Origin of the sequence: Amycolatopsis sp. NPDC004079, from assembly GCF_040610415.1 — a bacterium.
In the GTDB taxonomy this organism is placed as follows: domain Bacteria; phylum Actinomycetota; class Actinomycetes; order Mycobacteriales; family Pseudonocardiaceae; genus Amycolatopsis; species Amycolatopsis halotolerans.
This window is the reverse complement of record NZ_JBEXMH010000011.1, coordinates 112,034-208,293: the sequence shown is the minus strand read 5'-3', so window position 1 is coordinate 208,293 and position 96,260 is coordinate 112,034. Positions and strand designations below refer to the sequence as shown.

75 protein-coding genes and 2 riboswitches (1 of these 77 cut by a window edge) are annotated in these 96,260 nt (G+C 68.3%); of the genes, 39 read left to right on the top strand and 36 right to left on the bottom strand.

Annotated elements, in window-relative coordinates; genetic code table 11:
* Positions 1-221: 221 nt before the first annotated feature.
* Positions 222-1,028: a hypothetical protein gene (locus ABZX37_RS15095; RefSeq protein ID WP_354739729.1), complete on the bottom strand. Its 807-nt coding sequence runs from the start codon at positions 1,026-1,028 to the stop codon at positions 222-224.
* Between the two features lie 142 nt (positions 1,029-1,170).
* On the opposite strand from ABZX37_RS15095, the gene ABZX37_RS15090 reads away from it, so the two are divergent.
* Positions 1,171-2,046, top strand: a complete 876-nt coding sequence (locus ABZX37_RS15090; RefSeq protein WP_354739727.1) for a TIGR03619 family F420-dependent LLM class oxidoreductase — start codon at positions 1,171-1,173, stop codon at positions 2,044-2,046.
* 1 nt (position 2,047) lies between these two features.
* Entirely contained in the window at positions 2,048-2,488 is a 441-nt protein-coding gene (locus ABZX37_RS15085) for a nuclear transport factor 2 family protein (RefSeq protein ID WP_354739725.1), read from the top strand.
* A 2-nt stretch (positions 2,489-2,490) separates the two neighbouring features.
* On the opposite strand, the gene ABZX37_RS15080 is transcribed toward ABZX37_RS15085, so the two are convergent.
* Together ABZX37_RS15080 and ABZX37_RS15075 are read right to left on the bottom strand one after the other, a co-directional pair.
* Complete coding sequence (locus ABZX37_RS15080; protein ID WP_354739723.1) at positions 2,491-3,351, bottom strand: alpha/beta fold hydrolase; 861 nt, start codon at positions 3,349-3,351, stop codon at positions 2,491-2,493.
* 58 nt (positions 3,352-3,409) lie between these two features.
* Positions 3,410-3,877 (bottom strand): MarR family transcriptional regulator, encoded by a 468-nt coding sequence (locus ABZX37_RS15075; protein WP_354739721.1) that lies wholly within the window; start codon positions 3,875-3,877, stop codon positions 3,410-3,412.
* Between the two features lie 73 nt (positions 3,878-3,950).
* On the opposite strand from ABZX37_RS15075, the gene ABZX37_RS15070 reads away from it, so the two are divergent.
* The gene (locus tag ABZX37_RS15070) at positions 3,951-4,958 is read left to right on the top strand and encodes a 4,5-dihydroxyphthalate decarboxylase (protein ID WP_354739719.1); all 1,008 of its coding nucleotides are present in this window, start codon (positions 3,951-3,953) and stop codon (positions 4,956-4,958) included.
* 264 nt (positions 4,959-5,222) lie between these two features.
* On the opposite strand, the gene ABZX37_RS15065 is transcribed toward ABZX37_RS15070, so the two are convergent.
* Genes ABZX37_RS15065 through ABZX37_RS15055 form a run of 3 tightly spaced genes read right to left on the bottom strand, consistent with a single transcriptional unit; the run spans position 5,223 to position 7,775 of the window.
* Complete coding sequence (locus ABZX37_RS15065) at positions 5,223-6,098, bottom strand: hypothetical protein (RefSeq protein ID WP_354739717.1); 876 nt, start codon at positions 6,096-6,098, stop codon at positions 5,223-5,225.
* Positions 6,099-6,141: 43 nt separating this feature from the next.
* On the bottom strand, positions 6,142-6,804 hold the full coding sequence (locus tag ABZX37_RS15060) for an MSMEG_1061 family FMN-dependent PPOX-type flavoprotein (protein WP_354739715.1): 663 nt from the start codon (positions 6,802-6,804) through the stop codon (positions 6,142-6,144).
* An 11-nt stretch (positions 6,805-6,815) separates the two neighbouring features.
* Positions 6,816-7,775, bottom strand: coding sequence for a PDR/VanB family oxidoreductase (locus tag ABZX37_RS15055; protein ID WP_354739713.1), 960 nt, complete (start codon positions 7,773-7,775; stop codon positions 6,816-6,818).
* A 67-nt stretch (positions 7,776-7,842) separates the two neighbouring features.
* On the opposite strand from ABZX37_RS15055, the gene ABZX37_RS15050 reads away from it, so the two are divergent.
* Entirely contained in the window at positions 7,843-8,505 is a 663-nt protein-coding gene (locus tag ABZX37_RS15050; RefSeq protein ID WP_354739711.1) for a TetR/AcrR family transcriptional regulator C-terminal domain-containing protein, read from the top strand.
* Here ABZX37_RS15050 and ABZX37_RS15045 read toward each other — a convergent pair.
* Positions 8,502-9,062 (bottom strand): helix-turn-helix domain-containing protein, encoded by a 561-nt coding sequence (locus ABZX37_RS15045; protein ID WP_354739709.1) that lies wholly within the window; start codon positions 9,060-9,062, stop codon positions 8,502-8,504. The two genes, ABZX37_RS15050 and ABZX37_RS15045, sit on opposite strands and share 4 nt — an antisense overlap.
* 95 nt (positions 9,063-9,157) lie before the next feature.
* Here ABZX37_RS15045 and ABZX37_RS15040 point away from each other — a divergent pair, with 95 nt between their 5' ends.
* The 3 genes from ABZX37_RS15040 to ABZX37_RS15030 all read left to right on the top strand — a co-directional run bounded on the left by ABZX37_RS15040 (position 9,158) and on the right by ABZX37_RS15030 (position 13,286).
* Positions 9,158-10,060 (top strand): NmrA/HSCARG family protein, encoded by a 903-nt coding sequence (locus tag ABZX37_RS15040; RefSeq protein WP_354739707.1) that lies wholly within the window; start codon positions 9,158-9,160, stop codon positions 10,058-10,060.
* 77 nt (positions 10,061-10,137) lie between these two features.
* Entirely contained in the window at positions 10,138-10,515 is a 378-nt protein-coding gene (locus ABZX37_RS15035; protein ID WP_354739750.1) for a hypothetical protein, read from the top strand.
* Between the two features lie 95 nt (positions 10,516-10,610).
* Entirely contained in the window at positions 10,611-13,286 is a 2,676-nt protein-coding gene (locus ABZX37_RS15030; RefSeq protein ID WP_354739705.1) for a hypothetical protein, read from the top strand.
* 18 nt (positions 13,287-13,304) lie between these two features.
* Here ABZX37_RS15030 and ABZX37_RS15025 read toward each other — a convergent pair whose 3' ends face one another.
* From ABZX37_RS15025 to ABZX37_RS15005, 5 genes are all read right to left on the bottom strand, one after another.
* A complete protein-coding gene (locus tag ABZX37_RS15025; RefSeq protein ID WP_354739703.1) occupies positions 13,305-13,760 on the bottom strand; it encodes a GNAT family N-acetyltransferase in 456 nt (151 codons plus the stop codon).
* Positions 13,761-13,829: 69 nt separating this feature from the next.
* Positions 13,830-13,991 carry a hypothetical protein gene (locus tag ABZX37_RS15020; protein WP_354739701.1) on the bottom strand — a complete coding sequence of 54 codons (162 nt, stop codon included), beginning with the start codon at positions 13,989-13,991 and terminating at the stop codon, positions 13,830-13,832.
* Between the two features lie 25 nt (positions 13,992-14,016).
* Positions 14,017-14,307, bottom strand: coding sequence for a hypothetical protein (locus tag ABZX37_RS15015; protein WP_354739699.1), 291 nt, complete (start codon positions 14,305-14,307; stop codon positions 14,017-14,019).
* Complete coding sequence (locus ABZX37_RS15010) at positions 14,280-15,113, bottom strand: glycosyltransferase family 2 protein (RefSeq protein WP_354739697.1); 834 nt, start codon at positions 15,111-15,113, stop codon at positions 14,280-14,282. Before ABZX37_RS15010 ends, ABZX37_RS15015 begins: the two co-directional genes overlap by 28 nt.
* 180 nt (positions 15,114-15,293) lie before the next feature.
* Entirely contained in the window at positions 15,294-16,562 is a 1,269-nt protein-coding gene (locus tag ABZX37_RS15005; RefSeq protein ID WP_354739695.1) for a cation:proton antiporter, read from the bottom strand.
* A 212-nt stretch (positions 16,563-16,774) separates the two neighbouring features.
* Here ABZX37_RS15005 and ABZX37_RS15000 point away from each other — a divergent pair, with 212 nt between their 5' ends.
* The 3 genes from ABZX37_RS15000 to ABZX37_RS14990 are packed head-to-tail and all read left to right on the top strand — an operon-like array spanning position 16,775 to position 19,056.
* Positions 16,775-17,302, top strand: a complete 528-nt coding sequence (locus tag ABZX37_RS15000; RefSeq protein ID WP_354739693.1) for a DUF1453 domain-containing protein — start codon at positions 16,775-16,777, stop codon at positions 17,300-17,302.
* A 39-nt stretch (positions 17,303-17,341) separates the two neighbouring features.
* Positions 17,342-18,424, top strand: a complete 1,083-nt coding sequence (locus ABZX37_RS14995; protein ID WP_354739691.1) for a histidine kinase — start codon at positions 17,342-17,344, stop codon at positions 18,422-18,424.
* Complete coding sequence (locus tag ABZX37_RS14990) at positions 18,421-19,056, top strand: response regulator transcription factor (protein WP_354739689.1); 636 nt, start codon at positions 18,421-18,423, stop codon at positions 19,054-19,056. Before ABZX37_RS14995 ends, ABZX37_RS14990 begins: the two co-directional genes overlap by 4 nt.
* Positions 19,057-19,287: 231 nt before the next feature.
* Here the strand turns inward: ABZX37_RS14990 and ABZX37_RS14985 are convergent, their stop codons facing one another.
* From ABZX37_RS14985 to ABZX37_RS14970, 4 genes are all read right to left on the bottom strand, one after another.
* Positions 19,288-19,944, bottom strand: coding sequence for a hypothetical protein (locus ABZX37_RS14985; RefSeq protein ID WP_354739687.1), 657 nt, complete (start codon positions 19,942-19,944; stop codon positions 19,288-19,290).
* An 18-nt stretch (positions 19,945-19,962) separates the two neighbouring features.
* The gene (locus tag ABZX37_RS14980; protein ID WP_354739685.1) at positions 19,963-20,538 is read right to left on the bottom strand and encodes a dihydrofolate reductase family protein; all 576 of its coding nucleotides are present in this window, start codon (positions 20,536-20,538) and stop codon (positions 19,963-19,965) included.
* Positions 20,539-20,606: 68 nt separating this feature from the next.
* Positions 20,607-21,509: an RNA polymerase subunit sigma-70 gene (locus ABZX37_RS14975; RefSeq protein ID WP_354739683.1), complete on the bottom strand. Its 903-nt coding sequence runs from the start codon at positions 21,507-21,509 to the stop codon at positions 20,607-20,609.
* 7 nt (positions 21,510-21,516) lie between these two features.
* Entirely contained in the window at positions 21,517-22,395 is an 879-nt protein-coding gene (locus ABZX37_RS14970; RefSeq protein ID WP_354739681.1) for a LysR family transcriptional regulator, read from the bottom strand.
* A 112-nt stretch (positions 22,396-22,507) separates the two neighbouring features.
* Between ABZX37_RS14970 and ABZX37_RS14965 the strand changes: the two genes are divergently transcribed.
* The 6 genes from ABZX37_RS14965 to ABZX37_RS14940 are packed head-to-tail and all read left to right on the top strand — an operon-like array spanning position 22,508 to position 29,033.
* Positions 22,508-23,968, top strand: a complete 1,461-nt coding sequence (locus ABZX37_RS14965; protein WP_354739679.1) for an aldehyde dehydrogenase family protein — start codon at positions 22,508-22,510, stop codon at positions 23,966-23,968.
* Positions 23,965-25,617 (top strand): hypothetical protein, encoded by a 1,653-nt coding sequence (locus tag ABZX37_RS14960; protein WP_354739677.1) that lies wholly within the window; start codon positions 23,965-23,967, stop codon positions 25,615-25,617. The genes ABZX37_RS14965 and ABZX37_RS14960 overlap by 4 nt, the downstream gene beginning before the upstream one ends.
* The gene (locus tag ABZX37_RS14955) at positions 25,618-26,607 is read left to right on the top strand and encodes a membrane dipeptidase (RefSeq protein ID WP_354739675.1); all 990 of its coding nucleotides are present in this window, start codon (positions 25,618-25,620) and stop codon (positions 26,605-26,607) included.
* Complete coding sequence (locus ABZX37_RS14950; protein ID WP_354739673.1) at positions 26,604-27,296, top strand: hypothetical protein; 693 nt, start codon at positions 26,604-26,606, stop codon at positions 27,294-27,296. Before ABZX37_RS14955 ends, ABZX37_RS14950 begins: the two co-directional genes overlap by 4 nt.
* Positions 27,293-27,694 carry a RidA family protein gene (locus ABZX37_RS14945; RefSeq protein ID WP_067584709.1) on the top strand — a complete coding sequence of 134 codons (402 nt, stop codon included), beginning with the start codon at positions 27,293-27,295 and terminating at the stop codon, positions 27,692-27,694. The genes ABZX37_RS14950 and ABZX37_RS14945 overlap by 4 nt, the downstream gene beginning before the upstream one ends.
* A complete protein-coding gene (locus ABZX37_RS14940; protein ID WP_354739671.1) occupies positions 27,684-29,033 on the top strand; it encodes an MFS transporter in 1,350 nt (449 codons plus the stop codon). The genes ABZX37_RS14945 and ABZX37_RS14940 overlap by 11 nt, the downstream gene beginning before the upstream one ends.
* A 46-nt stretch (positions 29,034-29,079) precedes the next feature.
* On the opposite strand, the gene ABZX37_RS14935 is transcribed toward ABZX37_RS14940, so the two are convergent.
* Both ABZX37_RS14935 and ABZX37_RS14930 read right to left on the bottom strand, forming a co-directional pair.
* Positions 29,080-29,742: a fasciclin domain-containing protein gene (locus tag ABZX37_RS14935; RefSeq protein ID WP_354739669.1), complete on the bottom strand. Its 663-nt coding sequence runs from the start codon at positions 29,740-29,742 to the stop codon at positions 29,080-29,082.
* A 64-nt stretch (positions 29,743-29,806) separates the two neighbouring features.
* Positions 29,807-31,324, bottom strand: coding sequence for a molybdopterin-dependent oxidoreductase (locus ABZX37_RS14930; RefSeq protein ID WP_354739667.1), 1,518 nt, complete (start codon positions 31,322-31,324; stop codon positions 29,807-29,809).
* A gap of 168 nt (positions 31,325-31,492) precedes the next feature.
* Here ABZX37_RS14930 and ABZX37_RS14925 point away from each other — a divergent pair, with 168 nt between their 5' ends.
* A complete protein-coding gene (locus ABZX37_RS14925; protein ID WP_354739665.1) occupies positions 31,493-32,809 on the top strand; it encodes a PQQ-binding-like beta-propeller repeat protein in 1,317 nt (438 codons plus the stop codon).
* Here the strand turns inward: ABZX37_RS14925 and ABZX37_RS14920 are convergent.
* The 3 genes from ABZX37_RS14920 to ABZX37_RS14910 form a co-directional block, all read right to left on the bottom strand.
* Positions 32,799-33,287, bottom strand: coding sequence for a DinB family protein (locus ABZX37_RS14920; RefSeq protein WP_354739748.1), 489 nt, complete (start codon positions 33,285-33,287; stop codon positions 32,799-32,801). The two genes, ABZX37_RS14925 and ABZX37_RS14920, sit on opposite strands and share 11 nt — an antisense overlap.
* Positions 33,288-33,446: 159 nt before the next feature.
* On the bottom strand, positions 33,447-34,178 hold the full coding sequence (locus tag ABZX37_RS14915; RefSeq protein WP_354739663.1) for a GAF and ANTAR domain-containing protein: 732 nt from the start codon (positions 34,176-34,178) through the stop codon (positions 33,447-33,449).
* 191 nt (positions 34,179-34,369) lie between these two features.
* Entirely contained in the window at positions 34,370-35,335 is a 966-nt protein-coding gene (locus tag ABZX37_RS14910) for an AraC family transcriptional regulator (protein ID WP_354739661.1), read from the bottom strand.
* A gap of 400 nt (positions 35,336-35,735) precedes the next feature.
* Between ABZX37_RS14910 and ABZX37_RS14905 the strand changes: the two genes are divergently transcribed.
* Positions 35,736-37,436 (top strand): DUF1003 domain-containing protein, encoded by a 1,701-nt coding sequence (locus ABZX37_RS14905; RefSeq protein WP_354739659.1) that lies wholly within the window; start codon positions 35,736-35,738, stop codon positions 37,434-37,436.
* A 165-nt stretch (positions 37,437-37,601) separates the two neighbouring features.
* On the opposite strand, the gene ABZX37_RS14900 is transcribed toward ABZX37_RS14905, so the two are convergent.
* From ABZX37_RS14900 to ABZX37_RS14890, 3 genes are all read right to left on the bottom strand, one after another.
* A complete protein-coding gene (locus ABZX37_RS14900; protein ID WP_354739657.1) occupies positions 37,602-38,429 on the bottom strand; it encodes a MarR family transcriptional regulator in 828 nt (275 codons plus the stop codon).
* A 7-nt stretch (positions 38,430-38,436) separates the two neighbouring features.
* On the bottom strand, positions 38,437-38,865 hold the full coding sequence (locus ABZX37_RS14895; RefSeq protein WP_354739655.1) for a HutD family protein: 429 nt from the start codon (positions 38,863-38,865) through the stop codon (positions 38,437-38,439).
* 70 nt (positions 38,866-38,935) lie between these two features.
* Positions 38,936-39,517 (bottom strand): TetR/AcrR family transcriptional regulator, encoded by a 582-nt coding sequence (locus ABZX37_RS14890; RefSeq protein WP_354739746.1) that lies wholly within the window; start codon positions 39,515-39,517, stop codon positions 38,936-38,938.
* Between the two features lie 104 nt (positions 39,518-39,621).
* Between ABZX37_RS14890 and ABZX37_RS14885 the strand changes: the two genes are divergently transcribed.
* A complete protein-coding gene (locus tag ABZX37_RS14885; protein WP_354739653.1) occupies positions 39,622-40,572 on the top strand; it encodes a hypothetical protein in 951 nt (316 codons plus the stop codon).
* 27 nt (positions 40,573-40,599) lie between these two features.
* On the opposite strand, the gene ABZX37_RS14880 is transcribed toward ABZX37_RS14885, so the two are convergent.
* Positions 40,600-41,424, bottom strand: coding sequence for an SAM-dependent methyltransferase (locus ABZX37_RS14880; protein WP_354739744.1), 825 nt, complete (start codon positions 41,422-41,424; stop codon positions 40,600-40,602).
* A 235-nt stretch (positions 41,425-41,659) separates the two neighbouring features.
* Here ABZX37_RS14880 and ABZX37_RS14875 point away from each other — a divergent pair, with 235 nt between their 5' ends.
* Together ABZX37_RS14875 and ABZX37_RS14870 are read left to right on the top strand one after the other, a co-directional pair.
* Positions 41,660-41,845 (top strand): hypothetical protein, encoded by a 186-nt coding sequence (locus ABZX37_RS14875; protein WP_354739651.1) that lies wholly within the window; start codon positions 41,660-41,662, stop codon positions 41,843-41,845.
* A gap of 508 nt (positions 41,846-42,353) precedes the next feature.
* A complete protein-coding gene (locus ABZX37_RS14870; protein ID WP_354739649.1) occupies positions 42,354-43,391 on the top strand; it encodes a M48 family metallopeptidase in 1,038 nt (345 codons plus the stop codon).
* 180 nt (positions 43,392-43,571) lie between these two features.
* Here ABZX37_RS14870 and ABZX37_RS14865 read toward each other — a convergent pair whose 3' ends face one another.
* A complete protein-coding gene (locus tag ABZX37_RS14865; protein ID WP_354739647.1) occupies positions 43,572-45,032 on the bottom strand; it encodes a GH25 family lysozyme in 1,461 nt (486 codons plus the stop codon).
* A 535-nt stretch (positions 45,033-45,567) separates the two neighbouring features.
* Here ABZX37_RS14865 and ABZX37_RS14860 point away from each other — a divergent pair.
* From ABZX37_RS14860 to ABZX37_RS14845, 4 genes are all read left to right on the top strand, one after another.
* Positions 45,568-46,074, top strand: coding sequence for a hypothetical protein (locus ABZX37_RS14860; protein WP_354739645.1), 507 nt, complete (start codon positions 45,568-45,570; stop codon positions 46,072-46,074).
* A 135-nt stretch (positions 46,075-46,209) separates the two neighbouring features.
* Entirely contained in the window at positions 46,210-57,021 is a 10,812-nt protein-coding gene (locus tag ABZX37_RS14855) for a LamG-like jellyroll fold domain-containing protein (protein ID WP_354739643.1), read from the top strand.
* A 6-nt stretch (positions 57,022-57,027) separates the two neighbouring features.
* Positions 57,028-57,525 carry an SUKH-3 domain-containing protein gene (locus ABZX37_RS14850; protein WP_354739641.1) on the top strand — a complete coding sequence of 166 codons (498 nt, stop codon included), beginning with the start codon at positions 57,028-57,030 and terminating at the stop codon, positions 57,523-57,525.
* Positions 57,522-57,674, top strand: a complete 153-nt coding sequence (locus ABZX37_RS14845; protein WP_354739639.1) for a hypothetical protein — start codon at positions 57,522-57,524, stop codon at positions 57,672-57,674. Before ABZX37_RS14850 ends, ABZX37_RS14845 begins: the two co-directional genes overlap by 4 nt.
* Before the next feature lie 176 nt (positions 57,675-57,850).
* Here ABZX37_RS14845 and ABZX37_RS14840 read toward each other — a convergent pair whose 3' ends face one another.
* From ABZX37_RS14840 to ABZX37_RS14825, 4 genes are all read right to left on the bottom strand, one after another.
* Entirely contained in the window at positions 57,851-59,455 is a 1,605-nt protein-coding gene (locus ABZX37_RS14840) for a DUF2079 domain-containing protein (RefSeq protein WP_354739637.1), read from the bottom strand.
* A 223-nt stretch (positions 59,456-59,678) separates the two neighbouring features.
* A complete protein-coding gene (locus ABZX37_RS14835; protein ID WP_354739635.1) occupies positions 59,679-60,053 on the bottom strand; it encodes a hypothetical protein in 375 nt (124 codons plus the stop codon).
* Positions 60,046-61,347, bottom strand: a complete 1,302-nt coding sequence (locus tag ABZX37_RS14830) for a pre-toxin TG domain-containing protein (RefSeq protein WP_354739633.1) — start codon at positions 61,345-61,347, stop codon at positions 60,046-60,048. The genes ABZX37_RS14835 and ABZX37_RS14830 overlap by 8 nt, the downstream gene beginning before the upstream one ends.
* Before the next feature lie 237 nt (positions 61,348-61,584).
* The gene (locus ABZX37_RS14825) at positions 61,585-62,505 is read right to left on the bottom strand and encodes a helix-turn-helix transcriptional regulator (RefSeq protein ID WP_354739631.1); all 921 of its coding nucleotides are present in this window, start codon (positions 62,503-62,505) and stop codon (positions 61,585-61,587) included.
* A 135-nt stretch (positions 62,506-62,640) separates the two neighbouring features.
* Here ABZX37_RS14825 and ABZX37_RS14820 point away from each other — a divergent pair, with 135 nt between their 5' ends.
* The 13 genes from ABZX37_RS14820 (at position 62,641) to ABZX37_RS14760 (ending at position 87,797) form a co-directional block, all read left to right on the top strand.
* Positions 62,641-63,585: an aldo/keto reductase gene (locus tag ABZX37_RS14820; RefSeq protein ID WP_354739629.1), complete on the top strand. Its 945-nt coding sequence runs from the start codon at positions 62,641-62,643 to the stop codon at positions 63,583-63,585.
* Between the two features lie 169 nt (positions 63,586-63,754).
* A complete protein-coding gene (locus tag ABZX37_RS14815; RefSeq protein ID WP_354739627.1) occupies positions 63,755-64,096 on the top strand; it encodes a hypothetical protein in 342 nt (113 codons plus the stop codon).
* A gap of 84 nt (positions 64,097-64,180) precedes the next feature.
* On the top strand, positions 64,181-64,525 hold the full coding sequence (locus ABZX37_RS14810; RefSeq protein WP_354739625.1) for an ankyrin repeat domain-containing protein: 345 nt from the start codon (positions 64,181-64,183) through the stop codon (positions 64,523-64,525).
* A 216-nt stretch (positions 64,526-64,741) separates the two neighbouring features.
* The gene (locus tag ABZX37_RS14805; protein WP_354739623.1) at positions 64,742-66,439 is read left to right on the top strand and encodes a hypothetical protein; all 1,698 of its coding nucleotides are present in this window, start codon (positions 64,742-64,744) and stop codon (positions 66,437-66,439) included.
* Between the two features lie 559 nt (positions 66,440-66,998).
* Positions 66,999-73,760 carry a LamG domain-containing protein gene (locus tag ABZX37_RS14800; protein WP_354739621.1) on the top strand — a complete coding sequence of 2,254 codons (6,762 nt, stop codon included), beginning with the start codon at positions 66,999-67,001 and terminating at the stop codon, positions 73,758-73,760.
* Positions 73,761-73,856: 96 nt separating this feature from the next.
* A complete protein-coding gene (locus ABZX37_RS14795; RefSeq protein ID WP_354739619.1) occupies positions 73,857-79,679 on the top strand; it encodes an RHS repeat-associated core domain-containing protein in 5,823 nt (1,940 codons plus the stop codon).
* A gap of 1 nt (position 79,680) precedes the next feature.
* Positions 79,681-80,004: an ankyrin repeat domain-containing protein gene (locus tag ABZX37_RS14790; protein ID WP_354739742.1), complete on the top strand. Its 324-nt coding sequence runs from the start codon at positions 79,681-79,683 to the stop codon at positions 80,002-80,004.
* A 1,322-nt stretch (positions 80,005-81,326) separates the two neighbouring features.
* A riboswitch (cobalamin riboswitch) is annotated at positions 81,327-81,474 on the top strand.
* 100 nt (positions 81,475-81,574) lie between these two features.
* Entirely contained in the window at positions 81,575-82,108 is a 534-nt protein-coding gene (locus tag ABZX37_RS14785) for a hypothetical protein (RefSeq protein ID WP_354739617.1), read from the top strand.
* Between the two features lie 17 nt (positions 82,109-82,125).
* A complete protein-coding gene (locus ABZX37_RS14780; protein WP_354739615.1) occupies positions 82,126-83,559 on the top strand; it encodes a hypothetical protein in 1,434 nt (477 codons plus the stop codon).
* Entirely contained in the window at positions 83,556-84,374 is an 819-nt protein-coding gene (locus tag ABZX37_RS14775; protein WP_354739613.1) for a hypothetical protein, read from the top strand. Before ABZX37_RS14780 ends, ABZX37_RS14775 begins: the two co-directional genes overlap by 4 nt.
* Complete coding sequence (locus ABZX37_RS14770) at positions 84,371-85,459, top strand: energy-coupling factor transporter transmembrane component T (RefSeq protein ID WP_354739611.1); 1,089 nt, start codon at positions 84,371-84,373, stop codon at positions 85,457-85,459. The genes ABZX37_RS14775 and ABZX37_RS14770 overlap by 4 nt, the downstream gene beginning before the upstream one ends.
* Positions 85,456-87,003 carry an ATP-binding cassette domain-containing protein gene (locus tag ABZX37_RS14765; protein ID WP_354739609.1) on the top strand — a complete coding sequence of 516 codons (1,548 nt, stop codon included), beginning with the start codon at positions 85,456-85,458 and terminating at the stop codon, positions 87,001-87,003. Before ABZX37_RS14770 ends, ABZX37_RS14765 begins: the two co-directional genes overlap by 4 nt.
* Positions 87,000-87,797 carry an ECF transporter S component gene (locus ABZX37_RS14760; protein WP_354739607.1) on the top strand — a complete coding sequence of 266 codons (798 nt, stop codon included), beginning with the start codon at positions 87,000-87,002 and terminating at the stop codon, positions 87,795-87,797. Before ABZX37_RS14765 ends, ABZX37_RS14760 begins: the two co-directional genes overlap by 4 nt.
* Positions 87,798-87,825: 28 nt before the next feature.
* Here ABZX37_RS14760 and ABZX37_RS14755 read toward each other — a convergent pair whose 3' ends face one another.
* The 6 genes from ABZX37_RS14755 to ABZX37_RS14730 all read right to left on the bottom strand — a co-directional run bounded on the left by ABZX37_RS14755 (position 87,826) and on the right by ABZX37_RS14730 (position 95,018).
* Positions 87,826-88,599 carry an enoyl-CoA hydratase gene (locus ABZX37_RS14755; protein ID WP_354739605.1) on the bottom strand — a complete coding sequence of 258 codons (774 nt, stop codon included), beginning with the start codon at positions 88,597-88,599 and terminating at the stop codon, positions 87,826-87,828.
* Positions 88,596-89,480: a 3-hydroxyisobutyrate dehydrogenase gene (gene mmsB / locus ABZX37_RS14750; protein WP_354739603.1), complete on the bottom strand. Its 885-nt coding sequence runs from the start codon at positions 89,478-89,480 to the stop codon at positions 88,596-88,598. The genes ABZX37_RS14755 and mmsB overlap by 4 nt, the downstream gene beginning before the upstream one ends.
* Complete coding sequence (locus ABZX37_RS14745) at positions 89,477-90,511, bottom strand: enoyl-CoA hydratase/isomerase family protein (RefSeq protein ID WP_354739601.1); 1,035 nt, start codon at positions 90,509-90,511, stop codon at positions 89,477-89,479. The genes mmsB and ABZX37_RS14745 overlap by 4 nt, the downstream gene beginning before the upstream one ends.
* Positions 90,512-90,581: 70 nt before the next feature.
* Positions 90,582-91,721, bottom strand: coding sequence for an acyl-CoA dehydrogenase family protein (locus ABZX37_RS14740; RefSeq protein WP_354739599.1), 1,140 nt, complete (start codon positions 91,719-91,721; stop codon positions 90,582-90,584).
* An 8-nt stretch (positions 91,722-91,729) separates the two neighbouring features.
* On the bottom strand, positions 91,730-93,229 hold the full coding sequence (locus tag ABZX37_RS14735; RefSeq protein ID WP_354739597.1) for a CoA-acylating methylmalonate-semialdehyde dehydrogenase: 1,500 nt from the start codon (positions 93,227-93,229) through the stop codon (positions 91,730-91,732).
* A 157-nt stretch (positions 93,230-93,386) separates the two neighbouring features.
* Positions 93,387-93,565, bottom strand: a riboswitch (cobalamin riboswitch).
* A gap of 52 nt (positions 93,566-93,617) precedes the next feature.
* Positions 93,618-95,018 carry a short-chain fatty acyl-CoA regulator family protein gene (locus ABZX37_RS14730; protein WP_354739595.1) on the bottom strand — a complete coding sequence of 467 codons (1,401 nt, stop codon included), beginning with the start codon at positions 95,016-95,018 and terminating at the stop codon, positions 93,618-93,620.
* A gap of 247 nt (positions 95,019-95,265) precedes the next feature.
* Between ABZX37_RS14730 and ABZX37_RS14725 the strand changes: the two genes are divergently transcribed.
* Positions 95,266-96,260, top strand: the 5' portion of a protein-coding gene (locus ABZX37_RS14725) for an MmgE/PrpD family protein (protein ID WP_354739593.1). Its footprint extends 487 nt past the window's final position; the window shows 995 of its 1,482 coding nt (coding positions 1-995); its start codon is at positions 95,266-95,268; the stop codon falls past the right edge of the window.

Here is a 96,260-nt window from a genome sequence, read left to right as displayed (position 1 = left end):
GAGGGAATCAGATTCCCTCAAGGAGCCCTTCACGGACGACGACAACGCGGGACCACGCCGGTCGGCCGGAGAGAACCCCGCACACCGTCGCGGCTGCGGCTCGCAATTGAGAAGACCCCATCGAGATCACCTCCGTCCGGCCACACGGAAGCTCGTCCGTGAGCGGAGACGGCAAAGGCCCCGCGGCAAACCTGCCGCGGGGCCTTCACCAGGGTCATCGGTCAGAAGTCGAAGCCCCCGCCGCCGTCGAAGCCGCCTCCATCGAAGCCGCCTCCGTCGAAACCGCCGCCGAAGTCCTGGCTTCCGTCGAAGCCTCCGCCGTCAAAACCGCCGCCGTCGAAGCCTCCGTCCATGCCGCCGGCGTCCAGGGCGTCCGCCTGGCCCGCGTCGTAGCCGGATTCCCAGGCCGAGGCGCTGGCGATGCCGCTCATGCCGGAGAACATGGCGCTGAACAGGAACATCGAGCCCAGGCCCCACGCGCCGGCGACGAGCGCGGGCTTCCACCACGGCTCGCTGTACCAGCCCTGCGGCACCGGGCGGCCCGCGACGCGGCCGCCGGGGTAGTAGTACGGCGTTTCCTGGCCGGGGTCGGGCGACGCGGCGTAGCGCTGGCCTTCGACGTCCACCTCGCGGTGTTCGGTGACCTTGCCCGCGCGTTCGCGTTCGGCCTCGTCCGGCAGCGCGGGGCCGGGGTCCATGCCCATCGCCGTGCGCGCGGCGCGGACGTAGTACAGGCCCTCGATGGCGGTTTCCTTCACCAGCCGGGCCTGTTCGATCGTCTTGGCCTGCTCCAGCTGCGAACCGGCGGCGTTGTAGCGCTCGCTCGCGTCGGCCATCGCCTGCTGGGAGGCGGTGTCGGTGCCGGTGATGTTGAGGACCTGGCCGCCGAGGCGCTCGACCAGGCGGCGCGCGTCGGCCTTCGCGTCGTCGAGCTGGCTCTGTCTGGTCGCGGCCTGCTTCCTCGACAGGTACAGCACGCCTCCGACGATGACGACGACCAGCACGATCAGGAGGATCGCGGTGCCCATGGGTCACTCCGTGTCTCGATCTGACGCGACGGCCGGGCAGCCGTCTCTGAAACGGACAACGCGGACCGTGCGCGGAGAGTTCCCGGCGGCGCCTCCGATCGGGCGGTGGCCGACAAAACTAGAACACGTTATAGTCCGCGGCATGAAGTTCTCCTTGTCGATCGCGATGAGCCCGCTCGACCAGCTGAGCGGCCTGGCCCGCGCCGCCGAGGAGGCCGGGTTCTCCTCGATCGTGCTGCCCGATTCGCTCTTCTACTCCGAGAAAGTGTCCGCCGACTATCCCTACACCCCCGACGGCAGCCGGTTCTGGGACGAGAACACGCCCTGGGCCGACCCGCTGGTCGCGACCGCCTCGATGGGCGCGGTGACCGAGCGGATCCAGTTCTACACGTCGGTGCTGAAACTCGGCTCGCGCAATCCGGTGCTGCTCGCCCGCCAGGTCAACTCGGTCGCCGCGCTGACCGGCGGACGGTTCGGCCTCGGGCTGGGGATCGGCTGGTCGCCGGAGGAATTCGAATGGTGCGGCGCGCCGTACGCGCGGCGCGGCAAACGGTTCGACGAGGCGATCGAGGTGCTGCGGCTGATCCTGAGCGGCGACATGGTCGAGTTCCACGGCGAGTTTTTCGACTTCGACAAGCTCAAGATGAGCCCGGCGCCGCCGTCGCGCGTGCCGTTCTACATCGGCGGGCACACCGACGTCGCGCTGCGCCGGGCCGCGCGCGTCGCGGACGGCTGGTCGTCCGCGATGATGACGCTCGACCAGCTGCGCGAGACCATCGGCAAGCTGAAGGGCCTGCTCGCCGAGCGCGGGCGCGCCGACGACCCGTTCGAGTTCCAGGCGGTGTGCGTCGACCGGTTCGGGCTCGACGGGTTCCGCGAGCAGGCCGAGGCGGGCGTCACCGACGCGATCACCATGCCGTGGGTGTTCGAGGGGCACGGATTCGACGCGGAGCTGCGCCCGAAGGTCGACGCGATCCGCAAGTTCGGCGACGAGATCATCGCGAAAATCGAGGAGTGACATGGGAGTCGAGGTCTGCTGGGACCCCGCGGCGCAGCAGCCGCCCGCGCGGGAGGCGGCGTTCAAGTCGATGACGGCGGCGACCGCCGGGGACAAGGACGGCTGGCTCGCACTGTTCGCCCCGGACGCGGTCGTCGAGGACCCGGTCGGGCCGTCGATGTTCGACGAGGAGGGCAAGGGCCATCACGGGCGCGACGGCCTTTCCGCCTTCTGGGACAAGACGATCGGCAACGTCGAGAAGTTCGAGTTCGTGATCCGCGATTCGCACGCGGCGGGTTCGGAGGTCGCGAACGTCGGCACCATCACGACGTTTCTGCCCGGCGGCTACCGCGTCGACACCGACGGGGTGTTCGTCTACCGGGTCGACGAGGACGGGCTGGTCGTTTCGATGCGCGCGTTCTGGGAGACCGAGCGGGCGATGGCGACTGCCCGACAGGTCTGATGTCAGCCCGGGTCCGCTTCGGCGAAGTCAAGAACGTGGGCGGTGACGAGTTCGGGTTGCTGCAGCGTCAGCGCGTGAGTGGTTCCTGGCACGATTTCCGTGCTGATGCGGGGATTCAGCGTCGCGATGCGCGCGGCGACCTGTCGTGCGCGGTGGATGTGGCTGCGTTCGCCGAGGACCAGCCGGACGGGGACTTCGATCGCGCGAAGCTCGGCGTCGGTGAAGACGTGCTGCGGCGGTAGTTGCGCTTTGTATTTGAAGGCGGCGAACAGCAGCGGCCGCAAGGTGTGCCGCACGGCCGGGTCGCCGGCGACGATCCGGCGCTGGACCGCGGCGGGCAGCAGCCACGGGAAGATCTCCTTGAAACTCCAAAGGATGAACTTCGGGACGCTGATCGCCGCGAATCCGGCCGGTTCCAGCCCGATGACGCCCGCGATCTGGTCGGCGGAACGGGTCGCGAGGTTCAGCGCCAGGAAACCGCCGCGCGAGACGCCCGCGAGGCAGACCTTCTCCTGGCTGATGCCGGCGAGGACCTCGGAGAGCCATTCGGCGAGGTCCTCGTCGGTGCTGGCGGAGGCGGTCTCGACCGAGTGCCCTGGTTCGCCGATCGAATCGATGGCGTAGACCGGGTGGCGGGCGGCCAGTTCGGCGAGGTGCGGGTACCACGACAGGGACGAGCCCATGATGCCGTGCAGCAGGACGATCGGCGTGCCGTGTTCGGGACCGCTGCGCCGGACGCGGGTGGGGCCGAACTTCGTCGTGATATCCAGTTCCTCCGAGGGAACCGGCCACTTTCGCAGGACCTTCGCGTACGCGGCGAAGTAGCGTTCCTGGGCTTTGGGGTCGGTGAAAGTTCCCGGCATGTCGTCCCTCCCCGAGACGGGTTACCGTGCACTTACACCGTAGCACCGGTCGCCGCGGTCAGGCGTTGTCCAGGCGCAGCAAGGTGTTCAGCAGATTTCCGCCGGGCAGTCCCTCGTCGCCGAAGATCCGGTGCTGCACCTCGATCACGAGCGGCAACGCGGCGCGCAGGGCGGCCGCGCCGGGGTCGGTCACCTCGACGCGTTTGGCGCGGATGTCGTCGTCGCTGCGCGCGCGGGCGACGAATCCCTTGCGCTCCAGCGTTTTCAGGATCTGCGACACCTGCATCGGGTGGATGTCGCCGGAGGTCGCGAGACCGGATTGGGTGACCGGGCCGCCGGTGCGGTTCAGCCAGGCGGCGAGCGCGAGCGTCTGGAACTGCAGATGCGTCAGGTCGAGCGCGGCGAGCGCCTGGTCGACCTCGCGGACGTAGCGGTGCACGACGCGCCACATGACGAAACCCACCGCGTTCTCGGGGGCGCCGAGCGAGGCGGTGGCGAAGAGTTCGGAGAGCGCGTCCTTGTCCATCGGGAGGCATCGTAGCGGTTGCCTCTCGATAGTAAACGCGTTTAGTGTCGGAAGGGACGGAGAGGGGTTCCTGATGGCTGACCTGCGGCTGGACCTTGGCCTGTACCGCTACGACAACACCCGCCCGCTGTTCGACGGCCGGGTCCGCTTCGACGGCGTCGACGCGACCCTGCACACCGCCGACATCGTCTCGGACCTGTTCGAACGGATGGTGCGGGGGCGCGAGTTCGCCGTCGCCGAACTGGGCCTGACCTTCTACCTGCGCACCCTGGACCTGCCGGATCCGCCGTTCGTCGCGCTGCCGGTGTTTCCGAATCGGCAGTTCCGGCACTCGGCGATCTACGTCAACGTCCGCAGCGGCATCCAGGCGCCGCGGGACTTGATCGGCAAGACGATCGGCGAGTTCGCGACCTACGGGCACGACGCGGGCGTGGTGGCGAAAGGCATGCTGTCCGATGAGTACGGCGTGCGGCCGGAACAGAGCCGGTGGGTGATCGGCGGGTTCGACTGGCCGATGGAATGGTTCGACTTCGTGCCCCGGCTGCATCCTCCGGAAGCGGACGTGCGGCAGGCTCCGGCGGGGAAAGCGCTCGGTTCGATGCTCGAGAGCGGCGAGATCGACGCGGTTATTTCCGCGGATCCGCCGCGCGGGATTCGGGAGGATTCACCGGAGGTCGCGCAGTTGTTCCCGGATTACGTGAGTGTGGAGCGGGAGTATTACCGGCGCACGGGGATTCGGCCGATTATGCATGCGGTCGTGGTCCGGCGGGATCTGCTGGCGGAGCATCCGAGGCTGGCGGAGCGGCTGTATCGGGGGTTTGTCGACGCTAAGGAAATGGCGATGGCGGACTACCGGCGTGGGCGGATCTTCAATCATATGGGGGATGCGGGGATGGTGCCGTGGTTCAGTGCGTTGTACGACGAGAATCGCCGGTTGTTCGGGGAGGATTGGTGGCCGTACGGGATCGAGAAGAACCGGCTGTCGGTGGAGGCGTTCTTGCGGTGGCACTTCGAGCAGGGGTTGTCTCGGCGGTTGATGACGGTTGAGGAGATTTTTGTGCCGGAATTGCTGGGTACTTAGCCGTCCAGCTGGTCCTCGTGACCGTCGGGGTGCATCTGGACGGCCGGACTCTGCGCGGCGACTAGGCAATCCTGAGCTGCCCCGGTCGTGCGTTGCGGGTGGACGCGCAAGCGCCAGATCTACGCCCACGCTTACCTGTTCGCGGACACCGGGGGATGCACAACCGCAAGCTCTGCCCGCCGGGCCAACTGGACCGCCTGGCCGCTACCAGTCAACTCAAGGGCGGCTCGGCCGACCGGACGCCGTCACCGGGATCCGATGACCTTAGGCCGCCAATTCCTCGTGCAGGCCTTCCAGCGCGATGCGGTCATCCTCGGTCCCGGTGTGCGGTGCGGAAAACCAGTCCGCGTACTCGCGCAGTTCCGACAGCCGCCAGTCGAGGGCGAACAGTTCGACCATTTCCGGGTCCAGGCCCGCGGTGTCGGGCAGGTCGGCGTAGTCGCGTTCGCGCGGGGCGACGGCGAGGCTTTCCCAGTCGACCAGGCGCAGGCCGTCCGGGGTCAGGACCTGGTTGTCGTTGTGGGGTTCGCCGTGGGTGGGGACCCAGGCGTCGCGGCGGGAGGCGGCGAGCGCGGCGAGTCGCAGGTAGCGGGCGTTCCAGTGGTTGATCGCGTCGGCGCGGGCGGCGAGGGCGGTGCGGGCTTCTTCGGCCAGCGGGCCGGACGTCCACGGTTCGGCGGTGCGGGATCGCAGTTCGTCGGCGAAGTCCGGGCCGACTTGCGGGGACCAGCGGCGCAGTCCGGCGGGTGGCGGGGTGTGGTGCAGGGCGTCCAGCGCGGCGAGGATTGCCGGTTTGTCGACTTCGGCTTCCGCGGGGCTGCGGCCGTTCAGCATCGGGGTGACGCTGAGTGCGCCGACGCCGGTGTCCACTGTGAACTGGCCGGATCGCGCGGGTATTGGCGCGCAGACGAACTCGAGCCCCGAGGCGGCCAGTTCGGCTGCGCTCGTGTAGGTGCTTTCGAGCGACGCTGCGGTGTGCCGGGGTTCGAGCTGGTCCAGCGTGACGAACAGAGTGTCGGCGCGCCAGTGGTGCGCGCCGAAACCCCAAGGCAGGTAAACGATCTCGGAGACGGGCTGCCAATGTTCGGCGAGCGCGCGGGTGATGGCGGCGTCGGTGACGAAGGACGGTCGAGATCGCACGAATCGGATACTAGGCAGGGCTTCGTGGCGGGAGCAACGGAGTTTAGAACAAGTCGTTCTGGTACTTGTCGTCGATCACGTCGTACAGGGCGCCGCTGACGAGGTCGCCGAGGCTGTTGTTCATCTTTTGCGCTTGCTCGGCGATGGAGAGGGTGTAGAAATCGCCGCCGAGGGTGGTGGCCTCGGCGAGCCCGCGGGTGTCGCCCTCCCACAGTTTCGCGCGGATAATGGCCTTTCCGCACTGTCCGAACACTTCGCGCACGCGCACGATCGTCGCGAGCACGGCGGGTTTGCCGTCCGCGCTGAGCATGCCCAGCAGTTCCGGGTCGTCGGTGACGAAGGCGTCGCCGTTGACCCGCATCACCTCGCGCAGGCCGGGCACGAAGAAGACGAGCCCGATCGACGGGTTGGCGGTGATGTTCTCGAAGGTGTCGGCGAGTTTGTTGCCCGGACGGTCGGGGATGGCGAGCGTCCACGGGTCGAGGATCCGCACCGAACCGGGCGGGTCGCCTTTCGGGCCGACGTCCATGAGGCCGTCCGCGCCGACAGTGGCGGCGCAGAAGAACGTGCTGTGCGCGATGAACCGCATGGCGAATTCGCCGAGGTGCGGTTCCTTTTTCTCGGCGATGAACTGGTCCGGGAAACCGATGATTTCCCGGACGCGCGTCATGGTGATCGGGACGTAGGCGTCTGCCGCGGTGGTCATGATTTCTCCCGTCACAGGTCGAGGACCAGTCGTGGGGTGCGGGCGCGGGACACGCAGACGAACATCCGGTCGCCCGCCGCTTGTTCGCTTGCGGAGAGGATCCCGTCGCGGTGGTCGGGGACGCCGTCGAGCACCTTGGTCTCGCACGAACCGCAGATGCCGGACCGGCACGAGGTCACCGGTCGGATCCCCGCCTTTTCGAGTGCGCCGACAATGCTTTCGTCGGCGCCGACGGACACGGTTTTCTTCGAGGCCGCGCATTCCACTTCGATCGGCTTGTTTTCCGCCGGAGCGGCTTGCGGGGCTTTGAAGCGTTCCATCCGCAATGCTTCGGGAGGCCAGTTCGCCGCTGCGGTGTCCAAATCGGACAGCAGCGATGCCGGGCCGCAGGCGTAGACCTTCGCGCCCGCCGCGACGGGCCTTTCCAGCTCAGTCAACGGAATCCGGCCGGTGGTGTCCGAGGAGTGGCAGCGCACGCGCTCGCCGTAGCCGCGGAGTTCGTCGAGGAACGGCATCGACGCGCTGGTGCGGCCGCCGAAGTACAGCTGCCAGTCCGCGCCCCGGGCTTCGGCGGCGCGGACCATCGGCAGGATCGGGGTGATGCCGATGCCGCCCGCCACGAAGACGTACGACTTGGCGGGGTGGAAGGCGAAATTGTTCCGCGGGCCCTTGATCGAGACGCGCTGGCCGGGACGGAGAAATGCGTGCACGTATTCCGAACCGCCGCGGCTCGCGCGTTCCCGGCGGACGCCGATCCGGTAGTACGCGCGTTCGCCGGGCGGGCCGCAGAGCGAGTACTGGCGCTCGAGGCCGTTCGGCAGCACGAGGTCGACGTGCGCACCGGGTTCCCAGCTCGGCAGCGGTTTCCCGGTCGGGTCCGCCAGGTCCAGCGAGACCACGCCGTCGGCTTCCCAGCGCAGCTGCCGGACGGCGACGTCCAGCTTCCCGGCGGTTCCGGCTTGCGGAGTCATCGGCTTCCCTCCTTTTGTTAACGTTGTTACTTGCTGCCTGGTCGAGAGTATTGGTAACATCGTTAACATGTCAACCGAGGCGAAACGGGCGGGAATCGCGGCGACGCGGGCCGAGCGGGCGGTGGCCGAGGCGCTGGACCTGGTCGACGCGGGCGGGCTGGAGGCGCTCACCATGCGCCAGCTGGCCGACCGGATGGGCCTGCACCTGCCCGCGATCTACCGGCTGTTCGCCGGCAAGGACGCGCTGATCGACGAAATGGCCGAGGCGATCCTCGCCGGCGCGGTCGCGGACCTGCCCGCCGAGGACGGCGACTGGGAAAGCCGGGTGCGGAGCTTGGCCGCCGGATTGCGCACGGCGCTGCTCGCGCATCGCGACGGGGCGCGGATCGTCGGCGGGAACTACGCGGCCAAGCGCAGCAATCTGACCTATGTGGACACTCTGCTCGGCTGCCTGCTGGCTTCCGGACTGCCGCGGAAACAAGCGATCTGGGCGGCGGGCGCGGTGTTTTGCTACGTGCTCGGGGAAACGCTCGAGGAGCAGGGCGCGAGCGGCGACGAAATCGACGTGCTGATGGGGGTTTTGGGGACGCGGCAGTACGCGCACCTGGAGTCGGGGCCGATGGAGTCGATGCTCGACTTCGAGGAGCGGTTCGCGTTCGGGCTGGAATTGCTGCTCGCCGGGGTGCGGAGTGTTGTGAGCAGCGGTGAGAACCGGCGACGAGCGCACTAGCTTTCCGGGCTGATCCCGGCCACCGCGATCCGGAACAGGCGGCTGGCCTCCGCGGCCGGGTCGGGGTGGCGTTCGGTCGTCAAGGTGATGCCGACGATCAACGCGATCAGGTCGCCCACGGTCACCCCCGGCGAGACCGCCCCGTCGCGGGCGGCGCGCGCGACTAACGGGGCCGCGGACTCCTCCAGCGTCATCGAGCAGGAGTTCCCGTGCGCCGGGTCGGGCGTGTCGTACGCCAGGGCCGCCGCGAGGCCGCGGGCGGTTACGCAGTAGCTGACGACGTCGTCCAGCCATTCCAGGAGCGCGCGGCGGCTGTCGGATTCCCCGGCCAGCTCCTGTGCGCGGCCGGCCAGCAAGGCGATCCGTTCCTGCGAGACCGCTTCCAGCAGCGCGTGCCGGGTGGGGAAGTGCCGCCGCACGGTCGCGGAGCCGACTCCGGCCGTCCGCGCGATCTGTTCCAGCGACGCGTTCGCCCCGTGTGCGGCGACCTCCTCCTCGGCCACCTCCAAGATCCGCGCGTAGTTGCGTCGTGCGTCTGCGCGTTGCTGGCCGGGCATGGCGTGACCTCCGGGTTTGCTAAGTGGCGGGCCCCGCCGTATCGTAGCGGACACGAAACGGCGGGGTCCGCCACTTAGTGTTCCGAGGGAGAGTCATGGTTGAGCAAGCACCGGTACTGGTCGTCGGCGCGACGGGACGGCAGGGCGGCGCGACCGCGCGCGAGTTGCTGGCGGCGGGCGTGCCGGTTCGCGCGCTGGTCCGGGATCCGGCGGCGGAGCGGGCGAAGGCGGTCGAGGCGTTGGGCGCCGAACTCGTCGTCGGGGATTTGCGTGATCGGGACGGGCTGGCGCCCGCGGTGAAGGGCGTGCGGGCGGTGTTCAGCGTGCAGATGCCGGACATGAGCGGGCCGGAGCCGGACTTCGCGGGAGAGGCGGCTCAGGGGATCAACCTTGTTGACGCAGCGGAGAAAGCGGGCGTGCCGCAGTTTGTGCACACCTCGGTGAGCGGGGCGGGGTCGCCGGAACTGGCCGAGGAGCGCTGGGCGTTCCTGGCGCCGACGATGGAGGCCAAGGCGGCGGTCCAGGATCGGCTCCGGGCAGCCGGGTTCCCGAGGTGGACGCTGCTCAAGCCGGGGTTTTTCATGGAGAACTTCCTGCCGTCCCTGCAGTACGTGTTCCCGCGCGGCATCGAGGGCGGGCTGGTGACGATCCTGCGTCCGGAGACCCGGTTGTCGCTGGTGGCGGTGCGCGACATCGGCCGCGCGGCTGCCGCGGCTATCGCCGAACCGGAGCGGTTTGACCGGGTCGAACTGGAATTGGCGAGCGACTACCGGACGATGACGGAGATCGCGCCAGTGCTGTCTCGCGTGCTGGGGGTGCCGTTGGCGGTGCCGGACATGACTGTCGACGAAGCGCTCGCTGCGGGGATGCCGCCGATGGGGTTCTCGCACACGATGCTGAACGAGATCGGCCAGCCCGCGCGGCCCGAGTTCGCGCGCGAGCTCGGGATTCCGCTGACCTCCTTTGAGGAGTGGGCGGAGACGACTATGCGGGTCTGAACGCTCGGGATGCGTTGCTCCGTTCGTGTCAGCCGGTTGGTGCGGGTGCGCGATCGCGGCACTTCTGCCCTGGCGCGATGCGAAGCTCACCAAAGGCGCTTTCTCCTGCCATTTCGAGACCAGGGAGGACGTGCTGCGCGAAATCCACGACCAGTTCATGGATTTCCAGCTGCGGCGGATCCGCGAGGTGCTCGCCGATCGGCATTTACCGGTCCGAGATCTCGATTTTCCAGCAGGAGCGCCGGTTTCTCTCCAGCACGACGTTCGCCTCGATCGAGCGCAAGCGCGACGAGTTCGAAGAGCTCGTCACCCAGGTGGTCGAGCGCGGGATCGAGAGCGGCGCATGCAAACCGGTCGCGACCGCGCGGGTGCTCGCGTTCGCGGTGATCGGCGTGGCGCGACGACGCCCCGGCAGATCGGCGACGCGTTCGGCGAGATCGTCGTCGCCGGGCTGAGGACCGGTTCGCTGCCGGAAAGCCGGGCCTGAACGCCTGGCACGAGCGGTCGCTCTCCCGGTAGAAAGGAAAGATCATCGGGGAGGGAGCACCCAGTGAAGGTCCTTCTGCGCAAATTTGTCCCCATCGCGGCAGCCGCCGTACTGGCGGTCACGGTGGCACAGCCCGCCGCGGCGGCGCGTCCAGCCGCTGGCCCATCCGCGTCGCCTGAATGGCGCGTCGCGGACGGCCAGCTGGTCTGGACGGCGCCGAAGCCGCTGTTCGGCGACGGTGCGGTGGAGTTCTGGTCCGGCGGGAAGCTGCTCGGCCGTGCCCAGCCTCGGGCGGATCTGCGGACGTTCTCGCTGCCGGCCGGCGGGATCGGCGATGTGCGCGGGCTCGAGGCGCGCGTCGGCGGGCGTTCGCTGACCGAAGCGCCCAAGGCGGCGGCGGACCAACCGGCCCCGGCGCCGCTGCCCGCGTTGCCCGCTAATGCGGTGGATCCCGGTAAACCCGGGCAGTTCTCGACGGTCAAGGGCGAGTACTCGCTCGACCCGGTGCGGCTGCCGGGGCTGGACGGGCCGATCGAGATGCAGGGCCTGGTCGTCGCGCCGAAACACGCGCCGGGGAACCGGCCGCTGGTGGTGTTCCTGCACGGCAGGCACCAGCCCTGCTACAACCCGACCGATCCGGAAGACTATTCGCCGGAGTGGCCGTGCAAGGCCGGGATGCTGCCGATCCCGAGCTACCGCGGCTACCTGCAGACCCAGGAACTGCTGGCGTCGCAGGGATTCGTGACGGTGTCCATCTCGGCCGACGCGATCAACGCGCTCGACCACGCGGCGCAGGACGGCGGTGCGCAGGCCCGGTCGTCGCTGGTCCGGCTGCACCTCGCGCATTGGGCGGATTGGTCGGGCAGTGCTCGTTCGACCGCTCCGGCGATCGTGAAGGAGTCCCCGGCGGCGGATCTGTCGAACGTGTTGCTGGTCGGGCATTCTCGCGGCGGCGAGGGCGTCAACCGCGCCGCGATGGACAGTTTGTATCCGCCGCCGGGCGACACCGGGTTCTCCGGGCCGGTCCGGTGGAAGATCCGCGGTGACGTGCTCATCGCGCCGACCGTGTTCGGGCTCAACCCGACGCCGGACGTCCCGTCGGTCACCTTCCTGCCCTCGTGCGACGGCGACGTCTCGGATCTTCAAGGGCAGCAGTACATCGACGCGGCACGCGGCGTCAGCCGGGACACGGCCTTGCACAGCGCGCTGTATGTCTCGGGTGCGAACCACAACTTCTTCAATGCCGAATGGACTCCGGGCGTTGCGGTGGCCCCGGCGCAGGACGATTTCTATTCTCCGCAGCCGGATCCGAATTGCTCGCCTGGCGTGCCCGCGCGGTTGACGGACGCGCAGCAGCGGGCGGTCGGCGCGACCTATGTCGCTGCGGCGGCACAGCTGTTCCAGAACCACGATCTGCGGGTGCAGCCGTTGTTGGACGGTTCCGGCGTGCGTGCGCCGTCCGCCGATCCGGCACACGTGTTGACGCACGCTCTCGGCGGTGCGCGGACTCCGGTGCTGGTCCCGGATTCGTCGACGAAGGTCACCGGCAGCGGCGACGTCTGTCAGCAGGTCGGTCCGGATCAGCGGTGCCTCACGAATTCCGGTGCTTCCAAGTCGCCGCATTTCGTCGGGCTCGAGGACGCGCCTGATCCGACGCGGACCGCCGTGCACGTGCGTTCGGCGGCGGCTGGCGTGCCGGCGAAGATCCAGTTGCCCGGCCCGGTTTCTTCGAGCGGCGCGCGGGCGTTGGCGATGCGGATCATCGCGCCGGAGAACGCTCCGGCCGAGTCGTTCGACGTCGCGGTCACCGATGCGCGCGGCAAGCGCACGAAGCTGGGTGCGGTGACGGTGGCCGGGCTGGCCGGGACCGAACGGACGAAATCGTTCTGGGGCCAGGAAGTCCGGGTCCCGCTGCCGCCGTATCTGGAGGTGGCCGGTCTGGAGCTGACGCCGCGGAAGGCGGGCGACGAGGCGTGGCTGCTGGACGCGTACGCGTGGCGGCCCGGCCTGCCCGACCCGAACCCGGCCCCGCTGACCCGTGTCGACCTCGGGTCGATGACGGTCAAGGAAGGCGATTCCGGCTCGAAGACGTACCAGATCCCGGTCACGGTGACCGGGGACGGCGGCGGTTCGGTGCGGGTCTTCCGGGCCGATTCGCTCTCGCCGAGGGAGAAGTGGACGTACCAGGCGGTCACGCTCGCGCCGGGGCAGCACACGCTCGACCTGCCCGCGACGGTCGTGGGGAACACCCGGTGGAGCTGGCCGTACCGGCTGCTGGCCGACGTGAAAGCGACTCACGGCACGGTTGTCGGAGCGGCCGAGGGCGCGGTGAACGTCGAGAACGACGACCCGGAGCCGGAGGTGAGCGTCGGCAAGACGGACGCGTCGACGGTCGAGGGCGGCGTGCTGGCCTGGCCGGTCAATCTGTCCACTGTGGCCGATTCGGACCTCTACCTGACGGCGGAGGTGAAGGCGCCGAAGACCGGGCCGGAACTGATGACCTCGGACATCGACCCGCAGTGGCTGATCGAGCACCGCCTGGACCCGAAGAAGCCACAGCCGTTGTCGGAGACCGGGGTGACGCTGGGCGTGCAGATCATGGCGGGGAAGCTGAGCGCCGACCTGACGATTCCGACGGTCCGCCACGACGGGGCTGATCCGGCGAAGCACGTCTTGCTGCACATGACGGAATCCGGCCGGGACATCGATCTCACCGGGACGGTGACGGACGCGGGCTGACCGGGGCGGCCGATGTGGTCAATCCTCCTGGTCCGGGTCGCGGGCCAGGAGGATTTTCCGTTCCCGCCGGCCGGTTTCGCGGAACCCGTGCCGCAGGTAGAACGCGTGTGAGCGGGTGTTGACCGCGAGGACCTCGAGCACGATTTCCTGCCTCCGCTCCGCCGCGACGCCGATCAGCCACCGGAGCAGCCGTCCGCCGATCCCTTGGTTCTGGCAGCGAGGGCCGAGTTCGATCCGGCCGAGGTAGATCTCTGTCGGCCGGTACTCGACCACGAGCAGGCCCGCGTCCGCTCCGTCGACCGTGATCACCTGCCATTGGCCGGGAGTGAAGGCGCGGTCGTGGTAGCGGCGCTGGATTTCGTCGTCCCAGCCCCAGATCGCGGCGACATGCTCGCCTAACGCGGCTCGATGCAGCTGGAAACAGAAGTCGCTGTCCGCGGTCGCGGCGGGGCGCAGGTCGATCTCGCTCGGCATGCGCGCCTCCGGCACTCGGGGGAGCTCAGGATTAATAAGTTCCTGGCATGGGCGCTCAGGGTAGCGAAGTCACCGGCTCTGCTCGCGCACCCTCGGCAGGATCCGCAGCAACGCGGTTCCCGCCGCCAGCAACGCGAACCCGGCCAGCAGCAGCCACATCGCGTTCACTCCGGTGAAGGCGAGTCCGCTGGTCACTCCGGCCGCCGAGGCCGCGCCGATTTTCTGGTACATGGGGTTCTCGTTTCCGTCTCGGTGTTCACCAGTTCTTGCGGGTGCGCAGGAGCGCGTCCGCGTACGCCTTGAGATGGCAGGCCTGCAGGAAATAGTCGAGGACCAGTTCGTACATGGAGGCAGCGAGCAGCATGCGGCGCCAGCCGCGGTACCGCACCGTCACGACTCGTTCCACCACGAAGATCGCCGAGATGCCGAGCCACCACGGGTTGAGGTGCAGGCCGCCGTACGAGAGGGCCAAAGCCAGGGCGGTCAGGTAGATTCCGCTGACCAGGACACCGGCGATGGTCAGCAGCTGCCTGCCCAGTACCGCCACGTGACGCGCGTGAGTCCATATTGGACACAGTTCTCCACCGCGCCGCGCTTCCATCGCAAACGCTGTGTCCACAGTGCACCCCAGGTCGTCATGACCTCGGTTTCCAGCGTGCAGGCGCTGGGCGAGATCACCCGGTGGCCGAGGTGCAGCAGGGCGAAGGTGAGTTCGTTGTCTTCGGTGAGCACGGTGGTGTCGTAGATTTCGCCGCTGCCGTCGCCTGCGGGCAGGCGTCCGGCGAGTCGTGCGGCGGAGACCTCGCGGAGGGTGCTGACCCGGAACATCGCCGCGGTTCCGGTCAGTACCAGGCATTTTCCGTGCAGCCGGTGGACGTCGCGGGCGTAGCGGGCGTATTCGTTGCGCTGCAGGTGGCCGACGAACCCGCCGCCCGGACCGCCGCGGAACACCCCGCCGACGCCGCCGTAGCCGTGGTCGAGGTGGCGCAGGGCGGTGCTCACGAACTGCGGGTCCAAAGTGGAATCCGCGTCTTGGACGAGGATGACGTCATCCTCGTCCAGGCGCGGCAGGAGCCAGGCGAGCAGTTGGTTCAGCGCTCCCGCCTTCTTGTGCGTGTTGTTTTCGGACGGCCGGACCCGGGCTCCGGCCGCCGAAGCGGCTCCGGCGGTGTCGTCGGTGCAGTTGTCGGCGACGACGAAGACCTCGTCCACAGCCCGGTCCTGCTTGCGCAGCGCGGCGACGGTGTGCGCGATCTGCGGTTCTTCGTCGTGCGCGGGGATGACGGCGACGACGCGCACGCTGCCGGAACGATGCCGTCCGGCCTGGGATTCGGCGAGCGTGGGTGCGGACATGAGCGGGGTCCTCTGCGCGGAACTGCGACGGGATGCGTCGCGCTTGACCCTTACTCTGCTGGCGGTCACGGAACGCTACGGGAAAATCCGATAGACCACCCGTGCGGGGGAGATTCTCCCGCGAAACCTGTGTAACAGCTGGGAATTACGAAAGCGAGCGGCGGTTACTCTGAGTGTGTTTTACTCGGACTGTCGGTGCGCCCGCGGAGTCATCAACCGGGCGATGAGCGGTGTCGACCCGAGCCCGTGCAGGGCCACGCTGCCGAGGACGCAGACCACCGTCAGCGTCAGCACGAGGTCGCCTGCCTCGCCGGTCAGGCCGTTGATCGCGAGCAGCCCGAAGACGATCGACGTTGTGCCGCGCGGGCCGAGCGCGCCGACGAGGAACCGGTCCCGCAGCGGCATCCGGGTCCGCGTCAGCGACAGCATCACCGGGAGGATCCGCAGGACGGTCAGCGCGAGGAGACAGAACACGACCGGCTCCCACGGCACGCCGAAGGACACCATGACCACCGCGGCCCCGCCGACGACGAACCACATCGCCATCGTCAGGATTCCGGTGACCTCTTCGAGCAGCTGCAGATCCTCCGACGGCCGGGCGAAGTGCTCCCGGGCGGCGCTGTCCGAGGTGCGGAGGTGCCGCGCGGCGAAGGCGCGGTAGACGTAGCGGAAGGCGATCCCGGAGACGAAACAGGCGACGAATCCGTTGCCGTCGATGGCCACAGTGGCCGCGTAGGTCAGCAGGGGAGTCGTCAGGATCGCGATGCGCCGCCCCTGCCCGGAAGTCCAGCCGGAGCGGACGGCGAGGAACAGCAGGAAACCGATCACCGCGCCGATGATCGCGCCGGCGGCGATGGCCTTGAGCGCGAACGGCAACGCGGTCGCGAGCGCTTTTCCTGCGGTATTCGCCGTATTGTCGCTGCGCGCGAGAATGAGTGCGAAGAGGAACAGCGGCGACACCAAACCGTCGTTGTAACCGCTTTCGACGTTCAGCACGCTGCGCACTTGCGGCGTCAGAGTCTTGTCCCGTACGACGCGTTCGGCGGCGGCGAAATCGCTCGGGATGACGATGCACGCGACGATCAGCAGCAACGGCCACGACAGTTCCGGGAAGAACGCCCAGCCGACCAGCATGGCGAGCCCGAGGCTCAGCGGCAGCGCGAGGAACAGCACCCGTGCGACGAGACCGGGCGCGTGTCCCCACAGCCGTCCGCCGCGGACCTCGGTGGCGTCGACGAAAAGCAGCATCGCGAGAATGAGTTCGGCGACGTGCTGCGCGATTTCGGTGTCGAAGAGCTCGAGCAGTTTTCCCGGATTCGCGAACAGCGCGGTCGCGACTCCGCACAGCACCATCAGCACTGGCGCGGCGATGTTCCACCGGTCGAGCTGTTTGGCCGCGAGCGCGCGCATCAGGACCGCGGCCGAGAGGACCAGCAATGCGGGAATCATCGTTTGTCCGGCTCCACGGCTTTTGATCGCGCCCAGCCGTCTTCGGCCGCTGACGCTCCACAGTGTACCGGCGCGGGCGTGCCTTTCCCGGTATTCCGGGTGTACGTCACGTCCACCCTGAATCGGTCGATGGTTGGACGATCCGGCGGGCTCCGCGCCCTAGCGTCGGCGAGGCGGGTGTTCCGGCCCGCCTGACTGAGAAGAAGGCCGCGATGACCGACGCTCTCATCATGGGCGGGATCCTGCTCTCCCTCGTTCTTTTCACCCAGGTGGGCCGCCGTCGGCACAACCTGGTCATGGGCATCACGCCGTTCGTTTCGTGCACCGTCATCGGAGTCCTGTACTTCACCGGAGGCATCTCGCTCACCGGGCCGAACGTGGCGGCCGGCCTGGTCGGGGCCGTCGTCGGGGCGGCCGCCGGCGCGGGGCTGATCGCGACCACCCGGGTGGAGCGCAGTCCGGTCACCGGGCGCGTGCAGACCTGGGCGGGCTGGCCGTACCTGCTGATCTGGCTCGCCGTGCTGGTGGGACGGCTGGTGTTCGTGTGGGCGGTGGAGAACGTCCGCTCGTTCGCCGCGAAGGTCGGCGAGTTCCTGGTCAGCACGCAGCTGGACGAGGACGGCGTCGGCCTGTTCTTCGTGCTGATGGCGCTGGCCATGGTCGCGGTGCGGGCCGGCGGGGTGCTGTGGCGCGCCCGGCGGCTGGACGCCGTCCATGACGTGCGGCCGGTGCGGGTCTGACTACGCTGAGCAGCGAAGAAGCCCAGGGGAGGGGATGCGATGAGTCGGCTGCCGCTGGTGGTGATGCGGCTGCTCACGCCGGTCGTCTTCGTCGCGATCCTCGTCACCGCTCGGCCCGGTGCGGAGTGGGAGTGGGTGCCGTTGGCGGCGTCCGCCGCGAGTGGCCTCGCGTTCGGGCTGCTGGACCTGCGCTGGCCGCGCGCGGCTGGCGTGCTGCTCTCGCTGGCCGCGCTGTTCGGCACGGTCGTGACGGTGGCGGACCAAAGTCTTACCGGGCCGTCGTTGCTCTGCCTGTCCTTGCTGGTGTTGTCCTCGCTGGCGGCGATCCGCCCGGCGGAGATCATCACGGTGGCTGCGGTCGCGGGGGTCGCAGCCACTGTCGGCGGGTATCTCGCCGGGCAGCCGGGCGGGCTCGTGGCGGGGAACGCGCTCGCGGTGGCCGTCGTGGTGCTGCTCGGACTGAACCGGCGGCAGTACCGGGTGCAGGCACGGCAAGCCCGCGACCTGCTGGATCAGACCCGGCTCACCCAGGAAGCTGTGGCCAGGGGCGCGACGCTGGAGGAACGCGCCCGGCTGGCGCGGGAGGTCCACGACATCCAGGCGCATTCGCTCTCGGCGCTGTCGCTGCATTTGCAGGCGGCGGCGCGGCTGGTGGCCGAATTGCCGTCTCCGGACGAAAAACTCGCCGCTTGTGTGCAGAAGGCCGGACAGTTGGCGCAGGACGGCTTGATCGAGACGCGTCGAGCGGTGCACGCGTTGCGCGGTGATCCGATGGCGTTGCCGGAGTTGTTCGGCTCGCTGCCGGACAACGCTTCGATCCAAGTGACCGGCGAGCCGCGCGAACTCCCCGCGGACGTCACCCTGCTGCTCTACCGCACTGTCCAAGAAGGACTTTCCAATGCCCGCAAGCACGCCGCCGGTGCACCAATATCGATTGGACTGTCCTATCTGGACAGTGAGGTGGCGATGACGGTCGTCAACCGGACCGGTTCCGGCAGCGGTCTGCCCGGGGCCGGATACGGCCTGACCGGCTTGCGCGAGCGCGCGGAACTGGTCGGCGGCGAGGTGACCGCGGGCCCGGACGGCGCGGGCTGGCGGTTGTCGGTGAGGATCCCGGCATGACGATCGTGCGCGTGCTCGTGGCCGAGGACCAGCCCGCGGTGCGGGAGGGCCTGGTGCTGCTGGTCGGGCTGCTGCCGGACATCGAGGTCGTCGGACAGGCGGGCGACGGTCTCGCGGCGATCGAGGAAACCGTGCGGCTGCAGCCCGACGTGGTGCTGATGGACCTCGATCTGCCGCGCTGCGACGGGGCCGCGGCGACTCGGCGGATTGTCACGGAGTTGCCCGGCACCCGGGTCGTCGTGCTCACGACTTATGCGGACAGCGCGTCGATCGTGCGCGCGCTGGACGCGGGCGCGGTCGGTTACGTGACCAAGGCGGCGAATGGCGACGAGATCGGCCGGGCGATCCATGCGGCGGCGGCTGGGCAGACCGTGATGGATCTGGCGGTGCAGCGGACGTTGCTGGCCGCGGCCCGGCGTCCGGCCGCGCCGCCGGAGGACGGGCTGACGGCGCGGGAGGTGGACGTGCTGAAACACGTCGCGGCGGGGCGGGGGAACCGGGAGATCGCGCGGGAACTGCAGGTCAGCGAGGCGACAGTGAAGACGCACGTGAACCGGATTTTCGCGAAGACCGGATGCGGGACCCGGGCGCAGGCGGTGCGTTACGCGCACGAGCACGGATACGCGGACTGAGTCACGTCCGAGTCCTTCGACTTGGGCAAACCGCACCTGCAGCGCCGCCTGAAGTCCCCGGCAGTGGTCCGTGAAGGACTCCTTGAGGGAATCATATTCCCCCAAGGAGTCCTTCACGGACCGCAAGACACGGCCACATGGCGGCAAATCGGGCATGCAGGTGCGCCCGGTGTCCTTTGTGGATGGTCAGCGGGCCGAGGTCTCGGAGACAAAGTTCCCGGCATGGGGGACTCAGCGTCCCTCACGGACCTCCGCGAACCAGCCAGCCGGGAAGACCGGAGCCTCCCCAGCCACCGCCCGGCGGCACCATTCCGCGACTGCCTGGCCGACCTCCTCCGGCCCGAGCGCAGACGTGTCGAGCACCGTCATCGCCCACTCCGGACCGGGAGAACGGCCGACCCAGCGGTCCCAGCGCATCTCGGGCCAGGAGTCGTTCGTGACAGCTTCCGGAAGGTGTCCGGGATCGTGCGCGTGCGCGCGAAGCCACGCCGCGAATGCTTGATTCGCGTGGCTCGGCTCGCCGCGGCGGGCGAGCCGAGCCAGGTGGGCCTCGTCGCTGAGGTCGAGCCGAGCCAGGTGGGCCTTGTCGCTGAGGTCGAGCAGGCAGGCGGCGATGTCGATCCGGTCGGCACTCGGCGCGGCCAGCGCTTCGCCGAGCGGCACCGGATCGCCGGCCAGCAGCAGATGCCTGCCCTCGGCTTCGAGCGCGATCGCGCGTCGCACCGCGACTTCCACCCGCTCCTGCCGCCACGCGACGGTCTGCACGGCCGGGATCGGGCCGAGCGTGCTCAGTTCGGCGTTCTCGTACGTGTCGTCGAGCAGCTGCCGCGCGTGCAAGCGAGCGGTGGTTTTGCCGACGCTGGACGCGCCCGAAACGAGCAGCAACATGGCCAGCGACGGTACGGCCTACCGCCCGGAGCCCTCCACTGAATTTTCGCGCACATACCGCGAAAGCGTCGCCGCGCCAACGCGTTCGGCCGACACGCATTCCAGGTGGGCGGGTCCGGTGCCGTCCGGGAAAAGGCGGGTCCCGGTGCCCAGGACGGTGGGGAAGGTCAGCAGCCGGTACTCGTCGACCAGGTCGGCTGCCATCAGGGTGTGCACGACGCTCAGGCTGCCGGTGACGACGATGTCGCGCTCTTCCCGCTTCACCGCGTCCACCAGGTCGCCGTCGAGAACCGAGGAGTTCTGCCACGCGCTGGTGTCGGTCAGAGTGCTGGTGGCGACCAGCTTGGCCGCGGCGTTCATCCGCTGCGAGAACGGGTCGTCGCGGTGCGGCCAGAGGTTCGAGAACAGCTGCCAGGTCTTGCGGCCGAGCAGCAGTACGCCGTCGTCCAGCGTGCTCCCGAGCCGGAATTTGTCACCCGCGACGGACTCCGGGCCGTGCCGGAAGGCCCAGCCGCCGCCGGGGGTGCCGGAGGAGCCGTCCGGGTCGGACGAGATGCCGTCGAGGGTGGTGAAGGCGATGACGATGACGCTCATGGCGGAGATCCCTTCAATCGGTGTCGCCAGTACTTACCGGCGGCCCCGCCCGAACTCATCGCTCCCGGCTAAAAAATCTTCGGCGGCAGGTCGAACGCCTCGAAAACGCGCGGATCGGCGAAGACGACGTTGTGCGAAATCCGCCCGCCGGTCACCGTGAAGACCTGCAGGGTGTGCAGCTGCCCGTCGGGCGTGTAGGCGGCGAGCGCGGGCTGCCCGTTGGCGGTCAGCCCGCGGACGCTCCAGCCGACTCCGCGCATCTCGAACACCCGGTGCATGAACCGGCCGTAGTCGTCGGTGCCCTGGAACCAGAGCGGCACCGGCGGCATCTCCAGGATCGCGTCGTCGGTGAGCAGCTTGACGAGCGCCTCGACGTCGGCGGCCTCGAAGGCTTCCGCGTACCGGTCGATCACGGCTTGGGTTTCCGCGTCGTCCGGCTCGGCGACCTCGTCCATTGCGCCCGCGTCGGCGAGGGCAGCGCGGGCTCGTTGCAGCGCGCTGTTGACGGCCGGAACGGTGGTCTCCAGCTGCGTCGCGACCTCGGCCGCGCTGAACTCGAGCACCGACCGGAGCACGACGACCGCCCGCTGCTTCGCCGGGAGTACTTGCGTGGCGGCGACCCACGCCAGCCGCAGTCCGGCGCGGGTGTCGGCCTCGCAGCGTGCGTCGGGGAACGGCTGCAGCCACGGGATGTCCGTCGCCGGTTGCAGCGGCGCGCCCGGATCGTCGCTGGCGGCGCCGAGGCCGGACGGCAACGGCCGACGCGCACGGCCCTCAAGGGCGGTCAGGCAGACGTTGGTCGCGATCCGGTACAGCCAGGTCCGCACCGAAGCGCGGGCCGAGTCGTACCGGTCGCGGGCCTTCCACGCGCGCAGCAGCGTTTCCTGCACCAGGTCCTCGGCCTCGTGGAACGAGCCGACCATCCGGTAGCAGTAAGCGGTCAGTTCGCCGCGGTGCGCTTCGAAGTCCACCGGGACATCATCGGGCACGCGCGACGCTGAGGAAACGGTCGACCACCGGGTTGTTTTCGTGATCGGTGCGCGAGATCGCCGAGACGGTCGAGAACGCGCCGGCGTCGGTGAGCGCGAGATAGCGCAGTCCGGGCAACTGCAAGGCGCGCAGGGCGTTCGGCACGATCGCGATGCCGGTGTCGGCCGCGACGAGGCCGAGCATCGTCGGGAATTGGACGGCCTCCTGGACCACTCGCATGCGGAATCCGGCGCGCAGGCACAGCGTCTCGATGTGGTCGTGCAGCCGCGAGACGCGCGTGCGCGGGAAGGCGAGGAAGGGCTCGTCGGCCAGCTCCGCCATCTCGACGGTTTCGTTGTCCGCCAACGGATGCGTCTCGGACACGGCCACGATCAGCCGTTCGCGGCCCAGCGGGTGCACGGTCAGTCCGGCGGCTTCGCCGACCTCGCGCGCGATGCCGACGTCGAGCTGGCCGTCGCCGAGTGCGGCGATCTGCGCGTCGGTGGTCGATTCAGTCAGTTCGAAACGGACATTCGGCCATTGCCGCCGCATTTCCAGCACTGTGGCGGGAACGATTTCGAGCGCGGCCGAGCTGACGAACCCGATCCGCAGCAGCCCGAGTTCGCCGCGCGCGGCGTGCGCGACGGCGGTGAGGGCGTGCTGGCTGCCCGCGAGCACGCGACGGCCCTCGGTGAGCAGCACGCGGCCCGGTTCGGTCAGCTCGACACTGCGCGTGGTCCGCAGGAGCAGCCGCACGGACAGCTCTTTCTCCAGCTTCGCGATCTGCTGGCTGAGCGCGGGCTGGGCGAGGTGCAGCCGTTCGGCCGCGCGACGGAAACTGCGTTCCTCGGCGACCGCGACGAAGTAGCGAAGCTGGCGGAGTTCCACGCCGGTGATAATGGTTCCTTATCAGTGCGTAGGCAATAGATACTTCACTCTGTGTTCCGCGCGACTTAGCGTCATGGACGACAAGCACCGTCGCGAACGTCGAGGAGCACCCGTGGATCACGCATTGTCGTTGCAGCACTTCGTAGCGGGACGGTGGGTTCCCGGCGACGGACCGGTCGCGCAGAGTGTCGACCCGGCGGATCCGGCGCAGATCGTGGCCGAGTACCGGACGGCCGGTCCGGAGCTGCTCGACGAGGCGGTGCGCGCGGCCGTGGCGGCGCAGCCGGAGTGGGACCGCCAGGGCACCATCGCCCGCGGCCTCGTGCTGCGGCGGGCCGCGGAACTGCTCGCCCAGCGCGCCGAATCGGTGGCCGCGCTGATGACCCGCGAGCAGGGCAAGACGCTGGCGGAGTCGCGGGGCGAGGTGGCTGCGTCGGTCGAGACGCTGCACTATCACGCGGGCCGGGCGCGCAGTGCCGACGGCGTGCTCTACCCGTCCGGCAACCCGGACGAGGTGGTGCGGACCGTGCGCCGTCCGCTCGGTGTCGTCGGCGTGATCACGCCGTGGAACTTCCCGGTGCAGATCCCGGCGTGGAAGCTGGCTCCCGCGCTGCTGTGGGGCAACGCGGTGGTGTGGAAGCCGGCCAGCGACACGGTCGCGCTGGCGGTGGCGTTCGCCGAGATCCTCATCGAGGCCGGGGTGCCGGACGGCGTGCTCAACCTGCTGCTCGCGCCCGGTTCGCTCGGCGCGGAGCTGGTGGAACGGCCGGAGCTGTCCGGCGTCACCTTCACCGGGTCGGTGCCGGTCGGCCGGGCGATCCAGGCCGCGGTCGTGCCGCGCGGGGCGAAGGTGCAGCTTGAACTCGGCGGGCACAGCGCGGCGATCGTCCTGCCCGACGCGGACCCGGCGGAGGCGGCAGCGGCGCTGGTCACGGCGTCGATGAGCGGCACCGGGCAGAAGTGCACGGCCGCTCGCCGGATCATCGCGGTCGGCGAGGCCTATGACCGCTTGGTCGCTGAGCTGTCCGCGCGGGTCAAGGGCCTTGTCGTCGGGCCGGGGACGACGCCGGGAGTCGAGATCGGACCGTTGGTGTCCGCGCGGGCGGCGGAAGAGGTCGAGGGCGCGATCCAGCAGGCGGTGGACGAGGGCGCGACTGTGCTGGCCCGCGCGGATTCCCCGCAGGGCGGTGCGTTCGTCGCGCCGACGCTGCTGGCCGGGACGCCCGAACTGACGATCAGTCAGGAGGAAGTATTCGGCCCGGTCGCCACCGTGCTGCGCGCCGCCGACCTGGACGAGGCGATCCGGCTCGCGAACGGCACCCGCTTCGGGCTCACCGCGGCGGTGTTCACCGACGACGAGCGCGCGGTACGGCAGTGCCTGCGCGATCTGGACGCGGGCATCGTGAAGGTCAACGCGCCGAACACCGGGTCCGAGGTGCACGCTCCGTTCGGCGGCCTCAAGGATTCGTCGTTCCCCGCGCCTCGCGAGCAGAACGGCGAATCCGCCGCGGAGTTCTTCACCTGGACCAAGACCGCGTACCTGCGGACGTCCGCGCCTCGGGACCGATCGTGACCCGGCCCGCGGACACGGCGCTCGCCCCGGCGGAACTGGGCGCCGCCCGCTACACCCGGCACAGCTTCGCGCGGTCGTTCCTCCGCCAGGCGGCTCGGGAGCGCTGGACGGTCTCCACCGTTCGCTGGGAGTTCGACGACAACGGTCACGGCGAAGCGGTCTACCGGATCGACGCCGACGGCACGCTGCTGCACTTCGCGGTGTTTTCCACTGTGCTGCAGGAAAACGAGCGCACTGACCGCGTGATCGCGAAGCGGTGGGATGTCACGGCTGCCCTGGTGGAAGGCCCAGTTCCGGAGGACCGGCTGGCCGAGCTGCGTCGTGAAGTACCACGGCAGGAAGCTGGCCGGGCCGACGCCGCGACGCTGGTGTGGACCCGGGCCAACCGGAGCGAGCGGTTCTTCGAATACGTCGTAGCTCAACTGGCGAGTGGTGGTCAGCCAGACTGTGTCACGATGGGCGACGCTTGCTACATCCTGCGCAGCACTGCCTTCTACAGCAACGGAAAGTTCGGTCTCGCCGACTTCGACCGGGTTGCCGAAGTTCCGCCGCTGCGGGTGCCGTATCGGGCGCAAATGCTCGCCGCGTGGTTGCTGCGCGAGTTCAGCTACGACCTTGTCGAGCACTGTGCCGCCCGGCGAAACCCTGCTGCGGCAAAGCTTTCCGGCGACTGGCGGCGATACCTCGGCCTGGGCAACGCGACCGGGCTCGGCATGGTCCCGTTCGTGGTGAACCATCCGAGCATCCTCGACGCGTGGTGCTCGGCGCGGGAACTGCCGCTGGCCCATGCCCTCGACGCGGAAGCCGACCCTGGTTCCGTACGGCGGGCGAGCGAACTGCTCGACCGCGCCCGCCGCTATTTCCGCGAACGCGACACCCTGACGACCGCGCCGTACCTGACCTGCCCGGAGCTGGCCGAACGGCTCGACGGAATCGCCTCTCTGCTCGGCGAATTCCCGGCGGGCGGCTTCCGCTGGCGGGATCTCGACGACCGGGCCGCGGAGTTCGGCGCCGAGGCCCGGGCGGTGCTGCACACCGTCCTGGTCGAACTGGACGACTCGCTCGACGCGGAGATCGAGCACCTGCTGACCTGCGACCAGCGGCGGCGCGTCGAGATCGCCCAGACCTGCGGACAGTTGCGCGACCTGCTGGCCGACCGGTACGACTGGACCCGCGAATTCGACTTCACCGACCCGAACGAACAGGCGAGGTTCTGGTTCTCCGCGGAGGACAACGAAGAACCGCGACGCGGCAAACGCGGCCAGGACCCGGGCGAATCGATGGAGCATCCGATCGACATCGCCCGCGCCGTGCACGCCCTCCGGCACGACCTGGCCGCCGCCGACGCCGACCGTTCGGCAGCGGAGTTCCTGCTGGAATTCCCCTGGCATCGCGGCATTGTCGCGCGCGTGCAGTCCGTCGCCGGGCTCCGCTACGGCGAGGTCCGCGCGAACCTGCTCGCCGACGATTTCCTTCCGCTGCACCTGCAGCGGTTCCAGCTGGCCCTCTACGGCATGGAGAACTACAGCCCGCAGTCGACCGACTGGTTGCGCGTCACGCTGTTCTCGGGCGCGCCCCGGGCGAGCGACGTCGAGTCCGGTGTGGACGACGACTGGCTGTTCACCCGCAAGCCCGGAAAGGAGTCCTGAGTGGACCCCCTGGAGCACGGCGACCTCACTGTCGTCGACGGACTGCAGATCAACAACTGGGACCGCAAAGTCCTGGAGGAACTGAAAGCGGGCGGCGTCACCGGCGTCAACGCGACGTGTGCGGTCTGGGAAGGCCCGCAGGAAACGCTGCGCGCGGTCGCGGATTGGTACGAACTCGCACGGGACAACGCCGATCTGGTCGTCCTCGCGGAGAACGCCGACGACATCCGGAAAGCGAAGAGCGACGGCAGGCTCGCCGTGCTGCTCGGCTTCCAGAACACCTCGCCGTTCGGCGACGACTACCGGATGGTCGAGGTGTTCCACCGCCTCGGCGTCCGCATCGCGCAGCTGACCTACAACATCCAGAACCTCGTCGGCGGCGCCTGCTACGACGAGCACGATTCCGGGCTCACCGCGTATGGCCGGTTCATCGTCGCGGAAATGAACCGCGTCGGGATGCTGGTCGACTTGTCGCACGTCGGGAATCGCACCAGCCGCGACGCCATCGACGCCTCGGCCGGACCGGTCGCGATCACGCACGCGAACCCGTTGTCCTTCGCGGATTCGCCGCGCAACAAGCCGGACGACGTCATCGACGCCCTCGCCGCGCGCGGCGGCGTGCTCGGCTGTTGCTTGTACCCCAACGTGATCGGCGGCGAGAAGACCACCCGGCGGCAGTTCTGCGAAATGGTCGCCGGACTGGTGGAGAGGATCGGGCCGGACCACGTCGCGCTCGGCAGCGACTGCACGCGGAACTGGTCACAGGACTACGTCGCGTGGCTGCGCAACGGCCGGTGGCGGCCCGCGTCTGCGGTGCCGGTGGAACCGCAGTGGCCGGTGTGGCCGGACTGGTTCGGCGGACCGGCCGATTTCCCCGTCCTCACCGAGGGGCTGCTGGAAGTGGGCCTGGACGAAACCGCGGTGGCGCAGGTGCTGGGCGGCAACTGGCTCCGGCTGTTCGACACGGTGTTCCCTGGAGCCGGGCAATGACCGCGGCGAGGGCCGAGCGCGTTTCGGCCGCCGAAGCCATGCTCACCCGGGTGTCCGTGCGGGAGATCCACGAGGTTGCGCTACGCGCATTGCGGGCTTCGGGGCTCAGCAGCGGCGAGGCGGAGTATCTGGCCGAGATTATCGCGTCTGCTGAGGTCCACGAGAGCGCCGGTCTCGACGCCTTGGCCACCGAGACGGCACGCGTTCCGGCTGGACGGGTGGGGCTGCGGCTCGAACATTGCGACGGTTACGCCGTCGCGCACGACCCGGCTTCGCGCGGTCCGCTGCAGGCGTTCGTGCCGGCGTGCGAAACGGCTGCGGTGGTGGGCACGTTGGTCGTGCCTGGAATGGCGGGAGCCCCGGCGCTGGACTGGGCCGCGCTGGACATCGCCGAACGGGCGGGCCGGGCACTGTCCCTTGCGGACGGTGGAGAACGCACTGTGGTTACTCCGGACGGGGATCTGCTCCGGCTTCCCGCTGCGGCCGAGCCGCGTCCGCCGGTCGCGGGATTGGTGATCCGCCCGCTGTCCGACGTTCCCGCCGGGGAAGTCATTTCCACCGCGGCGGAACGAAAGCGGCGGTATCGCGAAGCGGTCGCCCATGGCGTGTCCGTGAAAACTCCACTGTGGACTCTCGCGTATTCGATCGCGCGCGGGTTCCTGATTCCGGACCACCGGGAGGGCCGATGACCTCGCGCGAATTGGTAGCGCATCCGCACGGACCGCGCCCGTACGCCGGTGCCGCTGTCTTCGGCGGAGTGATTTGGGCGTGCGGGCAGGTTCCCGCGCGCCGGGACGGCAGCGTCCCGGAAGAAATCGACGAGCAGGTGCGGGTGGCCCTCGACAATCTCGAGGACACCTTGCGGGCCGCGGGAGGGAGCCTGCGCACGCTGCTCAAACTGACGGTGTTCCTCGCCGATCTCGGCGAGTTCGACGCCTACCACCAGGCTTACCTCGACCGTTTCGCCGGCATCGACCTGCCGCCGCGGACCACGGTCCAGGTCGCCGGATTCCGGGGGACGAAACGCATCGAGATCGACGCCGTGGCGGCGGTCGGCAGCGAGGAGACCAATCGACATGAAGACTGACCGCGCACCGGAAACCGCCGGCTCTGTTGTTCGCGCGACCCTGGATTCCGCCAAGCTCAACGGATTCCACCGCAAACTGGCGCTGTATTCCTCCGGCGGGCCGTTCCTGGACGGCTACATCCTCAGCATCATCGGCATCGCGCTGGTGCAGATCGGCCCGCAGTGGCAGATGGACTCGCTGTGGTCCGGCCTGATCGGCGCGTCCGCGCTGGTCGGCGTGTTCATCGGGGGAGCGGTGTTCGGCCCGCTCACCGACCGCATCGGCCGGAAGCTGATGTACACGATCGACCTGATCGCGATCATCGTCTGCTCGGTGCTGCAGTTCTTCGTCGCCGACGCGGCGCAGTTGTTCGTGCTGCGGCTGCTGATCGGCGTCGCGGTGGGCGCGGACTATCCCATCGCCACCGCGCTGGTCACCGAGTTCGCGCCGAAGGCGTGGCGGGCGCGGCTGGTCGGCGGGCTGAACGCGATGTGGTTCGTCGGCGCGACGGTCGCCGCCTTCGTCGGGTTCTTCCTGCTCAACGTGGACCAGGGCTGGAAGTGGATGCTGCTGTCCTCGGCGGTGCCCGCGCTGCTGATCGTGATCGCCCGGACCAGCATCCCGGAATCGCCGCGCTGGCTGCACAGCAAGGGCCGCGACGCCGAAGCGCTGGAAGTGCTGCGCACGACCATCGGCGAGCACGCGACGCTGGACGACCTGCCGGAAGCCGAGACCAAAACCCCGATGTCCGCGTTGTGGCGCCGCGGATACCTCAAGCGGGTCATCTTCATCTCGATCTTCTGGACCTGCACCGTGGTCCCGCTGTTCGCGATCTACGCGTTCGGGCCGCGGATTCTCGAACTGTTCAACCTCGGCGGCGGCAATCTGTCGCACCTCGGGTACGGGCTGATCAATTTCTTCTTCTTCGTCGGAAACATCGCCGCGCTGCTGCTGGTGGACCGGCTCGGCCGTCGCCCCGTGCTGATCTGGGGCTTCGCGATTTCCGCCGCCGGGCTGTTCTACCTTGGCCTGCAGCCGGGCGCCGCGCTGTGGTTGATCGCGTTGGCTTTCGCGGTGTACGCCGTGTTCAACGGCGGACCGTCCATTTTGGAATGGATCTACCCGAACGAACTGTTCCCGACTGAGGTTCGTGCCTCGGCGGTGGGGCTGTGCACCGGGATCAGCCGGATCGGCGCGGCGGTCGGCACGTTCGCGACGCCGTGGTCGCTGACCAATCTCGGGCTGTCGGCCACGATGTACATCGCCGCCGGTATTGCCGCATTGGGTGCGATTGTGAGCGCGTTCATGGCTCCCGAAACGAAGAACGTCGATCTGCACGTCGCTTCTTCGCTCAGCTGAAGGAAAACCGGGCCCGGCGCTGGGGAGGCGCGCCGGGCCCGGTGGCTCAGTTCTTGTTCGTGCCCGGGGTGAGCACCTTGTCGATGACGAAAACGGTCGCGTTCTTGGTCGGGATGTTCCCGCACAGGATCTTCGCGCCGTTGACCGTCAGGTTGTCGCCGGAACCCTCGATCTTCAGCGGCCCGCCCCCCGCGTTCAGCGAGGTCAGGGTGCCGGCTTGTTCGAGGCCCTTGGCGTCGTAGCGCTTTCCGACGACGTGGTACTGCAGGATCGGCGCGAGCTGGTTCGGGTTGGCCGCCAGCTCCTTGAACTTCGCGTCGCCGAGGGCGTTGAACGCCGGGTCGGCCGGGGCGAAGACGGTGATCGCCTGCTGGCTGTTGAGCGTGTCGACCAGGTTGGTGGCCTTGACCGCCGCGACCAGCTTCGTGAGCAGCGGGTTCGTCGAGGCGGCGGACGCGACCGGCTGCGGGCCCATCGAGTCGAGCGAACCCGGCGCGCTGCCCTGCGGGAGCTGGGAACAGGCGGGACCGAAGACCTGGTCGTTGGTGGTGACGCCGGAGCTGCTGCTGGACATCGGCGCCGAGGACGGCATCGACGAGGGCATTGCCGACGAGGAGCTGCTCGAGGCGTTGTTGTCGGTGCTGCTGCCGCACGCGGTGAGGGCGAGAGCAGCGACGGCACCGATACCGGCGAGGCGAAGGGACTTCACGGCAATTCTCCGTTCACAGTGGACTGTTCTTCAGGTATTCGGCACCGGATCGGATCCGGATTGGTCAGGAAGCGATAAAAGTCGTGGAATGCCAGCCGGTCGCTCCGTCGGGCACGGTGCCGGCGCGGGCTTCGGTCTGCGTATAGCCGGATTTGTCGGTCGCCCGCACGAAAACCTGGTGCGTACCGGGCTTCACGGAAATCTGCGTCCACCACATCCGCCAGGTGTTCGGGTTCACCTCGGCGGACAACGTGGCCGGTTGCCAGGACCCACCGTCCACTTTGATCTCCACCTTGGCGATTCCGGTGTGCTGCGCCCAGGCGACGCCAGCGATCCGCGCAGTGCCGGACGGAACCGTCGCGAAGCCCTTGGGCGTGTCGATCCGCGATTCGGTCTTGATCGGCGCCTGCTCGCCCCAGCCGCGGCGGAGCCAGTACGCCTGCCGGGCCTTCCAGGTGGTGACCTCGATGTCCACCACCCATTTGACGGCCGAGACATACCCGTAAAGCCCGGGAGTGACCAGCCGCGCGGGAAAGCCGTGCTCCAGCGGCAACGGTTCGCGGTTCATGCCGAGCGCCAGCATCGCGCCCCGCGAACGATCCAGTGCGGCGGCGACCGGCGTACCGGACGTCCAACCGTCCACACTGGAGCAGAACAACTGCTCCGCACCCGGCTGTACCCCGGCCTCCGCCAGCAGATCGGCGAGATCGACCCCGATGAAGTTCGAAGTGGACACATAATCGCCACCGACCTCATTGGACACGCACGTCATCGTCACGGTGCGCTCGACCAGCGGCCGGTCGCGGAGATCGCGGTATCGGTACCGCATTTCCCGCTCGACCATCCCGTGGATCCGCAGGCTCCAATCCTCGGTTCGCACCTGCGGAACGGACAACGCGGTGTCGACGCGATAGAAGTCCCGGTTCGGCGTGAGGAACGGCGGGGTCCCGAGCTTGGCGAAATCCGCGTCGGCAGGGATCGGCGGGGCCGAAACCGCGGGTACGAGCTGGCCTACCGCCGCCCGGGAGGCGGTCGCGTCCCGGGTTCCGCTGATCAGCTGCCCCGCGCCGCCGAGCACTCCGGCTCCGACCACGGTGCCGACACTGCCGAGCAGGAACGATCTGCGGGTGGAGTCCGTCGCCTGCTGCCGTGCGGCGATCCGGTGCAGCAGCAGGAAAACCGCCACCCCCACGACCAGGCTGACCAGGGGAGCCAGCAACGCCACCGCCGTCAGATCCGGCCGCGCCGCCACCGCGACCCCGCCGATCAGTCCAAACGCGACAATGATCGCGACTCCCGGCCACTGCGATCGCCGAGACAGCAACCCGGCCGCGGCGGACACGAGCACCAGCACCGCCGCCATGCCGCCGAGCAGGACCGCTTTGTCGTAGGTGCCGAAGGTCCGTACCGCGAAGTCCTTCAGCGGCAGCGGCGTCAGATCGATGGCCCCGTTCCCGACCGCGAGGTACGGCGAAGCGTTGACATTGCCGAACGACGCCGCCAGATGTCCGGCGGCCAGCGCCGAGACCAGGGCGAGGACGCCGCAGAGCGCCGCCGGAAGGAGCCGCGGTCGGGAGGTCATGCCAGGCATTCGCGGCCGGACCGGTCGCGGATGGGTCGCCGTTGCTCACCCGTACGGGTCGCCTTTTTCGCGGTATTTGCATGATCTCGTGCACATGCGGCCGTTTCGTCGGCTAAGTTCCCCGACGACTCCGAATGGAGCAGCGATTCGGGAGAACGGGGACAACCGATGCGGCGAATACTGAGCGTTGCGGCCGGTCTGGGCATGCTGGCCCTCACGGCCGCGTGCGGCGGCGGATCCCTGCCGACCACCCTGCCCACCGACCAGGCCGGGCAGCAGCCGCCTGCCTCGTCCGCCCAGCCCGAGGCGGTGACCGCCGACCCGCCGCTGGCCTTCGACACCGGCAGGGGCGTCACGCTGCCCCGCACGTCGCTGCAGTCGAACCTGGGCGGCTCCGTGACGTCGAAATTCATGACGCTGCGCGACCGCACCGGCTACATCATCGCCCCCGAATCGCTGAGCGCGGTCGACGTCCTGACCGGCCGCGAGAAGTGGAACATCAAGATCGAAGGCCCGGCCGCGGACCCGAACGCGCACAACGGCCCATTCGTCGAGCAGAGCGGTCCGCGTCCGCCGCTCGTCACGGACAAACTGGCCGTCGGAGCCGTCCCGCTGCGGATGCCCGAGCAGGGCACGACGCCGGGCTACCTCGCACTCGCCGTGATCGCGGTGAACCCCGAAACCGGGGCCAAGGCCTGGCAGGCGAACACCAAGATCGCCGACGACCAGTACGGGATCAGCGGCGAGCGCTCGGTCACGCACGTCGTCGCGGCCACCGACAAGGCGGTGGTCGCCAGCTTCACGCAGTCGGAGGGCAACCTCACCGTCGGACTGGACCCGGCGACCGGGAAACAGCTGTGGGAACGCAAGAAATTCGACGCGGGCAGCGTGAACGGCGACCTCGTGGTCGGCGTCGACTCCAACGTGGCCGAGAACTCCTCGATGGTCCAGGCGACCGCTCTCGACGTCGCGACCGGTGAGCAGAAGTGGGTCGCCGCCGCCAAATCGAGCGCGGTCGAGATCCTGCGGGGAGACCCGGCGATGGTGGTCCTGAAAGCGAATGAGTACAGCAGCGGCCACGCGTTCCTGAAGTTCCTCGACGCGGCGACGGGCGCGGAGAAGTTCTCCGTGGAAGGCACCCGCAACCTGGGCCCGGACCGCTACGGCGACTGCCTCTACGACGAGCAGTCGGTGCTCGCCTGCACCGACTCCGGCGTGCTCACCGCCTACGACGCCAAGGCCGGGACCAAGCTGTGGAGCCTCCCGGACCAGGCCGCGAACCGCGTCCCGCCGGGCGGCCTGACCGTCGCGTGGCACGGCGCGCTTTACGGCTACACCAACGGAAGGCAGCCGATCGTCCTCGACGCCAAGACCGGAAAGGACCTCTCCACCGACGTCGGCTACGTGCCGGACTGGGTGAGCAAGTACGCCGCGGCCGGTGTCGACAAGGACGGCGTGCCCAAGGCGTACCCGGTCAAGAAGTAGCTCCGTCCGCTGCGAGGATCTGCTCGCGGATGATGTCCGCGTGGCCGCAGTGCTGCGCCAGCTCGCGCAGAACGTGCAGGTAGACGAACTGCAGCGGCAACGGGCCGCGCCGGTTGCCAGGCAGGACGCTGGTCAGCTCGAGCGACGCGGTGGCCTGGCGGGCGTTCTCGCACGCTTCGCGGTGCGCCTGCTGGACGGACGCGATCGTGTCGCCGTCGGCGAGGGCGAACGATTCGTCGGGAGTGGCCGGGATCCCGATCTCGGCGCGCGTACGGCCGGTGACGGCTTCGTCGAACCAGACCTTCTCGACGAAGGTCACGTGTTTGACCAGCCCGAGCAACGTGGTCCGCGACGGCACGAGCGACCGGCGGGCCTGCTCCTCGGTGAGTCCGTCGAGGCAGCGCTGGAGCGCCTCGCGGTGCTCGTCGATGAAGAATTCCAGCTGTTTCTTGGCGGTGCTGTCGATCACTGATTCCATGGGCACCGGTCCAGCTTGCCGGATCGCCGCGGCCCGGCACAGTCCCCGGCCGGACGCACGCCGCTGCGCGACTGCCAGAGCGATACCCGGGCTAGAACGCGAGAAAGGCTGGCCGGTCCCCGGGAGAACCAGCCAGCCACCCCTCGCCAGTCGACCCGTTCAGGCGATCGCCCGCAGCCCGGACGGGATTTCCCCTCGCACGACGAGCCCGGCCAGTTCGCTGAGCTTCAGCCGCCGCGCGCGGGCGTGCGAACGCAGCCGGTCGAAGGCTTCTCCGACCTCGATGCTCAGGTGCGCGGCGAGAATCCCCTTGGCCTGTTCGATCACGACGCGGGAGTTCAACGCCGACTGCAGCTGCCCGATGCTCTCGTCCTTGGTGCGCAAAGCCTGCTTCTGGGACAACCCGGCTCCGGCGGCGTCGGCCAGGACTTGGGCCAGCCGCAGGTCCTGCGCGACCGGAACCGACGGGGTAGTGCTGAACAACGTCACGGTGCCGACCGCGTGCTCGCCGGCGCGAAGCGGCACGGCGGCGACACGAGTGACACCGGCCCGCAGCGCCCGGGCGCTGAAGCGTGGCCAGCGCTGCGGTCCGGTGCCCGCGGGCCGCAGCGTGACCGGGGGCAGGACGGCACCGGTGCGGATGCTGTCCACCGCCGGGCCTTCGCCGAGTTCGAACTGGCTGCGCGCCAAGGGGAGGAACGCTTCGTCGGAGATGGCGAGGCAGTCCGCCTTCCCGGTCTCGTCGAGGACCGCGACCCCGGCGGCCCGTACGCCGACCAGCGCGGCCACGCTGGTCGTGAGGTCGTGCATCAGGTCCGGAACCGCCCGTTCGCGCGCGGCGAGGTTGAGCACGGCCTCGGCGACCAGCGTTTCGCGTTCGGTGGCAGGCATAGTTCCCCTCCAGGCAGGCGGGAACCGTGCGCGCGTGCGGCGAAGCGGGGTCCACCGGCTGCGCGGCGGTACGGCGCCGGCGTATGCGGCTGTCTGCCGCCTGTGTCCAGTGAAGCCCGGTTTCAGGTGACGAGGCCATGCCGATAACGCAGCACCTCGCGCCGGGTGTGCAGAAAACGCAGCGGTCCCGCTCAGGGGCCGCGCTGGACGAGGGTTTGGTGCGGGGAACAGCCGTACGCGGCGCGATAGGCGGCGGCGAACCGGCCGAGCTGGAAGAAACCCCACCGGGCGGCGACGGCGGTGACCGTGACGGTGCCCGACGGGTCGGCGGCGACCAGGTCGGCGTGGGCGTGGGAGAGCCGGACCTGGCGCAGATAGCCCATCGGGGTGGTGTCCAGGTGCCGCCGGAAGGCGACCTGCACCGTGCGGACGCTGACGTGGATGGCGGCGGCGATGTCGGCCACGGAGAGGTCCTGGTCGGCGTGCTCGTCGATGTAGGCGACCGCGCGGCGCAGGGTGTCCGAGTGCGCGTCGCGGCGGTCCGCGCCGGTGGGCTCGGTCGTCGCGGTGTTCGGGAACGCGACCAGCACGCTCGCGGCCAGCAGTTGCGAAGCGGCCGAGACGAGCAGCGGCTGCTGGCTCAGTTCGGGATCGGCGCAGACGCCGTCGCGCAGGTAGGCGATGGTGCGCCGCAAATGCTGTGCCGCCGCGGGGGAAACGGGCCGGTCGCCGACGAGCCGCACCGGATCGGGCCTGCGGCCGGGGAGCCCGGCGGCCACGCGGGTCAGCAACTGCGGGTCGAACATGACGAGGTTGTAGCTGGAACGGCGGATCACCCCGGCGTAGGGCCGGTCGTGCGGGGTGTAGACGAATACGTCGCCGGGGCCGAAGAACCCTTCCTCCCCGTCGGGAAAGTACTGCCGCACGATCGAACCGGAATGCACGTTGCCGAGACAGATTTTGCCGAGGGTCCCGGCGTCGTGGCTCATGTCGTAACTGAACTCGAGATCGTCCACGCTGACCGATCCCACGACATTGCGGGAGACGTGCGCCCGGGTCTGCTCGACGTCGCCGCCGATCTGCATCCTGGTGTAGGCCCTGCTGAGGAACTCCTCGGTGACTTCGAGGTCTTCGCTGTCGAAATCGAGCTCTTTCATCACGATTCCCGCCGGTCCCAGGCGTCCGCGCCGAATGCGAAAACGCTTCATCGGCGCCGGTCTTCCGGAACCTGGCTTTCCGTCGGGCCAGCGCTTCCGCAACGGTACCCCTCGCCGGGAAAGGCGGGGAGGGTGCATTTTTCCCAGTGCGCGCGAAATGATCGAGAAAACGATTTCTTTTCCCGAACGCCGCCTCTCCCCGATCCGCGCCCGCCTTCGAAAGTCCTCAGTGGACAGTCGAGCACGGGCGCCGTGGACCCCTCCCGGTCCGCGCCGGGATACTGGGGTGCAGAGACCGGCGGAAAGCGGAAAGGGGCTCGACGGTGACGCGGCGCGGATCCACTGAGCGAACGAAAGCGTGCTGGAAAGCCGCTGCGGCCACCGAATCCGGACGGATCGGGTGAACCGCCGCCGAATGCCGCGGCTGCGGCGACCGGCCACGACCGCGGACGAACAGGTCGGCTTCAACGGCGCGTTCGCGGCCGCGCTGACGCGTGCGGTCGGATCGATGCCCGCGCTGTATGTCGTGCTCGCTCTGGTCGCCGGGTGGATGGCGCTGGCGACCTGGGGTCCGCTGCGCGCGGCCGACCCGTACCCGTTCGCGTTCCTGCTCTTCCTCGACAACGTGGTGCAGCTGGTGCTGTGCCTGGTGATCCTGGTCGGCCAGCGGGTGCTGGGCGGCGCGGCCGACCGGCGTTCGATCCAGACCTACGAGAACGCCGAGGCCGTCTTCGAGCAGATCGCGGACCTGCAGCGGCATCTCGACCAGCACGACCGGGCGCTCAGCCGCGGCGTGAGCCTGCTGGAGTCGAGCCCGCACCCGTGGATCCAGCAGCACCGGGTGCAGCGGCCGCCGCAGGCGCTCGACCAGGCGGTGAGCGTCAACGGCCGGATCGCGGCGTGGCTGACGCAGCGGCTCGGCAGCATGTGGGCGTTCTACCTGGCCGCCGGCACGCAGGTGGTGTGGATGGGACTGGCCGGGCTGGGCGTGCAGACGCTGGACCCGTACCCGTTCGCGTTCATGACCTTCCTGTCCACGCTGGTCCAGCTGGTCTTCATGATCGTGATCATGGTCGGCCAGGGCGTGCTCGGCCAGGCCGGCGACCGGCGTTCCGAGCAGACCTTCCTCAACGGCGAGGCGGTCCTGCACGAATGCCGCCGGATGAAGGCCCGGCTGGAGGCGCAGGACCGGCTGATCGAGGACCTCAGCCGCTACACCCGCGGCGAGCTGATCGAGGATCTCGCGCGGGCTCTCCACGACGTCGACGGCCACGCCCAGCGGACCGTGCACGCCTGGGTCCCGCCCCGCTGGGACCAGGCCCCCGAGGAACACAAGGCGGTCACCCGCGCCCAGGCCCGACAGTTGGGCGAGCATCTGGCGTTGGTCGGCTGCGTGATGGTGCCCGCTTTCGACCCCGACCTCACCGTCGCGTTCGGCGACGACGAGGTCCTGCTGCTGGCCCAGCGCGAACACGACCGATGGCGGACCGAACAGACCTCCGGAGAACTGCCCGACCCGGACCTGGTCGACTGGGACGACCTGCCGGAGCCGGCGCGGACGCGGAAACTGCACGTCGCGCGCAGCATCCCGGGCCTGGTGGCCAGCGTCGGCATGCAGGTGGTCCGCGACGGACGCGCCCGCGGCGGCGCGGGCGAGGAGGACTTCACCGCCGAGGAATGGGCGACCCTGCAGCGGGCGATGATGGCGTCGGGAATCCTGGTCGGGCTCTCGGTCGGCGGCGTCGACTCGGACGAGATGTTCGCACTGGTGAAAACCTTGCGCGAGGCCAGTGTCGCGCACCCGAGGCGGTTCATCCGCGAGGTAGCGGCCTCGTCGGCCTTCGACACGGGCTTGCGGCCGGGCGTCAAATACTCCGAATACCTGCCGTACGCGGAAAAGACGATCCGCTCAGCCGCCGCGATCGTGGCGGGTACCGCGCCCGCGGAACTGCCGGACTTCCGCGAGTTCCTGGTGGAGATCGCCACGGTCGTCGCCGAAGTGAACCAGGAAGGCGGATTTCTCGGGGTCGGCGCGCAACGCCGGACGCCCAAGGAGGTCGCGGCGATGGATGCCGTCCGCCTGGCCGCTAGGCACGACTGAGGTCGCCTGATCGCCGAGGCCGCTCCGACGACGGCTCCGTAGCGCACGAAAACGTTGACCAGCGCGAGAAACGACGGCTGGCCGGGCGGGGCGGGCGATGCCGAGGTGCGTGAGGGGAACCCTGAGGGACTCAGAGTCTCTCAGGGTTCCCCTCACGGACTTAGGTCACTTCGATCCGGCGGCAACCAGCTTGGCGGTGATCGGTTCGAGCACAGCGATCAACTCGTCGAGTTCGGCAGCGGGCAGAGCCTCATACGGCGCGGCAGCCAGCTCATCGGTCAGGTCTTCGATGCCCTGCTTGAGCTCGCGCCCTGCGTCAGTGAAATGGCCGTCAGCGTCCACGAGCCCCCGCTCCCGCAACCCCGCCATGACCGCCGCCAGCCGTTTCTTCGGCAAGTGGTGAACCCGCCCGAACGACTCCGGCGGATGGAGGCCCATCTCCAGCGCCGCGAAAATGTGCGCCTCAGTCCCGCCGATCCGCGCGCCGACCAGGGCGGCGATGTGCCCGTCCCCGCGGTGTTCGCGCAGCATGGTCGCGGAATGCCACAGCCGGGCGACCGGGTCGCCCGGCACCGGAAGGGCGCGCATCCCGGCGTACATCACGCGGCCCACGGTGGGTGCGCTCGTCGCGGCCTTGGTGGTCAGATCGGCGGCGCGCACCAAACCCGGCGAGCTGGCCAGTTCGTCGCCGAGGATCCGGCGCACCGAGGCCGCGCTGCCCCGTTCGCGTGCGGCGACGGACGCCTCGGCCGGGATCGTCTCCCACGCGCTCGGGATGTGCCGCGCGGCCTCGCCCTCGGCGAAGTTGTAGAACGCCGCGTGCACGACCTCCGCCGACGGCCGTCCCAACGGTGCGGCGCGGCTGGCGAAATAGCCGTCCCAGTAGGTGCGGTGGCCGAGCGCGGCCAGTTCCTCGTTGCATTCGTCGGCGAAGAACGTGACGAGGCAGATCGGCTCCAGGAGCTCGAACATCCGCCGGGCAGTGCGGGTCATGGCTGCATCATGCCAGCGCGGTGAGGAAAACATCGGCGATTTGCCCGCCGAGATCGACGGTCGCGGCCACGCCGGCACTGCGGTCCGCCGCCGGGGCGCGCAGGACGACCTCGGCTCGGTACCGCCCGCGCCGGGTCATCACGTTCAAGGCTTGGGTCGGCTGATCGAGGGAGACCGTCACGGTGTCCTCTCCGGCGAACCGGATCTGGCCGCCGCGATCGAGGTCCGTCGTGGTCCCGTTGATCGTCAGCCGGAGCGGGCCGAGAGCGGTGAAAAGCCGGTCCACGCCGGGGAAAACCGAGAACGGGGCGTCTTCGAGAAGGTCCGCGACGCTGATCCGCCACAGTGTTTCGCCGGAGGGATCGGCGGCGAGTTCCCGCGTGGTGCCTGCTCCGTTGCGCCAGGGGACCGGGGTGACTTCGGACGGGTTGAGCATCAGAGCATCTCACCCGGTCTCGAGGGCGGATGCAAACGGTCCCCGCCGGTCCTCCGCGCGCTAAGCGGGGTCACTGTGGCAAAAGCGTGCGGACCGCGTCGGGGAATCCGGCTACTCCGTCCGGTCCGGAGAGCGCCAGGTTGAAGAGAAACCCGGGCAGGAGCGCCAAAATCGCCTGCGCGAGAGCATCCGCCGATGCACTGGTCCAGGTCCCGGCCTCCTGTCGGTCGCGGACAAGGCCGGCCACTTCGGCACTCATCTCGGCCGACGCGGCGGTGAGCCGTTCGGCGAGTTCCGGGCTGCGCTGGGCTTCCGACCAGACCAGCACCGCCATTGCCGCCAGTTGCCGGTCCCGATGAAGATCGCGCACGGCCTCCAGCAGCTCCGCCATCACCTCGCCGACGCCGTGCTCGCCGGTGCCGCGGGCGAGAGCGGCGCGCAGGACCCCGGTGACGTCGTCGAGATTCTGCGCGGCGACGGCGACGATCATGTCCTCCTTCTTCGGGAAGTACCGGTAGACCGCACCCGCGGACTTGCCCGCCTCGGCGAAGACGTCCTGCATCGACGTGCGGTGGAAGCCGTTGCGGAGGAAGCAGCGGCGCGCGGCCGCCAGGATTTCTCCGCGCTGGTCGTGCTTGTACTGCTGGCTCACCCTCGGCAACGTCCGCTCCCTCGACTTGACACTCCTCGCCTCCGCAGCCTAGCGTGAAAGAAAAGCGGATGTCCGTCCTCTTTTAACCTGCCGGAGAGCCCCTCATGCCGATGACACCCATCCCCGACGTCACGCTGACCCCGGTCGCGTCCTTCCCGGAGAAGTACTTCCCGGAAAACCTCGCCGTCCGCGCAGACGGTTCGGTGCTGGTCACCGTCCTCCTGCAGCAGGAGCTGTGGATCGTGCCGGAGCCGCAGCGCCCTGTTCTCGTGCACCGTTTCGACCATCCGGTCACGGGGATCGCCGAAGTGCTGCCGGACGTCTTCCTGATCAGCCTGACCGAGGGCTACACCACCCACGAATCGCACCTGGTCCGGCTCGACCTCACCGGCTGGACGCCCGGCGAACCAGTCTCCCCGGAGGTCATTTTCACGTTCGACGACCGCGTGCGCGCACTCAACGGCAGCTGTCTGCTCGGCAGCGGAGTACTGGCCGTCGCGGACTGCTTCGCCGGGCTGATCTGGCGTGTCGACCTCGATGCCGAGGCCCGCAGTGGGCAGGCCCGGATCTGGCTGGCCCACGACACGATGGCCGACGACCCGGACGCCGAGGTCGCCCCGCCGCGCCAGCCAGGCGTCAACGGTGTCCGGTACAGCGCGCGAACCGGGTACCTCTACTACACCTCGACGGCGCAGAAAGTCTTCATGCGAGTGCCCGTGGACCCCGCCACGCTCGATCCGGCGGGTGGTGCGGAATTCGTCGCCGCGATCGACAATGCCGACGATTTCGCGCTAGATGAGGAGGCCAGTTTCGCTTACGTCACCAGGCATCGCGCGAACACGCTGGACCGGGTGCCGCTGATCCCGCGGCACGGCAGCGAGGTCCGGCATGTGGCGGGGGAGCCGTTCGACGAACTTCTGGTGGGGCCGTCGAGCGCTGCCTGGGTGCCGGGCGAGGAGGGACGGGCCCTCTACGTGACCACGGACGGCGGGACTACCGCTCCGCCGGACGGCGTCTTCCGGAACGCGATGCTGCTGCGCGCCGACCTGCGGTGAGCCAATTAGTGTTGCGCTACCCCGGTTTTAGGGTTTGCGCGCGACCCCGGCCAGCATCGCGGCCTCGCTGGGGTCCGCGAAGTCGACGACCGGAGTGTTGAGACCGCTTTCCTCCGGATGCCAGGCGGCAGTCCACGTGACGCCGGGATCGAGCAGTTCGAAGTCTCCGAACAGGGCGCGGATTTCCGCGTTCGAGCGCAGCACGTGCTTGCTGACATTGGTGTCGTACAGCTGGATGACCGCGTGCAATTGGCGGGCGATGTCGTCGGGCAGTCCCTCGTGGGTAATCTGCGAGAGGACCAGATACGAACCCGGGGAAAGCATTTCCCGGTACCGCGCGATGGCCTCGGGCCCGAGGTCGCGGCCGTCCCGGCCGGGCTGCTGGATGTGCAGGACCGCGGTGACCAGCAGGGCGAGCGGTTGGTCGAGGTCGATGACCCCGGTCTCCGCGACGGACTCCCACAGTTCATCCGGTTCGCGAAGATCGCCCTGGATCACCGCGTGCCGTTCGGGATCGCCGTGGCGCTCCAGCAGGATCCGGGAGTGCGCGACCGCGACGGGTTCGCGGTCGATGTAGACGACGCGGGAGTCCGGCGCGACCTCGTCGGCGATCTGGTGCACGTTGCCCATCGTGGGAACGCCGGAGCCGATGTCGACGAACTGGCGCACGCCGAGGCGGACCAGGTGCCGTACCGCGCGGTGCAGGAAGGCGCGGTTGGCTCTGGCGCAGTACATGCCGGCCGGAAAGGCCGAAAGGACCATTTTGCCGAACTCGCGGTCGATGGCCCAGTTGGCCGTGCCGCCGAGATACCAGTCGTAAACCCGCGCCACGCTGGGGCGGTCGAGGTCCACGCCCGGGATGGGCTCCTCAGGTCCTTGCGCCACGCTGCCTCCCCCGCAGTCGTGACCAATCGTATCCAATCCGGGCGATCGCGCCGGACGGGCGTGCTGCTGGCTCTACTGCTGCCCGCTCTACTGCTGGCTCTGCTACTGGCTCTGTTGTCGGCTCTCGCTGGCATCGAGCGCAGTCGCGCGGACCGTGCGGTCGCGGCCGCCGTTTTTCGCCCGGTAAAGCGCGTCGTCGACGGTGAGCAGCAGCGGACTGAGCTCGCTGGCAGTGGCGGGAAAAGCACCGGCCCCGATGGAGGCGGTGAGTCCGGCGATGGCGACCGTCGAAGCGGCGGGCGCGTTCCAGCTCCCGTTCAGCGACCTCGTCCCGCCAAGCCGCGACGACGGCGAGGATGCCGGTCGCGGCGGAAAGACCTTCCGATGAAGGACTGCGCGGCCCACGGCCCGCGCCCTTCGAGATGCACGGTCGAGGCCGCGGTGAGCGCGCCGAGCCAAGTCCACTCCCACCCGTTAACCGAAGCCCGGGCACCGGTGACCGTGACCACTGCTACTGCCAGCAAGACGACAACCAGGACATAAGCGGTGACACCGCGGGTCCGGGCGGCCCACGGTCACCACCCCTTCCAGGCTGGCTGCGGCAATATCGCCCGGTCTGGCTTGCGCCGGTCCGCAACCGTCGAAATCGCGTACCCGAATTCCCCGCACGCGAAGACTCCGGCAAAAGAATGCTCCGTTCGGCCCATCCGCCCCACCCCATGCGACAGCCTGCCGTGTTCACAGTGGCACGCACCGTGCTCGGATAGTGGTCTGAACAACAGTGTCCTTGCCAGGGAGCCGAGTTTCCGTGGACGGGCAACAGGAATCGCCGTACCTCACAGTCGCGGAATGATCGGCATTGAGTAGGCTGCGGTCAGCGACTTCATGGGGGAGCAATGACTGACGAAATCGAACCCGCGCGCCGGGCCGCCGTCCGTTTTCCGGGAATCAGCCCGCGGGCTTACGAACATCCGGTGGATCGCGGCGCGCTCGCCACGCTGCGCGCGGTGCCCGGATTCGCTCAGGTGATCCGCGCCGTTTCCGGTTTCTACAACGAACGCGGCGAACGGCTGATGGCGCTGGCGTCGTCAATCCGCGTCGGGCCGCGGCAGTATCCGGAACTCGACCGGCTGCGCCACGAATGCGCCGAGACGCTGGATCTCCCCGCCGTGCCGAATCTGTTCGTCTACCAGGATCCGCGGCTGCAGGCGTCCGCGCTGGGCATGGACGAGCCGTTCATCCGGATCAGCACCGCGCTCGTCGACCAGATGAGCCACGAATCGCTGAGGTTCGCCATCGGGCACGAGATGGGGCACGTGCTGTCCGGGCACGCGGTCTACCGCACGATCATGGTGCGCCTGATCAGCCTCCAGCTGTCGATGTCCTGGACGCCGGTGAGCGCACTCGGCATCCGGGCGATCATCGCGGCGCTGAGCGAGTGGTACCGCAAGGCAGAACTGTCGTGCGACCGTGCGGGACTGCTCTGCGGCCAGGACCCGGCCGCGGCGTTGCGCGCGCAGATCCAGCTCGCCGGCGGGGTCGACCCGTCCCGCATCGACATTCCGTCTTTCCTTCAGCAGGGAGCGGAATACGAGTCGGTCGAAGACATCCGGGACAGCTTGCTGAAGCTGAAGAACGTCGAGACCGAGACCCACCCGTTCGCCGTGGTCCGGGCGACACAGCTGCAGAAATGGGCCGCGTCGGAGCAGTACCGGGCGATCCTGTCGGGCGAGTACCCTCGCCGCGACGACGACGCGCCGACGACGGACTGGAAGGACGACCTGAAGTCCGCGGCCAAGTCGTACAAGGATTCCTGGAACGCCTCGGCGGATCCGCTGACGAAGGTGTTCACCGAAGTCGGGGAAACGGTTGCTGGCGCGGCCAGCAAGGTCTGGACCAAGTTCGGCGGGGATTCGGGAAATGGCAACGGCTGAGGTTTGCCGGATCCTTGTTGCTAACGGGATCCGGTGGGCGGGTCACCGTCCGCCGCATCGCGAATCCGGCTCGTTCAGCTGAGAACGGCGGCCCGCGGATTGCCTGCGGGCCGCCGTTCTCAGCTGGTGCCGTTGACTGCTCGGAGCAAGCCCGGCGCGAGCCGGACTCGCCGTTTCTGGTCAGCTGTAGGCGACCTGGGTGGTCGAGTCGGCGCTGATCCAGGTGATGGTCCCGTGCTGGAAGGTGTTGCGGCGGCCGCCGGTGACGGCGAATTCGTCGCTGGTCGGGTAGCCGAGGCGGCCCTTCTCCCAGCCGAGGTCGGCCCACTTTTGCCGGATGGCTCCGTGGATCGATTGCGCGCCGGTGGCCGGGGTCCAGTAGATGGATGAGCCTTGGGCGCCGTTGAAGTGGTTGTAGCGGCCGATTCCGTCGGGTGTGGTGCCCTGGTCGGTGGTGGGATAGCCGAGCCCGCGTTCCCAGCCCAGCGCGGCCCATTTGTCCCGGATGGGGCCGCGGATGGACTGGGCGCCGGTGGCGGAGGTCCAGTAGACCGAGGCGGTGTTGGTGAAGTGGTTGTAGCGGCCGGTTCCGTCCGGCGTGCCGGTCTCGTCGGTGGTGGGGTAGCCCAGTCCGCGTTCCCAGCCCAGCGCGGCCCATTTGTCCCGGATGGCTCCGTGGAGCGATCGCGCGCCGGTGGTCGAGGTCCAGTAGATCGAGCCCGAGTTGGTGAAGTGGTTGTAGCTGCCGCTGCTGTCGGGGGTGAGGGTTTCGTCGGTGGTGGGCAGGCCGAGGAAGCCGTTGGGGCCGCCGAGTTCCTGGTAGTGCTGGGCGATCGCGCCGTGGACGGCGTAGGCGCCGGTGGGCGGGTTGTAGCCGATGACGCCGTACTGGTAGTTCTGCGCCCAGCCGCCGCCGGCCGGGTACCGGTTGCCGGTCGGGGTGCCGAGGTAGGACGTCGAGCCGCCGAGTGCGTTGTAGTGCTCGGTGATCTTGTCGGGTTCGGTGCCGGTGGCGAGGGTCTGGAGGTCGGTGAGGCTGCCGTTGAAGACGTCTTGGTCGCCGGGGAAGGTGCCCGACGTCGCGGTCTGGGCGAAGGTGTAGTCGGTCCAGCTGGCGGGCATCGTGATGGTGGCGGCGATCCACAGTGGATCGTTGGCGAAGCCGGGGTTGTTGCCGGTGCAGTGGTTCCACCAGCCGTTGGTGGTGTAGATGACCGGCCACCGGTTCGTGCGGTCGTGGATCGTGGTGGTGAAGTCGGTGATCCAGGCGGTGATCTGGGCCGGGGTCATGTTGTAGCACCAGCCGGTCCAGTCCGCGGTGCTGTAGGGGTTGTACTCGATGTCGAGCACGGGCGGGAGGGTCTTGCCGTCGGCGACCCAGCCGCCGCCGTGGCTGAGGAAGAACTGCGCCTGCGCCGCGCCGGTCGAGGTGTCGGGCAGGCCGAAGTGGTAGGCGCCGCGCAGGATCCCGGCGTTCGCGGAACCGGCGTAGTTGGTCACGAACTGCGGGTCGATGTAGGTCGTGCTTTCGGTGGCCTTCATGTACGCGAACTTCGCGCCGTTGCCCGCGGCCGCGCCCCAGTCCACAGTGCCCTGGTAGTGCGACACGTCCATGCCCGGCGTCGTCACCCCCGCCGCCATGGCCGTGCGCGGGGCTGCTTTCGGCGTCGCGGCAGGGTCTTTGCCGATCGTGGACCCCAGGTAGTCAGAACCCGGATGCGCTGGCGCACTTGCCTTCGGCGTACTCGGGGCCGCCGGACTTCCTGACGCGACGGCCGGTGTCCCGGCCAACCCGCACGTGAGCAAGACGGTGACCGCACCCGCGCTCACCGCACTACGAAACCATCTCACCGCAAACCTCCACCCGGTATCTGTCCACACCGCTATCGCCGGGGGCCGGGAAGCGTTACCGGTGATGCGAAGAAAATTCGGAGAGTGGGAAACGACGCGGCACCGTGCGCCGCGGCCGGATCCGGAACACGGAATACCAGTGCCCGGACTGGTCCGGCCGCCCGCACGACCTGTCCCTCGTGGGGAACTGTCGTGGAGCGAACGGTGTGGTTGGGCAATTTCCCCTCGGCTTTGCCGCGGCCGGGCGGCACCGTACTGTCCCCGAAGCGGTGGGGCACACTACCGCGAGTGCGTCCGGCGACGGCCGCGGAAACGAGGGGGTCTTGTGCGGCGTTGGGTTGTGGCCGCGGCGGCGGGAATTGTCGTCGCCGGTGCGGTGGCCGCGGCGGTGTGGTGGCCCTCGGGAGACGATTCGGGCCTGCCGCCCGCTCGGGCGCGGGTGTACGCGGACTTCTCGGCCTGCCTGCTGACCGGGGGGCAAGGTCTCGCTAGCCCCGGCGCCGGTGCGGTCTGGGCCGGCTTGCAGGACGCGTCCGGCGACACCCGGATCAAGGTCTCCTACCTCGCCGCGTCCGGACCGGCGACTGAAGCGAATTACCTGCCATACCTGAATTCCCTGGCGCAGCGGCGATGCGACGTCATCCTGACGGCGGGGGAGCCGGGCACGTCGGCGGCGCTCGCGCAGGCCGCCGCGCACCCCGCCATTCGCTTCGTCGCGGTCGGCGGCACCGGTCGCGAAGGCCCCAACGTTTCCGCTGTGCGGGTGACTGATCACGTGCGCGGGGACGTCGCCGAAACCGTGCGGGCAGCGGCCCGCGCGGCCGGGCGCTGAGGAATTAGTACCCGTTCATCCGATTTACGGATTATTTGTCCGATTTCTTCTGTGTCGTGCATCGCGAGGATTAGTCGTTTAGGAGTCTTTTCTGGACAGTCGCCCCTGTGGTGAACTTTCTCGCCGTTCGCGGGGATGGCCATCATCGAGGGGGAACCAGTGCGTCGAGGCGTCACGAGATCTTGTGCTGCCGCAATACTTCTGGGCCTCGGGCTTTCTCTGGGCACCGGACAGGCAGACGCGGCCCAGCTGGCCGCGGGGCAGCGCCCGGTCACCGAACTGGGCTCGTGGCTCGGTTCGCTGTTCTCCGGTTCTTCGGAGTCTTCCCCGCACTGGGGCGCGACGCCCCGGCAAGCGGGCGGCACGGCCGAAGGCAAGTCGCACGACGCGAGCACCGCGTCGACCCGCGCGAGCGGCGGCACGGGCGACGTTCCCGACACCGGACCCGGTGAGCTGCCAGAGAATCGCGGCCACGCCCGGAAGGTGAATCCGGGACCGAGCGGCGTCGCCACCCGCGGGTTCGACGCGGCGACGAGCCGGCGCGACGCGCTGAAGTCGAGCGCCACGATGAACTACTTCCTCAACGCGGACGGCTCGGTCACCCGGGACTACACGCGCGGTCCGGTCAACTTCGCCGACGGCGCCTGGGGATGGAAGCCGATCGACACGTCGGTACACGGCGACCAGGACGGCCGCTGGCACGAAACCGCGAACTCGTTGTCGGTCGATTTCGCCGGCAACGCGGCGGATCCGGCGCTGGCGAAGCTGGCCGTCGACTCCGGGCACGCGGTCTCCTACGGTCTCGACGGCGCCCGTTCCGTGCCGCCGCGCGTGGACGGCCGCGCCGCGACCTACCCGGACGCGTTGCCCGGCACCGACCTCGCGCTCGAGCCCACCGCCACCGGGCTGAAGGAATCGCTGGTCCTGCACTCGGCGAGCGTGCCGAACACGTGGCTGTTTCCGTTGACGCTCAACGGGTTGACCCCGCGCCTGGAGTCCGACGGGTCCGTCAGCCTGCTCGACGGCGCAGGGGCGATGCGGCAGCGGATTCCGCGCGGGTACGCCTTCGACTCGCATGTCGACCCGGTCTCCGGGGTTCCCGCCACGACGTATGCCGTCGGCTACGAGCTGACGACCGCCGCGGGCAAGCCCGCGCTGAAGGTCACGCTGGACCCGAAGTGGCTGGCCGACCCGGCGCGGGTGTTCCCGGTGACAGTCGACCCGACCTTCACCGACGCACCGGCGTCGACCTATGCCGAGATCGGCGCGCCCGGCGACCACTCGATGGAGAAGGTCGTCAAGATCGGGTCGTACAACTCCGGCCCCGATTCGGCGAACACGTTCCTGCAGTTCCCGAAAGACCTTGACGGGTCGCAGGTCACGGTCAGCGCGGCGACGCTGAAGCTGTTCGACACGTGGGCTTCGACGTGCACCCCCACGCGCTTCGACGTCGCGCCGGTGACGCAGGCGTGGACGCCCTCGACCGTGACCGCCTACCCCGGGCCTTCCTACGGCGCGAGCATCGGCAACGCCACTCCGTCGGTGCCCACCGCGTGCGCCAACCGCGCGGCCGACCGGACGAAGGGCGACTGGGTCAGCGTGCCGTTGTCCACGGCGACTTTCACCGGCTGGGCCAACGGATCCGTCGCGGACAACGGCCTCGCGGTCTACGCGGCGACCAATGACGCGTCACACTGGAAGCAGTTCGACTCGTGGCTGATGAACGCCGGCTACCAGCCGGTGCTGTCGCTGACGACGAGCGGGAACGTGCCTCCGGTCGTCGACTCGGCCTACCCGGGATCCGGCGGGACGACGACCAGCCTCGTGCCGTTCCTGTTCGCCACCGCCCACGACATCGACGCCGGCCCCGGCGCGCTGAAGTACCGCTACCAGGTGGCCGACTCCGCGGGCGCGACGATCGCCGATTCCGGGCTGGTCAACGAGGGCACCTGGCGCGTGCCCGCCGGGAAGCTGAAGTACAACCAGACCTACTACTGGGCGGTCCAGGCCTACGACGGAGCGTCCTATTCGGCCGACCCGCCGTGGAACCCGCTCACCGTCCAGGTGGACCAGCCGCTGGTGACGTCGTCGCTGTCGCAGAACACCGGGGTGCACGGAGTCGAGCCGAGCATCGGCAACTACACGACCTCGGCGACCGACGCCGAGGTGCGCACCGTCGGCCCGGCGCTGTCGGTGGTGCGCGACTACAACTCCCGCGACCCGCGGTCGACCGGCGCGTTCGGCGCGGGCTGGTCGAGCGTGTTCGACGCGCGCGCGGCCGAGCAGTACGACTTCGACGGATCCGGCGCGGTCGTGAGCGTCCTCGTGACCTATCCCGACGGCTCCGAGGTCGGATACGGCAAGAACGCCGACGGCACGTTTTCCCCGCCGGCTGGGCGATTCGCCACGTTCAAGGCGATCACCGGCGGGTACAGCCTCACGGACAAGAACGACACCGTCTACACCTTCACGCAGTCCCTCGGCTCCGGCGCCTACCGGCTTTCGTCCATCGCGGACGCGAGCGGCCGCACCGTGAACCTGACGGTGTCGGGCGGCCAGGTCACGGCGCTGACATCCGCGGTTTCCGGCCGTGCGCTGCACCTGAACTGGACCACGCCGACCGGTGCGACGAGCCCGCACGTGGCCTCGGTCTCGACCGACGACCTGACCGCGGGCGCACCGCTCACCTGGACCTACAACTACACCGGCGACCAGCTCGCCAGCGTCTGCCCGCCGGGCACGACGACCGGCTGCACCCGGTACGGCTACACCGCGGGCTCGCCGTACCGCACCGGCGTGCTCGATCTCGGGCCGCATTCGTTCTGGCCGCTGGCCGAGACAACCGGCACCACCGCGGCGAGCGCGGTCCTGACCAACGAAGGCACCGACGCCGCGACCTATCACGACGTCGCGCTCGGACAGCCGGGTCCGCTCGCCGGATCCGCCGCGACCTCCGCCGGGTTCAACGGCACGTCGTCGTACCTGCAGCTTCCGCGCGCGGACGCGGCCGCCCCGAACACGATGTCGGTTTCGATGTGGTTCAAGACCGCGGCGGCCAACGGCGTCCTGTTCTCCTACAGCACCATGCCGTTGAGCGAGACCACGAGCCCGGCCTCGCAGTACACCCCCGCGCTTTACGTCGGCAATGACGGCAAGCTGGTCGGCGAGTACTGGACCGGCGACACGACCAAGACGATCACCACGGCCAATCCGGTCAACGACAACGCCTGGCACCACGTCGTTTTCACGCATTCCTCGACCAGCCAGGGCATGTACCTCGACGGCCAGTTCGTCGGCTCCTCGATCGGCGCGATCATGCCGATGGGCCCGCAGAACCGCTACATCGGCGCCGGGTTCCTCGGCAACGCCTGGCCCGACCAGTCCCACACCGGGCAGCCGGGCACGGCCACGTTCTTCAACGGCCAGATCGCCGACGTCGGCATCTGGGACAAGTCCGTTCCCGGCACCCGGGAGCTGCCGCTCTACCAAGCGGGCACACAGCAGGAAAGCCTGCTCACGTCGATCACCCGGCCCAGCGGGGCGGTGCACACGACCGTCTCCTACGACCCGGTTTCCCAGGCGGTCACTCAGATCGGCGACGAAAACGGCGGGACGTGGAAGTACGCGCCGCTGACCGCGACCGGTTCGAGCCAGGTCTACCGCGGCGCTGTCCTCGGCTCGAATCCCGAGCTGTACCAGCGATTGGCGGACGCGCCGGGCACCGCCTCGCCCGCAGGCGAGGTCAACTACCGCCCTTCCGCCTACACCAACGCGACGCTCGGTGTCCCCGGCCGGTTCACCGACTCGACCGCGGCGAAGTTCCCCGGCGCCGTCGGCGGGGTCACGTTGCCGGATCACCTGGTGAGCGCGTCGAGCACCTCGTCGGTCGAGATGTGGTTCTCGACGACGTCCACCGCCGCCGGAGCGCTTTTCTCGACCGGCGGCTCCGCGCTCGGCGCGGCGAACCCGTCCGGCGGCGCCATGCCGGTGCTGTACGTCGGGACCGACGGGAAACTGCACGGCCACTTCTGGGACACCACCGTGGCAGGCATGGCGTCGGCCGCCAAGGTCAATGACGGCAAGTGGCATCACGTCGTGCTGACCGGAGCGAACACCGCCCAGGTCCTCTATCTCGACGGCCAGCAGGCCGGCACGTTGTCCGGCCAGATCGGCAACTACGACCCGCTGAACTTCGTCGGGGCCGGTGTCTTCAACAGCAACGGCTGGCCCGCCGCGCCGTCCGGGACCACTTGGAACTACTTCGCCGGTTCGATCGGCGAGGTCGCCTACTACCGGTCGGCGCTGTCCGCGTCCGAAGTCGCCCAGCACTTCCTCGCCGCGGGCAACTCCCAGGGGCTCGCGCCGATCACGACGGCGACGATCACCGACCCCGGCGGCAAGACCGCGGTGCAGCAGTACGACCCGGGCGCGGGCAACCACAAGGTTTCCGAGACCGACACCGGGGGCAAGCGCACCAGTTACGGCTACGACACGTCGGGCTTCCTGCACACGACCACGGACCCGAACGGCAACGTCGTCACCGTCGGCCACGACGTGCGCGGCAACGTCGTATCGCAGACCACGTGCCAGAACCAGGCCGCGGAGAAGTGCTCGACGTCGTACTCGACCTACTTCCCCGACGACACCACCGCGCAGCTGACCACAGCCGACGCGCGCAACGACCTGATGCTGACTTCGCGGGACCCGCGGTCGGCGAACGCGAGCGATCCCGCGTATCTGACGACATTCGGTTATGACACGGCGGGCAATCGCACCACGGTCACCACGCCGCCGGTGCCGGGATTCCCGAACGGGCGCACCACCAAGATCACCTACAGTGACGGCACCGCCGCTTTCCCCGCGGCCGATTCCGGCGCTGTGCCCGCGGGCCTGCCGGTGAAAACCGTCTCTCCCGGCGGCGCGGTCAACCAAATCGCGTACCTGCACAACGGGGACGTCGCGAGCACGACCAATGCCGACGGCCTGGTAACCCGCTTCACCTACGACGCGCTCGGCCGGATGCTGACGAAGACAGCGGTCTCCGACAGCTTCCCGGCAGGGCTGGCCACGTCCTACACCTACGACGGGAACGACCAAGTCGTCTCGCAGACCGACCCGGCGGTGACGGACCGGGTGACCGGCGCGGTGCACACCGCCGTCACCTCGAGCGTCTACAACGCCGACGGCAGCCTCGTGTCCCAGACGGTCGCCGACGGCAGCGGCGGCGACTCGGCCCGGACCACCAGTTCGACCTACAACGACAAGGACCAGGTCGAGTCCACGACGGATGCGAACGGCGCCGTCACCACCTTCACCTACGACGCCTACGGCAACAAGAAGAGCGAAACCGACGCCAACGGCACCGAAACCGACTGGGCCTACGACGGCGAAGGCCGCCTGCTGTTCCAGGGCGTCTGGTACACCGGCAGCCCCGTCGACCCCAAGCCGGCGACGTTCCTGACCCAGAAGTCCAACGCCTACGACCCGGCCGGGCGGCTGGCGTCGGAAACGGACTCGATGGGCAACGTCACCGCCTACACCTACACCGACAACGGGCTCACCGCGACGGTCACGCGCAAGGACCCGAGCGGGCAGCAGTCGTTCGTCGCCGAGTCCAATACCTATGACGCGGCGGGCGATCTGGTCGGCAAGGTCACCGGCAACGGCGCGAACACCTCGTCGTCCACAGTGGACGCTGCCGGGCGCGTCGAGCGGACCGTGGACGATCCGGGCGGGGCCGCGCGCACGACGTCGGTCTCCTACACCCCGGACGACAAGGTCGCGACGAGCATGCAGTCCGACCCGTCGGGCCGCAGCCGCACCGTCAGCACGGCTTACGACCCGATGGGCGTGCTCACCTCGCGTTCGATCTCCTCGGACGGCACCGGGCACCCGGTCGGCTGGTGGAAGCTGAACCAGACCTCCGGCACGGCGGTCACCGACTCCTCCGGGAGCGGCAACCCCGCCACCGCCACAGCGGTCACGTGGTCCGGCGACGCCGCGAACCTCGACGGCACCGCCTCCCAGATCGCCACCGGCGGCCCGGTGCTGAACACCGCGGCGAGCTACACCGTGTCCGCGTGGGTCAAGCCGGCGGCGTTCGGCGCGGGGTTCCAGACGTACGTGGTCCAGAAGGCCACCGTGATGAGCGGCCTTTACCTCGAATACGACTCGAGCACGCACAAGTGGTCCTTCTCGCGGTTCGGCACGGACGCGTCGAACGCCACGCTCTACCGAGCCGAGTCGGCCGCCGACGCGCAGGCCGGCGTGTGGACTCAGCTCACCGGCGTCTACGACTCCGGCACCGGCGCGATGACGCTTTACGTCAACGGGGCGGCGGCGGGCAGCGCCACCGACCCGACCCCGCTCGCGGCCAACGGCCCGCTGGTGATCGGCCACGGCTGGTACAACGGCGCCAACGGCAACTACGCGACCGGCCAGGTCAGCGGGGTCCAGGCTTATTCCCGGGCGCTCTCGGCGGCCGAGGTCTCGACCGTCTACAGCGGCGGGCACAGCGGCGGGACCGTCGCGTCGTCGCCGGCTGAAACCACCACGTGGACGGTCGACCAGCGCGGTCTGCCGACCTCGATGACCGACGCCAACGGAAGCACCACTTCCTACGCCTACGACGAGGCCGGAAAGCCCGCCGTCACCACGGCACCGACGGTCAACGCGGAGACCAACGGTGGAGCACCCGCCGCAGTGCATCCCGTCACGACCACCGGCTACAACACCTTTGGCGAGCCGGTCGAAGCCGTCGACCCCAACGGCAACCAGGTCACCACCGTCTACGACGCGGCGGGCCATCCTGTCTCGGTCACCAACCCGAACTACACCCCGCCCGGCGGCGGCGCGCCGATCACGGCGACCACCGTGCGCACCTTTGACAAACTCGGGCAGGCCGTCGCCGACAAGGACCCGCTCGGACACGTCACGAAGGCGGACTACGACCAGCTCGGCAACGTCGTCCAGGTGACGAAACCGTCCGGTGCGAAGACCGTGTCGACCTTCGACACCAACGGCGACCGGCTCTCGAGCACCGACGCGAACGGCGCCCGGACCGAGGCGACGTACGACTTCTTGTCCCGGCCGTTGACGGCGACCGTGTTCGAGCGCTACCCGAGCACGTTGACCGCCACGACGACGAACTCGTACACCGCCTCCGACACCAACCCGGGCGGAGCGAACCTCGCGTCGACCAAGACGCCGGCGGGCGCGGTGACGTCCTACGGCTACAACGCTCTCGGCGAAACGACCTCCGTCACCGACGCCGCCGGGAACACCACCCGCTACGGCTACAGCTACTTGGGCGAGAAGGCGTCGGTCACCGCCGCCGACGGCACGTCGACGTCGACGGCCTACGACCAGTCAAGCCGTCCGGTCCAGGTGACCCGCAAGGACGCGACCGGCGCGGTGCTGCAGCAGACGTCGGCGGCCTACGACGCGGGCGGCCGCATGACGTCCAGTGTGGACGGACGAGGCACGGCGCGGACGTTCACCTACGACGCGGCGAACCGGCTGGCCAGCGAGATCCAGCCGGTGTCGGCGACGTCGTCGATCACCACCGCGTTCGGCTACGACGCGGCGGGCAACCGGACCAGGTTCACCGACGGCCGCGGCAACGCGACCGTCACCCGTTACAACTCGTGGAACCTCCCGGAAGCCCAGCTGGAACCGACCACGGCGATCTACACCGCCGACGCCGACCGGACCTTCACCGCGGTCTACGACGCGGCGGGCCGCCAGGTCCAGCAGACCCAGCCGGGCGGGGTGAGCGTGTCGGCCGGCTACGACGACGACGGCAACCTCGTCAGCCAATCCGGCAGCGGAGCCGACGCCGCCACCGCGACCCGGACCTTCGGGTACGACCCGGCCGGGCGGATGACCTCGGCGGCCACCACCGAAGCCGGCACCGCGGGCCACGCGGACCACCAGGCGGCCACCAGCGAAACCTTCACCTACAACGACCGCGGCGCGCTGCTCACCGCGAACGGCTCGGCAGGGTCGTCGTCGTTCGCCTACACCGCCGACGGACTGATGAGCGCCCGCACGGACGCGGCGGGCACGACGTCGTACGGCTATGACAGTGCCGACCGGCTTTCGAGCATCGCCGACGCGGTCACCGGCGGCAGCCAGACGTTGAGCTACAACGCCCTCAACCAGGTCAGCGGAGTCAAGTACGGCACCGGGAACACCCGGACCTACAGCTACGACGGCCTGCACCGGCTGACCGGCGACGCGCTCAAAACGGCCGGCGGAGCGGCGATCGCTTCGGTGGCCTACGGATACGACGCCGACGACAACCTCACCTCGAAAACGACCGCGGGCTTCGCGGGATCGGCAGCCAACACCTACACCTACGACCTGGCCAACCGGCTCGCGTCCTGGAACAACGGCACGAGCACGGTCGAGTACGGCTACGACGCCGCGGGCAACCGCACGAAGGTCGGCTCGTCGACCTACACCTACAACGAGCGGGACGAGCTGACGTCCGACGGTTCGAACACTTATCGTTACAGCGCAAGGGGAACGCTGCAGGAACGCGCCTCGTCGACCGGTACCCTGATGTCGCGTTCGGACGCGTTCGGCCAGATGACCGAGCAGGGGACGCAGTCCTTCGGCTACGACGCGCTGGCCCGGAACCTGACCGACACGACCAGCGACACGGGCGCGACGGCAGCGACGTTCTCCTTCTCGGGACTGGGCAACACGATCGCGTCGGACGGCACGTCGACCTACAGCCGCGATCCTGGCGGCGGCCTCGTCGGTGTCGCTGCCGGCGGCGCCGGGGCGTTCGCGTTCGTCGACCAGCACACCGACGTCGTCGGGACGTTCACGGCGAACGGGTCCACACTGGACGGTTCGACGTCGTACGACCCGTTCGGCAACGTGCTGGCGTCCCAGAACCCGAAGGGACAGCTGGGATACCAGTCGGGCTGGACCGACCGCTCGACCGGCAACGTGAACATGGCGGCCCGCTGGTACAACCCGGCGGTCGGGCAGTTCATGAACCGGGACACGGTGTCCAACAACCCGGTGCCGAACCCGATGGAGGCGAACAAGTTCGCCTACGTCGACGACAACCCGATGACCGGCACGGACCCGTCCGGGCACGGGCTGTTCGACTGGTTCAACAACACCATCGTCAAACCGGCCGCGTCGTTCGTGTACCACAACGTTGTCCAGCCGGTCGCGCACTTCGTGAACACGTACGTGGTGCAGCCGGTCGTGCACGCGGCGGTGGCGACCTACCACGCCGTGCGCGACGTCTACCACGCCGCGGCGCGGGTGGTGCGGACCGTCTACCACCACGTGGTGCGGGTCGTGCGAAAGGTGTACCGCGCGGCGGTGCACGTGGTGAAAACCGCCTATCACGCAGTCGCGAAAGTCGTGAAGACCGCGGCACACGCGGTTGCCCACGCGGCGAGAGCAGTAGCGCACGCCGCGGTGTCGGCAGCGAAAACGGTCGGCCATGCGGTCGCGACAGCTGCGGTGGCAGTAGGCCATGCGGCAGCATCAGCGGCCTCGCACGTAGCCACGTTCGTCAAGGACCACGCGTCGACGATCGCGGGCATCGCAGCGGGCGTCGTGGTCGGCGCGGCGTGCACGGCGGCGACCTTAGGCATCGGCGCGGTCGGCTGCGCGGCCATCGGTGGCGCCGTCGGCGGCGCGGTGTCGTACGGAATGGACTGCTCGAAAGCGCACAACTGTTCGGTCGGCGGTGCGGTGGAAGCAGTCGGTCTAGGCGCACTGGGCGGTGCTCTGGGCGCCGGATTGGCGGGCCCGCTGGGCGGCAAGCTGGTGTCGGAGGCACTGGACGGCGTCCTGCCAGAGGTCGCGACGCAGGGTTTGGTGGGCGCGGGTTCCGGAGCAGTCAGCGGCGGTGTCACGGCGTTGGCCGGTTACGGCTTGAACTGCGGCCGGAACTGTTCGGTGAGCGGTGCGCTCGCGGCCGCCGGATCCGGCGCACTGGCCGGCGGAGCGGGCGGCGCGGCATTCGGCGCGGCAGGCGGTCTGCGGGCTCGTGGACGGAGTTCCGAGGGTACGCCGGAAGAGTGCCACAGCTTCCTGGCCGGGACGAAGGTGTTGCTGGCGGACGGTTCGAGCAAGCCGATTTCGTCGCTGAAAGCCGGGGATCGGGTCGCGAACTCGAAGCCGGGCAAGGCAGGCTTGGAAACGCACCCGATCGACCGGGTGATCGTGACGGAGACGGACCACGATTTCGTGGACCTGAAAGTGAAACCGAGCCGAATCCGCCGCGCGGTGGGCCGGGTGGCAGCAGGCCTCGCGGTAGCCGCAGCGGTAGTGACCGGCGGCGGCGTCCCGGCGTCAGCGGCACCGGCGACGCTGACGACTACGTATCACCACCCGTTCTACGACGTCACACGCGGCGCGTTCGTCGAGGCTGTCGATCTGCATGCGGGCGACCGCCTGCAGACCGCCGACGGCGGCGAGGCGACTGTCGAGGAGGTGACGCCGTACCACTCGACGGAGGTTACGTATGACCTCACGATCGATGAGCTGCACGCGTACTATGTCTACGCTGGCGACACCCCGGTTCTGGTCCACAACTGCGGTGATGCTCTAGCGTCCTACGCCGCCAGCCAACGGGAGGTGCCGGGCACAAAGTTCGCATCGGAGTACACCTCGCCTTCGGGACAGCGGTACTACAGCACGAACCGGCACGGTACGAATGGCGATTTGAAAGAAATGCCCGAACTGCAGGATGCCGCTTCTTCGGCTGGACATCACGGCGGCTGCGCTGAGGTCGGCTGCCTTATCCAGGCATACGCCGCAGAGGGTCCGGACGCGATTTCCGGTGGAGACATGCGTACAGTCAACGTTCGAAATCCACGGTCTCCCCGGGCTGCGGAGCAGGGCATGCCCGCCTATCCCTGCGGAAGATGCCGGCGGTTGCTCGACGGGCTCGGAATCGGATCGGAATAGGTGAGGATGCGCAAGGTGTTTTCCCCCGAGGTGCTTGAAGAACTGCGCGCTTCAGGCTGGACTCCCAGCCGCGACGTCGATATTTCTTCATGGGTGACAGCGCTCGCGCCGGAGGGATACCGCGTGAGCGGTGTCGCCGCCGAAGCTCTCCGTTCATTCGGCGGTCTGATGCTCGGCCCGATCAATGTGGAGGGGCCGAACTTCAGCAACGACGAGCCGTTGAACGTTGACCCTGTTCTCGCGGGCTTCGGGCATTTTGCTCTTGCTGAGGAACTCAGCCGAGAGCTTGGCGACGTGTGGTATCCACTCGGTGAGTGGTTGAGTTCGTCGAGCGTCTTCGTCGGCGAGTCGGGGCACGTCGTCGCGACTGGCTTGGGGTGGATTTGGGAACTGGGAGAATCGGTTGAAGAGGCTGTCGAGTTCGCGCTGCGGGCTCACCGGCCGTTGCGTTGCCTCAGGGTGTTGACGCCTGGTGGCGAACCGTGGCCGTCGGAGAACGGATGACGGTTTGCCAGCGCCTGAAGCCCGGGCTGCGGCAGGTCGTGTTCGCCGGGTTCGGCGTGGTGCGCTTGGATGTCGCGGTGGTAGTCGAGCAGGCACTGGTGCGCGCTCGACGGAATCAGCAAGCGCGGGACGTCGCGCAGGCGCGTTGATGAGCCAGCGCTCACGGTTGATGGTGTGAGAGCTGGCGGGGCATCAGGCGATGTCCACGGTCAACTGCAGCACCTGCAGAGTCTCAGGGCCGACCGTGAGGCAGACACTGGCCATCGTTGGCCGAAACGTGTGCAGGGCGCGGGCGACGCCCTGCCAACTGAAACTGGTGGGCTGCTCAGTTCGCGGCAGCGGGGGATTCGTGCAGGCGGTAGAAGCGGCCGCCGAGTACGGCGTAGACGGTGAGGGGCCCGGCTCCGGGACGCGCGGTCGCTTGCCAGGCGTTGCCGTCGGGGATTCCCGGTGCGGGGGAGGGGAGTCCGGTGATGCCGCCGCCGGTGACGGTTCCGGTGGGGTCGGTGACGAGGACGCAGTCTGGGTGGAGGTCGGTCCATCCGGTGATGAGGGCGTCGCCGGTGGATGTGACGGCTCCGTGAGCGGTGGGGAGGTCGGTGGCGGTGTTGGGGTTGATGGTGGTGCCGAGTTCGGGTCCGTGGCAGCCGAGGGTGAAGCTCTGGTTGAAGGGGTAGGTGCCGAGCGCTTTCGCGGCGGGGATGACTTGGCGTTGGATGTGGAGTTGGTCGAGGACGTCGGCGGCTTCGGTGCGCATGGCGGTGGGGGCGAGGGCGAGCGGGGCGTAGCCGCGGCGGGTGAGGTCGGCTTTGGTGCCGCCGATGGCGTGGGTGGTCAGGGAGATGGCGCAGATGCCGATGACGACCGCGGTAAAAGGCCATTGTGGACGGACGAGCGTCGCGAGGACGAGGAGCGCGCTCACCGCTAAGGCGCTGACGATGGTGTAGCGACTGATCAGCCCGATGTTCCCGCCGGGAGCCAGGTTGCTGGTGCGGCCGAGCGCGACGAGCACGGCGAGCGCGACGGCGTATCCCGCGATCCCGATCCATCCCGCGGCGCGTGTGTCGCTCTTCGCGGCGATCCCGCAGGCGGTGAGGAGCGCTGCGGTGAGGGCTCCGGCGAGGACGGCGAGCACGGCTAGATCACCGGACCACAGGCTGCCCAGTGCGGCGGTGGCGGCGGAGAGGCGGCCGTCGGGGTCGAGTGCGGTGGTGGCCAGGGATTGGGTGCCGCTGGGTTTGGTGAGCAGCCAACCCGCCAGGACGACGGCTCCGGCGACCATCATGGCGATGGTTTTGGCGCGGTTTTCGTGGCGGAGCAGGAAGATCGCGGCGACGATGAAGAACGCGGGCAGTCCGGCGCCGAAGCTGAGGCTGGCCAGCAGCGCTGCGGCCGTGGCAGTCCAGAGGCGGCCGCGGTGGGCTTGGGCGGCGGCGAGGACGGTGAAGAAGACGGCGGGGATCCAGCTGATGCCGTTGGTGCCTTGCAGCCAGATCTCGGCCAGGTGGGAGGAGAACAGCAGCCACGAGATCCCGGCGGCGAGTGCGGCTTTGCGGTGCGGGGACAGGGAACGGGGGAGCATCGAGTACAGGCAGGCGCCGATCCCGGCGACGAGGGCGACGGTGAGGACGGTGAGGACGCGGTTGTCGCCGCCGAACCAGGCGGCGTCGGCGTAGAAGAGCAGCGAGGGGATGACGAAGGGCTGGTCGAGGTGGTAGGTGAACACCTGGCCCGGCAGGAGATGCCCTTGGTCGTCGGTGATTTTCGCGAGGACGTGCCAGTAGTCGAGCAGCACGTGGGCGCGCGGGGCGCGCACGGCGGTCCACAACGCCAGCATGGCGGGGACTGCGGCGAACGCGGCCAGCGCGACGATCCCGGCGCGGGGCTTTCGGACGGCGGGGACGGCGGCGGGGGAAGCGAGCGCGGTCAAGGCCTCTCCTGGCGAAGTGGATGTCACTCCGGTCGGCGGCTTGCCGGACCTGCCCGCTGCGGATTGCGGATTTTTCGATGTGACCTGCTGTTTTTATCGCGTCAGAGATGGTCTGGACAAGCGTGTCCTTGCTCTCTGTTTCGGATGTAACGGAACAATGTGGGCAGAACGATGCTATAGCCCGCAGAGCGGAGGATCGCGCGGGAAATTTACCGAAAGCGGTTTAGTTGGAAGAAAACCATCGGGATCGGCGGTCCCCTTCCGGAGTGTTCGACAGCCAGCACAAACCCAGCTTGGCGGACCAGTCGACCGCCTGGCAGTCGCGGACAACGCGTTCGACGGTGTCCTCGACGGACGAGGCGGGCCACGGCTCGAACCCCGTGTCGCCGATCTCTCCGACGACCATCAGTCCTTCGCGGAGCAGGTAGTCGAGGACGCTGGCGAAGAAGCCGGCGAAGCGGTCGCTGTCCCGGGGAACGACCTGGAAGGCGTTCCAGATCAGCGAATCGACCGGGACCCAGTCGTCGAGGCCTTCGTCGAGCGTCGGGGCTACCACCCGTCCGATCTCGTGCGATTCCTTCACCGGCTGCTCATCCATCGAGATGCACCTTCAACCTCTTGCCGTCCGCCGTCGCGATGTCGATTGTTTCACCGCTCGTCTTGGACGTCAGACGCCATTGGATCGTCGTGCCGTCTTGCAGTGTGAACACGTCGGGAATCTTGTCACCCCGCGACGGAAGCTTCTGCGTACCCGCGGTCCAGTGGTCGAACAGCGTCCGCAGTTCGGTCGTGCTCGACACGGTTCTCACGCCGCTGTTCTTGCCCTGAGGCAGTGCGTCGAACGAAACGCGCCAGTCCTTGGCGCCGTTCTTCGCCGCCAGTTCGATCCCGCGGGAAACCTTGGCCGCTCGTTCGACGGCGACGAGTTTCTTGAGGGCACCGCCCGCGATCGGGACGGCGGCCATGCCGTAGAGGGCCCGTTCGAAGCCGTCGAGTTCATGCTGGGTGAACGCGTCCTTTCCGGCGATCGCCTCGACCGCGCTCTTGATGCTGCCGACCCCCGGAACGAAGTCCGTCACGGCCGACAGGACCGCCGCGACGTCCGGGTTGAGCGAACCGGAATGAGCCGGGTGGCCGAAGGCTGCGTCGAAGTCGAACTTGATGCCCTTCAGCGACAGCCCGCCCACCGGCATCCACGGTGTGGACGTGAACTTGTCCAGGGTCTTGTTCGCGTCGGCGAGGATCGCGTTCGCCGCGGCCAGATCGCGCTTGGCCCCGGCGAAATCGCGGTCGGCTTGTGCCATGGCGGTGCGAATCCGGGCGGCGCTGTAGTCCAGTTGGGCCGCGGCCTGCGCGATGCCCGCCGCGGTCGCGGCCAGTCCGCGATTGTTGGCTTCCAGTGCGGCGAGGTCGATGTGGATGTCCAGATCGGGGAGCGCGTTGAACTGCGCGATGGCCGTCTTGGCGATCGCGGCTAGTTCGGGCTGCGACTTCACCACGATCCTTGTCGCGACGACAGTGTCGCGCAATTGCTGCAGCGAATCCTCGCTGAACTGATCGAGTGTCTGACTAGCCCGGGAAATGTCTCCGGCGTCGATCGCCTTGCCGACCTCGGCCAAAGTCTGGGCGGCTTCGTCGAGCGCGTGGCCCGCGACCTGGCCGATGCCCTGGCGCAGGTGCCCGAGTACCAGGGCGCCCAGTTGAGTGCGGGCGACCGCCTTGCCCGCTACAAGCGCCGCCTTGGCCCGATCGGCGGCTTTGCACACCGCCAGCTCTGGATGCCGGTCGCAGAGACCGGCCGCCTGGGCGGGCATCGCTACGAGCATCGCGATGATCGCGACGACGAGGCCGACGACGCCCCCTCGGCGCGCGGCCTGAGCACGGAAACGCACCCGCGTCCTTCTGGATCTTGATCAGCGGAAGAAAGAATAAGACACGGCCGCGGCGACCGGCGGCCGCCAGGACGTATTTGTGTCGGTGGGCACAAATACGTAACGGAAATCGTGGATGTCGCAATGAATAGCAGATTCCGAGGGAAAAGGGCCTGGCCGGATCCCTTGCCAGGAGTGCGAGGAAACGGCAGAGCGCCAGCACATTCCTGAATCGCGGGCCGGGCGAACCGCGACGGATCAGCGAGGTTCGGGCCGAGGCGAGGGGCGCTCGGGCTCTGTCGCCAGGGATTGTGTAGCTGCCCAGCTGGCGAGGAGTTTGATCCGGTCTTCGGATTCGGTGCCGGGCTCGGCGGTGTAGGTGATCAGGTCGTGCACGGCTCGGCCGGGCAGGGGCAGGTCGAGGGACTGGAAGGTCAGTTCCAACCGGCCGGCTTCGGGATGCCGGAGCCGTTTGACGCCGTCGTGGCGGATCAGGACGTCGTGCACGGCCCAGAGGCGGCGGAACTCCGGACTGAGGGTGCACAGCTCGCCGATGAGTTCGCGCAGCGCCCGGTCGTGGGGCTCACGTCCGGCCTCGGCGCGCAGGAGAGCGGCGGTAGCGTCGCAGGCGGCGTCCCAGTCGACGAAGAAATAATGAGCGCTGGGGTCGAGGAAGATGTAGCGGGCGAGGTTGGGACGGCCGCGCTCGTCAACGGTGGTGCTGCCGAACATCGGCGCGTACAGGGCTCGGGCCAGGGGATTGCTGGCGACGACGTCCGTGCGGCCGTTGCGGACGAACGCCGAGGACATCGTCATGGAGTCGAGCAGCCACTGGACCTGGGGCGGGACCTCGACGTCCCGGCGACGCGACGGCGTGCGGCTCGCTGGCCGCGATGACCGGGCCAGGTCGAACAGGTAGGTGCGTTCGTCGTCGTCCAGCCGCAGGGCGCGGGCGACTGCCTCGAGGACGGCTTCGGACACGCCGCCGATGTGCCCCTTCTCCAACCGCGTGTACCACTCCGTGCTCACGCCGGCCAGGACGGCGACCTCCTCGCGCCGCAGCCCAGCGACCCTCCGCCGGGCGCTGGTCGGCAGCCCGGCCTGCGCCGGGGTGATCTTGGCGCGCCGGCTGGAAAGGAAGTGCCGGATCTCGGCGCGGTTTCCGGACTGCTGGTCCATGCCGTTCACAGTAGCCGTGGGCCGCGGCGCGAAAGGGGTTGAAGCAGTACCCCCAATAAGCGCGACCTTCTCGGACGGCGGCCGTCGCGGTCTCGTGGGATCGAACGTTCGGAACTGAGAATGGAGCCAACGGACATGACGAGCAAGACGCCGACGGTGGCGCTGGGCACGTGGGCCTGGGGAGACAGCGGCGAGGCAGGCGACGGCTATTTCGGCAGCCAGCTGACCGCGTCCGGCCTGCGAGAAGTCGTCGAGAAGGCGCAATCGACCGGGCTCACGCTGTGGGACACCGCGGTTGTGTATGGCATGGGCCGCTCGGAAACGGTCCTCGCCCAGGCGCTGAAAGGCTATGCGCGCAGCGAGTACCAGCTGTCGACGAAGTTCACCCCGCAGATCGCGGGCGACGGCGACGATCCCGTCGCGGACATGCTGGAGCAGAGCCTCGGCCGATTGGGCACGGACTATGTGGATCTGTACTGGATCCACAACCCGGCCGACGTGGCCCGCTGGACGCCGCTCCTGATCCCGCAGCTGGAGAGCGGCCGGATCAAGCACGTCGGCGTCTCGAACCACAACCTGAAGGAAATCGCTCTCGCCGATCAGACCCTCGGCGAGGCCGGTTTCCGGGTGGAGGCGGTTCAGAACCACTACAGCCTGCTGTACCGGAGTTCCGAGCGCGCGGGCATCCTGGAGCATTGCCGCGAGAACGATGTGCGGTTCTTTTCCTACATGGTCCTCGAACAAGGCGCGCTGACCGGCAGGTACAGCCCGTCCCGCCCGTTGCCGGAGGGCAGCAGCCGGGGAGCCGCGTACAACGACATCCTGCCCCAACTGCAGGCGCTGACGGACCGGATGGGAACGATCGGCGCGACCCGAGGCACGTCCGCCGCCGACGTCGCCACCGCCTGGGCCATCGCCAAGGGGACCACCCCGATCATCGGGGTCACAAAGGCGGCTTACCTAGACGGGTTGGTCCGCGCTCACGACATCGCGCTCGCCGACGAGGAGATCGCGGAACTGGAGTCACTGGCGGACGCCGCGAACGTCGACACTCGCGGCAGCTGGGAGCAGGATATGTAGCAGTCGTCGACGGCCGAGGGAGAGAGCGGGAAGCCGCTTCTGGCGGTCTCCCTCGGCGTCGGTCAGATAGTGCTGGAGGAATACTGACAGTGACTAGCTTTTCGGATTTCGCCAGCTACGGCGACAGCTACTACGGAGGTGGCATAGCTCGGTTTCGTTCGGCCTGCTGGTGATTTCTTCTCCGGACAGCGTCGACGACCACTCGGGTTGGGATCCCGCGCGGGAAAATGTGCACGCTGGCAAGGATTCACTGCATGTGCCCGTTCGCCAGTCGGCGAGCGGGGTGGTTGCTGTCTCGTGTGTCGAAGAGCCGGTCGTGCCGGAGGGGCTTGAGCTGCTGCATCGTGGTGTTATTCAGTTGACTCGATCGTCAGTATTGCTCTATGACCCGAATGGCCAGCTTCGCCTGGAATTGCCTGTGGAACGCGACTTGAACGCGGTAGCTGTCTACGGTGACGACACCACGGAACCGGCCGAGATTGTTGTGGTGCTCGGCGTTCCCCGGTGTTGACCGCTGGTTCGGATGATCCACCTGTTCAATGAAGAATTTTCAGTAATTGACTTAGCTGTCCCGAGTGGTAGATAAGGTGTTCTTGTGGTTGAATATATGACTCCTGCGCATATCGCGGTCGAGATGAGCGACCTCCCCGCTCTTCGGGACCTTTTGGATAAAGGGGTCGACGTAAACGAAGAATGCAACGGAATGACGCTCTTGCATCACGCTATTGATGCCGAAGGCGATGGTCACGGGCAGACGGGCAATCCATTGCATGTCGACGTCACGGCTTACCTTCTCGCTCGCGGAGCCGACCCCCTTCGTCGAACCACTGATTCCGCGCGGGAGACGGCAGAGGAGATGGCTCAAGGCTACGGTCATTGGCTGGCGCTCGCCCTGATTGAAGCATGGAAGCAGCAAATGGGCCGGCGTTCTGGTATGTGAATCCCATTGGGGCGATGGGGACGGTCGGCCCGGGATCCGGGCTCAGGCGCGCACGAGAGAACCCTCAAGCAGGAGCGCCACCAAGCGCTGCGCCAGCCCCTATCCCGAGTCCGGTGGCGCAGGCTCCGTCCGTGAAGCTGCACGAACTTCGAGGGGCTTCGATTCGAGCGTTCGGACGATCGCGCTGACTGTGCCTCTGCGGAATAGTCCGTGGTTATGCGCAACCGCAATCCTGAACGCGTGATCGAGCAACGCATCGCGAGTCATGTCCAAAGGGGTGAGCCGGTACGTCTGGCATCAGTGGCAGCGACGACCATCATGCGGGTCCTGCTCGGCCGAGCGACTCTGCAGCGCGGACGAGCACCGCTGTTTCATCTGTGTGACGCGCGCATCAGCGGTGCGCTAGAACTGCGGAACGCGGACGTCGAAGTCCCGCTCGTGTTCGAGAACTGTACGTTCGATGAGCCGGTCGCGATCGGGGACAGCGATGTCAAGCTGCTGGAGTTCCGCGCGTGCGCGATGCCAGCGTTCGATGGACGGTCTCTGCGGATTGCGCGTGACCTTGCTCTGACGGACACGCGTATCGGATGGATCGACCTGTTTGGTGCGCGAATTGACGGTCATCTCTGGCTCACTGGTTCGTGTGTGCAGGGGGCCAGGCAGGAAGCCCCCGCCATCGACGCGCCGGGCATTCGCGTCGCAGGCGGTGTCTATGCAAATCGTCTGGAAGCTTTGGGTACCGTCAATCTTTGGGGTGCCGAGATCGGCGCTGCTCTGGAACTCTGCAACGCTACCCTCTCCTCGGGACGCTTTCCGGCGTTGCGTGCGTCCAACCTCCTTGCGCGGCTGGATGTACGCATCGCGAGTAGCCGAATCGACGGGGGGATTGATCTGTTCGGCGCGCGTGTCGGCGGCGACCTTTGGCTTACCGGCACGAAAGTGGGAGATCAGGAAGGCGACTACGCGATCAGCGCACCCAGCATCGAGGTCGCAGGCGGCTTCTACGCCCGCGGTTTGACGGTTCGCGGCGGTTTGAACCTGTGGAGCGCTGACATTGGCGCTGGTCTTGAACTCGACAGGGCTAACCTTGCCGCCAGCGGCCGCCCGGCTCTTCGTGCGCCGAAGATGGTTGTGTCCGGCGACATCACTGTCGGGTATGGAGCGATGATCAGCGGAGCAGTAGATCTCGACTCAGCGACCGCCGGCGGGAGTGTGAAGCTGGCCTATCGAGTGGACGATGAGCACATGCTGTCTCTTTCAGACAGCCACCTTAAAATGCTCTGTCTAGAGGTTCTCCCCGGCGATCTAGTACAGGTCAACCTAGCTGGCTCGGTTGTCACCGCGTTGGTGGACAATCAGAAATATTGGCCCAGGGTCCTCAATTTAGATCGAATGACGTACCAGACGCTTCGCCCACTGCTGTCTGCGAAAGAACGCGTCGCGTGGCTGAAGCGCGACGAGGGCTCGGATTCACCGCAGCCGTACGAGCAGCTCGCGCGGCAATATCGCGAAGCTGGTCATGATCACGGTGCTCGCACGGTCCTGCTTGCGAAGTGCCGCGATCGGACGCGCCGGCAACGTTTCCTCCCAAAACTTTGGGGGTTTCTTCAAGATGTCACCGTCGGGTACGGATATCGGCCAGTTCGTGCCTTGGCCTGGTTAGCCGGATTGACCATTGTTGTGGCCGTCTGCAGCGCCGTCTGGAGACCTTACCCCGTTGCCGGATCGGCTCCTCCGTTCAACTCTGCTGTTTACGCGCTCGACGTCGTTCTGCCGATACTCGATCTCGGGCAGGAAAAGTCCTACACCGCTGTCGGTGTCGGGCGCATAGTCGTGTGGATTGCCGTCCTTGCGGGCTGGGTCCTGGCTTCGACCGTCATTGCCGCCGTCACCCGAACTACCAGTCGGAATTGAACGAGGCTGCTCGTGCGTGGACGGTTGGCGCATTCGGCTGGAGCAGCTCGCGGCCCGGCAGCGGTCCCGTGGGTGCTCGGTTCGAGGCAGAGAACAGACGGGGCATGTCGACGCCAGCAGTTTCGAACACAAGACCTGCTGCGTCGGCGACGGCGAGCGGACCTGCGCCCCTCCCGGCCTTGTGACGCCACGACCGAGAATCGACCCTTCCGATGCCGGTAAGTCTTGCGGCACAGGCGTCCCACTGGCGTGACAATCGGACCGTGCCACTCAGCGGACCATCCTTTGTGGCCAGTCGCTACCGTGAGTTGATAACAACTTGATCATCCGGTCTAGACCAACCGGCACAACGCTTGCTCCGTTCGGCGGCTGGCGCGATCGCGGCACCGCGAGGCTATTGCGGCAATACGGACATCTGGCGACATTGTCGAGCTTCTGGCCAAAGTGGTCACCCGAACGGCGGCTTTGCCGTTTCTCTACAGTCGTGGATTCTTCTCTTTACTTTCGGGTCGTGCGGGTCGGGGGACGCGCGCTGACCAGGCCGAGGGGGCCACCTTTCGTGAAGCGTCGAAGACTGGCGCGCGGGTTCAAGCTGCGCGTTTTCGGGTTGGTTGTGCTCCTGCTGGCAGGCGCGCTCGGGATAGTCACCGCGAGCACGCCGTCAAAGCTGAATGTCACCCCGGTGGACTCCGCGGCCGACGCGGTCGCGGCGTTCGCTGCTGCCCGGCGGCAGGGGACGCAGGTTGAGGTGGCGGACCAAACCACTGAGACCAAGCGGGTTTTCGCCCAGCCGGACGGGCAGTCGACCGCCGAACTGGCTTCCACGCCAGTGCGCGTGCGGCACGGCAACGGTTGGGTGCCAGTGAATGCGACTCTCGCCAAGTCTGCCGACGGGGCGGTCCGGCCACAGGCGACGGTGAACGACCTGTCGTTCTCCGCTGGTGGCGATGCCCCGCTGGTGACGCTTGGCAAGGGCGACAAGAAGCTGTCCTTGGCCTGGCCGCACAAGCTTCCCGCTCCGGTTCTCGACGGTGCGAACGCGACCTATCGCGAGGTTTTCCCTGGTGTCGACCTCGTCATGCAGGCCGTCGCGGACGGCTATAACCAGCGGCTAGTGGTCAAGAACGCTGAAGCTGCCAAGAACCCGGCACTGCGCGCGGTTTCCTTCAAGCTTTCCGCGGCTGGGCTCTCGGTCAGCAGCGACGAAGCGGGCCGGATCAAGGCGACCGATCCGTCCGGGAAGATCGTCTTCGCCGCGCCCTCGTCGTCGATGTGGGACGCACGCGGGCCAGAGACAGCCAGGGCTCAGGTCGGAGCGTCCGTCAAGGATTCGATGCTGGTTCTCCATCCTTCGGTCGCGATGCTGGACGACCCGTCGACGCGCTTCCCGGTAGTGATCGACCCCGACATGCGCGGCTGGAACCAGTCGATGTGGGCGAAGGTCTTCTCCGGCAAGCCGAACCAGACTTACGTCAACGGCACGAACGACGCCGACGCGTGGGCGAAGGTCGGCAACTGTGACTTCGCCGGCTGCAACGGCATCGGCCTGGCGCGGACCTACTTCCAATTCGACACGACGTTCCTCGCCGACAAGATCATCAACGACGTGCACTTCGACACCACCGTGGTCTACGGGCCGCAGTGCAGCACCAACAATCACAAGCTGTTCCTCGCCGGGGCTGGGCTTTCGTTCGGCACCACCTGGAACAACATGCCCGGCGGCGGCCAGGTCGGCCCGGACGCGCAGGTGCCGAGCAACTATCCGGGCTGCGACGGGTACAAGGGCGTCGGGTTCGACCTCAATCCCGGCGATGTCCGCCCCGGCACGGTGAGCAACTACTACCTGCAGGCGGGCAACGAGGGCGACCGTGCCTGGTGGCGCAAGTTCGACGTCCCGACGACCTTCCTCCGGGTCTGGTACAACACCCGGCCGAATTCGCCGTACGAAGTGAAGACCGATCCGCCGTTGCCTGCTCCGTGCAAGTGGTGCGGCGGCAAGCCGTACGTCGGCGACAGCTCGATCCGGCTGTTGGGCAGGCTGTCCGACCAGGACGGCAACGACCAGCTCAAGGCGATCTGGGACATCTACGGCGGTCCGGCGGCCGACCACCGGGAGCCGGACATCTATCAAGCGTCCGGCGCGTTCGCGAGCACGACCGTCGACTTGTCGGGTCGCGACGGCCAGTCAATCACCTGGAAGGTGACCGCGTTCGACCGTGCCGATCGCGGACTCTCCACATTCGGACCCCCATTCGTGGTCGACCAGGTCGGCGTGGACAAGCCTCCCGCAGTGTCCGCGCCGGTGTACCGCGAGGACAACACCTGGCACGGCGGAGTCGGGGTGTCGGACACCTTCACCTTCACCGCGAACGGCGTCGCGGATATCGACCACTACCTCTACGGTTGGAACAACGCACCCTCGACCAAGATCGACGCGGACGCACTGGGCGGCAAGGCATCCGTCACCCTGGCACCTCCAGGAGACGGGCCACGGGACCTGTATGTGCAGAGCGTCGACCGGGCAGGCCACCGCAGCCCAGTGAAGGCGTACCACTTCTACGTCCGGGCCGGTAACGGACCGCTCGCCCAATGGTCGTTCGACGGTTCCCCTAAAGACTCCGCGACGCTCGGCTTCCGGGACGCGACGCTGCACGGTGCTCCGTCCTACGTGCAGGGATCGATCGGGTCCGCATTGAAGCTCAACGGTTCGAGCGACTACGCGACGGCTCCGGTTTCGGCGAGCACTGCCGCCGGATTCACTTTCGCCGGGTGGGTGAACCTCGCGGCGAAGACGTCGAACTGGGAAACGCTGCTCAGCCAGAACGGTGCTGCCGCGACCATGGTGCGGCTCGGCTACACCGGTACGGGGTCCGACAAGTGGGCAATGGAACTGCGTCCGTCGGACTCCGCTTCGGCCGCGCCGACGACGATCGTCTCGCCGGAAAAGGCAGCGTCGGGAACGTGGACGCACCTCGCCGGGGTGTACGACGCGGCTGCGAAGAAGGTGCGGTTCTACGTCAACGGCGACTTGGCGGGGACTGCGGACTGGACCTCGCCGTGGGCCGCCAACGGAGAGTTCGCCTTGGGCCGCAGCACACCTTCAGGTGCTGGTGCGGACTACTTCTCGGGCGCGATTGACGAAGTCCGCACCTACGACCGGGCTCTGGGCGATTCGGAAGTGAAGTCGATCGTCACGCTCGACAACGTGACAGCTGGGTACTGGAACTTCGACGACGCTGAGGGGACAACGGCCCGCAACAGCGCCGCGGGCGGCGAAATGGCCGCACTCCACACCGGAGCCGCGTTCACACAGCAGGGAGCGGTCAACAGCGCTCTTGCATTGGACGGCGCACAAGGCTTCGCATCGACTGCCGGGCCCGCGGTGCGCACGGACCAGAGCTTCACGGTCAACGCATGGGTGCAGCCGAGCAAGCTCGCCGACATGGCCGCAGTGTCTCAGGACGGGGTGAACGCCAGCGGCTTCTACCTCAAGCAGAACGGCGGAACCTGGATCTTCGGGATGAACGGCGGCGACGCCACCGGAGGCACGGCCGCCGAGGCGCGGTCAGCGGCGAATACGGTTCAACCGGGGGTGTGGACGCATCTTTCGGGCGTATACAGCAGTTCGGCCAAGACGCTGACGCTCTTCGTGAACGGCGTCCAAGCCGGAACCGCGCCGGCACCCGTCGCGCCGTGGATGGCGAGCGGCGCGTTCGTGATCGGCAGGGGGCAGTACGGCGGGCCGACGGGCTTCTGGGCCGGAGCGGTCGATGAGGTGCGCGCGTACAGCCGCCCGCTTGGGGTAGCGGAGATCCAGGGCATCGTCGCGCAGAACAGCGTTCCCGCCGCGTCGTGGGCGCTGGACGGTGATGTGAAGGACGGTTCGGGCCGCGGTCTGAACGGTACTGTCGTCGGCAAGGTCGAGTGGACTCCGGGGCAGAACAACAACCCGGACCCCAAGGACCTGGCCGCGAACTTCACCGGCGCGGAGGGTGCGGTGTCCGCGCCGCCCGCGGTCGACACCACGAAGAGCTTCTCGGTCACGAGCTGGGTCAAACTCGGCGTGAAGACCGCCGGGGTCGGGTCGGTGGCGAGTCAGAGCGGCGCCCGTGCTTCGTCCTTCATCCTCGGCTACACCGGCAGCGCGGCCGATCGGTGGGCTTTCGCGATGTGCGCCGCCGACTCCGACGCCCCGCCGGCAGTGCTGGTGCAGTCGGACCAGCCGGTGCAGACAGAGGTGTGGACGCACCTCGTGGCGAGCTACAACGCCGCGACCAAAGAAATGCAGCTCTACGTCAACGGAACGCTGACCGGGACGAAGACCGTCGACACGGTGTGGAACGCGACCGGCGAGTTCGACATCGGCCGCGGGAAATCCGTAGGAGCGTGGGGGAGCCAGCTTTCCGGAGCGGTCGACGACGTCAAGGTCTACCCCCGCGCGCTGCTGAGCGACGAGATCCGCACGATGGCGGGCAAGGAACTCAACCTGGTGCACAAGTGGCAGCTCGACGAGTCGAGCGGCAGCAACGTCGCTGATTCGGCCGGCGCGCGGACAGGCTCCCTGAACAGCGGCGCGCGCCTGGTGTCCGGGCGGGTCGGCAACGCGATCTCGTTTGACGGCAAGACCGGAGCGGCTTCGACCACCGGCGTCGACCTTCGCAGCGACGACAGCTTCACGGCGTCGGCGTGGGTGTACCTGGATCGCAAGAGCGACACGACCTCGAAGTTCACCGCGGTCAGCCTCGACGGCGTGCACACGAGCAAGTTCCGGCTCGGCCACGTAGCGGATGAAATGTCGGCAGCCTGCTTCGACGGCATGCCGGGCGATCCGAATGCCTGCGGGAAGTGGGTGTTCGAGATGGCCGGATCCGATGTGGATAGTCCGACGGTCGTCAAGGCCGCCGTGTCCACCTTGCCCGCGGAAATCAACACCTGGGCGTTCCTGACCGGCGTGTACGACAAGCAGACCGGCAAAACCTGGCTCTACGTGAACGGCAAGCGGGTCGGCGACGGAACGCTCGACTCCGCCTGGCAGGCGAACGGCGGCGCGGAGTTCGGCCGCGGGAAGGTCGCCGGTGCGCTGGCGCAGTTCTGGCCGGGCCGCGTCGACGACGTGCGGCTGTATTCGGGAGCGCTGGACCGGGACCGGATCTTCGCGCTGTATTCCTCGTACCCGGCGCTGGACGAAACGCCGCCGGATCTGCCGACAGCCGACAAGGCGTATTGGAAGTTCGACGAGAACACCGGCACCGCGGCTGGCGATTCGAGCGGGCAGGGCAAGACCGCCACGATGAAGGGCGGGGCCGAATGGTCCGGCGGGCGCAACGGTGCCGCGGTGTGGTTCGACGGCACGTCGGGTTACGCGGAAACCTCTGGCCCGGTGCTCGACACGACGAAGAGCTTCTCCGCGACGGCGTGGACGGTACTCACCGACGCCGGGACTCACGACTACGCGGTCTTGGGCCAGGACGGCAACCGGGCCAGCGCCTTCCAACTCCGCTACAGCGGCAGCACGGGCAAATGGACGGTGGCCGTTCCGCAGGCGGATCAGGACAACCCGGCAGTCACGACGATCGTGTCGGACGTCAAGGTCTCACCGCGTGAATGGACGCATCTCGGTGTCGTGTACGACGCCGCAGCGCACGAAATGAAGCTGTACGTCAACGGTGCGCTGACCGCGATCCAGATCGGGGTGACGATCGGTGCGTCGAGCGGTCCGTTCACCATCGGCCGCAGCAAGTGGAACGGCCAGAACACGGGCTTCTATGCCCGGGCCGTCGACGACGTGCGTGTGTTCGGCAAAGCGCTCAGCGACGGCGAAATCCGCCGGGTGATCGCGGACGTCTCCGAGGCGGACGCGGGGCAGTGGCACTTCGACAATGGCACCGGGCGCGACTACTCGTGGCGGCACAACGACGCGACGTTGTCCGGCGGGTCGTCGATCGTCGCCAACGGTGTCATGGGCAACGCTTTGCAGCTCGACGGGGTGAACGGCACCGCGACGACCTCCGAGGTGGGCGTGCCGATGACCCGCAGCTTTACCGTGTCGGCGTGGGCGAAGCTGACTCGCACTGACCGGGTCGCCACTGCGGTGAGCCAGGACGGAACGCGGATGAGCGGGTTCGTGCTGCAGTACCGGCCGGACCTCAACCGCTGGGTTTTTGGCGCGGCTACGCAGGACAAGGACGCGGCGCCGCTGAACTACACCGCTTCGTTCCAGGTACCCGAGGCGAATCGATGGACCGCTCTCACCGGGGTCTACGACGCGGCCGCGAAACAGTTCCGCATCTACGTGGACGGACAGCTCGGCGGCGTACAGAACAACGTCGCACCCTGGCCCGCAGCCAAGGGATTCGCTGTCGGCCGCGGACTGGTGAACGGCAGCCCGGCAGAATTCTTCCCCGGGCTGATCGACGAAGTTTCGACGCACTACGACGTGTTGCCCGACGACGCCATCCAACGGCGGGACAACTGGCCGGCGACTGCGGCCGGGCAGCTCGGACGGTACGTCGACGGCGCCGGGCGCCGAGCAACGGCCGCCACAGCCAATCCAGCACCAGCTGGTCATCATTTCGACCGGCCGCTGGGCCTGCTCATCGACAGCAGCCAGTCCAACACCCGCACGCTGTTCTCCTGCTACGCGGGCGTGGACGCCTTCACCTCGCCAGACCCGGCTTGCGAGGGCCAGTCGGTCGGCGGCCCGATCGGATCGGTCTACACCGTCCAGCCGACAAACATCGACACCGTCGCGGTCTACCGCTGCAACACCGGACCAGACCACTTCGAGTCGCTGGACGCGACGTGCGAAGGAGCAACGGTGGAAGGGGTCCTGGGCTACACGCTCGCGTACGCGCCGCTTCTCCGCTACAACAACAGCACGACCGAGGACCACTTCAGCACTTCCGCCGGAGTGGCTCCCGGATACTTCCTCGAGGGACCGCTGGGTTTCGTGTCGCTCGGTTCTCCTTCCGGCACTCAACCGCTCATCAGCTGCCGCAGGGACACTGACCAGTTCGCTTCGCTCGATCCCGCTTGCGGCGGGAAGACAGTGATCGGCGCGATGGGTCGTTTGTGGACGGCTGCCCCGGCCGGCATCGAGGCGCATGCGATCTATCGGTGTTCCAGTCCCGCGGGCGAGTCGCTCGTGAGCGCGAGAGCCGACTGCGAGGGCTGGGTCGTCGACCAGCCGCTGGGCTACACGCTGGACAAGGTGCCGGACACGGCTCCGGTCTTCCCGGCCGGTGTCCGAGCAAGCTCGGCACTGTTCCTTCCGGAGAAGTCTGCCTCGGTCCAGGCAAAGACCGCTGTTTCGCCTGGTTGATCCGTCCCGAACCGCTGCGACGGCGGGTGGCCCCGCCACCCGCCGTCGCCCCGCCTCGCGTTCCCAGGACTTCGTCCTGCCCAGCCTGGAGGAACCATGCGCAAGTCGCCGACGCACCGCACTCGTCGCGGCATCACCGCGGCGCTCATCTGCTCACTCGTGCTCACCGCCGTCAGCACCGAGAACATCGCGAGCGCGGCCGGGGGACCCAGCGTTCCGCTGCCGACCGTCAACTCCACCAAAGTGACGCAGCAGACGATGACGCCCCGGGCACCGGACGAGGCATCCACTCGCGCACTGCGCGGAAACCAGCCGGCCGGATCGACCGCGCCGGACGGCGGTGGAAACTCCAAGGCGACCTCCCTCAGCCCGTCCGCGACCTGGGACGTGAGCGCGCAGACCGGCGATTTCAGCTGGTCTTACCCGCTCGAAGTCCCGCCAGTGCCCGGAGACCTGACCCCGAACCTCGGACTTTCCTATTCGTCGTCCGCAGTGGACGGACGCACGAGCGCGACGAACAACCAGGCGTCGTGGGTAGGCGACGGATGGGATCTCGCACCAGGATTCGTCGAACGCACATATGGTGCCTGCCGGGACGACAAGGAAGGCGGGACCACCCCGCCGAAGGTCGGCGACCTGTGCTGGAAGTCCGACAACGCGACCGCCGCCTACAACGGTTCCGGCGGCATGCTGATCCACGACACAACGAAGAACGTGTGGCGGCAACGGAGCGACACCGGCGCCCGGATCGAACACCTGACCGGTGCGGGAAACGGTGCCAAGGACGGCGAGTCCTGGAAGATCACGACCACCGACGGCACCCAGTACTTCTTCGGCTCGACCGCCTCGGCGAACTCCACGTGGACCGTTCCGGTCTACGGTGACGACGCTGGCGAACCCTGTCATGCCGCGAGTGGCAACTTCGAGGAGTCCTCCTGCGTCCAGGGCTACCGCTGGAACCTCGACAAGGTCATCGACCCGCACGGCAACGAAATCCTCTACACCTACGACGTCGAGACCAACAACTACGGCCAGAACGGGAAGGACACTCCGGTCTCCTACGTCCGCGGCGGCACCCTGCGGGAGATCCAGTACGGACTGAACACCCACGTCGCCGCACCGGCTGTGGGGAAGGTCGTCTTCACGACTGCGGACCGATGCATCCCGGGCAGCCAGTGCACCTTCGACAAGCCGGAGAACTGGCCGGACGTACCGCTTTCGGACCGATGCGACACCGCGAGCTGCAAGGACCATCCCAGCCCGACGTTCTGGTCGACGAAACGCCTCGCCAAGATCACCACGCAGGTGAGGTCGGGCACCGGCTACGCCGATGTGAACAGCTGGTCGCTCGATCAGCAATTCCCGGACCCCGGCGACGGCGAGAAGGCGGCGCTGTGGCTCAAGGGCATCACCCGAACCGGCCTCGTGGGCACGCCGATTTCAGTTCCGCCGGTGACCTTCGAGGGCAAGCACCTAGCCAACCGCGTCGACAAAGCCGACGGTATCGGTCCGCTCAACCGATACCGGCTGTCCGCGATCATCTCCGAGTCCGGCGGTGTCACGACCGTGAACTACGCGGACCTGGACTGCACCGCGACCTCGCTGCCCGCAAACCCGGAAACCAACACCAAACGCTGTTTCCCGACCACCTGGGCGCCGCTGCATTATGCCGAACGCACCGACTACTTCCAGAAGTACGTTGTCTCGTCGGTCGTCCAGTCCGATCGGATCAGTTCGAGCACCGAACAGCTCACCAGCTACGAGTACCCGGAAGGCGCTGCCTGGCACTACAGCACGTCCGAATTCACCTCTGATGACAAGAAGACCTGGAACGAGTTCCGCGGCTTCGGGAAGGTCATCGTCCGCAACGGCAGGCCGGACGATCCCTCCGGCCCGCAGAGCTATTCGGAAACCCGCTATTTCCGCGGGATGAATGGGGACAAACTCCCCAACAACGGCACCCGTGTGGTCTCGGTCTCCGACGACGAGAACGGCAGCCATCCTGACGAAGACTGGTTGCAGGGCTACACGCTTGAGACCATCACGAAAAACGGCGCTAACGGGCCTGTTGTCGGCAAGTCCATCAGCGAACCGAGTTGGCAAGGGCCGACCGCGACACGCGATACGTACAAGGCGTACATCGTTCATCCCGGAACGTCTCGAAGCTTAACCGCGCTGGCCGCTGGCGGATGGCGAACCACGAAGACAACTACCGCGTACGACGCCAACGGCTTGCCGACGCAGGTCAGCGACCTCGGGGACGTGAGCGACCCGGCGGACGACAAGTGCACTACCACGACTTATGCGCAGAACACTGCGTTGTGGATGCTGTCGTACCCGTCCCGAGTCGAGAGCACGACTGTCGCTTGTGGAACACCACCGGTCTACCCGCGCGATGCTGGCTCTGATGCCGTCTCGTTCTACGACAATCAACCTGCTGGCGCGGCACCCACCGTCGGTGACGTCACGTCGGTACAGGACCTCGACAGGTACGACAACGGCAAGCCGGTCTACCGGGCAGCCGCGAAGACCGAGCGCGATGTCTACGGCCGTACCACGAAAGTCATCGACGCCGTCGGCCACGAGGCCACGAGCATTTACACGCCGGCGACCGGCGGACCGGTCACGCAGCTGGTGACTGCCAACACGCTCAACCAGAAGACGACGACTGTCTTTGAACCTGCTTGGGGTGCAGCCAAGACCACGACTGATCCGAACGGACGGGTCAAGGAGATCGCCTACGACGCGCTGGGCCGCAATGCCGAGATATGGCTGCCGAACAGGCCGCGTCCGGACAACCCGCAGGGCAACACCCGCTTTGCCTATGACATTCGAAATGACGGGCCGAGTGCCGTTTCAACGACGAGCGTGAACGCCAACGGCCGGTTCGTCACCGCGACCACGATCTACGACAGCTTCTACCGTCCTCGGCAAGTGCAATCGCCCGCACCCGGCGGCGGGCGACTGCTGGTCGACACGCGCTACGACTCGCAGAACCGCGCGTACAAGACGACCCAGCCGTTTTACAACGACCAGAACGTCGACACGAAGCTCTGGGTCGCGAGCGACACCGAGATCCCGGGCTTCACTGTCACGCAGTTCGACGGCGCGGGCCGGTCGATCGCTGCGGTCTACCAGGCAGGCGGTGCCGAAAAGTGGCGCACCACGACCACTTACGGCGGGGATTGGACCAGCGTGACCCCACCGGCGGGCGGGGTGCCCACCACGACCGTCACGGACGCCCGCGGACGCACGCGTGCGCTGCGGCAGTACCACGGCGCGCAACCGACCGGTGATTACGACGAGACCACCTACGGATACACGGCTGCGAACCAGCTCGCGTCGGTGACGGACTCGAGCGGCAACCACTGGACCTACAGCTACGACCTTCATGGCCAGCTGAAGCAAGCCAACGATCCCGACCGCGGCACGACGACCTATGCCTACAACGAGCTCGGCCAGCAGGTCAGCACGACAGACGCCCGCAACGTCACTCTCGCGTACAGCTACGACGCCCTCGGCCGGAAGACCGGCACCTATCAGGGCAGCACCACCGGCACCAAAATGGCCGAATGGGTTTATGACACAGCGTTCAAGGGCGTCGGGCAGCTTGCCAGCTCGACCCGGTGGGTCAACGGCAACGCTTACGCCGAAAAGGTCAACGCCTACTCACCGCTGTATCAGCCGACCATCCAGACCGTCACCATTCCCGCGGTCGAAGGCCCCAAACTCGCCGGCTCGTACACAACCTACCTGTCCTACAACCCGGACGGCAGCGTCGGCGGCTCCAGCTTTCCGGCAGCGGGCGACCTGGCCGTCGAGAGCATGCTCTATGCCTACGACGACCTCGGCCATCCGATCACCACGAACGGCGACGCGGATTACGTCACCGCGTCGGACTACAGCCGCTACGGCGAGATCCAGCGTCTGCAACTCGGCCAAGGCGACCACCGGGTCTGGCAGTCGTACTACTACGACGATCACACCCGGCGATTGGACCGGACCATCGTCGACGCCGAGGTTCCGCACCCGATGCAGGCGGACACTCACTATGCCTACAACCCGGCCGGAAACATCACTTCTATCTCCAACACGCCACAAGACCAGCCAGCGGACACCCAGTGCTTCCGCTACGACTACCTGCGGCGGCTCACCGACGCCTGGACACCGCCAGCTGCGGCATGCGACAGCGCTCCGTCGACCGCCTCTCTTACCGGTCCGGCTCCTTACTGGCAGTCGTTCACCTACGACAAGTCCGGAAACCGGCTGACCGACACACAGCACACAAGCGCGGGGGAGGTCACCCGCAAATACAGCTATGCAGATCCCGGGGTGGCGAAACCACACCAGCTGAACTCGACCAGCGTCCCCGGCAAGCCGGACAGCCAGTACACCTACGACCAGATCGGCAACACCAAGACCCGGCCGGGCATCGCTGCCCAGCAGAACCTCGATTGGACATTGGAGGGCCAGCTCGATTCGGTCGTGGAAGGCTCGGCGAAAACCAGCTTCGTCTACGACGCCGGAGGCAGCCGACTGCTCCGGCACGACCCCTCTGGCACCACGCTGTACCTGGGCGGCCAGGAAATCCATGCTGACTCGACAGGTCAAAGTGTCAGCACGACGCGGTATTACAGCCACGGCAGCGGGATCGTCGCGGTCCGTACGAGCGGCAAGCTGACGTGGCTGGCCGGAGACCACCAGGGCACGAGCCAGATCGCCGTCGACTCGACGGACCTGAGTGTGACTCAGCGGAGGCAGGACCCGTTCGGGACCCCGCGCGGACCGGCTACAGACCTGCCCGGCGAACGAGGCTTTGTCGGCGGCACCGAGGACAGGTCGACCGGCCTCACCCAACTGGGCGCTCGCGCATACGACTCAGCGGCAGGTCGTTTTCTGTCGCTGGACCCGGTGTTCAACCCCGCGAGTCCCCAACAGATCAACGGATACTCGTACGCCAACAACAGCCCGGTTTCCTCGAGCGATCCCTCGGGCCTCGAGCCGATGGTGCTGCCGCCTGGCTGTGGTGACAGTCTCGCCTGCCGGGAGAAGGGCTACGGGTCGTCTCCCCGTTCAGCATGGGATGCCGATACGGAGCGAGTGGAGCAAGCGGCGGATCAAAAGCAGCGGGCAGGCTGGGTGAAAAGGCACTCTCCACGAACGTCCAACCGAGCCGATGTGTATGACCTATTTCAGCAAGCGCGACATATGCCCAGCTCGATTGGATGGTGGGATAATTCTTTCGAGGCTGTTGGCGAGAATCAGATGGCGAGCATCTGCTTCGGGCGCACGGGCTGCTGGAAGGCTCTCCAGTACTTGATCGAGCATAAAAACGATGTCGAAGGCGCTAAGGTCATCGCAGCGACTTATTGCTTGGATAACTACCGGCAATGCGAGCGTGAATCTGGAATTAGTCTTCTTGGTGACCTTGGCATGTCGGTCGCAGGCGGATTGGGGGCGGGTGGTGCTCGGTCCGTATCTGCCTCAGGCGCGAGAAATATTGCGAAAGAAGCGGCTGAAGCACTTCGAATATTTGGCTTGAGGAATGGCTCAGTCGGCAAAGACGCTAACGTTGCTGCGGCTGAGGTGCTTATTGAGGGCGAGTCCCCGCAGCTGCTTCAGTCGGTGAGCGGACGTGCGCCCCGAGATGGTACTGTGCCGAAGCCTGGCGATGTCAACAATCCAATAAGGTATAAAGCTACTGCGACTGGGAAAAATAATCGTAAAACTGACACCGAGATAAAGCTGCTCACTTACATTGCCAACAATCTAGGGGAGCCATCCCCGTATGTCCGTGGTACTATCAATATACATACCGAGAAAGCGATGTGTATATCGTGTCAATCAGTAGTCCGGCAGTTTGAAAGCGAATTCCCGGGAGTTAGAGTGAATGTTACGGAAGGCGGATGGGGTGGCTGAAATGTCTCCGGCGCACTCTGCGGTAGAGATGGGAAATGTCCTCGCCCTTTGTAGCCTGCTTGATGAGGGTGTCGACGTGAATGAAGAGTGGAACGGATTCACGTTGCTCCATCATGCTGTTGACCGGGAAGGCGACGATCATGCTCAATCAGGTGGGCCGCTTCACGTTGACTCGACCGCGCTTCTTTTGGCAAGGGGGGCTGATCTGTCCTGTCGAACAAAAGACTTCGAGCAATTAACTGCCGAGGATATTGCTCGAAGTAATGGCCACTGGCTTGCTATCGAGTTATTTTCTGCTTGGAAGTTATTTCGACGAATTGACTAGTGGTTAATGGGGAATTTTCCATCCCTCGTGTCGAAGTGGTAATTCTTCACTTGCCTGAAATTATGTGGGTCGATCAGCTTGGAGTTTTAGGTCGGCGATCCTGCCGACGGTGGCGGCGTTAGTATGAGCTGGCATCGCAGGGTCTGCTTGAAGCTGCCGGTTCTCTGCCAATTTCAGGATCTTGAATCGTTCTAATTATCCTGTTGGCGTGAGAGTTGTTGTCGGCGGTCCGGTGCTTAATCATTTGGATGTTATTTCCATGCGGCATCTCGGTGTCACTTCTACGGAGGTGCCGCATGATTTTTATTCCGCTAGTTGAAAGCGGAGTGCCGTACCGGATGTCGTTGAACTGTGGTCTGGCGGAGTTGGTGCCACGTATGGCTCGCACCGACACGGCGATGAGGGTCAAGTTCTTTGCAGGTGGCGGCGATGAAGGGATTCGTGCCATTTGCTGCTTCCTTTGCCGAGGACGTGGCCGACGCGTCGGGGCAAGCCGAGGGACGCGGGGCGTTCGCTTGCGACCGTGCGACTGGGTCGGCGAGTCAGGTGCGGAAGCAGCCCCGGCGTCGCAATAGCAGCGGATCGTGCGGGGGTCTCCTGCTCGAGTGACATAGCCCACTCGTTGATCAAGGCCTGCCAGGCCGGCGGAGCGGGCTTCAGGGCTCGGGTGCGCATGTGAAAATCCTCAAATAGGAGTGTCACTGAGCACTGTGCTAGCTCCCGGGCCGCGTCGGACGGCACGAAAAAGGGGCTGAACCCGCAGGTCCAGCCCCTCCAAAGCCGAGTCGGGATGACAGGATTTGAACCTGCTACCCTCCGCTCCCAAAGCGGGAACGGCTAAGCGCAGTGCTACACCAGTTTAGCCGCTGGTCGGCGACGAGTGAAAATCCTCAAATAAGAGGGTCGCAGAATAATCTTGTGCTTTGTTGGCATCGGCCGGTTGTCGGTACGGCAGTTTGACTGGCCTGAATGGGGTAGGACACCCCGAAGCATTCGGGTAGAAGCTGGATGCGGCCCCCCTGTCGTCGTGGATTTCTTTCGGCAATTAATGCGAGCTTGAGCGAGCCGGGCAGGCGTGCGCTCGACCTGGGCGGGGGAGTAGCGCCGCTCACTCGGGCTTTCGTGGTCAACCAGGCGACCGCCGAGCGCAGAATCTCTGCTGGCTAACTGGAGCGCGCTCCGCGTGCGAGACCGGATGGATCCGATGTTGCCGCGGCAAGGGCGATGAGGCGGCCGACGACGTCAAGGCATCGATTCGGCCAACTTCAGACTGTGACCGTTTGATCGCTTCAGGTGAGGTACCTGGTAAGCGGTGTGGAACTCGCGGCTCTGGTGCTAGCGTTTGGTTGCTGTACAACCGAATAACGTGATCGTCAGGGGAAGCCGGGCAAGAGCCGGCGCTGACTCGCAACCGTAGGCTCGCCTCGTGGCGGGCAAGTCGGAATGCCTGACGGTCACGAGTGGCTCCACCGTCGAAGACTGCGGAACGGGGCCCGGCCGCGCGTGCGCTTGACTGGGGTGTCGCGGTGACGGGTCGCGTTCAAGACCACTCACCGCAAAGGACATCACTATGTTCTCCCTGGCCAAGACTGCCGCGATCAGTGTGCTCGCGGTTCCCCTTTTCGTTTCCTCTCCCGCTGCCGCAGCACCGGCGTCGTACACGAACGGCCCGTGCCAGGGCAGTTCCGGCGTGACGGTCGTGGTGGACGCCACGCATTTCGCCGGCGCCTCGGTGACCAGACGTTGTGTCGCCGGTGATCCGGAGACGGCGTTCGAGGCGCTCAGCGAGGCCGGGTTCGCTCCGGTGCACGGGACCGGGCAGGGGCAGCAGGGTCCGTACCAGTACTTGTGCCGGATCGACGCTCGTCCGTCCAGTTCCGCCGATCCGTGCACCGGGTTCGTGCCGAACGCTCCGTACTGGGCGTACTGGGTGCCGGACAAGCAGAACGCCAACTGGACCTATGCCGACGAGGGCGTCGACGTCTCGGACCCGGCGCCGGGCACGGTGCTCGGGTTCTCCTTCGGCGCGGGCACGGCGACGGACCCGAACCAGATGAGCCTGACCCTCGCGCAGGCGAAAGACCCGAACTGGACCGGTTCGTGAGCTGGGGTGCCGGTGCCGTGGCCAGCGCGTTGGTGCTGGCCGCGGCGGTTCCGGCACCCGCGCCGGACGTCTCCGAGCCCGCGGTGGCCGCCGCGGAGTTCCTGGCCCACGAGTTCAGCCGGCTCGGCGACGGCTATCCGGACCCGGTCAGTCCCGGCAACACCGACGCGGGGTTGATGGCCGACGCGCTGCTCGCCATGCACCGCGCGGGAGTCGAACCGGCAGCGCAGGCGAAGGCGACCGCGAAACTGCGGGCGCACTTCTTCAGCGCCACGATCGTCTCGGCGGGCCTCACGGGCAAGGACCTGATCGTGGCTGTCGAGCAAGGAGTGAATCCGCGCCAATGGGGGAAGGACAGCAAGGGCGACACCATCGACCTCATCGCACGGCTCGGTGCGGCGCAGGGTTCCGCGGGCGCTTTCGAGGACACCGCGGTCGGCGGAGCGCGCACCCCGGCGAACGTGTTCGGGCAGGCTTTGGCGCTGATCGGCTTGCACAAGGCCGGGATCGGCAACCCTGCCGGGAAGGCTGTGCTGCTGCGCCAGCAATGTCCGGGCGGCGGGTTCCGGCTGAACGTGCCCGCGGGCGGCGAGACCGCGCAGTGCGCGTCGGATACCGATGCCAGCGCCGACACCACGGCGATGGGGGTGTGGGCACTCGTCGAGATCGGCGGCCATCGGCAGCAGGTCGCGCGGGGGCTGGGCTGGCTGCGCGCTCATCAGGATCCCGCGACGGGAGCGTTCAGCGCGGATCCGAAAACCCCGGCGCAGGTGAACACCAACTCGTCCGGGCTGGCCGCGATGGCGCTGGCCCTCGGCGGCGACGGCGCGGCGGCCTCCCGGGCGACCGGGTGGCTGGCCGCCATGCAGGTGCCCGCGAGCGTGCCGGTTCCGGCGATGGCCGGTGCGATCGCGAAGAGCCAGACGGACCTGGACGCGATCGCCCTCGACGCGAAGGCGTTCTGGCTCAAGCGCAGCGGTGCCGACAACGTGGGCAAGCAGGACGGCGTGCGCCGGGCCACCGCACAGGCATTGCTGGGCCTGTCCGCCGCGGTTCCCGGTCCGGTTCCGCCTCGGCCGCCGGACAATCCGCCGCCCGGCACCGTGCTGCCTGGCACCGTGCCGCCTGGCAGTCCGGGGCGTGGCGCCCCGGGCCCGGGGTTGCCAGGAGGAAGGCACAGCGGCGTGCCGCGGACCGAACCAGCTGGCTCAGCCCCGCCCACCGCCGCCGAGGCTCCAGCGAGCGGTTCGGCTGGCCCGGTGCCGAGCGCGCGGCCGGTGCCGTCGACCACCTCGCCGCCGGATCAGGTCGGGCAGGCGCGGGCGCTGGAACCGCGTCCGGCGTCGTTCTGGGCCGGCCCGAACGGAATCGCGGCAGCGGTACTGGCCGGTTTGCTGTTCGCCGCGGGCACGTTCTGGTTGCTGGTGCGCCGCAGGGGATCCCGGTCGTGAGGCGGCTGATTGCCGCGCTGGCGGCCGGATTGATGGCGATGGGCGGCAACGCGGCGCCCGCTGCGGTGGCGGCACCGGCGTGCACGGCGACGTCCGGTGTGCTCGTGGTGGTGGACTTCGGGTCCCTCGGCGGCGGAGTGGTGCAGCGTTGCCTTGGCACGCCGCCCGAATCCGGGTACGACGCGTTGCGCGCGGCAGGATTCCGCACCGCCGGGACCGTGCACGACGGCCCGGCTTTTGTGTGCCGCATCGACGATCGGCCCTCGCCGTCGGTGGAGCCGTGCACGGACACGCCTCCCACGACGGCGTACTGGTCGTACTGGGACGGCAATGCCGGAACGAACCGCTGGGAGTACAGCAACGAGGGCGCGATGAGTGCCACTCCGCGGGCAGGCCAGGTCGAGGGCTGGTCCTTCGGGGACGGGAAGCCGCCCAGTCCGGCGGTGGCCGCGCTGATCGCCCCGGCGGGTCCGGCGCAGCAGCAAGGCGGCGTCGGGGGCCCGAACCCCACCGCGGCAGGAGACAGTGCACCGTCGCCGCGGGCTCCGGGAGGAACGCAACTGCCGCCGAAGAGTTCGGGTGCCGCCGCGCCGGGTGAGCCGCCGCCGTCGGCACCGGCGAACGCACCGGTTTCGACGGGTTCATCTCGGCCGTCGGCGGCGAGCAGCGCGCCGGAACCGGCGGCGGCCGCGTCCGAGACCGCTGGCACAAGCGGATTCCCGATTCTGCCAGTCGTGGCGTTCGGGGCGATCTGGCTGCTGGGAGTCCTCGCCGCGGTCCTGGTCCGGCGCCGCCGCAGGCGAGAAGCGGAGTGATCGGCGCCGCCTCGCTGCCGCGGATGCTGCATCCCGCGGCGTGGTGGATCTGGGCGCTGGGCATGGCGACGGCGGCCAGCAGGACCACGAATCCGTTGCTGCTCGGGTTGATTCTCGCGGTGGCCGGGGTCGTGGTGGCCGCCCGGCGCGGGGAGGCCCCGTGGGCCAGGGGGTTCCGCGCGTACCTGGTCCTGGCGCTGGTGGTGATCGGGTTCCGGGTGCTGTTCCGGATCCTGCTCGGTTCCGCCTTCACCGGGGGAGGGCATCTGCTGTTCACGCTGCCGCGGATTCCGCTGCCGCACTGGATGGCCGGGGTGCGCCTCGGCGGGCCGGTCGAACTGGAAGGCATCCTCAGCGCCGCCTGCGACGGGTTGCGGCTGGCTACCTTGCTGGTGTGCGTCGGCGCGGCGAACACGCTGGCCAACCCCAAGCGGGTGCTGCGCATGCTGCCCGGTGCCCTGTACGAAATCGGCACCACCGTGGTGATCGCGCTGACCGTGGCGCCGCAGCTGATCGAGAGCGGACAGCGGATCATGCGCGCCCGCGCGCTGCGCGGAGCCACTGGAAAACTGTTCCGGTCAGTGGCGTTGCCGGTGCTGGCCGACGCGCTGGACCGGGCGATCGCGCTGGCCGCGGCGATGGACTCCCGCGGCTACGGCCAACGCTGGGAGAGGTCCGCGGCGGCTCGCCGCACCGCCGCGGCGCTGATGCTGGCCGGTCTGCTCGGGTTGTGCGTGGGCAGCTACGGGTTGCTGGCCGCCGAACAGCACAGTTACGGGCCGGTGATGCTGGCTGCGGGTGCGGTGGTGTGCGGTGTGGGGCTCTATCTCGGCGGCAGGCGCGTTCAGCGGACCCGCTACCGGCCGGATCCCTGGACAGTGCCGGAGTGGGCCGTCACGGCGTCCGGCGTTGCCGCGGCCGCGCTGGTCGCGTCGGCCGATCCGGTCGTGCTGAACCCGCCGCTGCTGGCGCCGGGGATGGATCTGGTGGCATTGGCCGGGATCCTCGCCGGATTGCTGCCCGCGCTCGCTGCCCCACCTCCACCCGAGCTGACCGCGCGGTACCGGCCGGGAGTACTGCGGTGATCGACTTCTCCGAGGTGACCATCTCCTATCGGGACACGCCCGTGCTGCGCGAGGTCTCCTTGCACATCGACGAAGGAGAGCTGGCGCTCGTGGTGGGCCGCACCGGTTCCGGCAAATCGACGCTGCTGGGCGCGGTGAACGGGCTGGTGCCGCACTTCACCGGCGGACGGCTGGCCGGGAGGGTCACCGTGGCCGGGCGGGACACCCGCACGCACCGGCCGCGTGAACTCGCCGCGGTGGTCGGCGTAGTAGGGCAAGACCCCGTCGCCGGGTTCGTGACCGATTCGGTGGAGGAGGAACTGGCCTACGGCATGGAACAGCTGGGCGTGCCCGCCGGCGTGATGCGCAAGCGGGTGGAGGAGACGATGGATCTGCTGGGCATCGCGGAGCTGCGGGACCGTCCGCTCCGCGCGCTGTCCGGCGGGCAGCAGCAGCGGGTCGCGATCGGCGCGGTGCTGGCCGCGGGCCCGCGAGTGCTGGTCCTCGACGAACCGACCTCCGCGCTGGATCCGGGCGCCGCGGAGGAAGTCCTGGCCGCGGTGACCCGGCTGGTCCACGACCTCGGGGTCACCGTCCTGATCGCCGAACACCGGCTGGAACGGGTGCTGCAGTACGCCGACCGGGTGCTGACCGTGGACGGCGGCCGGGTCACCGCCGCCGAACCCGCGCAGGCGATGCGGTCCGCGCCGATCGCCCCGCCGGTGGTCGCGTTGGGACGCCTCGCCGGGTGGGATCCGTTGCCGCTGTCGGTCCGCGACGCCCGCCGTCAAGCGCAGTCACTGCGCGCCGAACTTCCTTCGGCGCCGGTGCCCGGGCCACTCGGTTCCGGCGAAGAAACGTTGGCCAGCCGAGACGTCGTGGTTCGCTACGGCGACACGGTCGCGGTGCGCGAAGTGTCGTTGACCGTGGCCGCCGGGGAGACGGTGGCGCTGATGGGCCGCAACGGCTCCGGCAAGTCGTCTCTGTTGTGGGCATTGCAGGGCAGCGGCGCCCGGCACCGCGGTGCCGTCACGATCCGCGGGACGGATCCCGCGGGCCTGAAACCGGTGCCGCGCCGGGAACTCGCGGCTCTGGTCCCGCAGTCCCCGGCGGATCTGCTGTACCTGCACACCGTCGGCGAGGAACTCGCTTCCCCGGCAGCGCGGGCGATCCTCGACGAACTGGCCCCCGGCATCGACCCGGACTCGCATCCGCGCGACCTGTCGGAAGGCCAGCGTCTCGCGCTCGCGCTGGCCGTGCAGCTCGCCGCCGACCCCGCGGTGCTGCTGCTCGACGAACCGACCCGCGGCCTGGACTACCCCGGAAAGCAGCGGCTCACGGCGCTGGTGCGGGCCTATCCCGGAGCAGTGCTGATCGCTACGCACGACGTGGAATTCGTGGCCGAGACGTGCGATCGGGCAGTGGTGCTCGCCGAGGGCGAAGTGGTCGCCGACGGGCCCACTGCGGACGTCGTGGTGTCCTCGCCGCTGTTCGCGCCGCAGGTGGCGAAGATCCTCGGCGGCGGCTGGCTGACCGTCGACCAGGTCGCGGGGGCGCTGCGGTGAGCCCGGTGCGCATCGGCCGCTGGTCCGCGGTCTCGCTGGCGGTGTCCTCCGTGCTGGGCGTCGCCGCGTTCTGCTGGCCGTTCTTCGTCGCCCCCGGCACGGTGCTGGCCGACGCGGCCACCGAGGCTCCGCTCATTTTCGGCGTGCTGCTGGTGCTCGTGCTCGGGGTCCTGCTGGCGCAATTGGCAGACGGCGGGATCGACGCGAAAGCATTGGCGCTGCTGGGGGTGCTCGCCGCGGTGAACGCGGCGCTGCGCCCGCTCGGGGCAGGCGCCGGAGGCATCGAGACCGTCTTTTTCCTGCTGGTGCTCGCCGGACGGGTCTTCGGCCCTGGATTCGGCTTCACCCTCGGCTCGGTGTCCCTGTTCGCCTCGGCGCTGCTGACCGGCGGGATCGGGCCGTGGCTGCCGTTCCAGATGTTCGGCTGCGCCTGGGTCGGGCTGGGCGCCGGGCTGCTTCCCCGCGCGAGCGGCCGCCTCGAAATCGTTCTGCTGGCGGCGTACGGGGCGGTGTCGGCCTTCGGCTACGGGCTCGCGCTGAACCTGTCGTTCTGGCCGTTCGCGATCGGTGCGCACACCGCCCTGTCCTTTGACCCCAACGCTTCGACGCTCACGAACCTCGGCCGCTATCTCCTGTTCGACACGGCCACTTCGCTGGGCTGGGACACCGGCCGCGCGGTGACCAACGTGGTGGCGATCGTCGCGTTCGGCCCGCTGGTGCTGGCGACGCTGCGCCGTGCCTCGCGCCGCGCCGCCTTCGACGCGCCGGTCGAGTTCCACGACAAGCCGGTGTGACCAGCGGGCCGGTTCGATGAGGCCGGGCTTATCCGTGGCGGAACTCCGGAGGCCGCTTCTCGACGAACGCCGTCATGCCCTCCTTCTGATCGGCAGTGGCGAAGGTCGAGTGGAACAGCCGTCGTTCGAACAGCAATCCTTCCGACAGGCTTGTCTCGAACGCGCGATTCACGGCCTCTTTCGCCAGCATCGCCGCCGGTTTGGACATCGACGCGATCTTCGCCGCCGTCGCGACCGCTTCCTCCGGCAGCGCGTCGGCCGGGACGATCCGGGACACCAGCCCGGCCCGCTCGGCCTCCTCGGCCCCGATCATCCGGCCGGTCAGGACCAGGTCCATCGCCTTGGCCTTGCCGATCGCGCGGGTCAGCCGCTGGGAACCGCCCATGCCGGGGATGACGCCGAGCGTGATCTCCGGCTGGCCGAACTTCGCGGTGTCCGCCGCGAGCAGCACGTCGCACATCATCGCCAGTTCGCAGCCGCCGCCGAGGGCGTACCCGGCGACCGCCGCCACCAGCGGCGTCCGGACACGGCCCAGCGTTTCCCAGCCCGCGAACCAATCCGCCGCGTAGACCTCGCTGAAGCTCTGCGGGGCCATCTCCTTGATGTCCGCCCCGGCCGCGAACGCTTTCGCCGAGCCGGTGAGGACGATCGCGCCGATGTCCGGGTCGCGGTCCGATTCGGCCGCTGCCGCGGTGATCTCGTTCATCGCCTGCCGGTTCAGCGCGTTGAGCGCCTGGGGCCGGTTGAGCGTGATTCGGGCGACCCGTTCGGCCGGGCGGTCGACGAGGATGGTCTCGGTCATGCGGTGCCGTCCTTGGTGAGGCTGGTGATGATGGCGGAGAAGTCGCGACCGGGGCCGTCTGCGGCGACGAACGCGGTGTACCGCTCTTCGGCGTGCTTGCCGAGTTCGGTGCGGACGCCCTCGGCCTGCGCCGCGGCTTGGGCCAGGCGCAGGTCCTTGAGCATCAGGCCGCTGGCGAAGCCGCCCGCGTAGTCCCGGTTGGCCGGGCTCGCCGGCACCGGCCCGGGGACCGGGCAGTTGGTGGTGAGCGCCCAGCACTGTCCGGACGCGGTGGAGGCGACGTCGAACAGGGCCTGGTCGGTCAAGCCGAGCCGGCGGCCGAGGGCGAACGCCTCGCTGACCGCGATCATCGAGACGCCGAGGATCATGTTGTTGCAGATCTTCGCCGCCTGTCCGGCACCGGTCTCTCCACAGTGGACGATCCGCTTGCCCATGCTTTTCAGGTACGGCTCGGCGGTGATGAACGCCTCGGACGGACCGCCAACCATGAAGGTGAGCGTGGCGGCGGCAGCGCCGACGACCCCGCCCGACACCGGAGCGTCGAGCGCCAGGTGCCCGTCCGCGGCGGCGAGGTCGGCGGCATCGCGCGCGTCGGCGACCTCGATGGTCGAACAGTCGAGGAACAGCGTGCCGGGCGAGGCGGCGGGGACGATGTCCCGGTAGCAGTCCAGCACGTGCTGTCCGCTGGGGAGCATGGTGATCACGACTGCTGCGTCCGCGACTGCCGCGATCGCGGCAGTCGCCACGGACACGCCGTTTCCGGCCGCGGCGGCACGGGCGTCGGGGACCGGGTCGTAGCCGGTCACCTTCTCCCCGGCCTTGACCAGGTTGGCGGCCATGGGCCCGCCCATGTTCCCGAGCCCCAGGAAAGCGATGCTCATCGGGCCACTCCCGTCCACTCTTCGTCGCCCAGCGCTGCGAAATAGCTGCCGACCAGGTCGGCGTCGACCTCGGCCAGGGTCGCCGGGTGCCAGCGGGGCGACCGGTCCTTGTCGATGACCTGCGCACGGATGCCCTCGGTGAACTCGGCGGAGCCGAACGCCCGGTGCGAGATCCGGTATTCCTGCGCCAGCACCGATTCCAGGTCCGGCAGGGTCGCCGCAGTACGCAGTGCTCGAAGGGTGACCTTCAGCGCGGCAGGGGACTTGCTTTCGATTTCCTTGGCCGCGGCGACCGCCGCTTCGCCGCCGTCGCGCAGCCGGCCCAGGATCTCTTCGACCGTGTCGGCGGCGTAGCAGTGATCGATCCACGCGGCTTCGGCCGCCAGTGCACTCGGCGGCGGAGTTTCGGCGACCAGCGCCAAAGCCGAGTCGGGGGTGCGGGTGGCCAGGGCGTCGAACAGGTCGGGCAGCCGGTCCGCCGGGACGAAGAAATCGGCCAGTCCGCAGTGGACGGCGTCGGCTCCGGAGAGTTGTGCGGTCGTGAGAGCGGCGTGCGTGCCCAGTTCGCCGGGAGTGCGCGAAAGCAGATAAGTGCCGCCGACGTCGGGGACGAAGCCGATGCCCACCTCAGGCATCGCGATCCGGGACCGGTTGGTGGCCACGCGGTGGCTGCCGTGCGCGGACACCCCGACGCCGCCGCCCATGACCAGTCCGTCCATGATCGCCACATACGGCTTGGGGTAGCGGGCGATCGCGGCGTTCAGCCGGTACTCGTCGGCCCAGAACTCCAGCGTGGCGGTGCCGCCCGCACGAGCGTCCTCGTAGATGGAGCGGATGTCGCCGCCGGCGCACAGCCCGCGTTCGCCGGCGCCTTCGACGAGCACGGCGCGCACGCCCGGGTCGTCGCGCCATCGGTCGAGGTGGGCGGTGATCGCCCGGACCATGTCGTGGGTCAGGGCGTTGAGCGCGCGGGGGCGGTTGAGCGTGATCCGCCCGATCCCGCTGTGGACAAGGAATTCGACGTCGCTCACGCGGCCTCCAGTGATGTGCGGGATACCCGCGCCCAGTCGGCGGCACGAGCAAGCTGTCGCGCTGATGTGCTCATGCCGCCTCCGCCAGCATCCGGCGGGAAATGATGACCCGCATGATTTCGTTGGTCCCTTCGAGGATCTGGTGCACCCGCAGGTCGCGAACGATCTTCTCGATCCCGTACTCGGCCAGGTACCCGTAGCCGCCGTGCAGTTGCAGCGCCTGGTTCGCGATCTCGAATCCGGCGTCGGTGCAGAATCGCTTGGCCATCGCGGAAAGCTGGGTGGCATCGGGGTCGCCTTGGTCGAGCGCGTCCGCGGCGCGCCACAACAGCGTCTGGGCGGCTTCGAGGTCGGTGCGCATGTCGGCCAGGCGGAACCGCAGGGCCTGCGCTTCGGAGAGCTTCGCGCCGAATGCGGAGCGCTCCGACACATGCCGGACGGCTTTGCCCAGCGCCGTTTTCGCGCCGCCGAGCGAGCACGCGGCGATGTTGAGCCGTCCGCCGTCCAAAGCGGACATCGCCACCTTGAACCCGGCTCCCTCGCCGCCCAGCAGCGCGGTCGCGGGCACCGGGGCGTCGTCGAAGACGACCTGTCTCGTCGGCTGGGCGTTCCAGCCCATCTTGACCTCGTTCGGGCCGAACGAAACGCCAGGGGTGTTCCGCTCGACCACGAACGCGGAGATCCCTGCCGCGCCAGGCCCGCCGGTCCGCGCCAGCACGACATAGACGTCGGACGTGCCCGCGCCGGAGATGAATTGCTTGACGCCGCTGAGGAAGTAGTGGTCTCCGTCCCGTCGCGCGCGGGTCGTGAGGGCGGCGGCGTCCGAACCGGCGCCGGGTTCGGTGAGGCAGTAGCTGCCGAGCGAGTCCATAGTGGACATACGCGGCAGGTAGCGGCGGCGCTGGGTGTCGTCGCCGAACCGGTCGATCATCGTCGCGACCATGTTGTGGATGGACGCGTAGGCCGCGATCGACGGGCAGCCGGTGGCGAGCGCTTCGAACACGAGCACGCCGTCGAGCCGGCCGAGGCCGGAGCCGCCGACGTCCTCGGGCAGGTACAGCCCGCCGAGACCGAGTTCGGCCGCCTTCCGCAGCACGTCGACCGGGAAGTGCTTGTCCCGGTCCCATTCCAGCGCGTGCGGCGCGAGATGCTCGGCCGCGAAGTCCGCGGTGGTGTCGCGCAGCGCGAGTTGTTCTCCGGTCAGTCTCATGACCCGCCTCAATCCATCGTCGGGATGACGAACGAGGCTTCTTCCTTGATGCCGGACGGCCACCGCGAGGTAACAGTCTTCGTCTTGGTGTAGAAGCGGACCGAATCCGGGCCGTGCTGGTTGAGATCGCCGAAGCCGGACCGCTTCCAGCCGCCGAAAGTGTGGTACGCGATCGGCACCGGGATCGGGACGTTCACGCCGACCATGCCGGTGTTCACGCGGGCGGTGAAATCGCGGGCGGTGTCGCCGTCACGGGTGAAGATCGCCACGCCGTTGCCGTATTCGTGTTCGCTCGGCAATCGCAGCGCCTCTTCGTAATCGGCCGCGCGGACGACCGACAGCACCGGGCCGAAAATCTCCTCCCGGTAGATCCGCATCTTCGGCGTCACCTTGTCGAACAGGCAGCCGCCGAGGAAGAACCCGTTCTCGTGCCCCGGAACCGTGAGATCGCGGCCGTCCACCACCAGCTCCGCGCCCTCGGCGACACCGACCTCGAGGTAATCCCGCACCCGCCGCACGGCGTCGGCCGTGACCAGGGGACCGAAGTCGGCGGTCTCGTCGTGCGCTGCCCCGACCTTGAGGGTCTTCACGCGCTCGGCGAGCCGTTCGACCAGCGCGTCCGCGGTGGCCTCGCCGACCGGGACGGCGACGGAGATGGCCATGCAGCGCTCTCCCGCAGAGCCGTAGCCCGCGCCGATCAGGGCATCGACGACCTGCCCGAGGTCGGCGTCGGGCATGACGATCAGGTGGTTCTTCGCCCCGCCGAAGCACTGGGCGCGCTTCCCGTGCGAAGCGGCGGTGGTGTAGATGTACTCGGCGATCGACGACGATCCGACGAACCCGACCGCCTCGACCCGGGGATCGGTGAGCAGCGCGTCGACGGCCTCCTTGTCGCCGTTGACGACCTGGAAGACGCCCGGCGGCAGCCCGGCCTCCAGGAACAGTTCGGCCAGCCGCAGCGGTACGGACGGATCGCGCTCGGACGGCTTGAGCACGAACGCGTTGCCACAGGCGATCGCGGGCGCGGCCTTCCACAGCGGAATCATCGCCGGGAAGTTGAACGGCGTGATCCCGGCGACGACGCCGAGCGGCTGCCGCATCGAGTAGACGTCGATCCCGGTGCCCGCGGAGTCGCTGAACTCGCCCTTGAGCAGGTGCGGGATCCCGATCGCGAACTCGACCACCTCCAGCCCGCGCTGGAGGTCGCCGCGGGCGTCGGCGATCGTTTTGCCGTGCTCGGAGGACAGCAGCCGCGCGAGACTGTCCTCTTCGGACCGGACTAGGTCGAGGAACCGCATCAGCACGCGGGCGCGGCGCTGCGGATTCCAGCGCGCCCATTCGAGCTGGGCGGCGGCCGCGATGCCGACTGCGGCGCTCACCTCCTCGGCGGAGGCGAGCGGCACCCTGGCCTGGACGGCGCCGGTACTGGGGTCGAAGACGTCGGCGAACCGGCCCGAGGCGCCGGGCACGGGTTTGCCGCCGACGAAATGCCGGAGTTCGGTGGTCATGGCATGCCTTTCGCGAGAGCGCAGGACGAACTGCCCGGCCGCACACGGCGGCGGCCGGGGTTTCCGGGCAGGCTTGAGCTACCGAAGGCCGGGCGGCGGGTCGGCGTTTTTCGCGCAGGCAGGAAGAATCCGCATGCGTTCAGCTCCATCCTCGTGGACGAACACGAACGTCCGCGGCCGGTATCCTGGCTCCCGGATCCGCGGCGCCCCAGGCCTTCCCGGCTCGCGCCAGTGGCCGTCTTTCGGGTGGAGCGCCGCTCCCCGGTCACAGTGGCGGGACCGCGCCGGATTCGCACCGGCTTCCCTGCACCGCAGACCTGTTGGCATCCTATAGTAGGAATTCCTACTATGTCGACCGGCTGAGGGGATCTCGTCCGGGTGGCGGTGCTCAGCCGAGGGGCGGGTAGGGGAGCAGGCTGCTGGCGTGTTCGTCGACGCGCAGCGGCTTCCCGATCGCGGGGAAGGCGCGCTGCGGGCAGGCGGGCCGTTCGCACACCTTGCAGCCCATGCCGATCGGGGTCACCGCCGCGTCGGCGCCGAGGGCGAGGCCGTCGGAGTAGACGAGCCGCCGGGCGTGGCGCAGTTCGCAGCCGAGCCCGATGGCGAACGTCTTGCCGGGGTCGCCGTGCCCGCCGACGGAGCGGTCGACCGTGCGGGCGAGCCAGAAGTACTTCTTGCCGTCCGGCAGTTCGGCGACCTGGGTGACGATCTTTCCCGGCGAGCCGAACGCCTCGTAGACGATCCACAGCGGACACGAACCGCCGACGCGGGAGAAGTGGAACCCGGTCGCCGACTGGCGTTTCGAGATGTTGCCCGCCCGGTCGACCCGGACGAAGGAGAAGGGCGCCCCGCGGGTGCCGCGCCGTTGCAGGGTCGAGAGCCGGTGGCAGATCGTCTCGAATCCGACGCCGAAGTGATCCGACAGCCGCGTGATGTCGTAGCGGCAGCGCTCAGCCGCCCCGAGGAACACGCGGTACGGGAGCACGAGCGCTCCGGCGAAGTAGTTGGCCAGGCCGATTCTCGCCAGGCGCCGGGCGGTTTCGCCGGTGAAACCGCCGCCGTCCACCAGCCGGTCGATCGTGGTTCCCGCTTCCAGCATGGCGAGTTCCGAGGCGAGACGGAACGCGGCCTGGCCCGGACGCAGCGCGGGGGAGAGGTGCAGCACCCGTGCGGCCGGGTCGAAGCGGTGCTGGTCGGCGCCGATGGGGGCGGCGGCGATGGTGACGCCGTGCCGCTCCCGCAGGCCCGATGCCAGTCCCGAACGCACTTCCCCGGGCACCAGCCGCAGCTCCGCCGCGAGTCGTTCGGCGGGCTCGTCCAGTTCGGCGACGTAGTTGCGGCGGCGGTAGAACCAGTCGCGGATCTCCTCGTGCGGCTGGTTCGCGACCGCGCGGTCCATGCCCTGCTCGGACACCAGCGTCGCGATGTTCTCCACGGCCTCCCGGTATCGGCGGTGCAGCGCGACCAGCGTCCTGGCCACCTCGGGCAGCTTGGCGGTCAGCTCGTCGACCTCGCCCGCGGACGCCGAGCCGGTCACGGTTTCGTCGGCGAACACCTCGCGGACGTCGGCGACGAGCCGGGCGATGTCCTGCGGCGCGAAGAACTCGGCGTCCACGCCGAAGTGCTCGGTCAGCCGCACCAGCACGGGCAGCGTGAGCGGACGCCCGTTGTGCTCGAGCTGGTTCACGTAACTGGGGGAGATCTCCAGCAGCCGGGCGAGGTCGGACTGCGTCATCGACTGCCCCTCGCGCAGCTGCCGCAGCCGCGCGCCAGCGAACATCTTCTCCATTTTCGAACTGTAACAACATTTACAAGGCTGCCGCGAATGTTCACAACACTTCACAGCCCCCAGGTATCGCCTGTCCCGTTCTTCGGTGCCACGCTGATCGCATGGCACCACAAGCTTCACAGGGAGGTCGGACGGACATCGCCCGAGCCGTCGGCGCTGGCCGCGTGCCGCGCCCGTTGCCCGCCGCGCACGGCCGACGTCGGCCGGTCGGCGAGAAGACCGGTTTCTCCGTACCCGAAGGAAAATGATGATCGACCATCCCGTCCGCACCTACCGTTCCGCCGAGCCGCTGCCCCGCGAGGAGCAGCTGGCCTGGAAGCTGGCGTCCGTCGCTGTCGATCCCGTGACAGTCGCTCCCGAGGTGACCGAGATGGTGGTCAACCGGGTGATCGACAACGCCGCGGTCGCCGCCGCCTCGCTGTCCCGGCGGCCGGTGTCCGCGGCCCGCGACCAGGCGCTGGCGCATCCGGCCGGGCCCGGCGCGACCGTGTTCGGCGTGCCCGGCCGGTACGCCCCGGAGTGGGCCGCGTGGGCGAACGGCGTCGCGGTACGGGAGCTGGACTACCACGACACGTTCCTGGCCGCGGACTACTCGCATCCGGGCGACAACATCCCGCCGATTCTCGCCGTCGCGCAGCACACCGGCCGCACCGGAGCCGATGTGGTCCGCGGCATCGCCGCCGGGTACGAGCTGCAGGTCGACCTCGTCCGCGGGATCTGCCTGCACGAACACAAGATCGACCACGTCGCGCACCTCGGCCCGTCGGTGGCGGGCGGCTTGGGCGCGCTGCTGCGGCTGGACACCGAAACCGTGTACCAGGCGATCGGGCAGGCGCTGCACGCCACGACGGCCACGCGGCAGTCGCGCAAGGGCGAGATCTCGTCCTGGAAGGCGTACGCCCCCGCATTCGCCGGGAAAGCCGCGATCGAAGCGGTTGACCGGGCGATGCGCGGCGAAGGCGCGCCGAGCCCGATCTACGAGGGAGAAGACGGGTTCGTCGCCTGGCTGCTGGGCGGCCCGGAAGCGCGCTACACCGTCCCGCTGCCCGCGCCGGGCGAGGCGAAGAGGTCCATTTTGGACACCTACACCAAGGAGCATTCGGCGGAGTACCAGAGCCAGGCGCTGATCGACCTCGCGCGACGGCTCGGCCCGCGGATCGGCGAACTCGGCAAGGTCGAGAAGATCGTGATCCGCACCAGCCATCACACGCATCACGTGATCGGCTCCGGGGCGAACGATCC

Excerpts from the sequence above, each read along its gene's own strand:
- ABZX37_RS15095 (WP_354739729.1), bottom strand. The coding sequence starts at position 1,028 with ATGGGCACCGCGATCCTCCTGATCGTGCTGGTCGTCGTCATCGTCGGA.
- ABZX37_RS15090 (WP_354739727.1), top strand. The coding sequence starts at position 1,171 with ATGAAGTTCTCCTTGTCGATCGCGATGAGCCCGCTCGACCAGCTGAGC.
- ABZX37_RS15085 (WP_354739725.1), top strand. The coding sequence starts at position 2,048 with ATGGGAGTCGAGGTCTGCTGGGACCCCGCGGCGCAGCAGCCGCCCGCG.
- ABZX37_RS15080 (WP_354739723.1), bottom strand. The coding sequence starts at position 3,351 with ATGCCGGGAACTTTCACCGACCCCAAAGCCCAGGAACGCTACTTCGCC.
- ABZX37_RS15075 (WP_354739721.1), bottom strand. The coding sequence starts at position 3,877 with ATGGACAAGGACGCGCTCTCCGAACTCTTCGCCACCGCCTCGCTCGGC.
- ABZX37_RS15070 (WP_354739719.1), top strand. The coding sequence starts at position 3,951 with ATGGCTGACCTGCGGCTGGACCTTGGCCTGTACCGCTACGACAACACC.
- ABZX37_RS15060 (WP_354739715.1), bottom strand. The coding sequence starts at position 6,804 with ATGACCACCGCGGCAGACGCCTACGTCCCGATCACCATGACGCGCGTC.
- ABZX37_RS15055 (WP_354739713.1), bottom strand. The coding sequence starts at position 7,775 with ATGACTCCGCAAGCCGGAACCGCCGGGAAGCTGGACGTCGCCGTCCGG.
- ABZX37_RS15050 (WP_354739711.1), top strand. The coding sequence starts at position 7,843 with ATGTCAACCGAGGCGAAACGGGCGGGAATCGCGGCGACGCGGGCCGAG.
- ABZX37_RS15045 (WP_354739709.1), bottom strand. The coding sequence starts at position 9,062 with ATGCCCGGCCAGCAACGCGCAGACGCACGACGCAACTACGCGCGGATC.
- ABZX37_RS15040 (WP_354739707.1), top strand. The coding sequence starts at position 9,158 with ATGGTTGAGCAAGCACCGGTACTGGTCGTCGGCGCGACGGGACGGCAG.
- ABZX37_RS15035 (WP_354739750.1), top strand. The coding sequence starts at position 10,138 with ATGCGAAGCTCACCAAAGGCGCTTTCTCCTGCCATTTCGAGACCAGGG.
- ABZX37_RS15025 (WP_354739703.1), bottom strand. The coding sequence starts at position 13,760 with ATGCCGAGCGAGATCGACCTGCGCCCCGCCGCGACCGCGGACAGCGAC.
- ABZX37_RS15020 (WP_354739701.1), bottom strand. The coding sequence starts at position 13,991 with ATGTACCAGAAAATCGGCGCGGCCTCGGCGGCCGGAGTGACCAGCGGA.
- ABZX37_RS15010 (WP_354739697.1), bottom strand. The coding sequence starts at position 15,113 with ATGTCCGCACCCACGCTCGCCGAATCCCAGGCCGGACGGCATCGTTCC.
- ABZX37_RS15005 (WP_354739695.1), bottom strand. The coding sequence starts at position 16,562 with ATGATTCCCGCATTGCTGGTCCTCTCGGCCGCGGTCCTGATGCGCGCG.
- ABZX37_RS15000 (WP_354739693.1), top strand. The coding sequence starts at position 16,775 with ATGACCGACGCTCTCATCATGGGCGGGATCCTGCTCTCCCTCGTTCTT.
- ABZX37_RS14995 (WP_354739691.1), top strand. The coding sequence starts at position 17,342 with ATGAGTCGGCTGCCGCTGGTGGTGATGCGGCTGCTCACGCCGGTCGTC.
- ABZX37_RS14990 (WP_354739689.1), top strand. The coding sequence starts at position 18,421 with ATGACGATCGTGCGCGTGCTCGTGGCCGAGGACCAGCCCGCGGTGCGG.
- ABZX37_RS14985 (WP_354739687.1), bottom strand. The coding sequence starts at position 19,944 with ATGTTGCTGCTCGTTTCGGGCGCGTCCAGCGTCGGCAAAACCACCGCT.
- ABZX37_RS14980 (WP_354739685.1), bottom strand. The coding sequence starts at position 20,538 with ATGAGCGTCATCGTCATCGCCTTCACCACCCTCGACGGCATCTCGTCC.
- ABZX37_RS14950 (WP_354739673.1), top strand. The coding sequence starts at position 26,604 with ATGACCGCGGCGAGGGCCGAGCGCGTTTCGGCCGCCGAAGCCATGCTC.
- ABZX37_RS14945 (WP_067584709.1), top strand. The coding sequence starts at position 27,293 with ATGACCTCGCGCGAATTGGTAGCGCATCCGCACGGACCGCGCCCGTAC.
- ABZX37_RS14940 (WP_354739671.1), top strand. The coding sequence starts at position 27,684 with ATGAAGACTGACCGCGCACCGGAAACCGCCGGCTCTGTTGTTCGCGCG.
- ABZX37_RS14930 (WP_354739667.1), bottom strand. The coding sequence starts at position 31,324 with ATGACCTCCCGACCGCGGCTCCTTCCGGCGGCGCTCTGCGGCGTCCTC.
- ABZX37_RS14925 (WP_354739665.1), top strand. The coding sequence starts at position 31,493 with ATGCGGCGAATACTGAGCGTTGCGGCCGGTCTGGGCATGCTGGCCCTC.
- ABZX37_RS14920 (WP_354739748.1), bottom strand. The coding sequence starts at position 33,287 with ATGGAATCAGTGATCGACAGCACCGCCAAGAAACAGCTGGAATTCTTC.
- ABZX37_RS14915 (WP_354739663.1), bottom strand. The coding sequence starts at position 34,178 with ATGCCTGCCACCGAACGCGAAACGCTGGTCGCCGAGGCCGTGCTCAAC.
- ABZX37_RS14910 (WP_354739661.1), bottom strand. The coding sequence starts at position 35,335 with ATGAAAGAGCTCGATTTCGACAGCGAAGACCTCGAAGTCACCGAGGAG.
- ABZX37_RS14900 (WP_354739657.1), bottom strand. The coding sequence starts at position 38,429 with ATGACCCGCACTGCCCGGCGGATGTTCGAGCTCCTGGAGCCGATCTGC.
- ABZX37_RS14895 (WP_354739655.1), bottom strand. The coding sequence starts at position 38,865 with ATGCTCAACCCGTCCGAAGTCACCCCGGTCCCCTGGCGCAACGGAGCA.
- ABZX37_RS14885 (WP_354739653.1), top strand. The coding sequence starts at position 39,622 with ATGCCGATGACACCCATCCCCGACGTCACGCTGACCCCGGTCGCGTCC.
- ABZX37_RS14870 (WP_354739649.1), top strand. The coding sequence starts at position 42,354 with ATGACTGACGAAATCGAACCCGCGCGCCGGGCCGCCGTCCGTTTTCCG.
- ABZX37_RS14865 (WP_354739647.1), bottom strand. The coding sequence starts at position 45,032 with ATGGCGGCGGGGGTGACGACGCCGGGCATGGACGTGTCGCACTACCAG.
- ABZX37_RS14855 (WP_354739643.1), top strand. The coding sequence starts at position 46,210 with ATGGCCATCATCGAGGGGGAACCAGTGCGTCGAGGCGTCACGAGATCT.
- ABZX37_RS14850 (WP_354739641.1), top strand. The coding sequence starts at position 57,028 with ATGCGCAAGGTGTTTTCCCCCGAGGTGCTTGAAGAACTGCGCGCTTCA.
- ABZX37_RS14845 (WP_354739639.1), top strand. The coding sequence starts at position 57,522 with ATGACGGTTTGCCAGCGCCTGAAGCCCGGGCTGCGGCAGGTCGTGTTC.
- ABZX37_RS14835 (WP_354739635.1), bottom strand. The coding sequence starts at position 60,053 with ATGGATGAGCAGCCGGTGAAGGAATCGCACGAGATCGGACGGGTGGTA.
- ABZX37_RS14825 (WP_354739631.1), bottom strand. The coding sequence starts at position 62,505 with ATGGACCAGCAGTCCGGAAACCGCGCCGAGATCCGGCACTTCCTTTCC.
- ABZX37_RS14820 (WP_354739629.1), top strand. The coding sequence starts at position 62,641 with ATGACGAGCAAGACGCCGACGGTGGCGCTGGGCACGTGGGCCTGGGGA.
- ABZX37_RS14805 (WP_354739623.1), top strand. The coding sequence starts at position 64,742 with ATGCGCAACCGCAATCCTGAACGCGTGATCGAGCAACGCATCGCGAGT.
- ABZX37_RS14795 (WP_354739619.1), top strand. The coding sequence starts at position 73,857 with ATGCGCAAGTCGCCGACGCACCGCACTCGTCGCGGCATCACCGCGGCG.
- ABZX37_RS14790 (WP_354739742.1), top strand. The coding sequence starts at position 79,681 with ATGTCTCCGGCGCACTCTGCGGTAGAGATGGGAAATGTCCTCGCCCTT.
- ABZX37_RS14785 (WP_354739617.1), top strand. The coding sequence starts at position 81,575 with ATGTTCTCCCTGGCCAAGACTGCCGCGATCAGTGTGCTCGCGGTTCCC.
- ABZX37_RS14755 (WP_354739605.1), bottom strand. The coding sequence starts at position 88,599 with ATGACCGAGACCATCCTCGTCGACCGCCCGGCCGAACGGGTCGCCCGA.
- mmsB (WP_354739603.1), bottom strand. The coding sequence starts at position 89,480 with ATGAGCATCGCTTTCCTGGGGCTCGGGAACATGGGCGGGCCCATGGCC.
- ABZX37_RS14740 (WP_354739599.1), bottom strand. The coding sequence starts at position 91,721 with ATGAGACTGACCGGAGAACAACTCGCGCTGCGCGACACCACCGCGGAC.
- ABZX37_RS14735 (WP_354739597.1), bottom strand. The coding sequence starts at position 93,229 with ATGACCACCGAACTCCGGCATTTCGTCGGCGGCAAACCCGTGCCCGGC.
- ABZX37_RS14730 (WP_354739595.1), bottom strand. The coding sequence starts at position 95,018 with ATGGAGAAGATGTTCGCTGGCGCGCGGCTGCGGCAGCTGCGCGAGGGG.